91 protein-coding genes, 3 tRNA genes, 2 pseudogenes and 1 riboswitch are annotated in these 105,661 nt (G+C 67.5%); of the genes and pseudogenes, 76 read left to right on the top strand and 20 right to left on the bottom strand.

The window, feature by feature from the left end; genetic code table 11:
* From CKO33_RS13365 to CKO33_RS05425, 3 genes and pseudogenes are all read left to right on the top strand, one after another.
* Positions 1–134 (top strand): annotated as a pseudogene (locus CKO33_RS13365) (IS481 family transposase); the annotation flags it as partial.
* Between the two features lie 286 nt (positions 135–420).
* Positions 421–2,520, top strand: coding sequence for a methyl-accepting chemotaxis protein (locus CKO33_RS05430; protein WP_200180067.1), 2,100 nt, complete (start codon positions 421–423; stop codon positions 2,518–2,520).
* A gap of 223 nt (positions 2,521–2,743) precedes the next feature.
* Complete coding sequence (locus CKO33_RS05425; RefSeq protein WP_200180065.1) at positions 2,744–4,183, top strand: cyclic nucleotide-binding domain-containing protein; 1,440 nt, start codon at positions 2,744–2,746, stop codon at positions 4,181–4,183.
* 93 nt (positions 4,184–4,276) lie between these two features.
* On the opposite strand, the gene CKO33_RS05420 is transcribed toward CKO33_RS05425, so the two are convergent.
* From CKO33_RS05420 to CKO33_RS05400, 5 genes are all read right to left on the bottom strand, one after another.
* Positions 4,277–5,386, bottom strand: coding sequence for an AI-2E family transporter (locus tag CKO33_RS05420; protein ID WP_200180063.1), 1,110 nt, complete (start codon positions 5,384–5,386; stop codon positions 4,277–4,279).
* A 37-nt stretch (positions 5,387–5,423) separates the two neighbouring features.
* Positions 5,424–6,614, bottom strand: a complete 1,191-nt coding sequence (locus tag CKO33_RS05415; protein ID WP_200180062.1) for a pyridoxal-phosphate-dependent aminotransferase family protein — start codon at positions 6,612–6,614, stop codon at positions 5,424–5,426.
* 133 nt (positions 6,615–6,747) lie between these two features.
* Positions 6,748–7,482, bottom strand: a complete 735-nt coding sequence (locus CKO33_RS05410; RefSeq protein ID WP_200180060.1) for a metallophosphoesterase — start codon at positions 7,480–7,482, stop codon at positions 6,748–6,750.
* 72 nt (positions 7,483–7,554) lie between these two features.
* Entirely contained in the window at positions 7,555–10,341 is a 2,787-nt protein-coding gene (locus tag CKO33_RS05405) for a TRAP transporter permease (RefSeq protein ID WP_439099421.1), read from the bottom strand.
* Positions 10,342–10,485: 144 nt separating this feature from the next.
* Positions 10,486–11,469 carry a TAXI family TRAP transporter solute-binding subunit gene (locus tag CKO33_RS05400; RefSeq protein WP_200180058.1) on the bottom strand — a complete coding sequence of 328 codons (984 nt, stop codon included), beginning with the start codon at positions 11,467–11,469 and terminating at the stop codon, positions 10,486–10,488.
* 119 nt (positions 11,470–11,588) lie between these two features.
* Here CKO33_RS05400 and glyA point away from each other — a divergent pair, with 119 nt between their 5' ends.
* The 15 genes from glyA (at position 11,589) to CKO33_RS05325 (ending at position 24,877) form a co-directional block, all read left to right on the top strand.
* A complete protein-coding gene (gene glyA, locus CKO33_RS05395; protein ID WP_200180056.1) occupies positions 11,589–12,845 on the top strand; it encodes a serine hydroxymethyltransferase in 1,257 nt (418 codons plus the stop codon).
* Between the two features lie 39 nt (positions 12,846–12,884).
* Positions 12,885–13,376, top strand: a complete 492-nt coding sequence (nrdR, locus tag CKO33_RS05390; protein WP_200180054.1) for a transcriptional regulator NrdR — start codon at positions 12,885–12,887, stop codon at positions 13,374–13,376.
* 60 nt (positions 13,377–13,436) lie between these two features.
* Entirely contained in the window at positions 13,437–14,597 is a 1,161-nt protein-coding gene (ribD, locus tag CKO33_RS05385) for a bifunctional diaminohydroxyphosphoribosylaminopyrimidine deaminase/5-amino-6-(5-phosphoribosylamino)uracil reductase RibD (RefSeq protein ID WP_338081731.1), read from the top strand.
* Between the two features lie 93 nt (positions 14,598–14,690).
* Positions 14,691–15,347 carry a riboflavin synthase gene (locus tag CKO33_RS05380; protein WP_200180052.1) on the top strand — a complete coding sequence of 219 codons (657 nt, stop codon included), beginning with the start codon at positions 14,691–14,693 and terminating at the stop codon, positions 15,345–15,347.
* A 29-nt stretch (positions 15,348–15,376) separates the two neighbouring features.
* Positions 15,377–15,733 (top strand): DUF3392 domain-containing protein, encoded by a 357-nt coding sequence (locus CKO33_RS05375; protein ID WP_242472472.1) that lies wholly within the window; start codon positions 15,377–15,379, stop codon positions 15,731–15,733.
* A 34-nt stretch (positions 15,734–15,767) separates the two neighbouring features.
* Positions 15,768–16,877, top strand: a complete 1,110-nt coding sequence (gene ribBA, locus CKO33_RS05370; RefSeq protein WP_200180050.1) for a bifunctional 3,4-dihydroxy-2-butanone-4-phosphate synthase/GTP cyclohydrolase II — start codon at positions 15,768–15,770, stop codon at positions 16,875–16,877.
* 27 nt (positions 16,878–16,904) lie between these two features.
* Positions 16,905–17,381 (top strand): 6,7-dimethyl-8-ribityllumazine synthase, encoded by a 477-nt coding sequence (ribH, locus tag CKO33_RS05365; protein ID WP_274600736.1) that lies wholly within the window; start codon positions 16,905–16,907, stop codon positions 17,379–17,381.
* Positions 17,378–17,818: a transcription antitermination factor NusB gene (nusB, locus tag CKO33_RS05360; RefSeq protein WP_200180046.1), complete on the top strand. Its 441-nt coding sequence runs from the start codon at positions 17,378–17,380 to the stop codon at positions 17,816–17,818. Before ribH ends, nusB begins: the two co-directional genes overlap by 4 nt.
* 18 nt (positions 17,819–17,836) lie before the next feature.
* Positions 17,837–18,787, top strand: a complete 951-nt coding sequence (thiL, locus tag CKO33_RS05355) for a thiamine-phosphate kinase (protein WP_200180044.1) — start codon at positions 17,837–17,839, stop codon at positions 18,785–18,787.
* A gap of 25 nt (positions 18,788–18,812) precedes the next feature.
* Entirely contained in the window at positions 18,813–19,310 is a 498-nt protein-coding gene (locus tag CKO33_RS05350) for a phosphatidylglycerophosphatase A family protein (RefSeq protein ID WP_200180042.1), read from the top strand.
* A 116-nt stretch (positions 19,311–19,426) separates the two neighbouring features.
* Positions 19,427–20,089 (top strand): retropepsin-like aspartic protease family protein, encoded by a 663-nt coding sequence (locus CKO33_RS05345; RefSeq protein WP_338081730.1) that lies wholly within the window; start codon positions 19,427–19,429, stop codon positions 20,087–20,089.
* A gap of 753 nt (positions 20,090–20,842) precedes the next feature.
* Positions 20,843–21,556, top strand: a complete 714-nt coding sequence (locus CKO33_RS05340) for an abortive infection system antitoxin AbiGi family protein (protein ID WP_200180040.1) — start codon at positions 20,843–20,845, stop codon at positions 21,554–21,556.
* Positions 21,557–21,881: 325 nt separating this feature from the next.
* The gene (locus CKO33_RS05335) at positions 21,882–23,399 is read left to right on the top strand and encodes a P-loop ATPase, Sll1717 family (protein ID WP_200180038.1); all 1,518 of its coding nucleotides are present in this window, start codon (positions 21,882–21,884) and stop codon (positions 23,397–23,399) included.
* A 1,057-nt stretch (positions 23,400–24,456) separates the two neighbouring features.
* Positions 24,457–24,621 (top strand): DUF4160 domain-containing protein, encoded by a 165-nt coding sequence (locus CKO33_RS13480; protein WP_338081729.1) that lies wholly within the window; start codon positions 24,457–24,459, stop codon positions 24,619–24,621.
* Positions 24,602–24,877, top strand: coding sequence for a DUF2442 domain-containing protein (locus tag CKO33_RS05325; RefSeq protein ID WP_200180036.1), 276 nt, complete (start codon positions 24,602–24,604; stop codon positions 24,875–24,877). Before CKO33_RS13480 ends, CKO33_RS05325 begins: the two co-directional genes overlap by 20 nt.
* A gap of 135 nt (positions 24,878–25,012) precedes the next feature.
* Here the strand turns inward: CKO33_RS05325 and CKO33_RS05320 are convergent, their stop codons facing one another.
* The 5 genes and pseudogenes from CKO33_RS05320 to CKO33_RS05300 all read right to left on the bottom strand — a co-directional run bounded on the left by CKO33_RS05320 (position 25,013) and on the right by CKO33_RS05300 (position 32,326).
* Positions 25,013–28,135 carry an efflux RND transporter permease subunit gene (locus CKO33_RS05320; protein WP_200180034.1) on the bottom strand — a complete coding sequence of 1,041 codons (3,123 nt, stop codon included), beginning with the start codon at positions 28,133–28,135 and terminating at the stop codon, positions 25,013–25,015.
* A gap of 3 nt (positions 28,136–28,138) precedes the next feature.
* Positions 28,139–29,386, bottom strand: a complete 1,248-nt coding sequence (locus CKO33_RS05315) for an efflux RND transporter periplasmic adaptor subunit (RefSeq protein ID WP_200180032.1) — start codon at positions 29,384–29,386, stop codon at positions 28,139–28,141.
* Positions 29,387–29,472: 86 nt separating this feature from the next.
* Positions 29,473–30,258: pseudogene (locus tag CKO33_RS05310) on the bottom strand (ABC transporter ATP-binding protein); the annotation flags it as partial.
* 152 nt (positions 30,259–30,410) lie between these two features.
* Positions 30,411–31,379, bottom strand: a complete 969-nt coding sequence (locus CKO33_RS05305) for an iron chelate uptake ABC transporter family permease subunit (RefSeq protein ID WP_200180029.1) — start codon at positions 31,377–31,379, stop codon at positions 30,411–30,413.
* Positions 31,376–32,326 carry a cobalamin-binding protein gene (locus CKO33_RS05300; protein WP_200180027.1) on the bottom strand — a complete coding sequence of 317 codons (951 nt, stop codon included), beginning with the start codon at positions 32,324–32,326 and terminating at the stop codon, positions 31,376–31,378. The genes CKO33_RS05305 and CKO33_RS05300 overlap by 4 nt, the downstream gene beginning before the upstream one ends.
* A gap of 394 nt (positions 32,327–32,720) precedes the next feature.
* Positions 32,721–32,968, top strand: a riboswitch (cobalamin riboswitch).
* A gap of 152 nt (positions 32,969–33,120) precedes the next feature.
* Between CKO33_RS05300 and CKO33_RS05295 the strand changes: the two genes are divergently transcribed.
* From CKO33_RS05295 to CKO33_RS05195, 21 genes are all read left to right on the top strand, one after another.
* Positions 33,121–34,944, top strand: coding sequence for a TonB-dependent receptor domain-containing protein (locus CKO33_RS05295; RefSeq protein ID WP_200180079.1), 1,824 nt, complete (start codon positions 33,121–33,123; stop codon positions 34,942–34,944).
* Between the two features lie 8 nt (positions 34,945–34,952).
* Complete coding sequence (locus CKO33_RS05290) at positions 34,953–36,251, top strand: cobyrinic acid a,c-diamide synthase CobB (protein ID WP_200180026.1); 1,299 nt, start codon at positions 34,953–34,955, stop codon at positions 36,249–36,251.
* Positions 36,251–37,168: an adenosylcobinamide-phosphate synthase CbiB gene (gene cbiB / locus CKO33_RS05285; RefSeq protein WP_200180077.1), complete on the top strand. Its 918-nt coding sequence runs from the start codon at positions 36,251–36,253 to the stop codon at positions 37,166–37,168. Before CKO33_RS05290 ends, cbiB begins: the two co-directional genes overlap by 1 nt.
* Positions 37,169–37,250: 82 nt before the next feature.
* A complete protein-coding gene (gene cobD, locus CKO33_RS05280) occupies positions 37,251–38,252 on the top strand; it encodes a threonine-phosphate decarboxylase CobD (protein WP_200180075.1) in 1,002 nt (333 codons plus the stop codon).
* On the top strand, positions 38,249–39,787 hold the full coding sequence (locus CKO33_RS05275) for a cobyric acid synthase (RefSeq protein ID WP_200180025.1): 1,539 nt from the start codon (positions 38,249–38,251) through the stop codon (positions 39,785–39,787). Before cobD ends, CKO33_RS05275 begins: the two co-directional genes overlap by 4 nt.
* Positions 39,784–40,308: a bifunctional adenosylcobinamide kinase/adenosylcobinamide-phosphate guanylyltransferase gene (gene cobU / locus CKO33_RS05270; protein ID WP_200180024.1), complete on the top strand. Its 525-nt coding sequence runs from the start codon at positions 39,784–39,786 to the stop codon at positions 40,306–40,308. The genes CKO33_RS05275 and cobU overlap by 4 nt, the downstream gene beginning before the upstream one ends.
* Entirely contained in the window at positions 40,305–41,363 is a 1,059-nt protein-coding gene (cobT, locus tag CKO33_RS05265; protein WP_200180023.1) for a nicotinate-nucleotide--dimethylbenzimidazole phosphoribosyltransferase, read from the top strand. The genes cobU and cobT overlap by 4 nt, the downstream gene beginning before the upstream one ends.
* Positions 41,364–41,386: 23 nt before the next feature.
* Positions 41,387–41,983, top strand: a complete 597-nt coding sequence (locus CKO33_RS05260) for a histidine phosphatase family protein (RefSeq protein ID WP_200180073.1) — start codon at positions 41,387–41,389, stop codon at positions 41,981–41,983.
* On the top strand, positions 41,980–42,723 hold the full coding sequence (locus CKO33_RS05255) for an adenosylcobinamide-GDP ribazoletransferase (protein WP_200180021.1): 744 nt from the start codon (positions 41,980–41,982) through the stop codon (positions 42,721–42,723). The genes CKO33_RS05260 and CKO33_RS05255 overlap by 4 nt, the downstream gene beginning before the upstream one ends.
* 84 nt (positions 42,724–42,807) lie before the next feature.
* Positions 42,808–44,223, top strand: coding sequence for a glutamate--tRNA ligase (gene gltX, locus CKO33_RS05250; RefSeq protein ID WP_200180019.1), 1,416 nt, complete (start codon positions 42,808–42,810; stop codon positions 44,221–44,223).
* Between the two features lie 35 nt (positions 44,224–44,258).
* Positions 44,259–44,334 (top strand) — tRNA-Ala (locus tag CKO33_RS05245).
* A 195-nt stretch (positions 44,335–44,529) separates the two neighbouring features.
* A tRNA-Glu gene (locus tag CKO33_RS05240) sits at positions 44,530–44,605 on the top strand.
* 445 nt (positions 44,606–45,050) lie between these two features.
* The gene (locus tag CKO33_RS05235; protein ID WP_200180017.1) at positions 45,051–48,176 is read left to right on the top strand and encodes a diguanylate cyclase; all 3,126 of its coding nucleotides are present in this window, start codon (positions 45,051–45,053) and stop codon (positions 48,174–48,176) included.
* 95 nt (positions 48,177–48,271) lie between these two features.
* Positions 48,272–49,897, top strand: coding sequence for a methyl-accepting chemotaxis protein (locus tag CKO33_RS05230; protein WP_200180009.1), 1,626 nt, complete (start codon positions 48,272–48,274; stop codon positions 49,895–49,897).
* A gap of 114 nt (positions 49,898–50,011) precedes the next feature.
* Complete coding sequence (gdhA, locus tag CKO33_RS05225; RefSeq protein WP_439099420.1) at positions 50,012–51,337, top strand: NADP-specific glutamate dehydrogenase; 1,326 nt, start codon at positions 50,012–50,014, stop codon at positions 51,335–51,337.
* 191 nt (positions 51,338–51,528) lie between these two features.
* Complete coding sequence (locus tag CKO33_RS05220; RefSeq protein ID WP_200180005.1) at positions 51,529–51,948, top strand: zinc ribbon domain-containing protein; 420 nt, start codon at positions 51,529–51,531, stop codon at positions 51,946–51,948.
* 248 nt (positions 51,949–52,196) lie between these two features.
* Positions 52,197–53,027, top strand: coding sequence for a ferredoxin:protochlorophyllide reductase (ATP-dependent) iron-sulfur ATP-binding protein (gene bchL / locus CKO33_RS05215; RefSeq protein WP_207146452.1), 831 nt, complete (start codon positions 52,197–52,199; stop codon positions 53,025–53,027).
* Positions 53,028–53,117: 90 nt separating this feature from the next.
* Positions 53,118–54,554 carry a BCD family MFS transporter gene (locus CKO33_RS05210; RefSeq protein WP_200180001.1) on the top strand — a complete coding sequence of 479 codons (1,437 nt, stop codon included), beginning with the start codon at positions 53,118–53,120 and terminating at the stop codon, positions 54,552–54,554.
* A 355-nt stretch (positions 54,555–54,909) separates the two neighbouring features.
* Complete coding sequence (pufA, locus tag CKO33_RS05205) at positions 54,910–55,122, top strand: light-harvesting antenna LH1, alpha subunit (RefSeq protein WP_090484161.1); 213 nt, start codon at positions 54,910–54,912, stop codon at positions 55,120–55,122.
* A 14-nt stretch (positions 55,123–55,136) separates the two neighbouring features.
* On the top strand, positions 55,137–55,277 hold the full coding sequence (pufB, locus tag CKO33_RS05200; protein WP_063464715.1) for a light-harvesting antenna LH1, beta subunit: 141 nt from the start codon (positions 55,137–55,139) through the stop codon (positions 55,275–55,277).
* 398 nt (positions 55,278–55,675) lie between these two features.
* The gene (locus CKO33_RS05195; protein WP_200179999.1) at positions 55,676–57,733 is read left to right on the top strand and encodes an ATP-binding protein; all 2,058 of its coding nucleotides are present in this window, start codon (positions 55,676–55,678) and stop codon (positions 57,731–57,733) included.
* Here CKO33_RS05195 and CKO33_RS05190 read toward each other — a convergent pair.
* The 4 genes from CKO33_RS05190 to flgA form a co-directional block, all read right to left on the bottom strand.
* On the bottom strand, positions 57,721–58,455 hold the full coding sequence (locus CKO33_RS05190; RefSeq protein WP_200179997.1) for a flagellar brake protein: 735 nt from the start codon (positions 58,453–58,455) through the stop codon (positions 57,721–57,723). The genes CKO33_RS05195 and CKO33_RS05190 overlap by 13 nt on opposite strands.
* 173 nt (positions 58,456–58,628) lie before the next feature.
* Positions 58,629–59,114, bottom strand: coding sequence for a flagella synthesis protein FlgN (locus CKO33_RS05185; protein WP_200179990.1), 486 nt, complete (start codon positions 59,112–59,114; stop codon positions 58,629–58,631).
* A 3-nt stretch (positions 59,115–59,117) separates the two neighbouring features.
* Positions 59,118–59,426, bottom strand: coding sequence for a flagellar biosynthesis anti-sigma factor FlgM (gene flgM / locus CKO33_RS05180; protein ID WP_200179988.1), 309 nt, complete (start codon positions 59,424–59,426; stop codon positions 59,118–59,120).
* Between the two features lie 91 nt (positions 59,427–59,517).
* The gene (gene flgA / locus CKO33_RS05175) at positions 59,518–60,258 is read right to left on the bottom strand and encodes a flagellar basal body P-ring formation chaperone FlgA (protein ID WP_200179987.1); all 741 of its coding nucleotides are present in this window, start codon (positions 60,256–60,258) and stop codon (positions 59,518–59,520) included.
* 221 nt (positions 60,259–60,479) lie between these two features.
* Between flgA and CKO33_RS05170 the strand changes: the two genes are divergently transcribed.
* The 15 genes from CKO33_RS05170 (at position 60,480) to lysS (ending at position 75,838) form a co-directional block, all read left to right on the top strand.
* Entirely contained in the window at positions 60,480–61,406 is a 927-nt protein-coding gene (locus CKO33_RS05170; RefSeq protein ID WP_200179985.1) for a chemotaxis protein, read from the top strand.
* A gap of 60 nt (positions 61,407–61,466) precedes the next feature.
* A complete protein-coding gene (locus tag CKO33_RS05165; protein WP_200179983.1) occupies positions 61,467–62,309 on the top strand; it encodes a CheR family methyltransferase in 843 nt (280 codons plus the stop codon).
* Between the two features lie 213 nt (positions 62,310–62,522).
* The gene (gene flgB / locus CKO33_RS05160; protein ID WP_200179980.1) at positions 62,523–62,921 is read left to right on the top strand and encodes a flagellar basal body rod protein FlgB; all 399 of its coding nucleotides are present in this window, start codon (positions 62,523–62,525) and stop codon (positions 62,919–62,921) included.
* An 18-nt stretch (positions 62,922–62,939) separates the two neighbouring features.
* Positions 62,940–63,380, top strand: coding sequence for a flagellar basal body rod protein FlgC (gene flgC, locus CKO33_RS05155; RefSeq protein WP_200179978.1), 441 nt, complete (start codon positions 62,940–62,942; stop codon positions 63,378–63,380).
* Positions 63,381–63,391: 11 nt separating this feature from the next.
* Positions 63,392–64,072, top strand: coding sequence for a flagellar hook assembly protein FlgD (locus CKO33_RS13810; protein WP_200179976.1), 681 nt, complete (start codon positions 63,392–63,394; stop codon positions 64,070–64,072).
* 35 nt (positions 64,073–64,107) lie between these two features.
* Complete coding sequence (flgE, locus tag CKO33_RS05145; protein WP_200179974.1) at positions 64,108–65,349, top strand: flagellar hook protein FlgE; 1,242 nt, start codon at positions 64,108–64,110, stop codon at positions 65,347–65,349.
* A 13-nt stretch (positions 65,350–65,362) separates the two neighbouring features.
* Entirely contained in the window at positions 65,363–66,103 is a 741-nt protein-coding gene (flgF, locus tag CKO33_RS05140; RefSeq protein WP_200179972.1) for a flagellar basal-body rod protein FlgF, read from the top strand.
* 27 nt (positions 66,104–66,130) lie between these two features.
* The gene (gene flgG / locus CKO33_RS05135; RefSeq protein WP_200179970.1) at positions 66,131–66,919 is read left to right on the top strand and encodes a flagellar basal-body rod protein FlgG; all 789 of its coding nucleotides are present in this window, start codon (positions 66,131–66,133) and stop codon (positions 66,917–66,919) included.
* Between the two features lie 40 nt (positions 66,920–66,959).
* Entirely contained in the window at positions 66,960–67,688 is a 729-nt protein-coding gene (flgH, locus tag CKO33_RS05130) for a flagellar basal body L-ring protein FlgH (RefSeq protein WP_200179968.1), read from the top strand.
* Positions 67,689–67,737: 49 nt separating this feature from the next.
* Entirely contained in the window at positions 67,738–68,817 is a 1,080-nt protein-coding gene (locus CKO33_RS05125) for a flagellar basal body P-ring protein FlgI (protein WP_242472474.1), read from the top strand.
* A 14-nt stretch (positions 68,818–68,831) separates the two neighbouring features.
* Positions 68,832–69,881: a flagellar assembly peptidoglycan hydrolase FlgJ gene (gene flgJ / locus CKO33_RS05120; RefSeq protein ID WP_200179964.1), complete on the top strand. Its 1,050-nt coding sequence runs from the start codon at positions 68,832–68,834 to the stop codon at positions 69,879–69,881.
* A gap of 66 nt (positions 69,882–69,947) precedes the next feature.
* Entirely contained in the window at positions 69,948–71,819 is a 1,872-nt protein-coding gene (gene flgK / locus CKO33_RS05115; protein WP_200179962.1) for a flagellar hook-associated protein FlgK, read from the top strand.
* Positions 71,820–71,822: 3 nt separating this feature from the next.
* On the top strand, positions 71,823–73,028 hold the full coding sequence (gene flgL / locus CKO33_RS05110; RefSeq protein ID WP_200179960.1) for a flagellar hook-associated protein FlgL: 1,206 nt from the start codon (positions 71,823–71,825) through the stop codon (positions 73,026–73,028).
* Between the two features lie 138 nt (positions 73,029–73,166).
* Positions 73,167–74,265 (top strand): peptide chain release factor 2 gene (prfB, locus tag CKO33_RS05105; protein WP_200179958.1). Its coding sequence is split into 2 segments (ribosomal slippage): positions 73,167–73,241 and positions 73,243–74,265, totalling 1,098 coding nucleotides; the frame shifts between segments, so codons are not numbered across the junction.
* Between the two features lie 76 nt (positions 74,266–74,341).
* Positions 74,342–75,838 (top strand): lysine--tRNA ligase, encoded by a 1,497-nt coding sequence (lysS, locus tag CKO33_RS05100; protein ID WP_200179956.1) that lies wholly within the window; start codon positions 74,342–74,344, stop codon positions 75,836–75,838.
* A 44-nt stretch (positions 75,839–75,882) separates the two neighbouring features.
* On the opposite strand, the gene pckA is transcribed toward lysS, so the two are convergent.
* Positions 75,883–77,475 (bottom strand): phosphoenolpyruvate carboxykinase (ATP), encoded by a 1,593-nt coding sequence (gene pckA, locus CKO33_RS05095; protein WP_200179954.1) that lies wholly within the window; start codon positions 77,473–77,475, stop codon positions 75,883–75,885.
* Between the two features lie 241 nt (positions 77,476–77,716).
* On the opposite strand from pckA, the gene CKO33_RS05090 reads away from it, so the two are divergent.
* Positions 77,717–79,528 (top strand): ABCB family ABC transporter ATP-binding protein/permease, encoded by a 1,812-nt coding sequence (locus CKO33_RS05090; protein WP_338081727.1) that lies wholly within the window; start codon positions 77,717–77,719, stop codon positions 79,526–79,528.
* Positions 79,529–79,551: 23 nt separating this feature from the next.
* On the opposite strand, the gene queF is transcribed toward CKO33_RS05090, so the two are convergent.
* Positions 79,552–79,941 carry a preQ(1) synthase gene (gene queF, locus CKO33_RS05085; protein WP_200179952.1) on the bottom strand — a complete coding sequence of 130 codons (390 nt, stop codon included), beginning with the start codon at positions 79,939–79,941 and terminating at the stop codon, positions 79,552–79,554.
* 84 nt (positions 79,942–80,025) lie between these two features.
* On the opposite strand from queF, the gene smc reads away from it, so the two are divergent.
* Genes smc through CKO33_RS05060 form a run of 5 tightly spaced genes read left to right on the top strand, consistent with a single transcriptional unit; the run spans position 80,026 to position 88,262 of the window.
* Entirely contained in the window at positions 80,026–83,535 is a 3,510-nt protein-coding gene (gene smc / locus CKO33_RS05080) for a chromosome segregation protein SMC (RefSeq protein WP_200179950.1), read from the top strand.
* 57 nt (positions 83,536–83,592) lie between these two features.
* Complete coding sequence (zipA, locus tag CKO33_RS05075; RefSeq protein ID WP_200179949.1) at positions 83,593–84,525, top strand: cell division protein ZipA; 933 nt, start codon at positions 83,593–83,595, stop codon at positions 84,523–84,525.
* Positions 84,526–84,547: 22 nt separating this feature from the next.
* The gene (gene ligA, locus CKO33_RS05070) at positions 84,548–86,593 is read left to right on the top strand and encodes an NAD-dependent DNA ligase LigA (protein WP_200179948.1); all 2,046 of its coding nucleotides are present in this window, start codon (positions 84,548–84,550) and stop codon (positions 86,591–86,593) included.
* A 39-nt stretch (positions 86,594–86,632) separates the two neighbouring features.
* The gene (locus CKO33_RS05065; RefSeq protein ID WP_200179947.1) at positions 86,633–87,469 is read left to right on the top strand and encodes a motility protein A; all 837 of its coding nucleotides are present in this window, start codon (positions 86,633–86,635) and stop codon (positions 87,467–87,469) included.
* Positions 87,462–88,262 carry an OmpA/MotB family protein gene (locus tag CKO33_RS05060; RefSeq protein ID WP_200179946.1) on the top strand — a complete coding sequence of 267 codons (801 nt, stop codon included), beginning with the start codon at positions 87,462–87,464 and terminating at the stop codon, positions 88,260–88,262. Before CKO33_RS05065 ends, CKO33_RS05060 begins: the two co-directional genes overlap by 8 nt.
* Before the next feature lie 4 nt (positions 88,263–88,266).
* Here the strand turns inward: CKO33_RS05060 and CKO33_RS05055 are convergent, their stop codons facing one another.
* On the bottom strand, positions 88,267–88,473 hold the full coding sequence (locus CKO33_RS05055) for a PA3496 family putative envelope integrity protein (protein ID WP_200179945.1): 207 nt from the start codon (positions 88,471–88,473) through the stop codon (positions 88,267–88,269).
* Positions 88,474–88,754: 281 nt separating this feature from the next.
* Here CKO33_RS05055 and CKO33_RS05050 point away from each other — a divergent pair, with 281 nt between their 5' ends.
* From CKO33_RS05050 to CKO33_RS05040, 3 genes are read left to right on the top strand one after another with little or no spacing between them, the layout of a single operon-like run.
* Positions 88,755–90,710 carry a helix-turn-helix domain-containing protein gene (locus CKO33_RS05050; protein ID WP_200179944.1) on the top strand — a complete coding sequence of 652 codons (1,956 nt, stop codon included), beginning with the start codon at positions 88,755–88,757 and terminating at the stop codon, positions 90,708–90,710.
* The gene (locus tag CKO33_RS05045; RefSeq protein WP_200179943.1) at positions 90,707–91,387 is read left to right on the top strand and encodes an AzlC family ABC transporter permease; all 681 of its coding nucleotides are present in this window, start codon (positions 90,707–90,709) and stop codon (positions 91,385–91,387) included. The genes CKO33_RS05050 and CKO33_RS05045 overlap by 4 nt, the downstream gene beginning before the upstream one ends.
* Entirely contained in the window at positions 91,384–91,722 is a 339-nt protein-coding gene (locus tag CKO33_RS05040; protein ID WP_200179941.1) for an AzlD domain-containing protein, read from the top strand. The genes CKO33_RS05045 and CKO33_RS05040 overlap by 4 nt, the downstream gene beginning before the upstream one ends.
* A gap of 120 nt (positions 91,723–91,842) precedes the next feature.
* Here the strand turns inward: CKO33_RS05040 and CKO33_RS05035 are convergent, their stop codons facing one another.
* Together CKO33_RS05035 and CKO33_RS05030 are read right to left on the bottom strand one after the other, a co-directional pair.
* Positions 91,843–93,585 carry a DEAD/DEAH box helicase gene (locus CKO33_RS05035; protein ID WP_200179939.1) on the bottom strand — a complete coding sequence of 581 codons (1,743 nt, stop codon included), beginning with the start codon at positions 93,583–93,585 and terminating at the stop codon, positions 91,843–91,845.
* A gap of 163 nt (positions 93,586–93,748) precedes the next feature.
* Positions 93,749–93,835: transfer RNA gene (locus CKO33_RS05030), tRNA-Leu, on the bottom strand.
* A 114-nt stretch (positions 93,836–93,949) separates the two neighbouring features.
* On the opposite strand from CKO33_RS05030, the gene queA reads away from it, so the two are divergent.
* From queA to secF, 5 genes are all read left to right on the top strand, one after another.
* Positions 93,950–94,999, top strand: coding sequence for a tRNA preQ1(34) S-adenosylmethionine ribosyltransferase-isomerase QueA (queA, locus tag CKO33_RS05025; protein WP_200179938.1), 1,050 nt, complete (start codon positions 93,950–93,952; stop codon positions 94,997–94,999).
* The gene (tgt, locus tag CKO33_RS05020) at positions 94,989–96,092 is read left to right on the top strand and encodes a tRNA guanosine(34) transglycosylase Tgt (protein WP_200179937.1); all 1,104 of its coding nucleotides are present in this window, start codon (positions 94,989–94,991) and stop codon (positions 96,090–96,092) included. Before queA ends, tgt begins: the two co-directional genes overlap by 11 nt.
* Before the next feature lie 87 nt (positions 96,093–96,179).
* On the top strand, positions 96,180–96,512 hold the full coding sequence (gene yajC, locus CKO33_RS05015; RefSeq protein ID WP_200179936.1) for a preprotein translocase subunit YajC: 333 nt from the start codon (positions 96,180–96,182) through the stop codon (positions 96,510–96,512).
* A gap of 37 nt (positions 96,513–96,549) precedes the next feature.
* Positions 96,550–98,412 (top strand): protein translocase subunit SecD, encoded by a 1,863-nt coding sequence (gene secD / locus CKO33_RS05010; protein ID WP_200179935.1) that lies wholly within the window; start codon positions 96,550–96,552, stop codon positions 98,410–98,412.
* Between the two features lie 13 nt (positions 98,413–98,425).
* A complete protein-coding gene (gene secF / locus CKO33_RS05005) occupies positions 98,426–99,361 on the top strand; it encodes a protein translocase subunit SecF (RefSeq protein ID WP_200179934.1) in 936 nt (311 codons plus the stop codon).
* Between the two features lie 42 nt (positions 99,362–99,403).
* Here the strand turns inward: secF and CKO33_RS05000 are convergent, their stop codons facing one another.
* The gene (locus tag CKO33_RS05000) at positions 99,404–100,201 is read right to left on the bottom strand and encodes an inositol monophosphatase family protein (protein WP_200179932.1); all 798 of its coding nucleotides are present in this window, start codon (positions 100,199–100,201) and stop codon (positions 99,404–99,406) included.
* 77 nt (positions 100,202–100,278) lie between these two features.
* Between CKO33_RS05000 and CKO33_RS04995 the strand changes: the two genes are divergently transcribed.
* From CKO33_RS04995 to CKO33_RS04960, 8 genes are all read left to right on the top strand, one after another.
* Entirely contained in the window at positions 100,279–101,058 is a 780-nt protein-coding gene (locus CKO33_RS04995; RefSeq protein WP_200179930.1) for an RNA methyltransferase, read from the top strand.
* Between the two features lie 40 nt (positions 101,059–101,098).
* Positions 101,099–101,914, top strand: a complete 816-nt coding sequence (gene cysE, locus CKO33_RS04990; RefSeq protein ID WP_200179929.1) for a serine O-acetyltransferase — start codon at positions 101,099–101,101, stop codon at positions 101,912–101,914.
* 57 nt (positions 101,915–101,971) lie between these two features.
* Positions 101,972–102,481: a Fe-S cluster assembly transcriptional regulator IscR gene (gene iscR / locus CKO33_RS04985; protein ID WP_200179928.1), complete on the top strand. Its 510-nt coding sequence runs from the start codon at positions 101,972–101,974 to the stop codon at positions 102,479–102,481.
* A 64-nt stretch (positions 102,482–102,545) separates the two neighbouring features.
* Entirely contained in the window at positions 102,546–103,769 is a 1,224-nt protein-coding gene (locus CKO33_RS04980) for an IscS subfamily cysteine desulfurase (RefSeq protein ID WP_207146451.1), read from the top strand.
* Positions 103,770–103,806: 37 nt separating this feature from the next.
* Complete coding sequence (iscU, locus tag CKO33_RS04975) at positions 103,807–104,232, top strand: Fe-S cluster assembly scaffold IscU (RefSeq protein WP_200179927.1); 426 nt, start codon at positions 103,807–103,809, stop codon at positions 104,230–104,232.
* Between the two features lie 33 nt (positions 104,233–104,265).
* Positions 104,266–104,589: an iron-sulfur cluster assembly protein IscA gene (iscA, locus tag CKO33_RS04970; protein ID WP_200179926.1), complete on the top strand. Its 324-nt coding sequence runs from the start codon at positions 104,266–104,268 to the stop codon at positions 104,587–104,589.
* A 19-nt stretch (positions 104,590–104,608) separates the two neighbouring features.
* Positions 104,609–105,178, top strand: coding sequence for a Fe-S protein assembly co-chaperone HscB (gene hscB / locus CKO33_RS04965; protein WP_200179925.1), 570 nt, complete (start codon positions 104,609–104,611; stop codon positions 105,176–105,178).
* A gap of 39 nt (positions 105,179–105,217) precedes the next feature.
* Positions 105,218–105,661, top strand: a 444-nt coding sequence (locus CKO33_RS04960; RefSeq protein ID WP_200179924.1) for an Hsp70 family protein, incomplete at its 3' end; no start/stop codon positions are given.

Here is a 105,661-nt window from a genome sequence, read left to right as displayed (position 1 = left end):
ACCAGCGCCTGTATAACCATCACATCGGCCAAAAGGCGCTGGGACATCGCACCCCGGTGGAAACCCTCAAGGCCTGGCAACAGGACCGCCCCGATCTATTTCGAAAACGCGTATACAATCAGGCGAGACCTGACAGTTACCCCCTGAATCCCTTCGTATTCCTGATGCGATGCCGTTGCCGGGCCCTTTGTCGAGAGGGGCCCGGGCTTTCCCCGCTTCTTCACGTGTTCGCAGGTGAAGACTGACCTTTTACAGCCCCTGCCTCACAGGAGCTAAAGGGTCCGCCTTGGGGGCCGGTATATCCAAAATGATCTTATCATTCCTGCCTGGATGCTGCTGATTTGCCCTGGACGGCTGGATATGTTGCCGCCCTGGGCTTCGTGCGTGCCCAACTGAAATCAGTAGTTTTTTGGAGAAACCATGAAAATCCGTGATCGGATCGCCCTGGCTACGGGGGTGTCCTTGATTCTGACCATGGTGGTGGTGCTTGCATTTGTATCCCACATCAGCCGCGGAATCGAAAAGCAAACAGAAGAACAGGTCCGTAATGAACTGCAACGCAAGGCGATCGGCCAGATGCAGGCACTGGCCAATGCCCAGGCGGCCAGGACCGCAATGAAAATGAATGAGGCTCTGCACGTGGTCAAAGGGGTCTCCGATACACTATCAGATCGTATCCGTCAGGAAGGGGATTCCCTGTCACGCAAGGCGGTATATGGCTATCTACGGCATATCATGGAACGCAATACTGACATGCTTGGGATCTACTCAGCCTGGTTGCCAAATGCCGTCGATGGTCAGGATGGTGCGTTTATCATGCCCCCGCATACCCATAGTCATCCTAACGGTCAATTTGCCGGGTATTGGTACCGTAATGGCGATGGCGATCTGGGGACTCGTCCACTGAATCTCGATGGTATCGATGTTGAAAAGACCCCCATGGATGCCGGAAATGCCTGGTATTTGTGTCCGCTACGTGAGCGACGCGTCTGTCTGACCGAACCCTATTCCTGGGAAGTTCAGGGCAAGACCCTTTTGGGGACTTCGATCACCATGCCGCTGGTGGTTGAAGGGGAACTGTTGGGTATGGTCGGTGGCGATTTGGAACTGGATTTTCTGCAGGGGATGGTTGAGGCGGCGGATGCCCGTTTGTATGAAGGGCATGGGCAGGTGTTGTTGATCAGTGCGCAGGGCATCGTGGCCGGGGATTCCGATGGTGAATATCTTCCGGGGGAGAACTATACGCCCAGAGGGGAGCACAACCTGTTGCGCACGATCGGGCAGGGGGAGAAACGCCTGATCGATTCCGGCACGCACCTGATCGCCGTGACCCCTGTACGACTGTCCGATAAGACCGAGCCCTGGGCGGTGGTGGTGCGGTTGGAACGGGCCCTGGTGATGGCTGGGGCACAGAAGACCCGAGCCTCCTTGGCAGAAGCCTTCCATTCGGGGATGCTCCAGTTGATGCTGATCGGCGCGATCATCACCGTTCTGGGCATCCTTGTCCTGGCGTTGATCGCGGCTGGTATTGCGCGTCCCATCACCCAGGCAGCCGATATGATCGGGCAATTGTCTTCCAGCGAGGGGGATCTGACTCAGAGGCTGAATATGCGGCGTTCCGATGAGATCGGTGGGCTTGCCCGGGGCATTGATGCCTTCCTTGAAAAGACCCATGGCATCGTCCGGGATGTGGCTGGAGCGATGAAAAATGTCGAGGGTTCGGCCCGCAAGGCCGCCGAGATTTCTGAACGCAGCACGGCAGCTATTGAAACTCAGCGTGCGGAAGTGGAACAGATTGCCACATCGATCAATGAGATGTCTGCTGCTGCCGGGGAGATGGCACGTATTGCCCACACCACGGCTATATCCACCAATGAGGCCAATGAGTCGGTGACGGAGGGGGCGCGCAGTGTCAGCGAAAGCACTGGATCTATCCGTGAGCTTTCCGGGCAGATCTCCGGGACCCATGAGGTCATGGAGCAGTTGGCGGGGGATGCCGAAAACATAAGCCAGATTGTGGAGGTGATCCAGGGGATTTCCGAGCAGACCAACCTGCTTGCCCTCAATGCTGCCATCGAGGCGGCTCGTGCCGGTGAATCGGGACGGGGATTCGCTGTGGTGGCTGATGAGGTTCGGGGACTGGCTTCGCGAACCCAGCAATCCACCGAGGAGATCCAGAATCTCATCGCCCAGTTACAGGGGCGGACTCGAGAGGCTGTGGAGTCCATGAGAGCGGGTAATGAAAAATCCGAATATTGCCTTGAAAGGGCTGAAAACGCCTCGAATCATCTCCAGGAAGTGGTGCGCGTCATCGGTGAAATCGACAGCCTAGCTACGCAGGTCGCCAGTGTGGTGGAGGAACAGCGTACGGTGACGGAGGATGTGACGCGTAATATCACCACCATCAGTGACGAGACCCACGTGGCAGCTGACGGCGTCGCTGAGGCCAACCGGGAAAGCCAGTCCCTGCTGTTTCTGGTGGAGAAGTTGGAGCAGCAGCTGGGTCGTTTCCGTTTCTGACTTTCCCTGGCGCCCTGGGAAAGTACTGGCTGTTTCAGGATCCTCCCTCTTGAAATTGATCTTCAGGGTTCCTGCGGGAGGTCTGCCCTGGACGGGTGGATGTATTGCCGCCTGAATTCAGGCAGAGACAGAGACCCGGTATCCCACTGCAGCCGTCCGTGATTGCGTCTAGTCTCAGCAGAAGGCGCTCTGCTCCCGGTACCGCTGCGACAGGCCTTTCCAGGTGAACAACACCTTCGCATCCCGCCATCCAAGGCTTCACTGGGTCATCCTGCTGCTCGTCGTTCCGGGGGTGATCCTGCTGTTGGATGCCCTGATCTGTGGTCTGTTGATCCCCTTGCTGGCGCCGCAATGGCAGGAGGACGCGGGGACCGTCACCAAGATCCTGCTCTGGGGCTCCGGGGCCTGGCTGGTGGACCGTGGCCTGCGCATCTTCCTGTGGGAGGGGGCCTATCGGCGGGCCACCGGCACGTCCGCGCCCACGGTACTGGTGGGGGCGGCGGCGGCCGCGATCTATACCATCGCGGCCCTGATCGTGCTCACCGAGATCCTCCAGTTGGATACGGGGGCCGTGCTGCTGTCCACCGGGCTGGTGGCGGGGGTGCTCAGTGTGGCGATGCAGAACACCATCACCGACTTCTTCTCCGGTGTCTCCCTCAGCATCGACCGGCCCTATCAGGTGGGCGACTGGATCGAGTTCGAGGATGGGGTCCTCGGCGAGGTCGTCGGCATCACCTGGCGCTCCACACGCATCCGTTCCTGGCATGCGAGTCTCTATGTGGTGCCCAACAAGAAGGCGGCCAACAGCATCCTGCACAATTATGATCGACCCACCCGGGTCTACGGCTATTGGTTCCATGTCTCGGTGGTCAGCACGGTTTCGCCGCTGGTGGTGCGTCAGCTCCTGCAGCAGGCGGCGCTACAGTGCGAGCGGGTGCGCAGCGATCCGGCGCCGATGATCTATTTCTGTGACCCCGGCAGCGTACCCTACAAGTACATGGTATATGTGCATTTTGATAATTATCCCTGGCGGTTTGCCGCCATTGATGAGCTGTCGGTGGCCATCCATCAACGCTTGCAGCAGGCCGGCATCTCCCCGGCGGCCGTGACCTATGAGTTGCAGACGCGCCGTGCCGAGAAGACCACGGCCATGATGCCGGGCATCACCGAGATCCTCCGGGATGTATCCCTGTTCGCACCTTTGACTGACGCGGAGATCGGGATCCTGGCCAGGGGGTTGTCCGTGCGCGAGGCGCCGGTGGGGGAACGCATCGTGGCGGAGGGGGATGAAGGCGATTCCATGCTCGTGTTGGTCAGCGGTGTCGTGATCCTGAGCCGGACCATCAACGGGCATGAGCGGGAGATCGAGCGCCTCAAGACCGGTCAGTGCTTTGGTGAGATGTCCCTGCTCACCGGTGAGCCGCGCTATTCCACGGCCCGGGCCCTGACCAACGTCTGGCTGATCGAGATCCCCAGGACGGCCTTTGCCCCCCTCCTGGCGCGCAACGAGAAGTTGCAGGCGGGGCTGGCCGACCTGGCCTCAGCCCGCCGTAAGCACACCGAGGCGGTGCAGAGGGCCCTGTTCAGCCGGGGGGATACCCTGCCGTCGGACGGTCATGCCGCCCGCATCAAGGCCTTGATCCGGGAGTTCTTCGGGCATTGAGGGACCCGGGCGCCTCCGGCGCCGGATCCGTCCATGGCCATCCGCAATCCGCTGCTGGGGCCCGGCCCCCTGTCCGGCCCGGGCAGGGCCGTCTCAGGATTCCCCCTCTTGTTCCGGATCCGGGGTGCGGTTTTCGTCTTCGGTGGCCGTCTTCTGTTCCGGCAGGATATGGAAATCACGGATGAAGATGCCCCAGAAGGCGGCGAAGAGCACGGCGATCAGGGGGCCGATGACAAAGCCGTTCATACCGAAGGTGACGATGCCCCCCAGGGTGGAGAGGAGCACCACGTAGTCCGGGAGCTTGGTGTCCCGGCCCACCAGGATGGGGCGCAGGATGTTGTCCACCAGGCCGATGACGCCGGCGCCGAAGACCACCAGGATCAGCCCCTGGATCCAGTCGCCCACGGCGAAGAGGTAGATGGCCACGGGGGCCCAGATGAGGCTGGCCCCCACCACGGGGATGAGGGACAGCAGGATCATCACCACCCCCCAGAGCAGGGCCCCGGGGATGCCCAGGGCCCAGAAGACGAGCCCGCCCAGGGTGCCCTGGATGGTGGCCACCACCAGATTGCCCTTGACCGTGGCCCGGGCCACCTCGGAGAAGCGGGCGAACAGCAGCCGTTCGCGCTCATCCCCGATGGGCAGGGCCCGTTCCAGCAGCAGGAGCAGCTTTTCCCCGTCCCGGAGCAGGAAGAAGGCCAGGTAGAGCATCAGCCCCAGGCTGATGAAGAACTGCAGGGTGTTGCGTCCCACCTGCAGGGTGTTCTGGGCGATGAAACCGCTGGTGGTGAGGGCGGCATTGCCCAGCCGTTCCTTGAGGCCCTCCACGTCCACCTGGAGGCGGTCCAGCAGCTCCTGGATCACGGGGAAGGCCTGGCGGATCCGGTCCAGATAGGCCCCCGGATCGATCTGCCCGCTCTGCAGGGCCTGGTACAGGGCCGCCCCCTCACGCACGAAGGACCCCAGCACGAACAGCACCGGGATGATCACCATGACCACACAGAGGGTGAGGGTGGTCAGGGCCGTGAGGTTGGGGCGGCGGCCCCAGCGGGCCTCCAGGCGGACCTGCACCGGGTGGAAGAGCACCCCGATGATGCAGGCCCAGAGCACGGCGCCGAAGAAGGGCTTCATCAAATAGAGGAAAAGCCCGGTGACCAGCACCAGCAGGATGAGGAAGGAGCGTCTTTCCAGGGCCTCTTGCATCGGGGGTCCTCGCTGCGCCTCGTGTGATGGATCGGGATCAGGCCGTATCGCCGTAGATCCGCTCGGCGGCGGGGAGGGCGGCGCCGCGTTCCACCGGGGCCCCCATCTCCGTGAGCACGGATTCCAGGGCCTGCAGGCACAGGCGCACGTTCCTGGCGTTGCAGGCAAAGCCCATGAGGCCGATGCGCCAGATCTTCCCCGCCAGGGGCCCCAGGCCGGCGCCGATCTCCAGGCCGTAGCGCTGCAGCAGGCGGGTGCGCACGGCGGCCTCGTCCACCCCTTCGGGCACCTTCACGGCGTTGAGCTGGGGCAGGCGGTGGGGTTCCTCCACCAGCAGTTCAAGACCCATGGCCTCCAGTCCTGCCTTCAGGGCCTCGTGGTGGTGGCGGTGGCGGGCCCAGGCGTTCTCCAGGCCCTCCTCGTGCAGCAGCACCAGGGCCTCGTGCAGGGCGTAGAGGGCATTGATGGGGGCGGTGTGGTGATAGGCCCGCTTGCCGCTGCCGGAGCCCCAGTAGCCCATGATGAGGTTCAGGTCCAGGAACCAGCTCTGCACCTTGTGTTTGCGGGACTGGATGCGCTCCACCGCCCGCGGGCCGAAGCTCACCGGCGACAGCCCCGGGGTGCAGGAGAGGCATTTCTGGGTGCCGGAGTAGATGGCGTCCACGCCCCAGTCGTCCACCCGCAGTTCGCTGCCGCCCAGGCCCGTGACCGAATCCACGATCACCAGGCAGTCGTGGGCATGGGCCACCTGGGTGAGGGTCTTGACGTCGGAGCAGGCGCCGGTGGAGGTCTCGGCGTGGACGAAGGCCACCAGACGGGCGTCGGGATGGGCGGCCAGGGTGCTGTCCAGCTTCTGCGCATCCACGGGTCGGCCCCAGTCGTCCTCCACCACCACGGCGGTGGCGCCGCAGCGCTCCACGTTCTCCTTCATGCGCTGGCCGAAGACGCCGTTGATGCACACCACCACCTTGTCGCCGGGCTCCACCAGGTTGACGAAGCAGGTCTCCATGCCGGCGGAGCCGGGGGCGGAGACGGGCAGGGTCAGTTCGTTCTCGGTCTGGAAGGCGTACTGCAGCAGCACCTTCATCTGATCCATCATGCCCACGAAGGCGGGATCCAGATGGCCGATGATGGGGCGGCTCATGGCCGCCAGGACGCGGGGATTCACGTCCGACGGGCCAGGGCCCATGAGGGTGCGCACGGGGGGGTGGAAGGATTCGCCGGTCATGTGGTTCACCATCGTCGAAAGTGACTGTATTGATTTAGAAAAATCAAAAACATCCCGGATTATACGGAGCCCGGGATGCGGTGCACAAGAAACCAGTTTCGAACGCCCATGGGTGGGTTGCAAGCCACGGGCATTATCTTTTTCCGGGCGCGGCCGGGAAGGTGTGCAGGGCGAAACGGGGCTGGATCTGGGCCAGGGTCAGGCGCGGCTCGGGCAGGAGGCCGCCCTGGGCGGCGCCCGTGTCCAGGAACCAGACGTTACCCGCCTGCAGCGGTTCGGGCACGGGGGTGTGCCCCACCAGCAGGGCCTCCAGGCCGGGTACCGGCGGCAGGCGGCCGCCGGCGCGGACCTGGCCGATGCGCTGCCGCGACCACAGGGCATGGTCCCGCACGGCGGGGTCGTCGGCGAGGGCGTCCAGGAAGCGGTTCCAGTCCATGTCCCGGGGCACGTCGGCATGGACCACCCCCACGCGGCCGGGATCGGTGTCGATCTCCAGGGCCAGGGGCAGGGCCCGCAGGCGGCGGCGGAAGCGGTCCTGCAGGGCGGGGTCCAGTTTGGGCCACCAGGCCCCGCCGTTGAACATCATCCACTCCAGGCCCAGTTCCGGGTTCGTCTCCGCGGCCAGGAGCAGCTCCTCGTGGTTGCCGCGCACGGCATGGAACCAGGGCCGTTCCAGGAACTCCAGGGCGCGGTGGGATTCCGGTCCCCGGTCCACCAGGTCGCCGACGCTGATGACGCGGTCCACCTCCGGGTCGAACCCCAGCTGCTCCAGGCCCCGCTCCAGCAGGGTGAACATGCCGTGCAGGTCCCCGGCGACGAAGTCCCGTCCCCGGGTGTTGCGCTCCAGTCTCTGCAGCAGTCTGCCCATGGGTGTGTTCCGGTCTCGGCTGTCGGGTGGTCCCCGGGTTGGTCTCCATGGGGCGCGCGGGGTTCCTTTGGGTTATGCCGTTCCAGCGTCCGCCGCCCGGCTTCGCCGGCGCTGCATGGCCGCCACCACAGCCACCAGGGCCAGGGCGGGGAGGTAGAACCATTCCGGGGCGGGACGGTCCGCGGGCACCAGCACATGGGTGATGCGCCAGCCGGATTCCAGGCCCATGCGATCGGCGGGGCTGCCGAAGGAGACGAAGCTGATGCGCACCGTATCGCCCAGGGTCATCACCCCCAGGCCGGCCTGGGACAGGCGCCTGCGGGCCGGGTCCGGTTCCCCCAGGGGGAGCATGGCCACCCGCTCCACGGCACGGCCTTCCATGTCCATGCCCTCCACCGCCAGGCGCAGGCGTGCACCGGCGGGCAGATCCTCGGTGATCTCCATCAGGCGCGCCGCCGGCAGGGCGTCATGGGGCGGGTACAGGCGGTCCATGAGCAGGTTCGGGGCGAACAGCACCAGGGCCGCCAGCAGCAGGGCCAGGCGCTCGTGCCAGCGGCTGCGGGTGACCAGCCAGCCCTGGGTGGCGGCGGCGAAGACCAGGATCCCGGTGAGGGCACCGAAGACGGTGAGCAGCAGCTGCCCCGGGCCGTCCACGCCGATGAGCAGCAGCTGGGTGTTGAACAGGAACAGGAAGGGCAGGGTGACGGTGCGCAGGCTGTAGACAAAGGCCTGCACCCCGGTGCGCAGGGGATCCGCCCCGGAGAGGGCGGCGGCGGCGAAGGAGGCCAGTCCCACCGGCGGGGTGACATCCGCCAGGATGCCGAAATAGAAGACGAACAGGTGGGCGGCGATGAGGGGGATCAGCAGGCCCTGGGCCGAACCCAGTTCCACGATCACCGGCGCCATGAGGGTGGCCACGATGATGTAGTTGGCGGTGGTGGGCAGCCCCAGTCCCAGGATCAGGCAGATGAGCCCGGTGAAGGCGAGCATGGCCAGCAGGTTGCCGCCGGAGAGAAAGCCCACCAGGTCCGCCATGGCCAGGCCGATGCCCGTCATGGCCACGGTGCCGACGATGATGCCCGCCGCCGCCGTGGCCACGCCGATGCCCACCATGTTGCGCGCCCCCAGGACCAGGGCATCCCCCAGTTCCCCCAGGCCCCGCAGCGCCGCCTGCGCCAGCCGGCGGGGCCGGTCCGGCCCCTCAGCGGTGGTCTCCCCGTGGCGGGTCATGAGCACCGAGAGGGGGTGCTGGGTGAGCATGATGAAGATCAGAAAGGCCACGGCCCAGAAGGCGGACAGGGCCGGGGAGAGGCGCTCCACCACCAGGCACCACACCAGTACCACCACCGGCAGGAGGAAATGCAGCCCCCCCTGCAGGGTGGGTCCGGGGGCGGGGGGCTGGGTCATCCCGTTGTCCGGTTCCGCCGGGGCCGGGGCGCGGCAGGCCAGCCACAGCAGCCCCAGGTAGGCGGTCAGCACCAGCAGGGCGATGATCGGCGAGGCGGCGGCGCCGGCCACGGCCTGGATCCAGCCCAGGCCGTAGTAGGTGGCCCCGGCCAGGAGGAAGAATCCCGCAACGGTCAGCCCCCAGGCCAGCAGCCGTCCCCGCAGCGTGCCGCCCCCGCGTCGCGGCAGGCCCTCCATCCCCGCCTTCAGGGCCTCCAGGTGGACGATGTAGAACAGGGCGATGTAGGCGATCACCGCAGGCAGGAAGGCGTGGCGGATCACCTCCACGTAGGGGATGCCCACGTACTCCACCATGAGGAAGGCGGCCGCCCCCATCACCGGCGGCATCAGTTGTCCATTGACGGAACTGCTCACCTCCACGGCCCCGGCCTTGTGGCCCGGGAAGCCCACCTTCTTCATCAGCGGGATGGTGAAGGTGCCGGTGGTGACCACGTTGGCGATGGAGGAGCCGGAGACGATGCCCGTCATGCCGGAGGCCACCACCGCCGCCTTGGCGGGTCCGCCCCGCAGATGTCCCAGCAGGGCGAAGGCCACGCGGATGAAATAGCCGCCGCCCCCCGCCCGTTCCAGCAGGGCGCCGAAGAGCACGAACAGGAACACGAAGCTGGTGGAGACCCCCAGGGCGATGCCGAACACCCCCTCGGTGGAGAGCCACTGCTGGGACATGGCGCGGCCGAAGGAGGCCCCGGCGTGGGCGATCATCTCCGGCATCCAGGGGCCGGCGAAGGTGTAGGCCAGGAAGATCCCGGCGATGACCATGAGGGCCGGTCCCAGGGTGCGCCGGGTGGCCTCCAGCAGCAGGATCAGGCCGCAGCCGGCCACGGTCAGGTCCAGGGTCGTGGGGGCCCCGGGGCGCTGGGCCAGTTGCTCATGGAAGAGGAAGAGATAGGCGGCGCAGAAGGCCGCCAGCAGCCCCAGGAGCCCATCGCTGGCGGGCGTGCCCCGGCGTCCGGGGTGGGCGCGCAGGGCCGCCCAGGCCGCCAGCAGGAGCACCGCGCCCATGGCGACGAAGGGGATGCGGGTGTCCGGCCCGGGCCAGGACAGGGCCGCCAGTGCCAGCAGGCCGAGGCCGGCGGGGAGCCACAGGGGCCCCGCCAGGGGGCGCATGCGGGCCATGGGGTTTATGGCGGGGAAGGCCATGAAGGCCAGGAAGACGGCGAACGCCAGGTGGATGGCCCGGGCCCGGGTCTCGGAGACGATGAACAGATCCAGCCAGTAGGGCAGGGGGGAGGCGATCCAGAGCTGGAACAGGGACCAGGCCAGGGCGGTGGCGGCGATCACCCACCGCCCCAGGTTCCCCGGTTCCCGGGCGCCGGTCTCCACGCGTGCGACCCGGGTCTGGGGATCCCGGTGCGTTGATTCCTCCGCCGCGTGCATCCGCTCCTCCGTCATGTCGGTCCAGTGCCCGGCGCGGGTCCCCGGTCACCGGCGGCGGGCACAGCCTGTTTCGGCGCGGGGGGACCGGTTCCGGGGTCTTCTTCGGGGATGGGCCCCGGATCGGAGGCCGGGCGTGGCGACCCGATCCGGGGGCGGATCCTAGTCCAGCAGGCCCGCCTCGCGGTAGTAGCGCTCGGCCCCCGGATGCAGCGGGGCGGAGAGCCCCTCGCGCACCATGGCCTCCTTCTCCAGCACGGCGAAGGCCGGGTGCATGGTCTTGAAGGTGTCGAAGCGTTCGAACACCGCCTTCACCAGGGCATGGATGGCCGCCTCGGAGGTGTCGGTGGAGGAGACCAGGGTGGCCCCCACGCCAAAGGTGGTCACGTCCTCCTCCTGGCCCGGGTACATCCCCGCCGGGATGCTGGCGCGGAAGTAGTAGGGGTTGTCCTCGATGAGCCGGTCCACCACCTCGCCGTCCACGGGCACCAGGCGGGCGTCGCAGGTGGCGATGGGCTCCTGGATGGCGGCGGAGGGATGGCCCACGGTGAACAGCATCACGTCGATGCGGTTGTCGCACAGGGCCTGCCCCTGTTCCCGGGAGGGCAGTTCCGAGGCCAGGGCGAAGTCGTCCAGGGTCCAGCCATAGGCCGCCATGAGCCGCTCCACCGTGCCCCGCTGGCCGGAACCCGGGTTGCCCACGTTCACCCGCTTGCCGCGGATGTCCTCGAAGTGCTGGATATCGCTGTCGGCGCGCACCAGCACGGTGAAGGGCTCCGGATGCAGGGACAGGACTGCGCGCAGTTTCTCGTTGGGTCCGGCATCGGCGAAGCGGTCGGTGCCATGATAGGCATGGTACTGCCAGTCGGACTGCACCACCCCCACGTCCATATCGCCGGCGCGGATGGCGTTGAGGTTGAATACCGAACCGCCGGTGCTCTCGGCGTTGCAACGCAGGCCGTGCTCATCCCGGTCCCGGTTCATCAACTGGCAGATGCGCTGGCCGGCGGGATAGTAGACCCCGGTGACCCCGGCGGTGCCGATGGTGAGGAAGCGGTCCTGGGCCTGCAGGGCGCCGCTGCACAGGATCAGGGAAAGCGTTACCGACAGGATTGAAAAGCCTTTGAAAATCAATCGTCTGGACATTCTCTGTCCTCCTTCGGGCAGGGGGCTTTGCGGCCGCTTACGTGCGTCCGGCGCCGGAATCCGCTAACATTCAATCCTTTTTGTGATTTCTTATCAATCGATTTGCGGGGAGTTCCCGAATGTTTTCCATCGACATGAGTATCGCCGGATACGATGACGAACTGTGGCAGGCCATGGAGTCCGAGGCGCGGCGTCAGGAAGAGCACATCGAGCTGATCGCCTCCGAGAACTATGCCAGTCCACGGGTCATGGAGGCACAGGGCTCGGTGCTGACCAACAAGTACGCCGAGGGCTATCCGGGCAAGCGGTACTATGGCGGTTGCGAATACGTGGACGTGGCCGAGCGCCTGGCCATCGAGCGGGCGCGTGAACTCTTTGGCGCCGATTACGCCAACGTCCAGCCCCATTCCGGCTCCCAGGCCAACGCCGCGGTGTACATGGCCCTGCTCAACCCCGGGGACACCGTGCTGGGCATGAGCCTGGCCCACGGCGGGCACCTGACCCACGGCGCCAGGGTGAACTTCTCCGGCAGGATCTACAACGCCGTCACCTATGGCATCGACGACGAGGGCTACATCGACTACGACGAGGTGGAGCGCCTGGCCCTGGAGCACAAGCCGAAGATGGTGGTGGCCGGTTTTTCCGCCTACTCCCGCGTGGTGGACTGGCAGCGTTTCCGCGATATCGCCGACAAGGTGGGGGCCTATCTGCTGGTGGACATGGCCCACGTGGCGGGCCTGGTGGCCGGCGGGGTCTATCCCAGCCCGGTGCAGATCGCCGATGTCACCACCTCCACCACCCACAAGACCCTGCGCGGCCCCCGCGGCGGCATCATCCTGGCCAAGAGCAACCCCGAGCTGGAGAAGAAGTTCAATTCCCTGGTCTTCCCCGGTACCCAGGGCGGCCCCCTGATGCACGCCATCGCCGGCAAGGCCGTGGCCTTCAAGGAGGCCCTGGAGCCGGACTTCAAGGCCTATCAGCAGCAGGTGGTGGCCAATGCCCGGGCCATGGCCGCACGCATGATGGAGCGGGGTTATAAAGTGGTCTCCGGCGGTACCGACAACCATCTCTTTTTGGTGGACCTGATCGACAAGGGCATCACCGGCAAGGACGCGGACGCCGCCCTGGGCCGCGCCAACATCACCGTGAACAAGAACGCCGTGCCCAACGATCCCCAGTCCCCCTTCGTCACCAGCGGTCTGCGCATCGGCACCCCGGCCATCACCACCCGCGGCTTCACCGAAAAGGAGGCCGGGGATCTGGCCGGCTGGATCTGCGATGTCCTGGACGATCTCAACAACGAGGCGGTCATCGAGCAGGTCAAGGGCCGGGTGCTGGAGATCTGCAGACGCCTGCCGGTCTATGGCCGCGGCTGATCCGCGCATCCACCTGCTCCCCCGGGAGGCGGCACGGGGATGAAATGCCCCTTCTGCGCAGCCCCGGAGACCCGTGTGGTGGACTCCCGCCTGGCCGGCGAGGGGGATCAGGTGCGCCGGCGGCGGGAATGCGTGGCCTGCGGTGAGCGCTTCACCACCTTTGAGGGGGCGGAGATCCACCTGCCCCGGGTGGTGAAGCAGGATGGCAGCCGCGAGCCCTTCAGCGAGGCCAAACTGCGGGCCGGGATGATGCACGCCCTGGAAAAGCGCCCCGTGTCCACGGACCGTATCGAGGCGGCCCTGGCGCGCATCAAGCGCCGCGCCCGGGGTCAGGGGGAGCGGGAGATCCCCGCCCGGCGCATCGGGGAGTGGGTCATGGAGGAACTCCTGGCCCTGGACCAGGTGGCCTACATCCGCTTCGCCTCCGTGTATCTGAGCTTTGCCGATGTGCGCGCCTTCCGCGAGGCGGTGGAACGCCTGGAAAAGCAGGATCCCGATCCGGTCGGGAGCGCCGCCGGGGACGGGACCTGAGCCCTGTGGCCGAACCCGCGCAGGGTATGTCTATGCCCCCCACTCCCTGAGTCCCATCCCGTGACCGTATTCACCGCCCAGGATCATGCCCTCATGGGCCGCGCCCTGCGATTGGCGGCCCGGGGCCTGTACACCACCGATCCCAATCCCCGCGTCGGCTGCGTCCTGGTGCGGGATGGACAGGTGGTGGGGGAGGGGTTCCACGCCCGCGCCGGCGAACCCCATGCCGAGGTGCTGGCCCTGCGCGCCGCCGGGGAGGCGGCCCGGGGTGCCACCGCCTACGTGACCCTGGAACCCTGCAGCCACCACGGCCGCACGCCCCCCTGCGCCGATGCCCTGGCCGCGGCGGGGGTGGCGCGGGTGGTGGCCGCCATGGTGGACCCCAACCCCCGGGTGGCGGGCCGGGGCCTGGCCCGCCTGCGCGCCGCCGGGGTGCAGGTGGACAGCGGCCTGCTGGCGGCCGAGGCCAGGGATCTGAACCCCGGTTTCGTCCAGCGCATGGAGCGGGGACGCCCCTGGGTGCGGGTGAAACTGGCCGCCAGTCTGGACGGGCGCACCGCCATGGCCAACGGCGAGAGCCGCTGGATCACCGGCGAGGCGGCCCGGGCCGATGTGCAGCGCCTGCGGGCCCGGGCCTCGGTGGTGCTCACGGCCATGGGCACGGTGGCGGCGGACGATCCGCGTCTGAACCTGCGCCTCACCCCCGCGGACCTGGGCATCGACGGGCCCGTGCGCCAGCCGGCGCGGGTGATCCTGGACCGGCAGGGGCAGCTGGCCCCCGGGGCGCGGCTGTTCACCGCCCCCGGCGGACCGGTGTGGGTGTTCACCGCAGAAGAGGCCCTGGAGCGGCAGCGGGCCGCCCTGGAGACCGCCGGCGCGCGGGTGGACGCCGTGCCGGTGCGAGACGGTCACCTGGATCTGACGGCGGTGCTGCAGGCCCTGGCGGCGCGGGAGGTGAACGAGGTCCACCTGGAGGCCGGACCCACCCTGGCCGGGGCCCTGCTGCAGGCGGGGCTGATGGACGAGTGCGTCCTCTACCTGGCGCCGCACCTGATGGGCACGCAGGCCCGCGGTCTGTTCCGGCTGCCCCTCCAGGACATGGCCGAGCGTATCCCCCTGGAGATCCGGGAGGTGCGCCCCGTGGGGCGGGACTGGCGCCTGACCCTGCAGGCGGCGCCGCAGGGCGGATCGGGGCCCGGAGGGATGTCGGGGCCGGGATGATCCCGGTCCCCCAACCAGGCCGGTGCATGGCCCCCATGGCAGCCCCGGATGCGTTATCTTAACCCCCCTGAATGATCCGTCCCGGAGTGCGGCATGTTCACAGGCATCATCGAATCCGTGGGGACCGTGGTCTCGTTGCAAGACCGCGGAGGCGACCGGCGCCTGGGCATCCGCAGCGGCAAGCTGGACTTGACCGATGTGCGCCTGGGGGACAGCATCGCCGTCAACGGGGTCTGTCTCACCGCCGTGGCCCTGCCCGGGGACGGGTTCGCCGCGGACGTCTCCCGCGAGACCCTGTCCGCCAGCTCCCTGGGCCGGCTCAAGGCGGGGGACCCGGTGAACCTGGAAAAGGCCCTCACCCCCACCACCCGCCTGGGGGGGCACCTGGTGAGCGGGCATGTGGACGGCCTGGGGGAGGTGACCGCCGTGGCCCCGGAGGCCCGTTCCTGGCGGTATGATATCCGGGTGCCGGATGCCCTGGCCCGTTACATCGCCCCCAAGGGGTCGGTGAGCGTGGACGGGGTGAGTCTCACGGTGAACGCCGTCTCCGGAGCCGTGTTCTCGGTGAACATCGTGCCCCATACCCAGCAGGAGACCATCATCCGCAACTATCGGGTGGGCACGCGGGTGAACATCGAGGTGGACCTGATCGCCCGCTATCTGGAACGCCTGCTGCTCGGGGAGCGGGCGGCGCAATCCGCAGGCGGGATCAGCGAGTCCTTCCTGGCGGAGCACGGCTTCCTCGGATAGATCCACACACCCATGCCGGAGTCCTCATCATGGAGAACACCCTGCAGGCCATGCTGGAATGGTTCGACGCCCTGCTACTGGACGCCGGTGCCTGGCTCCGGGGGTATGTGAGCCAATTGGCCCTGGCCTTCGTGGCCACGCTGCTGGTGATCTATGGCAGCGACATCAACCGCACGATCAAGGGGGCGGTGCGCACCTGGCCCCGGATCATGCGGCTTGTGGCCTTCGTGCTCATGTGCGTGTTCGGTTACGGGGCCCTGACGGTCCTGATCACCCCGTGGATCGCCCGGGGACTGTCCCAGGTGGACACCTTCTGGCTGGCCCCTGTGGTGATCGGGGGCTTCCTGCTCCTGGGCTGGCTGGCAGAACGCAAGAACCAGATCTAGGGCGACGCCCCTTTATCCCCCACAGCGGCTGACTATGGCATTCAACCACACCGAAGAGATCCTCGAGGACCTGCGCCAGGGGCGCATGGTGATCATCGTCGACGACGAGGATCGCGAGAACGAGGGCGACCTGCTCATGATCGCCTCCCGGGTGCGTCCCGAGGATATCAATTTCATGGCCCGCTACGGTCGCGGCCTGATCTGCCTCACCCTCACCCGGGAGCGCTGCCGGCAGCTGCGCCTGCCGCTGATGGTGGGGGACACCCACGACAAGCACGGCACCAACTTTACCGTCTCCATCGAGGCGGCGGAGGGGGTGACCACCGGCATCTCCGCCTACGACCGCGCCCACACGGTGCGCACCGCCGTGGCCCCCGACGCCAGTCCGGCGGATCTGGTGCAGCCGGGGCACATCTTCCCCCTCATGGCCCAGCCCGGCGGGGTGCTGGTGCGGGCGGGCCATACCGAGGCCGGCTGCGATCTGGCGCGGCTGGCGGGCTGTGAGCCGGCGGCGGTGATCGTGGAGATCCTCAACGAGGACGGGTCCATGGCCCGGCGGCCGGATCTGGAGCGTTTCGCCGCCGAGCACGGCCTGAAGATGGGCACCATCGAGGACCTGATCCGCTACCGCATCGAGCACGAGCGCAGCGTGGAGCGGGTGGCGGAGACCCCGTTCCCCACGGAGTTCGGGGAGTTCACCCTGGTGGCCTATGCCGACGTCCTCGGCCAGGGGCTGCATTTTGCCCTGGTCCTGGGCCAGCCCGAACCGGAGGGGGATACCCTGGTGCGGGTGCAGCTGGGCGGCGCCCTGGAGGATACCCTGAGCTATCGTCCGCCCCAGGGGGGGTGGTCCCTGCGCGGGGCCCTGGAGCGCATCGCCCGGGAAGGCAGTGGCGTGGCGGTGCTCATCCACCGGGAGGTGGAGCAGCGGGCCCTGGTGCGGCGCCTGCGGCGCATGGCCCTGAGCGGGGGATCCCCGCCGCCGGAGGATACGGACCAGGACACGGCACAACTGCGCACCCACGGCATCGGCGCCCAGATCCTCAAGGACCTGGGGGTGCGCCGCATGCGCCTGCTCTCCTCGCCCAAGCGCTTCCACGGCCTCGGGGGCTTCGGCCTCGAGGTGGTGGACTACGTTCAATAAACACTCACCGGCAGACCCTTCATGACCATGAACATGCGAACCCTCGAAGGCCGCCTCACCGACGCCAGCGGCGCCCGGATCGGTCTTGTCCTCTCCCGCTTCAATTCCTTTATCGTGGAACGGCTGCTGGAAGGGGCCCACGACATCCTCACCCGTCACGGCGTGGAGGAGAAGCATCTGACGGTGGTGCGGGTCCCCGGGGCCTTCGAACTGCCCCTGGCGGTGAAGGCCATGGCCCAGTCGGGGAAGTACGACGCCGTCATCGCCCTGGGCTGTGTCATCCGCGGCTCCACGCCCCATTTCGACTACGTCGCCGGGGAGGCGGCCAAGGGGCTGGCGCAGGTGCAGCTGGAGACGGGGCTGCCCATCAGCTTCGGCGTGCTCACCACCGACACCATCGAACAGGCCATCGAGCGCGCCGGCACCAAGGCGGGCAACAAGGGGGCCGATGCCGCCCTGGGGGCCCTGGAGATGATCAGCCTCATGCGGACCCTGACTGCATGACGATCCCCCCGGACACCGCCCATCGCCGCCATACCCATGCCCGGCGACATGCCCGGCGCCTGGCCATGCAGGCCCTGTATCAGTGGCAGCTCACCGGCTATCCCGCACGGGAGATCCTGACCCAGTACGCCGACGATCCGGAGATGGAAAAGGCCGACTGGGAGTACTTCCGGCGGCTGCTTTTGGGGGTCACGGCGGAGTCGGCGCAGCTGGACGCCGCCATCGGCCCCCACCTGGACCGCCCCATGGAGCAGGTGGACCCGGTGGAGCGGGCCCTGCTGCGCCTGGCGGCCTATGAGCTGCATCACTGCCCCGAGGTGCCCTACAAGGTGGTCATCCACGAGGCCGTGGCCCTGGCCAAGAAATACGGTGCCGAGCAGGGGCACCGCTTCGTCAACGGGGTCATCGACAAGGTGGCCGCCGGGCTCCGGCAGTAAGCCGCCCGGGGGCGGGGCATGAAGGAGTTCGATCTCATCCGCTGCTATTTCACCCCCGCCGATCTCCCCGGGGATGTCCATCTGGGGGTGGGGGACGATGCCGCCCTGCTGTGCGTACCCCCGGATCACGAGCTGGTGGTGAGCGTGGACACCCTGGTCCAGGGGGTGCACTTCCCCGTGGACACCCCGTCCGGGGCTATCGGCCACAAGGCCCTGGCGGTGAACCTGAGCGATCTGGCGGCCATGGGGGCCACGCCGCGCTGGGTTACCCTGGCCCTGACCCTGCCCGGGGAGGACACTGCCTGGGTGGAGGCCTTCGCCCGGGGCTTTCTGGACCTGGCGCGGAGCCACGAGGTGGCCCTGGTGGGGGGGGACACCACCCGCGGGCCCCTGACCCTCACCGTGCAGGCCATGGGGGTGGTCCCCACCGGGGCGGCCCTGCGCCGTGACGGGGCGCGCCCGGGGGAGGCGATCCTGGTGACCGGCACCGTGGGGGACGCGGCCCTGGCCCTGCGGGAGCTGGGACGGGGCAGGGCGGACCCGCGCCTGCGGGCGCGCCTGGACCGGCCCGAGCCCCGGGTGGCCGCCGGCCGGGCCCTGCGGGGCCTGGCCAGTGCCTGCATCGACGTCTCCGACGGTCTCGCCCAGGATCTTGGCCATATCCTGGCGGCCTCCGGTGTGGGCGCCACCCTGGAGACCGCCCGCCTGCCCCTTTCCCCCGCCTTCCGGGAGGTCATGGGGACGGAGGACGTGGACTGGTCCCTGCCCCTGGCCGGTGGCGACGATTACGAACTGCTCTTCACCGCCCCGCAGGGGGCCGTGGAGGCCCTCTGCCGGACACTGGCGGGGCTGGGGTGTCCGGCCACCGTCATCGGCCGCACCGAGACCGAACCGGGCCTGCGCATCCTGGACCCCCAGGGCAACCCCCTGCCCCTGGAGCGGGGCGGTTACGCCCATTTCGACTCCTGAACCCATCCCGACCCGGACCGCCTCCATGGCCGCAGCATCCCCCCAGACCCCCCCCGCCGCATCCATCCTGCGGGACCCGGTGCATCTCCTGGCCTTCGGTCTGGGCAGCGGCCTCTCCCCCAGGGCCCCGGGGACGGCGGGCACCCTGGCGGCGGTGCCGCTGTTCCTGCTGATGCTGCAGGGCCTGCCCCTGTGGGCCTATCTGCTGGTCACGGCCCTGGCGGCGCTGGCGGGGATAGGGCTCTGTGGCGAGAGCGCCCGGCGCCTGGGGGTGCATGACCACCCGGGGATCGTCTGGGACGAGTTCGTCGGCCTGTGGATCACCCTGATCGCCGTCCCGGCGGGCTGGTCCTGGATCCTGGCGGGGTTTGTGCTGTTCCGCCTGTTCGACATCCTCAAGCCCTGGCCCATCGGCTGGCTGGACCGGCACCTGGGGGGCGGCATCGGCATCATGCTGGATGATGTGCTGGCCGGATTGTATGCCCTGGGGGTGCTGCAGGGCCTGGCCTGGTTCCTCCTGTAAATAAAGGTAACCGCCACCCCCCTGGGGGAATCCCGGCCCCGGACCGGCTTGCATCCCGGCCTCCCCGGGGGCATCGTGGCGATGGAATCCCTTGCCAGGCCGTCGGGTACCCGTCCGTGTCACGCGCCCTCTTCAGGTCCTTCCCCATCCTCTGCCTGCTGCTGTCCCTCCTGGGGGCGTCACCGGCCCTGGCCCTGGACGTGCGCGTGGTGGGGGTGTTCGGCGACCGGGCGGTGCTGGAGGTGGACGGCACGCGCCGGGTGCTCAGTGTGGGGGAGAGCAGCCCGGAAGGGGTCACCCTGGAGGCCGCCGACGGACGCAATGGCACCGCCCGGGTGCGGGTGGAGGGACGGGTGCGCCAGATCCGCATCGGCGAGCGCGTGGGGGGCAGCTATGCCCCACGGCGACAGGCCACGGCCCGCATCCACCGCGACTCCAATGGCGCCTTCACCACCACCGGGGCCATCAACGGCCATGCCCTCACCTTCCTGGTGGACACCGGCGCCTCCGCCGTGGTGCTGAACGCCGCCGAGGCCCGCCGCCTGGGGATCGACCCCGACCAGGGGCAGTCAGTGCCGGTGCGCACCGCCTCCGGCCTGGAATGGGGCCGCCGGGTGCGCCTGGACCGGGTGCAGGTGAGCGCCATCCGTCTGCGCAATGTCCCGGCCCTGGTGCTCCCGGGCCGGGAACCCCGGGTGGCGCTGCTGGGCATGAGCTTCCTCGAACGCCTGGAGATGCGCAACGAGGGCAGCGTGCTGGTGCTGGAGCAGCGTTACTAGCGCGAAACTCCCCTCAAGCCGCATCGGCGATAGGGGGCGTTCCGCGGCCGATTGGGATGAGGAATGGGGTAGGGGAGGCCCCCGCAACGGACAAGGCCACCGTTTGCACCCTTCTTTCCCAGCCGGTACAGTCGGTATCGAGAAGACACACAGGGAACGTAGTCCTCCATGGATCTCCCCACCGCATCCCCACCTGCCCGCATCCAGCGGGCTGCGCAGGACAACACCGCGTCACCCATTCCCGGCGGTAGACGCCCAGCGGATAACCGGCGCCACGGTTCCCCCATCTTGCGATCAAAAGGTCACACCCGGGCACCGGATTCCGGTCCATGTCCTACCACTCAAAGGCGCGGCCGCATTGGCCTCCATCGCGCCAGACTGGTTTACCAAGTCGGTCCCGCTGAAACGTCGGTTGTCATGATACATTCCCTCGCGGCAGGATGTGTTCTGCATATTTATATAAATCACGTGGTGAGTCCCGCAAAGCCCTCACATGCCCCAATGGCGGAAAGTGCGCAGGCCACCGATGTGTGGGAAGTTGTTCGGCTCAGGCGAGTCGTCATGCGGCGGATGCGCCGCATAAGGCGTTATCATGCGCAACCGCCGCATAACACCCCTCGAGAGTCTCCCGGTCCTGACCGCAAGTCGTTGATATTGAGCCCCATGCTATGCCGAGAGCAGTTTGGGGGTGGGTGTTATGCAGCGGTTAGGGCGTCCATTTATAGTTAGATGAGGTTGAAGTTGCGTGCATATGTGAATAACACACTTGTCCATTGGACAGGAAGAGGGCAAACGGACTCTGCTGCCCTTGCAGCGCTGACCTCTATCTGCGATGAAAAGCTTTTGAGGCTGAGCTATTGCCCAAACTACGTATCTAAAGGGTACGACAAAAAATCAGCGATGGTGTGCTTTACTGACATTCCCTTGTGGCATGCAAAAGAGCACTGTCGAAAATTCGGGAAATTTGGTATCGGTTTCAAAAAAGCCAAGATGATTAGCTACGGTGCGAATCCTGCCCTGTACACAACAGGTGAGCACTTTGCACGTATTAAGAAGCTTTCTGGGTTGCTGGAAAGAATGGAGGATTTGGAGAAGGATAGGGAATGGAAAGAGGAAACCGATCCCTACAATTTCACTGAAGACGAAACTGTGGCGTTTCAAGAGGTCACGGATTTCCTTCAAGAATATTCATACAAAAACCAAGACGACTCTGAGTATGTGACCTACTACCAGAGAGAGTGGAGGCTAACGTTTAGGTCACTGCCATTCGCAGGTGGGACTAAACCACAGGATCCCGGAATGAGCTGTTTCTATATTAGAAACGAGAAAAGCTACAGCACGGTAAAATTTAGCAACGATGATATTGATTATATCGTTGTGCCAGCAAGGTACTGGCTTCAGGGCAGGAGGCTAGCAAAAAAAATAGGTTGCACGCTAAAAGTCTATGAGCTGTCTGTTTTCATCTAACAATCGCAGGCACTGCGATGGCTTTTCGTTGCGGCTTCGCCTCAACTACAAAGCCGCGCGTGCTGCGGGCGTTATATTCGAAAAAGGGGGCAGACCCCGTTTCTCAGAGGAATAAGGGTATAGATCCCATTTTCGTATATGCGCAACAAGGAACAACTAAGGCAAAAAGTAATTTCTCACATGCACAAGCCGCAGAAACTGCCCAAGCGAGTTGTAAACTATATTCAGGCAAAATAAATTCAGTATTCAGCAGTATAATTATTCGATTTTCGGCTTAATTTTTGAATTTAGGGAAGGTTAGTTTTTTAGAAATATTGGGGGATGTGTGTACGCGTTATCTGAAATCTCTAATTTTGGCGCTGTTGATGCCGATAGCGATGACCTTCTTCTTGAAGTGTTTGAAGGGCACGAAGCTTTCGATGCGGTACTGGAACGTTCACGTTTCTTGGTGACAGGTCGAAAGGGGTCCGGAAAAACAGCTATATACAAGAAACTTCTGTCAGAGTCTGGGCCTAAAAAATTTGTGTATGGGCATACCTTCTCAGATTACCCATGGCATCATCACGATGCGCAGGCGCGCGTTGGAATTCCTGACTATGATAAGTTTACACATAGCTGGAAGTACCTAATCTACTTGAGCTTAGCGAAGATTGTTCTGAATCAAGATGATTCCCTTCCGCACAACGATCGTAGCATGAACTGTATGGACCCGATTGAACGCTTTGTTGTCGATACGTACGGCTCTAGAGATCCAGATCTAACACAAATATTTACTCCTACAAAAGAGATGCGGTTACGGCCTCATTTTGATATTAACCTGAAAGCGCTTAAAGCTGGTGTATCCCCAGAGCAGGTTCCAATAACTGAGCTTCCAACGATTGTTCAAGAAGTTAATAGAAACTTGCAGAATCTTCTTCTCCTGAGTGTAAACGAGGAGAATGAGTACTTCATTGCATTTGATGAGCTTGACCTAGGGTTCGACCCAGAAAATCAAGATTATAAGAACAGGCTTATAGGGTTGTTGCTAGCTTGTCGGGACATTAATAATGCAGCTCGTGAAGCTGGTGTTAAGTTCTTCGCAGTCATTTTCTTGCGGGATGATATTTACAATAAGTTACAATTTGAAGATAAAAATAAGATAACGGAGAACTTTGCTTCTCTTATAGAGTGGGATACCCCCCGCACAAACCGAACGCTAAGAGATCTGATGGAGCGTCGGTTTACATTGCGACTCGGGGAGAAAGAAGAAAACATATCATGGGAAACTCTTTTTAATGAGACTCAAGAAATGACGGGGCGACAGTCGAAGTACAATCACATTACGGATAGAACCTACTTGCGCCCCAGAGATATGATTAAATTTTGCAACTTAGTTTTATTTGAGTACAATAAGAGAATTGGAGATGGGGGCCTGCAGAACGATAAGATCGATAATGTTGATATAAATAAAGCTCGGCATAGTTATAGTCAGTATTTTCTCAATGAGCTAGATGATGAGATACATAAGCATGTTCCACGCTATCGCGACTACTTGGAGGTTATCAAGGCAATAGGGGCGTGGCAATTTGATAAGAATGTCTTCTTAAGTAAATTTGAAAATCAAGGATTTGGTGGTGGTGAGCGGAGTGCATTGGAAGTGCTCCGAGCTCTGTTTGAGTTCTCTGTCTTGGGTTTTTATAGGCCGGGAGGAGGTGGGTATGGAGGCTCCGAGTATATCTTCAAGTACAAGGAGCCAGGTACGCAATTCGATGCAACTTCGAGCCGGTTCCGCGTTCATCCTGCTCTAATTGAAGCCCTTGGGCTGAAAAGAACTAATGTAGTGGATCCCCCACTGTCAGGATAGTGGTGTGTGCCGCAGGAAAAAAGGGGACAGATTCCTTTTTCGGTATCCGGGGGTTCGATTACATCGCCAAGGTCATCACCGGGGTGCTATTCAAAGACGGGTGGAAGTGGATGCGCCGACCGACCAGCAGGACGCCGCCTATTCATGACTCCATACACCTGATTTGACGATAGCTCGGCAAAGGACCGCCCCGATCTATTTCGAAACGTGTATACAATCAAGCGAGATCTGAATGTTAGGGTTTTACTCATAGTGAGGGGGGGTATGCTTAGTCGTATTGCGATCATGTTGGTGTTTTGGGCAGTTCTCACTATTTTTGTTTTCTATTTTCTTCAGCGGTATAAGTCCGAGCGGGCGTCTCTCATTGGTGGCTTAGCCTTTTTGGTCGGCGCGATAGCTGCAGTGTTGCTACTGCCCGTCTTTTTTGGCATCCAAGAGTGCTGCAACACATATGTGTGCATACAAAACAAAGAAATGGTGAGTGCGCTAGTCACGTTCTTCATTATCAGCTGGGGGAGCTTCGGTGCAAATCTGATTTCCGCATGTGTCAGCCATAAATAAGATTAAAAACTCAATCCAGCGGGCCGTCAAATGCTATGCATTCGCTATCCGCGGATCTCGTGCGTTATGCGGATCGACGCTGCGAGTATAAGTAATGGCGCTGCAGGAGCTGTTGGATGCGAAATATAAGTACAAGCCCGTCCGGTACTCCCATGTTCCGATGGATCCTGAGTGGAAAAAGGGGACAGACCCCATTTTGGCACCTGATGGGCTATGCCGTGGGTCTGAACCAGGGGTGCTTCGTGGCCTTGGTGCGGACCTTCCAGATCTTGAGGGACCAGTACGGCGTGGCGCCTTTGGTGGGCACGCTGCAGGCGGATTAGGAAGACCGCTATCTGGCTTCGGCCAACACGATCGATCGGGTGTTTTCCCCCGATGCCCTGCTGCTACTGGACGAAGCCCGCAGGAGGAAAGCGTGATGCCGACACTGCTACGCGAAGGCCCCTACCGGTTCTTCTTCTACAGCGACGAAGGTGATCCATAGGAACCACTACACGTGCATGTAACTGCCGGTGACCATGTAGCGAAGTTCTGGCTGGAACCCGTTGAGCTACAATCAAGCAAAGGCCTGCGTGCCCATGAAATCAACCAGCTGCATAGGCTGATCGAGCGGCACCAGACACAATTTTTGGAGGCATGGCATGCGCACTTTGAATCTTGAATCCGAACCGTTGGCCGTCGAGGTCAGCTTCACGGCTGACACATTCCGCGTCACGCTGGAGGATGGCCGTGAACTGTCGATTCCTCTGGCTTGGTTCCCCCGCCTGTTGCACGGCACCCAGGAGCAGCGCGAGCAATGGGAGCTGATAGGTCGCGGTCAGGGAATCCACTGGGAAGCCCTCGACGAAGACATATCCATCAACGGCCTGCTAGCCGGGCGCGGCGACCAGACCCGTCGCCGAAAGGACGTTGCTTGACTCACATGAGAAAAAGGGGACAGACCCCATTTTCGGTGGGTATACAACCAGGCGAGACCTGACACCTGGATTCAGGCTTCTTGCGAAGAGCCGTGAGGCAGTTCTCGCCGCGCTGGTCGCCCCGCGCCAGGAGGATCACGCCTCCGCGGTCCGTGCCTCTCCCTGCAGCCAGCCCGCCAGGCGTTCGTGGGACGCCAGCAGGGCGGGGATCACCACCAGTACCAGCACTGTGGCGAAGGCCAGGCCGAAGACGATGGAGATGGCCATGGGGATGAGGAACTGGGCCTGGGTGGAGCCTTCGAACAGCAGCGGTACCAGGCCGGCGATGGTGGTGAAGGAGGTGAGCACCACCGCCCGCAGGCGCTGGCAGGAGGCCTCCACGATGGCGTCGTCCTGGGCCAGCCCTTCGGCCCGCAGGGACTGGTAGAAGCTCACCAGGATGATGGCGTTGTTCACCACGATGCCGGTGAGGCCGAAGAGGCCGAACAGGGACAGGATGGTGAGCTCCACCCCCAGCAGCCAGTGCCCCACCAGGGCCCCCAGCAGGCCGAAGGGGATGATGGCCATGATCACCAGGGGCCAGCCGTAGGAGCCGAACACCCAGGCCAGGGTGATGTAGATCAGGGCCAGGGCGATCACCAGGCCCATGCGCATGTCCCCCAGGGTCTCCGCCTGGTCCACGGCGCGGCCCTGGAAGGACCACTGCACCGGGTGTTTCTGCAGGAGTTCGGGCAGCACCTCCTGTTCCAGTTGCTCCCGGATGCGCCCGGCGTTGTTCACCGCCCGGTCCACATCCGCCGAGACGGTCACCGCCAGGCGGGCCTCGGCATGGCGCAGGGTCTCAAAGCCCTGGCGCGGGCGCAGTTCCGCCACCGTGTCCAGGGGGGCCGTGCCGCCGCCGGGCAGGACCACGGCGAAGCGCTCCAGGATGGCGGCGTCGTGGCGCTGGTCGTCCGGCAGCCGCACCCGCACCTCGATCTCCTCCAGGCCGTCCTGGTAGATCTGGCTCAGGGCGCCGTCGAAGGCGGCGCGCAACTGCCGTCCCAGGGATTCGGTGGTGAGGCCCAGGGCCTGGCCCTCCGGGGTGAGCCGGTAGATGAGCTGTTCCCGGCCGAAGGGCATGTTGTCCTCCACGGCGTAGACCCCGGGGAAGTCGTTCAGGGTCTCGGACAGGTCCAGGGCGGCGGCCTTGAGGGCCCCGGTATCCTCGCCGGTGAGACGCACCTCCACATCGCGCCCCGGTGGTCCGGACTGGCGCTCGGTGATGCTGAACAGCTCCAGCCCCGGGGGCTGCTGGATGCGGGATTCCCAGGCGCGGATGAGTTCGGTATTGCGCACCTGGCGCCGGTCCGGGGACACCAGTTCCACCACGATGGAGCCGAACTGGTCCCCCCGCGGGGGCTGCTGTGCCCCGCCCGTGTCCAGGCCCGCCCCGGAGCGCACCACCACGTTGCGGATCAGATCCCCCCCCAGTTCCGCTTCGGCGGCGTAGAGCCCGTCCTCCACGTGGTCCAGGAACCGGTCCACCCGCTGCGGCGGGGTGCCGGCCACGAAGTGCACGCTGGCGTTGAGCACCGTGCCCTCGGGGGAGGGGAAGAAGGTGAAGCCCAGGCGGCCGCCGAAGAGCAGTCCCAGGGCCAGGATGAGCACCGCCAGGGCGGCGGCCAGGGTGAGGCCGGCATGACGCACGGAGGTGTCCACCAGGCGCCGGAAGGGGCCTTCACGGAAGCCCTCGAAGGCGCGGTCGAAGCGGTGACGGAAGCTGCCGGGCCGGGGCGGGCGCACCTTCTCCAGGCTGCCGCGCAGGTGATGGGGCAGCACCAGGAAGCTGATCACCAGGGTGGCGATGAGGATGCAGATCACCACCAGGGGGATGTCGAAGAGGATGTTGCCGATGATGCCCCCCACCAGCATCAGGGGCAGGAAGGCGGCGATGGTGGTCAGGGAGGCGGAGAATACCGGGGCCAGCATGCGCCGGGCCCCCTGTTCCGCGGCCTGGGCCGCGGAGCGGCCCCGCTGGTATTCGCTGTAGGCATGCTCACTGACGACGATGGCGTTGTCCACGATGATCCCCAGGGCCATGATGAAGCCGAACAGGGACATCATGTTGATGCTGCCCCCCAGGGCCCACAGGGCCACGAAGGCGGCGGTGAAGGATACGGGGATGCTCAGGGCCACGCGCAGGGCCAGGCGGCCGTTGAGGAAGAGGAACAGGATCCCCAGCACCAGCAGCAGCCCGCCGGCGCCGTTTTTCAGCAACAGGCCGATGCGTTCCGCCAGGGGTTCGTAGAATTCGTCATAGAGGTGGAGTTCCACCCCCGGGGGCAGGGTGGGCCGGGTCCGGGCCAGCCAGTCCCGCAGGATGCGGGACGCCTCCAGGGCGTCGTCCTGTTCCGCCCGCTGCAGGGCCATCTCCACGGCGGGCTGTCCCTGGTAGCGCACCAGCACCTGGTTGTCCCGGGGGCGGCGCTCGATGGCGCTGGCCACGTCGCCGAGACGGATCAGCCCCTCCTCGGCATCGGCGCGCAGGGGCAGCCGGGCGAAGTCCAGGGCATCCCGGGCCTGTTCCAGGCTGCGCACCTGACGCGCGGTGTCGTTGCGCCCCACCATGCCCGCCGGCAGGTCACGGGAGAGGTCGTCCACCCGCTCGGCGATGTCGTTCAGGCCCATCTCCAGGTCCAGCAGCCGGGCCATGGGCACCTGGATGGCCATCTCCTCTTCCGGCAGCCCGGTGAATTCGATCTGGGCGATGCCGGCATCCAGCAGTTGACGTTCCAGGTCCCGCACCAGGGGGCGCAGTTCCCGCAGGTCATCGGGGCCGGTGACCAGCAGTTTGGCGATGGGTTCGTAGCGGATGATGCGGGTCACCACCGGTTTTTCGACCGCCTCGGGCAGGTCCCGCTGGCGGTCCACCACGTTCTTCACCTGGTTGGTGGCCAGGGTCATGTCGGTGCCGGACTCGAATTCCAGGGTGATGGTGGACAGGCCGAGGCTGGAGGTGGAGGTGAGGTTGCGCAGGCCGTCCACGGTGCGCAGCTCCTGCTCCAGGGGGATGGTGATGCCCGTCTCCACGTCCTCGGCGCTGGCCCCGGTCCAGGGCACCTGGACCGTGACGAAATCCAGGGCGAAGTTGGGGAAGAACTGGGTGTTGAGCTTGAGCAGGGCCCAGGCCCCGGTGAGGAGCATGAGGGCCACCAGCAGGTTGGCCGCCACGGGGTGGCGCAGGAAGAGCCCGATGATGCCGCGGTCACGCCTCATGGATCATGCCCCCGCCTCGGTGACCCGCAGCCCGTCCATGGCGTTGGGCAGGCGGGTGGTGACGATGCGGTCGCCGGCCTTGAGATCGGGGCCGGTGACCAGGATGCGGGTGTCCCCGTCCGGGCCGGTCCATTCCCCCACCCGGGTCACGGAGAGGCGGCGCATGCGGCCGTCCTCGATACGGTAGACCCGGTCCATGCCGTAGAGGGCCTCGAAGGGCAGGGGGACCACGCCGGCTTGTTCCGGCAGGGCCAGTTGCACCGTGATGAAACGGCCCAGGGGCAGGTCATCCTCCGCGCCTTCCACCCGCAGGATGCCCTCCACACCGGCGCTCCCGCCGGGGCTCTCCCCGGCCAGCTCCTCCAGCACCAGGGGGATCTCCTGGCCATCCACCCGGCCGGTGGCGGTGGGTTCCATGCCGGCCTCCAGGGCGGCCCGCACCCGGGGCAGATAGGCGGCCGGGATGGGGGCACGCACCTCCAGGGCGTCCAGGTCGTAGAGGGTCACCAGGGGGTCGCCGCTGCGCACCCGCTCCCCGGGGGCCACGGGCACGGCCGCGATACGGCCCCGGAAGGGGGCCTGGATGCGGGTGCGCTCCAGATCCAGACGGGCCTGTTCCGCCAGGGCCCGGGCCCGGTCCAGGCGGGCACGGAGCTGCTCCGCCCGGGCCGGGTAGTCGTTCACCGCCAGTTCCCGGTTGGCCACCGCCAGGGCCTGCTGCTCCACGGCGCGCTGGGCCTCGTCCACGGCGCTGCGCGAGCCCAGATCACGGCCCTGCAGGTCCCGGGCCCGCTGCAGGTCCCGTTGTGCCAGCTGCAGCAGGGTGCGTTCCCGTTCCAGGGCCGCCTGGTCCCGTTCATGGGCCTGTTCCAGGGCCCGCAGCTGGGCCTCCAGGTCCTTCACCTCGGCGGCCCGCTGGGTCTGGATCAGTTGCAGTTCCCGGTCCTCCAGGATCACCAGATCCGCCCCGGCCTCCACGATGCGGCCCTCCCGGGCCGGCACCCGGAGCACATCCGCCGTGACCGCCGCTTGCAGTTGCGCGCTGCGGGGGGACTGCACATGGCCATAGAGGGTGAGGCGGGGGGCCAGGCTGCGGGGCTGGATCTCCTGGGCCGTGACCCGCCAGACCCGCTCGGCCACGGAGCGCGGTGGCTGCTCGGGGCGGGTCATGACCAGCAGCGTGAATCCCAGGACCCCCAGCCCCAGCAGGATCAGGGGGAGGAAACGGCGGACCGGTTGCAGGCGTTTCATGGAGCGGGGGCGTCCTTGTGACGAGCGGGGGTGGAGGGATCGTTCTGCCGGGATTGGACGGGGGCGGCGTCCTCCCGTTCCGTACCCCGGGGGAGGAACACCGGCATCCCGTCCACCTGCCCCACGGCCAGGGGCTGTCCGTAGAGCCGCTCCAGGGCCCGGGGGACGAGCATGTCCCGGGTGGGGCCCCAGCAGGCGTCGCCATTAGGGTACATGAGGAGCAGATGATCACAATAGCGGGCCGTGAGGTTCACGTCGTGCATGGTGAGCAGGGCGCCGCGCCCGTGGGTGACCAAGCGGCGGACGATGTCCAGCACCTCCACCTGGTGATGCAGGTCCAGGTGGTTGGTGGGTTCGTCCAGGAGAAAGACCCGGGGGTCCTGGGTGAGGGCGGTGGCGATGGCCAGGCGCTGGCGCTCGCCGCCGGAGAGGGTGGCGATGGGGCGGTCCTCCAGCCCGGACAGTCCGGTGCGTTCCAGGGCGGACTGGGCGGCGGCGTAGTCGGCGGCGGATTCCATCTCCCAGGGGCGCAGGTAGGGGTGGCGGCCGATGAGGGCGGTCTCCAGCACCGTGGCGGGAAAGCCGTCCTGCTGGTCCTGGAAGACCATGCCCAGGTGGCGGGCGATGCGGTGCCGGGGCAGGTCTTCCATGGGGTGGCCGTCCAGACGCAGGCCGCCGCGGCGGGCGGGACGCAGACCGGCCAGGGTGTGCAGGAGGGTGCTCTTGCCCGCCCCGTTGGGTCCGAGCACGCCCCAGCACTGTCCGGGTCGTACGGCCAGGCGCAGCGCGGCGCCGTCCGGGCGTCCGGGGATGTCCACCACCAGGTCATCCAGTTGCAGGAGGGGAGGGGTGCTGTGGTGATCGGCGGCCATGGGGATTCCGGTGATGCCTTTGCTCTCAGAGGATGGGAGAAGGATAGCTGCGCCACGATGGCTGGGTTTTTCTTGTCTGCCGCTGCCCTGGAACCCGCGCTCCCGGGAAAGCCCGGCGCAAGGGTAAACTCTGGCACGGGGGCGTTTTCTGTTCACCTGCTGCGATGCAAAAGATACAGGAACACCGGCACCCCCAGCATGGCGGTGATCACCCCCACGGGGAGTTGTTGCGGGGCGATGAGGGTGCGGGCCAGGGTGTCCGCCAGGGTGAGCAGGATGCCGCCGGCCAGGGCCGAGGCGGGCAGGATGATGCGCTGGTCGTTGCCCAGTACCAGGCGCAGCATGTGGGGCACGATCAGGCCCACGAAGCCCACGCTGCCGGCCAGGGTGACGGCGGTGGCGGTGACCAGGGCGGCGACGATGTACACCGTCCATTCCAGGGGCCGCACGGCCACCCCCAGGGCGGCGGCCTGCATGGGGCCGCGGGCCAGGACGTTGAGGCTGCGGCCCAGGGGCATGGCGGCCAGGACCACGCCGATGAGAATCGCCCAGGCGGGTCCGATCCGCCGGGCATGGGACAGGTCCCCCATGAGCCAGTAGAGCATCCCCGGCAGTTCCTCCGTGGGGCTCACCGCCAGCAGGAAGCTGATCAGGGCCCCCCAGCCGGCGGCCACCACCACCCCCGTGAGCAGCAGCCGGGTGGGGGTCCAGCTGCCGGTGCCGTGGGCCAGGCCGAAGACGATGAAGGTGGAGACCATGGCGCCGGCGAAGGCCGAGCCCGAGACCAGGACCGTGCCCGTGCCCAGGAGCATGGAGGCCAGGGCCCCCACCGCCGCGCCGCCGGAGAGCCCGAGGACATAGGGATCGGCCAGGGGATTGCGCAGCAGCACCTGCATCAGGGCCCCGGCCACGGCCAGCAGGCCCCCGGTGGCGAAGGCCGCCAGGGCCCGGGGCAGGCGCAGTTCCAGGATCAGGGTGCGGTGCAGGGGATCGCCGTCCCCGGTGAGCACGGACAGGGTCTGGGCGGGCGTGAGCTGCACGCTGCCCAGGGCCACGGCGGTGACCAGCGCCGCCAGGGCGGCCAGAAGCAGGACGGTGAGGATGCCCGCCAGGCGGGTCACTCAGTATCCTCCGGACGCCGCTGGCGCGCCTGTTCCAGGGCCTGGCAGACCCGCCGGGCCCCTGCCGCCAGGCGGGGGGTGGGGCGCTGCAGCAGGGACGGGGGGATGAAGAACAGATTGTCCCGGGCCACGGCGGTCATCTGCGTCCAGCGGCGCCAGTCCTCCACCCATTGCGGGTCCTCCTCCCCCATGCCGCCGCCCATGATCACCTCCGGGTCCGCGGCCAGCACCACCTCCCGGTTCAGCCGGGGTACGGCGGCGTCGAGATGGCCGAAGACGTTGCGGCCGCCGCACAGGCGGATGACCTGGGAGATGATGTGTTCGCCGTTGAGGGTCATGAGGGGGCGGTCCCAGACCTGATAGAAGACCGTCACCGGGGAACGCCCGGCGTAGCGGTCCCGCAGCCCCTCCAGGGCCTGTTCCAGTTCCCGGGCGGTCTGGTGTCCCTGCTGCGGGTGACCCGCCAGCCGGCCCAGGGTCTCCAGCCCCTGCGCCAGCTGGCGGATGTCGCGGGGATCGCTGTAATAGAGGGTGTGGCCCATGGCCTCCAGGCGTTCCAGCTGGCTGCGCACATTGCCCGCCTCCCAGGCGATGATCAGATCCGGTTCCAGGGCGATGATGGATTCCAGATCCAGCTGCTTGTAACTGCCCACCCGGGGGATCTCCAGGGCGGCCCCGGGATGGTCGCTGAAGTTCACCGTACCCACGATCCGCTCCCCGACGCCCACGGCGAAGAGGTTCTCGGTGATATGGGGAGCCAGGCTGATGATGCGCTTCGCCGGGGCCTGCAGTTGTACCTGGCGGCCCCGGTCGTCCGTCACGATGAGGGGCTCCGCATGGGCATGGGGTAGAACTAAAATGGCAATGATCAGGGCGAAAATTGCAGCCAAAAGCGGCCATTTTCGTTCTTCTTTGGGATTCTGTTCCGGGGTTTCTGGGCCTGTCATGGTGTTCGGGTCGGGCATATGGAAGGAGGGCATCATACCAGTGATCCCCGGATGGGCTAGCGCCCCCAACACGAGTCACCGCCGGGGCCATTCCCTGTCGGCGGGTGTGCGCCGCAGGGAAGCGGCGCGCAAGCCTCCAGGGAGGGATTCACGGCGTCCCGCCGACAGGGAATGGCCCCGGCGGTGGGGGAACGGAGCCCCTGTCGGCAGGTGTGCGCCGCAGGGAGGCGGCGCGCAGGCCTCCAGGGAGGGATTCACGGCGTCCCGCCGACAGGGAGCGGACCCGGCGGAGGGGAAACGGAGCCCGGCGGGTGTGCGCCGCAGGGAGGCGGTGTGCAGGCCTCCCGGGAGGGATTCACGGCCCCGGATTGGCGGTCTTGACCCGGTTTGCGTATGATACCGCCTCGCTTCAGGTGCCAGGCGCATGACAACCGCCTGGTGAAACGGGAAGCCGGTGCGTCCCTTCAGGGACCAGTCCGGCGCTGCCCCCGCAACGGTAGGCGAGACGCGGGTCCTTCGCATGTCAGCGCAGGACCCCGGCAAGGCAGAAAGCCACTGCGCACAGGCGTGGGAAGGTGCCTTGTCCCGGTCAAAGATGACCCGTCCGCGAGCCCGGAGACCGGCCTGGAGTGTTCACGCGGCATTGCGGTGGGCCTTGCGCGGCGCGTCTCTCCGGTGACCCATCTCCCGGCACTGCGGACCCCGGGTCCGCGTTTCGCGTGTGCTCCCTCCTGCCATGCCGCCCATGCACCCCATCCGCGCGCGGGCGGCGCGCAGGAGAGATGATTTCGATGATTCGCAAGGCTTCCCTGCCGGCAGCGGTGCTGCTGGCCCTTCCTTCCATGGCTGCGGCCCAGACCCATCTGGCGCAGCTGGATCCCATCCTGGTCACCCCCACCCGCACGGCCGAGACCGTGGACGAGACCCTGGCGTCGGTGACCGTCATCGACCGCGAGGAGATCGACCGGCTGCAGCCCAGGAGTTTCACCGACCTGCTCCGGGCTCGCGCCGGGCTGGCGGTGACCCACAACGGCCCCTTCGGCAAGACGGCCAGCCTCTACAGCCGCGGCACCGATTCCGGCCATACCCTGCTGCTGGTGGACGGGGTGCGCATGGGTTCGGCCACCCTGGGCAGCCCGTCGTGGCAATTCCTGCCGATCCCGGAGATCGAACGGGTGGAGATCGTGCGCGGACCGCGCACCAGCCTCTACGGCTCCGACGCCATCGGCGGCGTGGTGCAGGTGTTCACCCGCAAGGGGGACGGGCCACCCCGGGCCCGGGCCCATCTGGGCACCGGCTCCTTCGGCACCCGGGAATTCGGGGCCGGGATCTCCGCAGGGCAGGGGGATACCCGCTACAGCCTCTCCGGGAGCCATTTCCGCACCGACGGCATCGACATCCAGGAAAACACCGGGGACCGGGGGGAGGACGGCTACGACAACAGCAGCTTCAGCGGCCGGGTCAGCCATCGCCTGGCAGGGGGCGCGGAGTTGTTCGGTTCCTTCCTGTATTCCTCCGGGGAGACGGAGATCGACGTGGACACGGGGGAATTCCGCGACTGGACCGATTACGGCCATCACGCCGTGCGGGCCGGCATCCGCGGCCCCGTGACCGAACACTGGCGCAGCCGGCTGACCCTTGCCCACAGCCGGGACGAGGGCGAGACCTTTTACGACGGGGCCTTTGATTCCCGCATTGACACCCGGCGGGACCTGGTGACCTGGCAGAACGATATCCTTCTGGGCAAACACCTGTTGACCCTGGGGGCGGATTACCGGGAGGACCGGGTGCAGAGCAGCAACGACTACGCCCGGACCCGCCGCGACAACTGGGGGCTGTTCGCCCAGCTGCAGACGCAACTGGGGCCCCATGACCTGTCCGCCAGCCTGCGCCAGGATGACAACCAGGCCTTCGGAAACGAGACCACGGGGCAGGTGGCCTGGGGCCTGGAGATGACCGAGGCCTGGCGGCTTCGGGCCGGTTACGGCACCGCCTTCAAGGCCCCCACCTTCAACGACCTCTACTGGCCGGGTTCAGGGAATCCCGACCTGAAGCCGGAGCGCTCGCGCACGGCAGAGCTGGGACTGCGCTTCAGTGGCGAGGGGGTCCGCTCCGACATGACCGTCTTCAGGACGGATCTGGACGACATGATCGACTGGGCACCGCCCCCGGGGGGTGGCCGCTGGTGGATCCCGCAGAATGTCACCGAGGTGCGCATCCAGGGGATCGAATGGGAGACCGGCATCCATCGCGGGGACTGGTCGGCGGTGCTGGCCTACACCCACCTGGATCATGAAAACCGCAACACCGGCCAGGCCCTGGCCCGGCGCCCGGACGACAGCCTGCGCCTGGATCTGGACCGCAGCCTGGGGCGCTGGTCCCTGGGGGGGACTGTCCTGGTGGAGGGGCGGCGCTACAATGATGAGGCCGAAAGCGAGCGCATCCCGGGCCATGGCCTGGTGAACCTGCGGGCGGCCTATGCCGTCTCGTCCCAGTGGACGCTGCGGGCGACCCTGGACAATGCCCTGGACCACGATTACGTGAAGGTCCGGGGGTTCGGCGGTGACTACAACGAGCCCGGCCGCGCCGTCTTCCTCAGCCTCCACTACCAGCAGTAGGTCCGCCCTTGCGTCACTGTCCCGCCCTCCTTGTCACCGCCCCGGCCTCCGGCCAGGGCAAGACCACGGTGACGGCGGCCCTGGCCCGCCATCACCGCAACCGGGGCCGGCGGGTGCGGGTGTTCAAGACGGGGCCGGACTTCCTCGACCCGATGATCCACCAGCGGGCCAGCGGCGCGCCGGTGTACGTGGCGGACTTGTGGATGACGGGGGAGGCGGACATCCGCCGGCGGCTGTACGCCGCGGCCGGGGAGGCGGATCTGATCCTGGTGGAGGGGGTGATGGGGCTGTTTGACGGCCATCCCTCCAGCGCCGACCTGGCGACGCGTTTCGGCATCCCGGTGATGCCCGCCATCAGCGGGGCGGCCATGGCCCAGACCTTTGCCGCCCTGGCCCATGGTCTGGCCACCCACCGCGCGGAGGTCCCCTTCGCCGGGGTCTTCGCCAACCGGGTCAGCGGCGAGCGGCATTATGATCTGCTCACCGAGGCCCTGCCGGCGGGACGGACCGCCCTCGGCTACCTGCCCCGGTCGGCGGATACGGCCCTGCCCAGCCGCCATCTGGGGCTGGTGCAGGCGGCGGAGATCGCCGACCTGGACCGGCGCCTGGACGCGGCGGCGGAGCAGCTGGTGTGGAAGGCCCCGGGGCTGCCGCCCGCGGTGGCCTTCGCCCCGGAGGAGACCCCGCCGCCACCCCGGCACTTGGCGGGGCGGCGCATCGCCGTGGCCCGGGACGCGGCCTTCGCCTTCCTCTATCCGGCCAACCTGGATCTGCTGCGGGAGATGGGGGCCGAACTGCACTTCTTCTCCCCCGTGCAGGGGGAGGGCCTGCCGGCGGGGAGCCAGGCCGTCTACCTCCCCGGCGGCTACCCGGAGCTGCACCTGGAGGCCCTGGCCGCCAATGAGCGGCTGAAGCGGGACCTGGCCGCCCATGCGGCGGCCGGCCGGCCGCTGGTGGCGGAATGTGGCGGTATGCTCTACCTGCTGGAACGGCTGGAGGATACGGAGGGACAGGGGGCGGCCCTGGCGGGCCTGCTGCCGGGACAGGCCCGCATGCAGGGCCGGCTGGCGGCCCTGGGGCCCCAGGAGGTGACCCTGCCGGAGGGGGTGTTCCGTGGCCACACCTTCCATCATTCCGCCATGCACTCCCCCCTGGAGCCCATTGCCCGGGCCCGCTGTCCCAACGGCCGGGACACGGCGGAGGCGGTCTATCGCAAGGGCGGGGTGACCGCCAGCTATGTACACCTGTACTTCCCCTCGGATGCGGAGGGGACGGCGCGGCTGTTCACGGGGGGGGGACGCACATGATGGCCACCCTAGCCGGCATCCTGGCCGCCCTGGCCCTGGACCGCCTGCTGGGGGAACCCCGGCGCGGGCATCCCCTGGTGGCCTTCGGCGCCCTCATCGAGGCGGTGGAGCGCCGGGGATATGCCGATGACCGGCTGCGGGGCGCCCTCCTGCTGGCCCTCCTGGTGCTGCCCTTCACACTCCTGGCCGCCCTTGCCGCGGCCCTGCCGGGGGGATGGTTGCCGGAGGTGGTGCTGCTCTATCTGGCGGTGGGCTGGCGCAGCCTGGGGGAGCACGGGCGGGGCATCGCCGGTGCGTTGCAGGGCGGGGATCTGGGGGAGGCCCGCAGCCGGGTAGCCTTCCTGGTGAGCCGGGATACCCGGGAGATCGATGCCACGGAGATCAGCAAGGCCACCGTGGAGTCGCTGCTGGAGAACGGCAACGACGCCGTCTTCGCCCCCCTGTTCTGGTTCGCCGTGGCCGGGGCCCCTGGCGTGGTGGCCTACCGCCTGGTGAACACCCTGGACGCCATGTGGGGCTATCGCACGGATCGCTACCGGCGCTTTGGCTGGGCGGCGGCGCGGCTGGACGATGGGCTCAACTATATCCCCGCCCGCTGCACGGCCCTGGCCTATGCCCTGGCGGCCGGGCGCTGGGCGGGGGCGCGCCGGGCCCTGGACTGCTGGCGCCGTCAGGGACGGGCCTGGAAGAGCCCCAACGCCGGTCCGGTGATGGCCGCCGGGGCCGGGGCCCTGGGGGTCCGCCTGGGCGGTGCGGCGGTCTACCATGGCCAACCCCAGTCCCGGCCCGATCTGGGCCAGGGACCGGAGGCCGCCCCGGCGGACATCCCCCGGGCCCTGGCCCTCCTGGACCGGGCCCTGGGGGTCTGGATCCTGGGGTTGTTGATCACCGGACTCCTGACGATCCTCTGGTCCTGAGGCCCCTTTCATGATCCACACAGGTAAACGAGCCTTGTCCCCCGACGAAGACGCCGCAGATCCCGGCACCCCGCTGCCGGGGATGCTCCCCCACGGCGGCCGCCTGCGCAGGGCGGCGCGGGAGGAGGGCATCCCCCTGGAGGACTGGCTGGACCTGTCCACGGGCATCCACCCCCAAGGCTGGCCGGTGCCGCCGGTGCCCCCCGAGGCCTGGATGCGTCTGCCCGAGGAGGAGGACGGCCTGGAGGCCGCCGCCGCCGGGTATTACGGATCTGAGGCCCTGCTGCCGGTGGCCGGGTCCCAGGCGGCCATCCAGGCCCTGCCGGCCCTGCTGCCCGCTGGAGGGCGGGTGGGCATGCTGCACCCCTCCTATGCCGAGCACGCCCACGCCTGGCGACGGGCGGGGCACCAGGTGGTGTCCCTGACGCCGGAGACGGTGGAGGACCGGCTGGAGACCCTGGACCATCTGCTGCTGGTGAATCCCAATAACCCCTCGGGCCATCGCTTCGATCCCCGGCGGCTGCAGGACTGGCAGGCGCGGCTGGCCCTCAGGGGGGGCTGGCTGGTGGTGGACGAGGCCTTCATGGACGCCACCCCGGAGCACAGCCTGGTGCCCCGCTGCCCCCAGCCCGGACTGGTGGTGCTGCGTTCCCTGGGCAAATTCTTCGGTCTGGCGGGGGCCCGGGTGGGGTTCGTCTTCGCCGAGCCGCGCCTGCGGGCGGAGCTGGCGGCCCATCTGGGGCCCTGGACGGTCACCGGCCCCTCCCGCTGGGCGGCCCGCGGGGCCCTGTCGGACCGGGTCTGGCAGGAACGGACCCGGGAGGAACTGGCCCGTGCCGGGGCACGGCTGCGGGACGCCCTGACCCGCCACGGGCTGCCCCCCGACGGCGGTACGCCCCTGTTCCAGTGGATGCGCACCCCCCGGGCCGGGCGGATCCACGGGGCCCTGCGCCGGTACGGCATCCTCACCCGCCTGTTCGACGACCCCCCAAGCCTGCGTTTCGGTCTGCCGGGGGACGAGCTGGGCTGGGCCCGGCTGGAGGCCGCCCTGGAGGCGCTGGCGGACGAGGGACGAGGTCCATGACGGCAGCCACCCTGATGGTGCAGGGCACCACCTCTGATGCCGGCAAGAGCCTGCTGGTGACCGCCCTGGGCCGGGCCCTGGCCCGCCGGGGGATCGCCGTGGCCCCGTTCAAGTCCCAGAACATGGCCCTGAACAGCGCCGTCACCCCGGAGGGCGGGGAGATGGGCCGGGCCCAGGCGGTGCAGGCGGCCGCCTGCCGCGTGGCGCCCCACACGGACATGAACCCGGTGCTGCTCAAGCCCTGTTCCGACCGGGGCGCCCAGGTGATCCTGGACGGACGGCCCCTGTCCATGTCGGATGCGGCCGCCTACCATCGCCTCAAGCCCAGGCTGTTGGAGCGGGTGGTGGCGGCCCACGGGCGCCTGGCCCGGCGCCATCGCGTGGTGCTGGTGGAGGGGGCCGGCTCCCCGGCGGAGATCAATCTGCGCCAGGGGGATATCGCCAACATGGGCTTTGCCGAGGCGGTGGACTGCCCGGTGATCCTGGTGGCGGACATCGACCGCGGCGGGGTCTTCGCCCACCTGGTGGGTACCCTGGCGCTGCTCTCGCCCACGGAACGGGCCCGGGTGGCAGGCTTTGTCATCAACCGCTTCCGTGGTGACAAGGCCCTGCTGGACCCGGGCCTGGACTGGCTGGAGCGGGAGACGGGCAGGCCCGTGCTGGGGGTGCTGCCCTATCTGCAGGGCCTGTACCTGGAGGCGGAGGATGCCCTGCCGGGGGCCCTGTCCCCCAAGCCAGCGGGTGAGGGGGAGGCCCCGGATTGCCTGGAGGTGGTGGTGCCGGCGCTGCCGCGCATCAGCAACCACACGGATCTTGATCCCCTGCGGTTGCACCCGCGGGTGCGGGTCACCTTCGCCGGGCCGGGACGGCCGCTGCCACCGGCGGATCTGATCGTCCTGCCCGGCTCCAAGGCGGTGCGGGCGGACCTGGACTGGTTGCGGCAACAGGGGTTTGACCGGGCCATCCTGCGCCACCTGCGCTACGGCGGCCGGGTGATGGGGATCTGCGGGGGCTTTCAGATGCTGGGGCAGTGGGTGCATGACCCCGATGGGGTGGAAGGTGCCCCCGGCAGCACCCCGGGCCTGGGGCTGCTGGAGGTGGATACCACCCTGGCCCCGGGCAAGCAGCTGCGCCGGGTGCGGGGGCATCTGAGCGATGGGGCCCGGGTGGAGGGCTACGAGATCCATGCCGGGGTGACCCGGGGGACAGGGCTGCAGCGGCCGGCCGTAACCCTGGAGGGGCAGGGACCCGACGGCGCCGTCTCCGGGGACGGCGCCGTCCTCGGCACCTATGTGCACGGGGTCTTCGACCGCGCCGGGGCGGCCCGGTCCCTGCTGGCCTGGGCGGGCCTGGGGGATGCCGCCGGGGGGCGCGATCTGGAGCGGGACCGGGAGGCCGGTTTCGAGCAGCTGGCGGACGCGGTGGAGATGCATCTGGACATGACCCGCATCCTGGCCCTGCTGGGACTGGCGGCCCCGGTGGCATCGAGACCCCCTGCACCGGATGAAACGCATCCCGGGAGGCATCGGGCATGAAAGAACTGATCCTGGGCGGGGCCCGTTCGGGCAAGAGCGCCCTGGCGGAGCGTCTGGCCGCCGAGAGCGGCCGGGCGGTGACCTATGTGGCCACGGCCCGGCCGGGGGAGGATGAGGAGATGCGCGCCCGCATCCGCCATCATCAGGACCGCCGCCCTGGGCACTGGGGCCTGGTGGAGGCGGGGGCCGATCTGGCCGGGGTGCTGCGGGACCATGCCGCCCCGGACCATTGTCTGCTGGTGGACTGCCTCACCCTCTGGCTCACCCATCTGTTGTGGGATGAGGACGAGGCCACCTGTGCCCGGGAGCAGGCACGTCTTCTGGAGGCCCTCCCGGATCTTCCGGGGCGGCTGATCCTGGTAAGCAATGAGACCGGCATGGGCATCGTGCCCCTGGGGGAACTCACCCGCCGGTTCTGTGACGAGGCCGGCCGGCTGCACCAGGCGGTGGCGGCCCGCTGCGAGCGGGTCACCCTGACGGTGGCCGGTCTGCCCCTGGTACTCAAAGGAGAGAAGCTGTGAATCAAGAAACCCCCTGGTTGCAGGTGCCCGCGGCACCCATCGACGAAGAGGCCCGCCGCCGTGCGGAGGAACGCCAGACCCGCCTCACCAAGCCCCTGGGCTCCCTGGGGCAGCTGGAGACCCTGGCCACCCGCCTGGCTGGCATGCAGGGCAGTGACACCCCCCGGGCCGATACGGTGCACATCAGCATCTTCGCCGGCGATCACGGCGTGGCCGCCGAGGGGATCTCCCGCTTCCCCCAGTCGGTGACCATGGAGATGGTGCGCAACTTCGTGCGCGGCGGCGCCGGGATCAGTGTCCTGGCCCGGTCCATCGATGCCCGCCTGGAGGTGATCAACCTGGGTACGGTGGAGGAGACCGGGCCCCTGGAGGGGGTCACCGATGTGCGCATCGGTCCGGGCACCGCCAATTTCGTCCAGGGTCCGGCCATGGACCTGCACCAGCTGGCCCTGGCCATGAACGCCGGCCGCCATGCGGCGGAGCGGGCCCGGCTGGCGGGGACCGAGGTGTACCTGGCGGGGGAGATGGGCATCGGCAACACCACCGCCGCCGCCGCCGTGGCCTGTGCCCTCATGGGGGCGGAGCCGGAGGAACTGGTGGGGCCGGGCACCGGCCTGGACGACGACGGGGTGCGTCACAAGGCCGAGGTCATCCGCCGCGCCCTGGAACGGCACCGGGAACACCTGGACGAGCCCGTGGAGTGCCTGCGCCGGGTGGGGGGCTTCGAGATCGCCGCCATGAGCGGGGCCTATCTGGCCTGCGCCCAGATGGGGATGCCCGTGCTGGTGGACGGGTTCATCAGTTCCGTGTCGGCCCTGGCCACCGCCCGCATCTGCCCCAGCGCCCGGGACTGGTTCCTGTTCGCCCATGCCTCCGCCGAACCGGGGCACCGCCGGGTGCTGGAGGCCCTCTCCGCCCGGCCCCTGCTGGATCTGGGCATGCGTCTGGGGGAGGCCAGCGGGGCGGCCACCGCCGTGCCCCTGCTGCGTCTGGCCTGTGATATCCACGGTCGCATGGCCACCTTCGACGAGGCCCAGGTGGCGGAGGCCCTTTGAGCCCGGTCCCCTGGATCGACCTGATGCGTCACGGCCAGACCACCGGAGGGTTCGCCTTCCGGGGGAGCCTGGACGAGCCCCTGACCCCCGAGGGCTGGGGGCAGATGCAGGGCAGTTTCGACGCCCATGGCCCCTGGGATGCCCTCATCGCCTCCCCCCTGCAGCGCTGCCTGGCCCCGGCCCGGACTTGGGCCGGGGCCGCTGGGCTCGCCCTGCGGGAGGATCCCCGCCTGCGGGAGATGCATTTCGGGGTCTGGGAGGGGCGCACCCCGGCCGAACTCATGGAGACGGAACCCGACGCCCTGGCCCGCTTCTGGGAGGACCCCCTGCACCATGTGCCCCCCGGGGCCGAGCCCCTGACGGCCTTCCGCGACCGGGTGCTGGCGGCCTGGACGGATCTGGTGCGTGAACCCGCCCCGGCGCGCCGGCTGGTGGTCACCCACGGGGGCGTGATCCGCCTCATCCTGCTGCACGAGCAGCGGCGGCCCCTGGAGGACCTGCTGGTGCTGGAAGTGCCCCATGCCTGCCTGTACCGCATCCATCTGCATCCCGGCGGGCACCGGGTGGAGCGCCTGCCGGTGCCCCCGGAGCCCGCCGCATCCACGGAGTCCTTGGAGTGAAACCCTTTCTCGTGGCCCTGCGCTTTCTCACGCGCTTCCCTGTGACCTGGAACGACCCCACACCGCGGCAGGTGGGGCAGTCCCTGCTGTACTACCCCCTCATCGGCCTGCTCATGGGGGCCGCCCTGGCGGCGGCCCTGGCCCTTCTGGGCACGGGCCCCCTGGCGGCGGCCCTGGTGGTGGCCCTGTGGGTGGTGCTCACCGGACTGATGCACATGGATGGCCTGGCGGACGCCGCCGATGCCTGGATCGGCGGCATCGGCGACCGGGAGCGCACCCTGGAGATCATGAAGGATCCCCGCTGCGGCCCCGCCGCCGTGGCGGTGCTGATCCTGGTGCTGCTGGTGAAATACGCGGCCCTGCTGGAGCTGGCGGGGCAGGGGGCCGGGGCGGCCGTGCTGCTGGCCCCCTTCCTGGGGCGTGCGGCCCTGCCGCTGCTGTTCGTCACCACCCCCTATGTGCGCCCCGGGGGCATGGGCAGCCTGCTGGCGGAGTATCTGCCCCGGCGCGGGGCCTGGGGCGTGGTGCTGGCGACGGCGGCGGGGACGCTGCTGGGCGGTATCGCCCTGGGGCAGGGGGGGGTGGCCCTGGCGGCCCTGGCGGGGGCCCTGGGGGTCTTCCTGGCGGGACGGGCCTGGATGCGCCACCGCATCGGGGGCACCACGGGGGACACCGCCGGGGCCCTGGTGGAGCTGGTGGAGACGGGGGTGCTGGCGGCGGTGACCCTGGCGCTGACCTGAGGGGTCCCGGCGGGATGAAGCCCCGCCGGGGCTCTGCTACTCTATGCGGCTTGATCGTCCACCCCTGGTAGACAGAGGGCCTTTATGAAAGTCCGCACCCGATTCGCTCCGAGCCCCACCGGTTATCTCCACATCGGCGGCGCCCGCACGGCGCTGTTCTCCTGGCTGTACGCCCGCAAGCACGGCGGCGAGTTCGTGCTCCGGGTGGAGGACACCGATCTGGCCCGTTCCAACGCCGAATCGGTGAACGCCATCCTGGAGGGGATGAGCTGGCTGGGGCTGGAGTACGACGAGGGCCCCTTCTACCAGACCCAGCGTTTCGACCGGTACAAGGAGGTGGTGCAGCGCCTGCTGGATGAGGGGCACGCCTACTACTGCTACTGCACCAAGGAAGAGCTGGAGGCCATGCGCGAGGAGCAGATGGCCCGCAAGGAGAAGCCCCGCTACGACGGCCGCTGCCGCATGCGCAAGGAGCCCCGGGAAGGGGTGGAGCCGGTGATCCGCTTCAAGAACCCCCTGGAGGGGATCACGGTGGTGGATGACATGGTGCGCGGCCGGGTCATCTTCCAGAACAGCGAACTGGACGACCTGATCATCGCCCGCTCCGACGGCACCCCCACCTACAACCTCACGGTGGTGGTGGACGACTGGGACATGGGCATCACCCATGTCATCCGGGGGGACGACCATCTCAACAACACCCCCCGTCAGATCAACATCCTCAAGGCCCTGGGGGTGGAGCCGCCCCGGTACGCCCATCTCCCCATGATCCTGGGCCCGGACGGGGCCAAACTCTCCAAGCGCCACGGCGCCGTGAGCGTCATGCAGTACCGGGACGAGGGCTATCTCCCCGAGGCCCTGCTCAACTATCTGGTGCGTCTGGGCTGGGCCCATGGGGACCAGGAGATCTTCTCCCTGGACGAGCTGATCGAACTGTTCGATATCGAGGACGTGAACCACTCCGCCTCGGCCATCAACCCCGAAAAGCTGCTGTGGCTGAACCAGCATTACCTGAAGACCCTGAGCACGGATCATGTGGCGCGCCAGCTCTCCTGGCACATGGGCCAGCGGGACGTGGACCCCGCCTGTGATCCGCCGCTGCGGGACGTGGTGGAGGCCCAGCGGGAGCGGGCCAAGACCCTGGTGGAGATGGCGGACAACAGCCTCTATTTCTATCGGGAGGTGGAGGCCTACGACGAGAAGGCGGCGCGCAAGAACCTCACTCCCGAGAGCGCCCCGGTACTGCAGGCCCTGCACGGTGCCCTGGGGGCCCTGGCGCAGTGGGAGGATGGCCCGATCCATCAAACAGTGATTGATGTTTCGGAACGGATGGGGTTAAAATTAGGAAAAGTTGCACAGCCGCTTCGGGTGGCCGTCACCGGGGGAACAGTATCCCCACCCATCGATCAGACCCTGCGTTTGATCGGTCGGGAACGGACACTGAAGCGCGTTGAAAACGCCGTTCAATGGATTGAAACAAAAACGGTTGACAACGCATGAAGCGGTCTGTATAGTACGCAACTTCTTCGCAACATGGGGCCATAGCTCAGCTGGGAGAGCGCCTGCATGGCATGCAGGAGGTCGGCGGTTCGATCCCGCCTGGCTCCACCAAATCAGATGAAATGCCCAGGGATCAGGGTATTCATTTTGTTTCAGGTGGATGAATCAACTGCCTGAAGCAAAAGACTTTTACGGATCAAGATGCTCGGTTTTGCATCGGCCTGCATAAAAGATGATTTAATTTTTTTTGCAGGTATATTTGGATTTGCAAAAAAAGATTTTGTTGTTAAAATAACGTTTTCTCTAGTCCCCATCGTCTAGAGGCCTAGGACACCGCCCTTTCACGGCGGCGACCGGGGTTCGAATCCCCGTGGGGACGCCATAATCAGTCATTCTTGAACACAGACAAAGTGCTGTCAAGAGTGAGAGCCACTAAACATGGCTGAAAGCAAAGGTCCCGAACGGGTCCTTTGCTTTTTTTATTACCTTCCTTTTTAGCTTTCTTCCTTCCCAGCCCGGTTCCTTCCCGTATGGGGTGCGCCCATGGTGGCGCCACTCCCTGATCTTCCCCGGATGGGCCCATCCGGGCGCGGGGCACCCCGATGGGGGCCGTGAAAAGGTCTATGCTTGTCCTTAAGGGGACAAGGCGGGACGCTGTTCACCGCTTTGAATGGATCGCCGCCCCTCTGTGGCCAGGGAATGCCTTCGGTTCCCGGGGATCGGGGGCCGACTCTGGAGACCGGTGGGAAGCGATGCGGGAAGGGGCGTGGACAGCACGGGAATGGAACCCCCCGGGGAGAATGGACTGGGGGCTTTCGGATATTGAAATGGCGACCCTGCCGTTGGCCCGTCTGCGGGTGGATCGGGTGGGGGGCATCCTCGCCGCCAACGAGACCGCGGCCGATATCCTGGGGACGCAGATCGGCGGGGACGGAACGCCGGCGCGGGTGGCGGACTTCCTCGCGGGTGAGGACCCGGGGCTGCTGGATCATCTCCTGGAGGAAGCCCGCGGGAAGGGCGGGGCCCTGGCCCGGAGCCTGCACCTTATGGATACCGGCAGGCGTGCCTTCCGGGCCGATCTCCTGGTCCTGCACGCCCCCCGCAAGGATGCCGATCCGGGATCGTTCCTGTTCATCCTCGCTGAGCGCATGCCGCCCCTCGGCTCCCCGGTGGACGGTGAGACCACATTGCGCCACTTCTATGACCTGCATGCGGTGGGCATGGCCCTGGTCTCCCCCGAGGGGAGTGCCTGGCTGGGCTTCAACGACCGCTTCGGGGAAATCCTGGGCTATTCCCGGGAGGATCTGGAGGCCATGGCCTGGTGCGACCTGGTCCCTCCCCAGGAGCGCGCCGCCGATCGTCATCTCTTCCACCGTATGTGTGCCGGGGAGGAGGTCATCCATGTGGGGGAGCAGCTTCTCCAGGGGGTGGGGGGGCGCATGATCCACGCCCATCTGGAGCGTCGGGCGGTGTGCGCCGCCGACGGCACATTGCGCTGCTGTGCCGTGATCCTGAGGGATATGACCCATCTGCGGCAGTTCATGCGCCGAACCCAGCGGCTGCGGCGGATGGGGCAACTGCTGGGACAGGTGAACCAGGCCATCGTGCGCGAGGTGGGATTGCGGGAGTTGCTGCACCGGGTCTGCCACATGGCCGTGGAGGTGGGGGGATTCAGCGCCTGCTGGATCGGACTCTGGGAGGCCATGGATGTGCGCAGCCTGCGTCTCTTCGCCCGCGCCGGGGCCGACGTGGGGGATGTGGACCCGCAGGCCAGCGCCCGGGAATGGCTGCCGGGGGACGGGCAGCGGGCGAACCCCCTCGTCCTCAATGACCTGGAGGTGAATCACGGCGGTCTTTCCGAGACACGGGCCGCTGCACAGGCGGGACAGCGCGCCCTGGCCCGTTTCACCCTGGGCCGTCGTGGGGCCGTTACCGGCACCCTCAATCTCTTCGCCGATGAGCCCGGGGTCTTCAGCGAGCAGGTGACGGCCCTGCTGCAGGAGATGGCGGGTAATCTCTCCCTGGCGGTGGATCGCATCACGGCGGCGGAGGCCCTGGAGACCACGCGCAAGGTGGTGGAGTCCAGTCCCGTGGTGGTCTGCCGCTGGCTCCCGCGTCCGGGCTGGCCCCTGGAATACATCTCCGCCAACGTGGCCCGCTGGGGATATTCCGCGGCCGAACTGGTGTCCCGGGAGCGCCCGTTTATGGAGCTGATGCACCCGCGGGACCGGGCGCGGGTGGAGCGGGAAATCCGGAATCATATCCGCCATCGGCGCCGCCGCTTCCGCCGGGAATATCGCCTGCGGACCGCCCGGGGGGAATGGCTGTGGATCGAGGACTACAGCTATGCCACCTACGGTCCCGACGGGGAGCTTCTGGCCCTGGAAGGGGTGCTCACGGACATCACCGAGCGCAGACGCCACGAGCGGCGGGAGGTGGCGCGCAACCGCGTGCTCTCCCTGCTGGCCCATGGGGCGGATCTGCAGTTGATCCTGGAGGCCCTGGCGGAGGGGGTTGAGGAGGTGGAAGACCCCATCACCCAGTGCTGTGCCATCCTGCTCACCGAGAAGGACGGGAACTTCCTGCGTCTGGCAGTGGCGCCGGGGTTGCCCCCCGGTTTCCGATCCTGCCTGCAGCGCATCCGGATCCAGTCCGGGGCCGGGGGCTGTGCCCGGGCGGTGGCCACGCGTCAGACGGTGATCAGCCACGACATCACCCGCGATCCCGCCTGGACGCAGGCCCTGGACGCGGCCCGGGAAGCGGGGATGGTGGCCTGCTGGGCAGTACCCATCCTGGCCTCCACCGGGGAGGTGCTGGGGGTTTCCGCCATCTTCCGGGCGGTGGCCGGGGCCCCGGACGAGGGCGAGATGCGCCAGATCCAGGACAAGGCCAACCTCGCGGCCATCGCCATCGAGCGCACCCGGGACAGCCAGACCCTGCGGGAGAACGCCGAGCGCTGGCGGTTCGCCATCGAAGGTGCCGGCGACGGGGTCTGGGACTGGGATCTGCCCTCCGACCGGGTGCTCTATTCCCCCCGCTGCGACGAGATCCTGGGGCTGTCCTGTGGCAGCGGCATGCGTTGCGCGAAGGACTGGATCGCACGGGTGCATCCCGAGGACCAGGCCCCGCTGGAGGCCGCCCTGGACGCGCATCTGCGGGGGCAAAGCCCCCATTATGTCTTCGAGCACCGGGTGCGCGCCGGGGACGGGGTCTGGAGATGGATCCTGGCCCGGGGGCTGGTGGTGCGCCGCGACGACGACGGGCGCCCCCTGCGCATGGTGGGCACGGTGGCCGATATCAGCGAACGCAAGCGCCTGGAGGAGGAACTGCGGGCCCTGGCCACCACCGATTACCTCACGGGGCTGGCCAACCGGCGCCACTTCCTGGCCCGGGTCTCCGAGGAACTGGCCCGGTTGTCGCGCCATCCCGACAACGAGGCCGCCGTGCTCATGCTGGACCTGGATCACTTCAAGGCGGTGAACGACCGCTATGGTCACTCCGCGGGGGATACCGTGCTGCGCCAGTTCGCGGGGGTGATGCGCGAGGGGTTGCGGCGCATCGACCTGGCCGGACGGGTGGGGGGGGAGGAGTTCGCCGTACTCCTGCCCGATGCCGGCATCGGGGATGCGCAGAAGATGGCCGAACGACTGCGCGCCCGGGTGGCGGATCAGCCCGTGTCCGTGGAGGGGGCCTGCATCCCGGTCACCGTGAGCATCGGCATCACGCAACTGCGGCCCGGGGATCGCTCCCCGGACGAGGCCCTGCAGCGGGCCGACAAGGCCCTCTACCGGGCCAAGTCCAGTGGCCGCGACTGTGTGCGGGTCTTTGAAAGGGGGGGGGGTGAAGGGCCTAGGATGGCCGGCTTGATGGTTGTCACCTTCAAGTCACGGCCTTGTCGGCCGATACCGCGAGCATCGGCGGGCGGGGCACGCGGTGCCCGGGGCGATGGATAACCCCTCAGGGAGGAACGCGCCATCGGGGTCAGGGCCCCGGGCGTGCATATAAAGACGCGTCCTTCGGCGCGACAAGAACCAAAGGTGGGCAGAGAATGAAGGTTTCCTCCCTCACGATCGGGCGCAAGCTGGCCCTGTCGTTCGGCTTGATCCTGACACTCCTGGTGATCGTCGCCCTCATCGGCTGGCTGGGCCTGAACCGTCTCGGAACGGCCCATGACACCTCCGCCGCGGCCTATGAGCAGGCCCTGTTTCAGGTGGAGAAGGAGGTGGATCACCTGGCCTGGGTCAATAACCTGGCCAACACCTTCATCCTGGGGGCCAGTTTTTCCGGCCAGCTGGACCCCACCCGCTGCGACTTCGGTCAGTGGTATTACGATTTCCGGGACAGCCCCGCCTACACCGAGGCCCCCGATTCCTTCCGCCGCACCTTCGACGCCATCGAGGCCCCGCATCAGCGCCTGCATCACAGCGCCCATGACATCCTCGAGGCCCAGGAGGCGGGGAATCGGGACGAGGCCCTGCGCATCTACCGGGACCGCACCCTGGTGGAGCTGGCCACCCTGCAGGACCTGTTCGCGGACCTCAAACAGGACCTGACCCGTGAGCGGCGCGCTGCGGACGATTCGGCCCGCGCCGCCGCTGCCACCGCGAACTCCGTCATGGGGTTGGCGGCCGTGCTGGGCATCCTTGTGGCCGGGGGGCTGGGTCTTCTCATCACCCGCGCCATCGTGCGTCCGGTGCGGGCCACCACCGCCCATCTGCGGGCCATCGCCGAAGGCGACGGGGACCTGACCCAGCGCCTGCCGGTGGAAAGCCGGGACGAGATCGGTGATCTGTCCCGGGCCTTCAACGGCTTCGCCGACCGGGTGCACGAACTGGTGAAGCAGGTGGTGGGGGCCGCCTCGCAACTGGCGGCGGCGGCGGAGGAGCTCTCGGCCACCAGCGGCGAGACCCGCCAGCAGGTGCAGCACCAGAAATCGGAGGTGGAGCAGGTGGCCACCGCCATGAACCAGATGACCAGCACCGTGCAGGAGGTGGCACGCAACGCCACCGAGGCGGCCCAGACCACCCGCACCACCGACGAACAGGCCCAGTCCGGCAGCCAGGAGGTGGCGCAGACCGTCCACACCATCGAGAACCTGGCCCGGGAGGTGGAGAACGCCGCCGAGGTGATCCACCGCCTCTCCGCCGACAGCGAGGAGATCGGCAAGGTGCTGGACGTGATCCGGGGTATCGCCGAGCAGACCAACCTGCTGGCCCTGAACGCCGCCATCGAGGCGGCCCGGGCCGGGGAGCAGGGGCGTGGCTTTGCCGTGGTGGCGGACGAGGTGCGCACCCTGGCCAGCCGCACCCAGGAATCCACCAACGAGGTGCAGGAAATGATCGAGCGCCTGCAGTCCGGGGCCTCCAAGGCGGTGAAGGCCATGGATCAGGGGCGCTCCAGCGCACGGGACGGGGTGGACCAGGCGGGTCGTGCCGGGCAGTCCCTGGAGGTGATCACCCGCTCCGTCGGCACCCTCAACGACATGAACAGCCAGATCGCCAGCGCCGCCGAGGAGCAGTCCGCCGTCGCCGAGGAGGTGAACCGCAACGTGGTTAACATCAACGACGGTGTGGAGCACACGGCTTCCGGGGCCGATCAGATCGCCTCCGCCAGCGAGGAGCTGGCCCGGCTGGCGGCGGATCTGCAGGACCGGGTGGGCCGCTTCAAGGTCTGATCCCCGAATGCCCCCGGGACAGGAGGTCCCGCTTCCTGTAGGCTGCCCCGCCATCCATGGCAAGGGGGAGCAGCAAGGGCAATGGCATCCGATCCGGGCAGACAACGGCAAAAAATGGAAACCCTGTATCAGGAGGTCCTGCACCGGAATCCCGGCGAACAGGAATTCCATCAGGCGGTGCGGGAGGTCCTGGAGACCCTGGGTCCGGTCCTCGAGCGCCATCCGGAACTGGCCCGGCGGCGCATCATCGAGCTTTTGTGCGAGCCCGAGCGCCAGATCATCTTCCGGGTCCCGTGGCAGGATGACCAGGGCCGTACCCGCATCAACCGCGCCTTCCGTGTGGAGTTCAACAGTGCCCTGGGGCCCTATAAGGGCGGGCTGCGCTTCCATCCCTCGGTGTATCTGGGGATCGTCAAGTTCCTGGGATTCGAGCAGGTCTTCAAGAACGCCCTTACCGGACTGCCCATCGGCGGGGGCAAGGGGGGCAGCGATTTCGATCCCAAGGGCCGTTCCGATGCCGAGATCATGCGCTTCTGCCAGAGCCTGATGACCGAGCTCTACCGCCATCTGGGGGAACACACGGACGTGCCCGCCGGGGACATCGGTGTGGGACAGCGGGAGATCGGCTATCTCTTTGGACAGTACAAGCGCATCACCAACCGCTACGAATCCGGCGTTTTCACCGGCAAGGGGCTGGATTGGGGGGGCAGCCGTGCACGGCGCGAGGCCACGGGGTATGGCGTCGTCTTCTTCACCCAGGAGATGCTTGAGGCCCACCAGGATCACCTGGAGGGCAAGACCTGCATCGTCTCCGGTTCCGGTAATGTGGCCATCTATGCCATGGAGAAGGCCATGGACCTGGGGGCCCGGGTGGTGGCCTGCTCCGATTCCGACGGTGTGGTGGTGGACTGGAACGGCATCGATCTGGAGCGGGTCAAGCGCATCAAGGAGGTGGAGCGGGGCCGTATCCGTGCCTATGCCGAGGGCAAGGCGGGGGTGAACTACCTGGAGGGCGGCAACATCTGGGAGGTGCCCTGCCACGTGGCGCTGCCCTGTGCCACCCAGAACGAACTCACCGCAAACGATGCCCGCGCCCTGGTGAACAATGGCTGTCTGCTGGTGGCCGAGGGGGCCAACATGCCCTGCACCCCCGGGGCGGTGCGCCTGTTGCGTGAGGCCGGGGTCCTGTTCGGTCCCGCCAAGGCGGTGAATGCGGGGGGTGTGGCCACCAGCGCCCTGGAGATGCAGCAGAACGCCAGCCGGGATTCCTGGAGCTTTGCCTACACCGAGTCCCGGCTGCGCGAGATCATGGCCCGGATCCACCGCCACAGCTTCGAGACCGCCGAGTCCTTCGGTCTCCCGGGGGACTACGTGGCCGGGGCCAACATCGCCGGCTTTTTGCGGGTGGGGCGCGCCATGGCCTCCCTGGGCCTGATCTGAATCCCTGCCCGCCGTCTCCCATCCGGCCCGGCGCGCACCCCGAATCCTGGGTGCACAGGCCGCTACGGGCGGACAAGTATTCACCAGGTGAGGATCGCCTTGTATCATGCAGCGGATTGACGATCCGATCCGCCGCCCTGCCGGGCATGCCCGGGGTCGGGGCGTTCTGCTTTCGAAGGGGATGAAGAAACATGGCTTTGATCGAATGTCCCGAGTGCGGACGGCAGGTCTCCGATAAGGCGCCCACCTGCCCGAATTGCGGGGTACCCATCGCCTCGCAGCAGCCGCATGCCACGGCCCACCCGCAGGAGAGTGAATACCCCCCGCAGGATCACGACGTGGAGGGGCAGGATGAGCGGCAGTGGACCGACGCGGAACTGGAGGAGATAGAGTTCAACGATCGCGTCCAGCGCCACCGTGTCCTGTCGGTGCTGCTGTTCTTCGGCGGCCTGACCCTGGGCATGGGGATGAAGACCTGGCTGGGCTATGATCCCGACGGCGGCCGGCCCCTGATCTACTACCTGGCGGACCTGATGGTCTGGGCCGGGATCATCTGGCTGATCTACAACGAGGGGCGCAACCTCTGGTATCACCGCCGACTCGGTGGCTGATGCCCAGCCGCATGGGTCTGCCGTGGCGGGCCCTGCCCCCGTCGGGGTGCACCTGTGCCCCGCGGTCATCCATCAGGATGGATGCAGCGTGATCCACGCCCCATTACAGGGGGCCGGGGCCGATCCCTGCCCGTGGCCGATAATCCGATTATTCCCATGCTAGTGACCGAGGAGACGACGGTGTGACTTCCAGTTGCAACACAGACTGCACGACCCCCCCGGACGGTGAGGGCAGCGTTCAGGTGTCCATGGATACCCGCATCCCGGAGGGCAGGGCCCGGATCTTCGCCGTCTACGGCAAGGGCGGCATCGGCAAGAGCACCACGTCCTCCAACCTCTCGGCCGCCTTCTCCAAGCTGGGCAAGCGGGTGATCCAGATCGGCTGCGATCCCAAGCACGACTCCACCTTCACCCTCACCAAGCGCATGATTCCCACGGTGATCGACGTGCTGGAGTCGGTGAATTTCCACGAGGAGGAACTGCGGCCCGAGGACTTCGTCTTCGAGGGCTACAACGGGGTCCAGTGCGTCGAGGCCGGGGGGCCGCCCGCCGGCACCGGCTGCGGCGGCTACGTGGTGGGGCAGACGGTGAAGCTGCTCAAGCAGCACCACCTGCTGGAGGATGCGGACGTGGTGGTGTTCGACGTGCTGGGGGACGTGGTCTGCGGTGGCTTCGCCGCCCCCCTGCAGCATGCCCACCAGGCCCTGATCGTCACCGCCAATGACTTCGACTCCATCTTTGCCCTCAACCGCATCGCCGCGGCCATCGAGGTCAAGGCCAAGCATTATCCCGTGCGCATCGGCGGGGTCATCGCCAACCGCAGCGTGGAGACCGATGAGATCGACCGCTTCAACGACGCGGTGGGGCTGCAGCGGCTGGCCCACTTCCCGTTGCTGGACGTGATCCGCCGCAGCCGGCTGAAGAAGTCCACCGTCTTCGAGATGGATCCGGAACCGGAACTGGAGGCCGCGCAGCAGGAATACCTGCGCCTGGCGCAGAGCCTCCTGGACGGGGTGGAGTCGCAGCGGGCCACCCCCATGAAGGACCGCGATATCTTCGATTTCCTGGGATTTGCCTGATGTCACCCCGGGGGAGGGGATACGGCAGCGGGGCGGTCGCCCCGGGCGATTTCACGGGCACGACGAGCTTAAGGTGGGAGGAGAACGGTCATGGGTAAAAAGGGCGCTGGCGCATTCATGGGGCTGATCAACCGCTTCGGTCCCAGCATCCTGCCCTTCGCGGATGCCGCCACCGAGGAACTGCCCCTGCAGCGGCTGCTGCGGCTGGCCCTGTTCCAGGTCTCGGTGGGCATGTCCATGGTGCTGCTCACCGGCACCCTGAACCGGGTGATGGTGGTGGAACTGGGGGTCTCCGCCTGGCTGGTGGCGGTCATGGTGGCCCTGCCCATCACCTTTGCCCCCTTGCGGGCCTTGCTGGGACACCGCTCGGACAACCACAAATCGGCCTTTGGCTGGCGACGGGTGCCCTATCTCTGGATGGGGACCCTGTTGCAGTTCGCGGGCCTGGCCATCATGCCCTTTGCCCTGCTGGTCCTCTCCGAGGGCAGCGGACCCTTCTTCCTCGGCCCCCTGGCGGCGGCCCTGGCCTTCCTGCTGGTGGGGGCGGGCATGCACACCACCCAGACCGCCGGTCTCGCCCTGGCCACGGACCTGGCCGCGCCGGAGCAGCGGCCCCGGGTGGTGGCCCTGCTGTATGTCATCCTGCTGGTGGGCATGCTCCTGGCCTCGGCGGTCTTCGGCCTGCTGCTGCGGGACTACACCCCCGGACGGCTCATCGAGGTCCTCCAGGGGGCGGCGGTGGTCACCATCGGTCTCAATCTCCTGGCCCTGTGGAAGCAGGAGGCGGTGAACCACGAACGGGCCAAGGCGCGCCATGAACCGGCCGTGCCCTTCCTGGAGGCCTGGCGTTCCTTCAGTTCCCATGGCCAGATCCGTCGCCTGCTGGTGGTGATCGGCCTGGGTACCCTGGGGCTGAACATGCAGGACATCCTCCTGGAACCCTACGGGGGCGAGATCCTGGGGATGTCCGTCTCCGCCACCACCACCCTCACGGCCCTGTGGGCGGCGGGGATGCTGGCGGCCTTCTCCCTGGCGGCCTACCAGCTTACCCGGGGTGCCGATCCCTACCGGGTGGCGGCCCTGGGGGCGCTCATCGGGGTGGGGGCCTTCTTCATCGTGGTGGCGGCGGTCCCCCTGGAGTCCACCCTCATCTTCCGCCTGGGAACCGGTCTCATCGGATTCGGCGGTGGCCTGTTCGCGGTGGCCACCCTGCTGGCCATGATGGCCTTTGCCCAGGGGGATCAGAGCGGTATGGCCGTGGGGGCCTGGGGGGCGGTGCAGGCCACCGCCGCCGGGGCCGCCATGGCCCTGGGGGGCATCCTGCGCGATCTGGTCGGGCTGTTCGCCGGCTGGGGGCTCTTCGGGGAGGGGCTGTCCGGGGCCGCCACGGGGTACCTTGCGGTCTATTACCTGGAGATCGGTCTGCTGGTGGCGGCCCTGGTGATGATGGTGCCGTTGCTGCGCGAGGGTGGGCCCCGCCACGGCGGATCCTCCCGCTTTGGCATCTCCGATTTCCCCGGTGCCTGAAGGGCGGGGGGAGGAAATCATGATCTGGGTCAGAAAAAAACCGGATGTCCGGGGGGTTGACCTGTGGTATCCGGTGGGTATGGAGCCATCTTATTGAAAATAATGAGTTTATCGGGGTGATTCACGCCGTTGTCATTGCTTGACATTTGGCCTTGTCAACGTAGACTTACAACCCGACGACAGGCACGGTCATTGGGCCGACGCAGGGAGTACAAGGTTCAATCGCACGGGCAGGCAGATCGCCCGGGCAACCGTGAAGAAACAGTTCAGTTCCACCCCTGGTGGCCACGTGGCCATGCAGGGATGAGCACCATCGGGTCTGCGGACCCGGATTCAAAAAAAGAGGGTAATTTCCATGAGCGAGTACAGACCGAGCAAGCCGAGCAATCCCCGTGACGACTGGAAGCTGTGGCTGGTGGTGAACCCCGGCACCTGGCTGATGCCCATCCTGATGGCCGTTCTGGTTGTCGCCCTGGCCGTGCACGCCTTCGTGTACAGCAACGACAACTACAACCCCCTGACCTACGACGCTTCCGCGGCTGCCGCTGAAGAATCCGCTTCCGAGTAACGGAGGAATAGAACATGAATGAAAACAGCATCTCCGGTCTGAGCGAAGAACAGGCCAAGGAATTCCACGAGCAGTTCAAGACCACCTTCACGGTGTTCATGGTCCTGGCTGCCGCTGCGCACTTCCTGGTGTTCCTGTGGAGACCCTTCTACTAAGGTCTTCTCCACTGCGCCATTGACGCAGTGACCACGGCAGGGGGCCAACTGAGGCAACATCATCATGGGCAAGACTTTTCCAGAGACGCGCCCGTTGGTTGTCCAGAAGGCCTTCCTGCCGTTTTTGATTCATTCCAAATTCATTATTGATCATTTTGATCGGCTTTGGCAACCGTCCGGGCTGCCAGGCAGGATCCCCTCCCTCCAATCTTCGGTCACGCCTGATCCACGGCGGTGGGACCTCTTCAACCCATGATCCTCCCGGCCCCGAACCGGGACACGTCAGGCACCACGGAATGGGAGATGCGGGCCGCCAAGAGGGCAGGCCGGCCTTCTCCACGGACCCCGCACGGCAGGCGGGTCGTCGCCTCCAGCCCTTCCCACCAGAAGCGTCCCTGATGGCCTCTTCGCTGGATCAGTCCCCCCAGGCCCTGGTCACCGCCATCACCTCGGCGGCCCGGGATGCCATCGTCATGATGGATGCCCACGGACGCATCGCCTTCTGGAATCCTGCCGCTGAATCCCTGCTGGGGTACCGGGCCGAGGAGGTCCTGGGCCGGGAACTCCACGCCTGCATCACGCCCCATGGGGTCTCCGATGGCATGCAAACCTCCCTGGAGCGCTTCTTTCGGGGCGGCACCGGCGCCAGCGTGGGCCGTACGGTGGAGGTGCAGGCCCGGCATCGGGACGGTTCATTCATGATCATGGAGCTGTCCCTGTCCGCCTTCCCCTCCGAGGAGGGCTGGCACGCCGTGGGGATCCTGCGGGATCTGGGGAGACGCAAGCGCACCGAGGCGCGCCTGATGCGTCTGAACGATTGTCTGGCCCGTCTGGGGCCTGATTATCGTGACAACATCGCGAGTATCACCCGGGTCTGCGGCGAACTCCTGGAGAGCGACGCCGCCATCTACCACCGGCTGGAGGGGGATCGGCTCTGCGCCCTCGGGGGCTGGCGGACCCCGGAGGACATGCCCACCGAGGACGAGCCCGAGGGGCATGTCTGCTACGACATGATCCGTGGTGTCCACGGGGATCTCTATGTCGCCCCCGATCTGGCCCGGACCTGCTATGCCCGAACTGATCCCTATGTGCGCCGTTATGACCTGAGGGCCTACCTCGGCCATGTGGTGCGTTGTGGCGACACCCCGGTGGGTTCCCTGTGTGTGGTGTTCCGCAGCGAGTACACCCCCACGGAGGAGGACCGGCGGGTGGTGGGCATCCTGGCGGCGGCCCTGAGCGCTGAGGAGGGGCGTCACAAGGCGGTATGCCAGTGGATGCACGCCAAGGAGGAAGCGGAGCGGGCCAGCCGCGCCAAATCGGAGTTCCTTTCCCGCATGAGTCACGAGCTGCGCACCCCCATGAACGCCGTCCTGGGGTTCTCCCAGTTGCTGGAGGCGGATCCGGCGCTGGGGGGCGAACAGCGGGCCCATGTCCATGAGATCCTCCGCGGCGGTCGGCATCTGCTGGATCTGATCAACGAGGTGCTGGATCTCTCCCGGGTGGAGTCCGGACACCTGGAGTTGTCCATGGAGCCGGTGCCGCTGGCCGAGGTGGTGGACGAGTGCTTCACGCTGCTGGCCCCCCTGGCCCGGGAGGCGCGGGTGGATCTGCAGGTGCACACCCTGGACGCCGTGCTGGTGGCGGATCGGATCCGTCTCAAACAGGTGCTGATCAATCTGATCTCCAACGCCATCAAGTACAACCGGCCCGGCGGGTGGGTACAGGTCCGGCAGGAGTTCACCGGGGCCGACGCCGTGCGGGTGCAGGTGCGGGATACCGGTGCCGGTATCCCCGAGGGCCTGCGGGAGGAACTGTTCAAACCCTTTTCCCGGCTGCATGAACAGACCCATCCCGGTTCGGAGGGGACGGGCATCGGTCTGGCCATCTCCCAACGCCTGGTGGGGTTGATGCGGGGGGGCATGGGCCATGAGGCGGTGGAGGGTGGAGGGAGTTGCTTCTGGTTCGAGCTGCGCCAGGGCACATTATCCACTGTGGCGTCACAGCCGGGGGATGGGGGGGCCTCTGAGCGGCCCAGGCCGGAACCGTGGCCCTTCACCCTCCTGCACGTGGATGACAATCCCTCGAATCTGCGTCTGGTGGAACAGGCCCTGAGCCGCCGCCCCGCAGTGCGGGTGATCAGCGCCCCCTCGGCCGGCCTGGGGCTGGAACTGGCCGGGGTGCACCGCCCGGATCTCATCGTCCTGGATATCAATATGCCGGGTCTGAACGGCTATCAGGTACTGGAGCAACTGCGCGGGAATCCCACAACGGCCGCCATCCCCGTGGTGGCCCTCACCGCCAATGCCACGGAGCGGGACGTGGAACGGGGCCGTCGTGCCGGATTCGATGATTACCTGACCAAGCCCCTGGATCTGGAGCGTTTCCTGGGGGCGGTGGATACGCGCATGGCGTCCGCCGCTGGGGCCCGGAGGGGCTTCCCGGATCAGCCCGCCTGATGGTGTTCCCGCTCCAGACGCAGGAGGACCCTCAGGAGGCGCTGCGCCTCCGCTTCCTCCAGATCGAAGAAGCGCCCGCCCAGCAGCATCCCCCCCCTGTGCGCATCCTGCCGGGCGAAGCGCACCTGGAGGCCGCAGGTGATGGGGGGTTCTCCGGGTAGGGCCAGGTCTTTCACCTGAAGCAGGTCTCCACGACCCACGGGGGGCTCGCCGGGGAGCAGGGCGCGCAGCCCTCCCAGGGACAGGTCATCCAGATAGCCGGGGTATTCGCTGCCGTCCCGGTCCTGCACGGTCAGCTCCACCGGGGACCGCCCGGCCATATGGGTGCGGAAATGGAGACGTTTTTGTGCTTCGTCCATCGTCTCGGGGATCGCCACCACATAGAAGGCGGCATCGTCATGCTCGCCGGTGTGCAGGACCGGACTTTGGAAGTGCAGGGGGCGGCCATCGATCGTGGTGTAGATCTGCATGATCCGCCCGGGGGCGACCCGCAGATGCCCCTGGTAGGGGGTCAGTTCCTCGAGGAAGAGCCAACCGTGTCCGGGGTCCAGGCGGAGCAGCCGGGTGGAGAAGAATTCCGGCTCGCTGTCCAGGCGCACGTGCAGGGACGTTTGCCGGGCCTCCAGTTCGCGCAGTCGGATGAGGATGGTATCGGGTTCCCCATGGGGGTGCCCATGTTTGCTGGGCGGGGTGCCCGGATCGGCCGTCGGGGTCTGTAGCATGGCACCGGACCTCTCGATTGCTCGGGCCGTGGCCCGGGTGGGATGGGCCATCGATGGCCGTAGGCCAATGCGCTTCGGGGGTTCGAAGCGTACGCGCACTCACCCGGACATGCCGGCCCGTTCCATGTGCTCCTGTAATAAGGTTAGCACATGGAACGGGAAGGGGAGGGGGATCAGGCCTTGGTGATGCTCTGGGAGGAGGCGGTGGAGAAGGTGCGCCCCCGGGGGTCGTAGAGTTCGGTGCGGGTATCGCCGCCGCTGCGCAGGATGTGGATGGCCTGATCCACGCGGCGTCGGGCGGTTTCCACCACGCCCCCGTTCACCTGGTTCAGTTGCCGGCAGTGATGCATGATCTCCGTCAGGCGTTGCCACAGGGGCTGCAGGACCCCTTCCTCGTCCCAGTCCCGCAGGCAGCGTTCCATGCCCTGGGCGTCGGCGCTGTACCCCTCCCGGGCGAGCAATTGGGTCTGCTCCTGGGTCAGGGCCTCCAGCTGCCGTACCCGTTCCTGTTTCTCGGTCACGGCGGCGTCCATCCCGTCCAGGTCGCGGCTCGAGAGGGCCGCGCTTTCACGCTGCAGGGCGGATTCCAGGGCACCCGCGTGACGCAGCGAGTCGCCCAGGATCCGCTCCAGCCGCTGGGGGAGGGTTTCGGCGCCCATGGATCAGATCATCCGCTCGGCGTTCATGATCTTTTCCGCCACTGCGCGGGCGTCCACTTCGTAGCGCCCTTCGGCGATGGCCTGGCGCAGGGCCTCCACGCGCTCGCTGTTCACCTCCGGCTGGGCGGTGGCGCTCTGTTCCAGATCGCTCAGACGGCGGGCCGTCTCCGTCAGGGTGACCTTGTCGCCGGGACCCGCGGGGGTGCTGCCCCCCGCATTCCCCCGGCCACCCCGGGGCGCTTCGGGGGTGTTGCGGGCATCCCCCGCACCCCGCGCCTGGGGCTGGTTCAGGTTTTTGATTTCGATGGACATTTCCATTCCTCGCAAAAACAATTCAAGGCGTTCACTATGGCCTTTATCGGCATGGGGGCCGCTTCCTTTAGGAAATGCCGTGGGATGCACGTCACATCGTAACACCCACGACCCCGCTGGACAGTACCCGTCCCTCCACCACCCGGCCGGAGGAGAGATTGCGCACCCGCACCCGTTCACCATAGGCGCCATCCCCCAGGGCCTCTCCGCGGACGCGCACGCTGATCGCAGGGTTTTGGGCCATGAGGGTCACCTTCTGTCCCCGGTGCACCAGTTGCCGTGGCTCCACCAGCTGCGGTGTGAGCACCGTACCCGCCTGCAGGGAGCGTCTCAGCACCATGCCCTGGACCCGCTGCGGGTCCACGAGATAGCCGCTGTGCAGGCCGTCCAGGTCGCGGCGTTCCAGGCGAACGTCGTCCCGGGAAAGGACCGTGTCCCGGGGCAGTGGGCGACGGCTCACCAGCACCTCCCCGGAGACCCGGACCTCCATGGGGACGAACAGGCGCCATGGGGCCGGCCCGCCACAGCGTACGCCCACCGTGGTGTTGCCCATGAGGCGGGCCCCGGGGGGAAGGCTCGCCTGCAGGGGTTCGCCGCAGGCCCTGAGGCGCAGTCGCGGGTCGAGACGGCCGGGCACGACCCGGACCTGTACCCCCGCGCCGTGGTGATCCTGCGCCACTTCCTGCAGGTACGCCCGTGCCGCCGCCTGAATGGCGGCATGATCCTGGATCCCCGGAGCGTTCCCGGCGGCGGATCCGGCCGTCGGCGACAGCAGCACGAGGATCAGGGCGAGAAAGAATCCCTGGCGGCAAGGGACGCGCTGTTGTTTCATAATAGACCTCGCAACAAGGGTTCGCGAATCCGCAGGGCGGTGGTGTTCTCCGGGGTGACGGGAAACCGGCGCGCCCGATCCGTTTTCGAAGGTTTTGCAATATTGATGCCGGATTCAGGGTCAAGGACCCGGGGGATCCGCCGATACAACCGGTCAGCCCCTGCACACGGGGCGATCATCACCCGGGAACCGCGGATCCCGGGTGTCCGCGGGAGGGGCCGATGAGTGATCTTCTGGAAGACGTCAACCGCCGCACCCAGATGGTGGGGCAGAACCGGCTGGAACTGCTGTTGTTCTCCCTGGGAACGCGACAGATGTTCGCCATCAATGTCTTCAAGGTGCGCGAGGTCATCACCTGTCCTCCCCTGAGTCGCATGCCCAGGGCCCATCCCATCGTGCGGGGTGTGGCCACCCTGCGCGGACAGACCGTTTCGGTGGTGGATCTGGCCCGTGCCATCGGCATGAACGCCCCGGAGCCCGACAAGGGCTTTGTCATCCTCACCGAGTTCAATCGCTCGGTGCAGGGGCTGCTGGTGGCCGGGGTGGACCGCATCATCAACCTGAACTGGGACCAGATCCGCCCGCCGCCGCGGGGGACCCACAAGGACAGTTTCCTGACGGCCGTCACCCAGGTGGATGATCGGCTGGTGGAGATCATCGATGTGGAGAAGGTCCTGGAGATGGTCACCGGCCCCTCCAAGGATGTGGACGCGTCCCTGGCGGCCCGGGCCGGTGAGGGGGGGCGCGTGCCCAGGGCCCTGGTGGCGGACGACTCGGCGGTGGCCCGCAAACAGGTGGTGCGGGCCCTGGAGCAGATCGGGGTGGAGTCCGTGGTGGTGAACGACGGACGCCAGGCCCTGGAGGCCCTGCAGGAGATGGCCCAACAGGGCCCCATCGATGACCAGATCGGCATGGTCATCTCGGACATCGAGATGCCGGAGATGGATGGCTACACCCTTTCCTCGGAAATACGGCGCATCCCGGAGTTGTCGGGGGTGTATATCCTGTTGCATTCTTCCCTGAGCGGGACCTTCAATGAGAGTCTGGTGAAACGGGCCGGGGCCAACCGGTTCCTTCCCAAGTTCAGTCCGGATGAGCTGGCCGAGGCGGTGCTGGAATGCCTGCGCTCGGGCGAAACGGACGCCTGAGGCCGGACGGGGCGCTGCCCTCGGAGCCCGCAACCTTCAAACAGAACAAGCAGGATCACCTTGACCCCCAACCCCATCGAGCCCCAGGACTACGAGGATTTCCGGAAATTCCTGGAGAGGTCCTGCGGCCTCGTCCTGGGGGATAACAAGCACTACCTGGTCACCAGTCGGCTCTCCCGGCTGATGAAGGAATTCTCCGTGGATTCCGTGAGCGAACTGCTGCGGATGCTCCGTCGTGGGGGTAATGCCGCCCTGCGGGAGCGGGTCATCGAGGCGATGACCACCAATGAGACCTACTGGTTCCGGGATGTCTTCCCCTTCGAGATCCTCAAGAGCCGCGTCTATCCCGAGCTGGCCCGCCGCAAGGGCAATGCCCCGGTACGCATCTGGTGCGCCGCCTGTTCCTCCGGCCAGGAACCCTACTCCGTGAGCATGGCCACCAGTGAGTACCTCCAGGCCCATCCCGGAACCCTGCGGGATGTGCAGATCCTGGGGACCGATATCTCCGCGGCCGTGCTCGCCGATGCCAAGGAAGCCGCCTATGACGCCCTTTCCGTGGCCCGCGGTCTCTCCCTGGAGCGGCGCAGCCGTTTTTTTGTGCAAAAGGGGGACCGCTGGGAGGTGCGCCCGGAGATCCGTAACCGGGTGAGCTTCCGGGAGTTCAACCTGCTGGACCAGTACACGGCCCTGGGGCGGTTCGATATCGTCTTCTGCCGTAACGTGCTGATCTACTTCTCCGTGGAATCCAAGAAGCTGATCCTGCAGCGCATCGCCCAGGTGCTCAATCCCGGCGGCTATCTCTTCCTCGGGGCCTCGGAATCCATGACCAACTATTCCGATGCCTTCGAGATGGTGCGTTGCAATCCCGGCGTGGTCTACCGCCTCAAGGACAAGGACCGCTGACCACGGCACCCGCGCCCGCAGCCTTCCGCGGCAATCCGTCAAGAATCCGTCTTTTCCCTCCCCGGTGCCCGGTTCCCGGCGGTGAAAGTTTGCCGCATGGGGCCTTCCCATCGGCACCTTCCAGTCTTCAAGTCACTGAGCGATAAGCCATTCCAAGGGATGGCACAGGGCTTGCAATTCGATCGGCAAGAGGAATTCTTGAGGTCGAAGACCATGCCCCTTTCATTCCAAGACGCCCTTGGCATCCATGAACAGGCCCTGCAGGTCCGTTCCCGGCGCATGGAGCTGCTGTCCTCCAATATCGCCAACGCCGACACCCCCCACTACAAGGCGCGGGACCTGGATTTCCGCCAGGCCCTGGAGGAGGCGGATACCTCGGGGGCCCTGCATCTGCGTACCACCCATGCCACCCACATCCATGCCGAGGGGCAGGGCGGTCCCGGTGAGGCCCTCTACCGCGTCCCCACCCAGCCGTCTTTGGATGGCAACACGGTGGACCCCCAGCTGGAGCAGGCGGCCTTCGCGGAGAACGCCGTGCAGTATCAGGCCAGCCTGGACTTTCTCGGTGACAAGTTTGTCGGTCTGAAGAACGCCCTCAAGGGCGGTCAGTAGGCCGTGGAGGAGTGAATCATGAGCAACCTGTTCAAGGCCTTTGACGTTTCCGGGTCGGCCATGGCCGCCCAGTCGGTGCGCCTCAACACCATCGCCAGTAACATGGCCAATGCCCAGGTGGGCAGTCCCACCGCCGAGGGGGCGTACCGTTCCAAGCAGCCGGTGTTCCAGGCGGTGATGGAGCAGGTGAGCGCCGGCGCCGGAGCGGGCAGTAGCCAGCCCTCCAGCGCCTCGGTGCGGGTGGTGGACATCGTGGAGAGCGATGCCGAGCCCCGCCTGAAATACGAGCCCCATCATCCCCAGGCCAACGACGAGGGCTATGTCTACATGCCCAACGTCAACATGGTGGATGAGATGGCCAACATGATCTCCGCCTCCCGCAGCTACGAGAACAACGTGGAGGTGATGAATACCACCAAGCAACTGCTCCTGCGCACCCTGCAGATGGGACAGGGCTGAGGTAGACCGACATGAGCACCATCGATCCAAGTGTACTGCAGCGGCTGGGCCTCACCGGTTCCGCCGATGCACAGGAGACCAAGAACAGCCGCGGGGAACTGGGTCAGAAGGACTTTCTGAACATGATGATCACCCAGATGAAGAACCAGGATCCGTTCAAGCCCATGGAGAGTTCCGATTTCCTCGGGCAGATGGCCCAGTTCAGCACGGTGAACGGCATCACCGAGATGCAGCAGTCCTTCAAGGAGATCGCCGGTTCCATGCAGTCCAACCAGACCCTGCAGGCCGCCAGCCTGGTGGACCGGGAGGTGCTGGTGCCGGTGGATCTGGCCACCCTGGGTTCGGAAGGGGGCGTGGAAGGCGCGGTGGACCTGGAGCGTTCCGCCTCGGATGTCACCGTGGGTGTCTATGACACCGCCGGCAGTCTGGTGAAGCGCATCCCCCTGGGGGCCCAGCCCGGAGGACTGAGTACCTTCCACTGGGACGGGACCACCAACACCGGGGAGCGCGCCCCGGCGGGGATCTACGAATTCCGGGCCCAGGCCCAGGGGGAAGACGGCAATGTCCAGCCCCAGACCCTGCTCAATGCCCGGGTGAACAGTGTGCGCACCGGCCAGGGGAATGACGGGGTCATGCTCCAGGTGGATGGGTTCGGGGAGATCGGTCTCTCCGAGGTCCGCCGCATCGGCTGAAACGGTTCAAAACAGCATCCAGCGAGGAAACCACCATGCCTTTCAATATCGGATTGACCGGCCTCAACGCCGCCTCCCAGGACCTGGAGGTCACGGGCCACAACGTGGCCAACGCCTCCACGGCGGGGTTCAAGGGGTCCCGGGCGGAGTTCGCGGACGTCTTCGCCCTCTCCTACACCGGGGTGTCCAAGACGGCCACCGGCAGCGGGGTGCGTCTGGCGGACGTGGCCCAGCAGTTCACCCAGGGGGATATCGAGTACACGGACAACAACCTGGACCTGGCCATCAACGGTCAGGGCTTCTACATGGTGGAACGGGACGGGGTGGTGGAATACACCCGCGCCGGGCAGTTCAAGGTGGACAAGGAGGGGTACATCGTCAATTCCTCCGGTCAGCGCCTGCAGGGCTACCCGGCGGAGGGGGGCGTCACCCCCGAGGATATCCAGCTGACCACCGGGGAATCGGCACCCAAGGCCACCACCGCCATCGATGCCCTGGTGAACCTGAATTCGGACGCCGCGCCCCCCACGGATGATGCAGGGACCATTCTTGGGCCCGGGGACATCGATCCGGCGGATCCGGAGACCTATAACGACTCCACCTCCCTGACGGTGTACGACTCCCTGGGGGCGGAGCACGACCTGTCCCTGGTCTTCCAGCGGCAGGACCCGCCGGATTCCCGGCAGTGGCATGTGAAGGCCTACCTGGAAGGGAGCGAGGTGGGGGCTGCCGACCTGGAGTTCAATGCGGACGGTACCCTGAATGCCGGTGCCAGCACCCCGCTGACCATCACCGATCCCGGCCTGCCCAATGGGGCCACCCTCGGGGACGCCGCCGGCGAGATCGCCGTGGACTTTGGCGATTCCACCCAGTACGGCGACAAGTTCAGCGTCACCGAACTGGAGCAGGACGGCTATGCCACGGGCCAGCTGGTGGACGTGAGCGTGGAGTCCGACGGCACCGTGTTCGCCCGCTTCACCAACGGGGCCAACCGCGCCCTGGGCCAGGTGGCCCTGGCCAACTTCGACAATCCCCAGGGCCTGCAGCCCGTGGGGGGGACCAACTGGGCGGAGACCGCCGAGTCCGGCCAGCCCCTGCTGGGGCGGGCGGGGGATTCCAATTTCGGCCTGATCCAGGGCGGGGCCTACGAGGCCTCCAACGTGGACATCGCCGAGCAGCTGGTGAACCTGATCACGGCCCAGCGCAACTACCAGGCCAACGCCCAGGTGATCAGCACCGCCGACACCATCACCCAGACCATCATCAACATCCGGTAAGGGGTGAGACGCCATGGACCGCATGCTCTACATCGCCATGACCGGCGCCCGGGAGGCGGCGCATTCCCAGGAGGTGAACGCCCACAACCTGGCCAATGCCAACACCACTGCCTTCCGCCAGAGCCTGGAGAGCTTCGTCAACCACCCCATGCGGGGTCCGGTGTACGACAGCCGGGACTATGTGCAGCTCAAGGCGACGGAGGCGGACTTCACCCATGGCCCGCAGATCTCCACCGGCCGCAGCCTGGACGTGGCGGTGCAGGGGGAGGGCTGGATCGCGGTCCAGGGCCCCGATGGCAACGAGGCCTACACCCGTGCCGGCAACTTCAAGGTGGACAGCCTGGGGCTGCTCACCACCGGCGACGGACGGCCGGTCCTGGGGGATGACGGCCCCATTGCCATCCCCCCCTTCGAGAAGATCGAGATCGGCGGCGACGGCACCATCAGCGTGCGCCCCCTGGGGCAGGAGCCCAACGTCCTGGCCCAGGTGGGGCGGGTGAAGCTGGTCAATCCGGACAACGAGGCCATCTCCCGGGGCGAGGACGGCCTGTTCCGTCGTGACGACGGGGCGGTGGAACCGGCGGATGCCGGGGTCCGCCTGGCCTCCGGGGTGCTGGAGGGCAGCAACGTCAGCACCGTGGAGGCCATGGTGAACATGATCGAGCTGTCCCGCAATTTCGAGACCCAGGTCAAGCTCATGAAGACCGCGGACGATCTGGCCCGCTCCGGCTCGCAACTGCTGCGCCTGTCCTGAGGTACGGGCGCCGAGGAGGAATGAACCATGAATCAGGCAATGTGGATCTCCAAGACCGGGCTGGACGCGCAGCAGACGCGCATGTCCACCCTGTCCAACAACCTGGCCAACGTGAACACCACGGCCTTCAAGAAGGGGCGCGCCTCCTTCGAGGACCTGATCTACCAGAACATCCGCCAGCCCGGGGCCCAGGCGGCCCAGAACAACGAGCTCCCCACCGGCCTCATGGTGGGCGTGGGGGTGCGCACGGTGGCCACGGAGAAGATCTTCACCCAGGGCAACCACATCCAGACCGACAACTCCCTGGACGTGGCCATCCAGGGGCGCGGATTCTTCGAGATCCTCACCCCCGACGGTAACGTGGCCTACACCCGCGACGGCAGCTTCCAGCTCAACTCCGAGGGGCAGGTGGTCATGTCCAACGGCTACCCCCTGCAGCCGGGGATCTTCGTGCCCGAGGGCACCAAGAGCATCTCCATCAGTGAGGACGGCATCGTCAGCGCCACGGTGGCGGGGGAGGAGGACGCCCCGGTGGAGATCGGCAATATCCAGCTGGCGGATTTCGTCAACCCCGCCGGGCTGGAGCCCCTGGGGCAGAACCTGTACGCGGAGACCGCCGCCAGCGGCGCCCCCCAGCAGGGCAATCCGGGGCAGGACGGCCTGGGCCGCCTGATGCAGGGGGCCCTGGAGAGCTCCAACGTCAACATCGCCGAGGAACTGGTGAACATGATCGAGACCCAGCGGGCCTACGAGATCAACTCCAAATCCATCTCCTCCTCGGACCAGATGATGCAGTACCTGAACAACAACCTGTAACGGCAAACGCCGCGCGCAGGGGGACGCAAGAGGCCGCACCATGAAGATCCAGGCGATCGCATACCATCCATCCACCGGCAGGCCCTCCGGGACCCGCCTGACGGCCCTGCTGGCGCTGTTTCTGCTCACCGGCGGCTGCGCCAGCCTGCAGCCGGTGGAGCGGGGCGACGACCCGGAGTTCGCCAGTGTCATGCCCCCCGGGCCGCTGCCCCCCGAGGAGAACAACGGCGCCATCTTCCAGCCGGCCTCGGGGGACGGCCTGTTCGCCGATTACAAGGCCCACCGGGTGGGGGACATCCTGCAGGTGATCCTGGCGGAGAGCACCCAGGCCAGCAAGTCCTCCAGCACCTCCACCAGCAAGGACAGCCAGGTGGGTCTGGAGGGCCCCACCCTCCTGGGGCGCGGGGTGACCTACGACGGCCGGCCCGTACTGGACACCCGCATCAGCGGTTCCCGGGGCTTCGAGGGGGAGGCGGACGCCTCCCAGAGCAATCAGCTGGAAGGTTCCATCAGCGTCATGGTCTCGGAGGTCCTGCCCAACGGCAACCTGGTGGTGCAGGGGGAGAAGTGGCTGCAGATCAACCAGGGGGAGGAGTACATCCGTCTGCGGGGCATCGTGCGCCCGGTGGACATCCGCGCCGACAACACCGTCCTCTCCACCCAGGTGGCCGCCGCCCAGGTGGCCTACGGCGGGCGGGGCACCCTGGCGGACAGCAACAGCCCCGGCTGGCTCACCCGTTTCTTCAACAGCCCCGTGTGGCCCTTCTAGGAGCGCCGTCATGCACGCGATTCGAATCCTTGCGGTCTCCCTCCTGGCCATGGTCCTGCTGATGCCCCTGGGGCCGGCCTCCGCCGCCCAGCGGGTCAAGGACCTGGCCTCCGTGGACGGGGTGCGCAGCAACCAGCTGGTGGGCTACGGCCTGGTGGTGGGCCTGGACGGCACCGGCGACCAGACCACCCAGGCCCCCTTCACCGTGCAGAGCCTGAAGAACATCCTCGGGCGCCTGGGGGTCACCGTGCCCCCGGACGTGAACCCCCAGCTGCGCAACGTGGCGGCGGTGATGATCCATGCCGATCTGCCCCCGTTCGCCAAACCGGGGCAGACCATCGACATCACCGTCTCCTCCATCGGCAACGCCGGCAGCCTGCGGGGCGGCAGCCTGCTCATGACCCCCCTCAAGGGGGCCGACGGCAAGACCTACGCCATCGCCCAGGGGGATCTGGTGGTGGGTGGCCTGGGGGTGGATGGGGCCGACGGCTCCCAGGTGACGGTGAACGTCCCCAGCGTCGGGCGCATCCCCAACGGGGCCACGGTGGAGCGGTCCGTGCCCTCCGGTTTCGCCCAGGGGGATCACGTCACCCTGAACCTGCACCAGCATGACTTCACCACCGCCAACCGCCTGAGTCAGGCCATCAACGACACCCTGGGCCCCGGCACCGCCCGTCCCCTGGACGGCTCCTCCGTGCGCGTCAGCGCCCCCACGGATCCGGGGCAGCGGGTGGGCTTCATCTCCATGCTGGAGAACCTGCGGGTGGAGCCCGGCGCCCCCCCGGCCCGGGTCATCGTCAACTCCCGCACCGGCACCGTGGTGATCGGCAGCAACGTGCAGGTGAGCCCCGCCGCCGTCTCCCACGGCAGCCTCACGGTGACCATCACCGAGCGCCCGCAGGTGAGCCAGCCCGCCCCCCTGGGGCAGGGGGAGACGGTGGTCACGCCGCAGTCGGACATCGAGGTCACCCAGGAGGATGCCCCCATGTTCCTGTTCGATCCCGGCGTCAGCCTCAACGAGATCGTGCGCGCCGTGAACGAGGTGGGGGCCGCCCCGGGGGACCTGGTGTCCATCCTGGAGGCCCTGCGGGAGGCCGGGGCCCTGCACGCCGAGCTGGTGGTGATCTGAGGGGGGATGCCGGCATGAACGGGTACATCGCTGACAGCACCAACTACACCGATCTCGCCGGCCTCACGCAACTGCGGGCCCAGGCCCAGCGTCACGAGGCCGGGGCAGCCGATGAGGTGGCGCGTCAGTTCGAGGCCCTGTTCATCCAGATGATGCTCAAGAGCATGCGCCAGGCGGCCCCCGCCGAGGGGATCTTCAACAACGAGCAGACGCGCATGTACCAGGGCCTGTTCGACCAGCAGATCGCCCTGGAGATGGCCCAGGGGGAGGGCATCGGCCTGCGGGATCAGGTGATGCGGGAACTCTCCCGGAATCAGCCCGGGGCCGATGCCGGCAATAACGGCGGCAGTGGCCGGGAGGCCGGGGTCGCCGCCGATCGGGAACTGAAGATGCCCGATCACCGCGTGCCCAGCCTGCGGGCCACCATCGAGGCCGCGATCCAGGCCCGGGACGTGGCCCAGGCCCGCAAGGGGGGTGAGGATGCCGCGGAGGGGGCCGGGGAGATCCCGGCGGCGGATCCGGCCGGGGCGGCATCGGCGACCGACGCCCACTGGCGGCCCGAGACCCCGCAGGAATTCATCCGCGATGTCTGGCCCCATGCCCAAGAGGCGGCCCGGGAACTGGGTGTGCCCCCGGAGGTGCTGGTGGCCCAGTCGGGCCTGGAGACCGGCTGGGGCCGGCATGTGATCCGCCACGGCGACGGCAGCAGCAGCTTCAACCTCTTCGGCATCAAGGCCGATGCCCGCTGGGACGGACCGCGGGTGAACGTGTCCACCCTGGAGTATGTGGACGGCGTGCCGGAGCGCCAGCGCGCCGCTTTCCGTGCCTATGACGGACTGGCGGAAGGGTTCGACGACTATGTGGCCTTCATCCAGGGCAATCCACGTTACCGGCAGGCCCTGGAGGCCGCCGGCGACGCGGAGGGCTACATCCGCGGGCTGCAGGAGGCGGGTTACGCCACCGATCCCCGCTATGCCGACAAGATCCTGAACATCATGCAGCGGGGGACGCTCGGCGAGACCCTGGCGTTGCTCAAGTCCGGGCAGACGCCGCCGATATCCTGAGGGAGGTAATACCATGTCCACGTCAATCATCCATCGCGAGGGGCGGTGCACCGCCGGGAGGACGTCATGAGTTCCGGACTCTTCGGCATCGGCACCTCGGCCCTCAATGCCAACCAGCGGGCCCTGGATACCACGGGGCACAACATCGCCAACGTCAACACCGAGGGCTACAGCCGCCAGCGGGCGGAACTGGTCTCCCGCGGCGGGCAGTTCAGCGGCGCCGGCTACATCGGCAAGGGGGTGGACACCTCCACGGTGCGGCGCATGTATGACGAGTTCCTGCAGACCCAGTTGCGCAACAACACCACCTCCGAGGCCTACTACAGCACCCGTCACGAATACCTGGGCCGGGTGGACGATCTGCTGGCGGATCCGGATGCCGGACTGGCCCCCGGCATGCAGGACTTCTTCTCCGCCGTGCAGCAGGTGGCCGACGACCCCACCGCCAGTGCCGAGCGCACGGTGCTCATCTCCGAGGCCGAATCCCTGGTGGACCGCTTCCGTTTCCTGGACCGGCGCCTCAGCGAACAACAGACGGTGGTCAACGGCCAGATCGGCACCGCCATCGAGGAGGTCAACAGCCACGCCGAGAGCATCGCCCGCCTCAACCAGCAGATCATCGCCGCCGAGGGCCGCGGCCAGCCCCCCAACGACCTGCTGGACCAGCGGGATCAGGCGGTGCTGGAATTGTCCCGTTTCGTGGACGTGCAGACCGTGGAACAGGACAACGGCGCCCTCAACGTCTTCATCGGCAACGGCCAGGGCATCGTCCTGGGGCAGAAGGCCAAGGCCCTGGCGGATGTCTCCCCCCAGCCGGGCCTGCCCCGGGAGGTGCGTTTCGGCGGTGAGGACGGCATGGACGTGACCCGTTTGATCACCGGCGGCCGCCTGGGCGGGCTGCTGGAGCTGCGCAGCTCCGTGCTGGACGAGGCCCGTGGCGAACTGGGCCGGGCCGCCGTGGGCATGGCCGTGGCCTTCAACAACCAGCACCAGGCGGGTCTGGACCGCAACGGCGAACCCGGCGGGGCATTCTTCGATGTGCCCACGCCGGAGGTGCTCACCGCCACCGGCACCACGGCACCCGAGCCCACGGTGGCCATCGACCGGGGGAACCTGGCCGGGCTCACCGCGGACGACTACCGGCTCAGCTGGGACGACGGGGCCAGCGAGTGGCAGCTGCGCAAGGAACCGGATGGTTCGGTACTGGCCACCGCCGGCGCCGGTGGGACCATCAACGCGGCCGGACTGGAGATCACCGCCCCGCCCGCGGGCTCGGCGGGGGACAGCTTTGTCATCCGCCCCACCCGGGATGCCGCCAGCCGCATCGATGTGGAGATCAGCGATCCGGAGAAGGTGGCTGCGGCGGCGGCCATGGTCCCCACGGTGCCCGACGGCACGGAGGTGGAGTCCCTGTCGGTGGTGGACCCCGGGGCCTATCAGTCCTGGGCCAACTGGGGTGGCGCGGCCCCCGGAGACATCGTCTTCAATCAGGCGGACTTTTCCGAGATGTCCGATGGGGTCTGGCGCGCCGAGCAAAACGGTGTGGAGATCATCGTGCGCGGCAGCCAGCCGGCGGATGGCGAGGTGCGCATCGCCCGCAACGATGCCTTCGGCGTGGGGGACAACCGCAACGCCCTGGGTCTGTCCAACGTGCAGAGCACCCGGTATCTGGACGAGGGCAGCACCTCCCTGGAAGGGGCCTACAACAGCCTCGTGGGCAAGGTGGGCACCCAGACCCGCCAGGCCGAGGTGGCCGCCAATGCCCAGTCCCAGCTCCTGGCCGATGCCCAGGCCCAGCGGGACAGCGTTTCCGGGGTGAACCTGGACGAGGAGGCGGCCAACCTGCTGCGCTACCAGCAGGCCTACCAGGCCTCCGCCCAGGTCATCAGCATCACCAACACCCTGTTTGACACCCTCATCGGTGCAGTGAGGCGATAGGCCATGCGTATATCCACCAGCCAGATCTTCCAGAACGGCGTCGATGTGATGCAGCGCCAGCAGGCGGAGATCGCCCGCACCCAGAACCAGCTGGCCACGGGCCGCCGCATCCTCGCCCCCTCCGATGACCCCAGCGGCAGCGTGCAGACCCTGCAGTTCGAGAGCCGCGTCCAGCAGACAGAGCAGTACCAGAGGAATGGCCAACTGGCCGAACGCCGCCTGCGCCTCACCGAGACCACCCTGGCGGGGGTGGGGGACGGGCTGCAGCGCATCCGTGCCCTGGCGGTGCAGGCCAACAACGCCTCCCAGACCGACGAGACCCGGGGGTACCTGGCGGAGGAGATGCGCCAGGTCCTGGACGGCCTCGTGGACCTGGCCAACACCCGGGACGCCAACGGGGAATACCTGTTCGCGGGGTACCGCTCCGAGACCAGGCCCTTCGTGGCCGATGCCACCGGGGAGATCGTCTATCAGGGGGATGATGGCGCACGCGAGGTGGACATCAGCCCCGTGCGCCGTATCGCCGTGGGGGACGCGGGCAGTGCCGTCTTCGGGGGCATCCCGGACGGCAACGGGGATTTCACCGTGATCCCGGATCCCGGCAACAGCGGCTCCGGAGTGGCCGATACCGGTCAGGTGGTGGACCAGGCCGCATGGAACGGTGGGGCCGGTGGGCCGTTCACCCTCGAATTCATCAGCGAAGAGGAATACCGGGTCCTGGACAACGGCGGCGGCGTGGTGGCCGGACCGGCATCCTTCGAGAGCGGTCAGGGCATCGAGTTCAACGGCATCCAGCTCCAGGTCAAGGGGCGGCCGGATGCGGGGGATTCCTTCGAGATCCGGGCCTCCCAGGAGCAGACCCTGTTCCAGGGCCTGGACCGCATGATCTCCGCCCTGGAATCGGGCAGCGGGGGCACCACCGCCCCGGTGAACAACGCCATCAACCGGGGCCTGACGGAACTGGACAGCGCCCTGGAGCACGTCCTGGATGTGCGCTCCACCGTCGGTGCCCGGCTCAACGCCCTGGAATCCCAAAACGGATTGCACGAGGAGCAGATCCTGCAGATGGAGACCACCCTCTCCGAGATCCGCGACCTGGACTATGCCGAGGCCATCAGCCGCTTCAACCTGCAGCAGGTGAGCCTGCAGGCCGCGCAGCAGTCCTACACCCAGGTGGCCCGGCTGTCCCTGTTCGACTTCATCCGCTGACGGCGCCGGGGCGGTTCCCCGGCCCTCCCGCCCAGGGTTCCTTCCGCACCCCGCGCCCGCTCCCCGGGCGCGGCCCTTTTGCCCCGTTCGTGGTACACTTTCAGGTTTTCCGAAAGACCATCGTGGGAAGGGCCATCCATGCAGGAACTGAACCCGTTGTTTTCCCAGATCAAAGACCTGCAAGGGCGTGTGGACGCCCTGAGGGGGTATCTTTGACTTCGATACCAAGCGCGATCGCCTGGAAGAAGTAAACCGGGAACTGGAGGACCCCAACGTCTGGAACGATCCGGACAAGGCCCAGGCCCTGGGCAAGGAGCGGGCCCATCTGGAGGGGATCGTGCACAACCTGGAGCGCATCGGCGGCGGCCTGGAGGATGCCCGGGAACTGCTGGAGATGGCCCAGGCGGAAGCGGACGAGGACACCGCCGAGTCCGTGCGCACGGACCTGGAGCGCTACGAGGCCACCGTGGCCGATCTGGAATTCCAGCGCATGTTCTCCGGCGAGATGGACGAGCGCCCCGCCTTTCTGGAGATCCAGGCCGGGTCCGGCGGCACCGAGGCCCAGGACTGGGCGGAGATGCTGCTGCGCATGTACCTGCGCTGGGGCGAGCGCCACGGTTTTACCACCGAGCTCATGGAGGTGTCCGAAGGGGAGGTGGCCGGCATCAAGAGCGCCACGGTGCGTTTCGACGGCGCCTATGCCTTCGGCTGGCTGCGCACCGAGACCGGGGTGCACCGTCTGGTGCGCAAGTCCCCCTTCGACTCCGGCAACCGCCGCCACACCTCCTTCACCTCGGTCTTCGTCTCCCCCGAGGTGAGCGACGACATCGACATCGAGATCAACCCGGCGGACCTGCGCATCGATGTCTACCGCGCCAGCGGCGCCGGCGGCCAGCACGTGAACCGCACCGAATCCGCCGTGCGCATCACCCACCTGCCCACGGGGGTGGTCACCGCCTGCCAGAACGGGCGCTCGCAGCACAAGAACAAGGACTTCGCCATGAACCAGCTCCGCGCCAAGCTCTACGAGCTGGAGCTGCAGAAGCGCAACGCCGAGAAGCAGGCCATGGAGGACAGCAAGGCGGACATCGGCTGGGGCAGCCAGATCCGCTCCTACGTGCTGGACCAGTCCCGCATCAAGGACCTGCGCACCGGCGTGGAGGTGGGCAACACCCAGGCGGTGCTGGACGGTGACCTGGACGCCTTCATCGAGGCCAGCCTGAAAAGCGGCCTGTAATGCCCCGCCGGGGCCGGTGCCCCCGGCCCCGGACGACAAAACCCCGTTCCCCTGACACGATTTGGCAAGCCAGCCCATGACCGACCCGACCCAGGACGAGAACAAGCTCATCGCCCAGCGCCGCGAAAAGCTGCAGCGGCTGCGGGAGGCGGGGACCGCCTTCCCCAACGATTTCCGCCGCAATGTCATGGCCGGCGAACTCCACGCCGAGTACGGCGAGCGGGACGCGGCCTTCTTCGAGGCCGAGCCCGTGCGGGTGGCCGTGGCCGGGCGCATGATGGCCAAGCGGGTCATGGGCAAGGCCAGCTTCGCCCAGCTGCTGGACATGTCCGGACGCATCCAGCTCTTCGTGCAGCGGGACGCCCTGCCGGAAGGGCGCTATCAGGAGTTCAAGGGCTGGGACGTGGGCGACATCCTCGGCGCCGAGGGGACCCTGTTCCGCACCAAAACCGGGGAGCTCTCGGTGCAGGTGGACACCCTGCGTCTGCTCACCAAGTCCGTGCGCCCGCTGCCGGAGAAATTCCACGGGCTCGCGGACACCGAGACCCGCTACCGCCAGCGCTATGTGGATCTGATCATGAACGAGCCGGTGCGGGAGATCTTCCGCGTCCGCACCCGCATCATCCAGGGCATCCGGGACTACCTCAACGCCCGGGGGTTTCTCGAGGTGGAGACCCCCATGATGCAGGCCATCCCCGGCGGGGCCACGGCCCGGCCCTTCGCCACCCACCACAACGCCCTGGATATGCAGCTCTTTCTGCGCATTGCCCCGGAGCTGTATCTCAAGCGTCTGGTGGTGGGGGGCTTCGAAAAGGTCTACGAGATCAACCGCAATTTCCGCAACGAGGGGCTGTCCACGCGGCACAACCCCGAGTTCACCATGCTGGAGTTCTACGAGGCCTACGTCACCCATCACGAACTCATGGACCTCACCGAGGACCTGCTGCGCACCCTCACCCGGGACGTGCTGGGCTCCACCACGGTGCATTATCAGGGGGAGACCTACGACTTCGGCAGGCCCTTCGAGCGCCTCACCGTCAAGGAGGCCATCCTCCGGTACAACCCCGATCTGGAGGCCGCCGACCTGGAGGACCCGCAACGGGCCCGGGCCGCCGCCGAGGCCCGGGGCATCCCCCTGAAGGACAGTTACGGTCTGGGCAAGGTGTGGATCGAGATCTTCGAGAAGACGGTGGAGTCGCGCCTGACGGACCCCACCTTCATCACCGCCTATCCCACGGAGGTCTCGCCCCTGGCCCGGCGCAACGACGCCGATCCCTTCGTCACCGACCGTTTCGAGTTCTTCGTGGGGGGGCGGGAGATTGCCAACGGCTTCTCGGAGCTGAACGACTACGAGGATCAGGCGGAACGCTTCCGCCGGCAGGTGCAGGAGAAGGAGGCCGGCGACGACGAGGCCATGCACTTCGACGCCGACTACCTGCGGGCCCTGGAGCACGGCATGCCGCCCACGGCGGGGGAGGGCATCGGCATCGACCGCCTGGTGATGCTGTTCACCGACTCGGCCTCCATCCGGGACGTGCTGCTCTTCCCCCACATGCGCCCCCAGGCCGACTGAGGTCCGCCCCCGCCCCCCGGCGGGGGACGGGGGCGAGAATGCCCTCAGCCTTCGGGGATGCGCGGGGCCGCGTCCAGCACCTCGGGGCTGGCCTGGTCGGCGTAGGCCTCGAAGTTTTCGTGGAACAGCCGGGCCAGGCGGGCGGCCGTCTCCCGGTAGGCGGCGGCATCGGACCAGGTGTTGGCCGGGATGAGGGTCTCCTCCGGCACCCCGGGGCAGCGGGTGGGCACCTGCACGCCGAACACCGGGTCCTCCACCGTTTGGGCCGAGGCCAGGTCGCCGCTGTGGATGGCATCGATGATGGCCCGGGTGTGGGCGATGGGCATGCGCCGGCCCACGCCGTAGGGGCCACCGGTCCAGCCCGTGTTCACCAGCCAGACCCGCACCTGGTGCCGGCGGATGCGCTCCGCCAGCAGCTGGGCATAGCGGGTGGGGTGCCACACCAGAAACGGCGCCCCGAAGCAGGCGGAGAAGGTGGCCTGGGGCTCGCTCACCCCCACCTCGGTACCCGCCACCTTGGCGGTGTAGCCGCTGATGAAGTGGTACATGGCCTGGGCGGGGGTGAGGCGGCTCACCGGCGGCAGCACGCTGAAGGCGTCGCAGGTGAGGAAGATCACGTTCTGTGGCTGCCCCCCGGTGCAGGGGATCTTGGCGTTGGGGATATGCTCCACGGGGTAGGAGCAGCGGGTGTTCTCGGTGATGGAGGTGTCGCTGTAGTCCACCTCCCGCGTGCGGGGATCGAAGACCACGTTCTCCAGGATCGCGCCGAAGCGGATGGCGTCGTGGATCTCCGGTTCCGCCTCCGGGTCCAGGTTCACCACCTTGGCGTAGCAGCCGCCCTCGATGTTGAAGATGCCCCGGTCGCTCCAGCAGTGCTCGTCGTCCCCGATCAGGCGGCGGCGGGGGTCTGCGGACAGGGTGGTCTTGCCCGTGCCGGAGAGGCCGAAGAAGATGGAGACATCCCCGTCGTCCCCCTCGTTGGCGGAACAGTGCATGGAGAGCACATCCTGGCGGGGCATGAGGTAGTTCATGAGGGTGAACACGCCCTTTTTCATCTCACCGGCGTATTCCGTGCCCAGGATCACCATCTCCCCCCGCAGGAAGCACAGGCTCACGCTGGTGGGGTTGTTAACCCCGGGGAGGTCGGTGTTGGCCGAGGCGCGGCCGGCATTGTAGAGGACGTAGTCGGGTTCGCCGAACTGTTCCAGCTCCTTTGCGCTGGGGCGGATGAGCATGTTGTGCATGAACAGGGCATGGTAGGCCCGCTCGCAGATCACCCGGATGCGCACCCGGTAGCGCGGGTCCCAGCCGGCGAAGCCGTCCACCACATAGAGCCGGGGGCAGGTGTTGAGATGGTCCACGGCCTGCTGGCGCAGGGACTGGAAGCTCTCGGGGGACAGTCCGGTGTTCACCGGGCCCCACCAGATGTCGTCGTTGATGCGCTCATGGGCCACCACCCGCTTGTCCCTGGGGCTGCGGCCGGTCTTGTCCCCGGAGCGGGCGATGAGGGCGCCGGTGGAGGACAGGGCCGTGCCGTGCTCGTGGTGGGCCAGGGCCTCCTCGTAGAGGATGGCGGGGGCGGGGTTGCGCAGCACCCGGGTCACGTGGATGCCGTGTTGATGCAGGCTGAAGGTCATGCGTGTTCCCGTTGGCGAGAAAGGAATACAAAAGAGTATTGGGTTGCCTCCCTTCAGACAACCGGTATTCCGGTTCTATCCGTATTCCATCCGCCTGGAGTTTTTGTTTGGGGGGGAAGGCCGCTTTTATTATTTTTTTTCAATCTTTACTTATGCTTTCGTGCGGTAGAATCATCCTTGTTTTCGTGCCGGGTGAAGGTGCCCGGAGACCGGTTCTTTCGTTTGATCGTGGACGTATATCGTGAAACACCGCTCCGACTATGCCTATTCGGATCAGCCGGTGAACTGGCGCATCCTCCTGAGCCTGTGGCCCTATCTCATGGAGTTCCGCGGCCGGGTGATCGCGGCCCTGGTGCTGCTGGCCCTGGCCAAGGGGGCCAATGTGCTGGTGCCCGTGGCCCTGAAGTACATCGTGGATCATTTTGAGGCGGGACCCGAGCAGGCGGCCATGGTGGTGCCCGTGGCCCTGCTGCTGGGCTACGGTCTGCTGCGGTTCTCCACGGTGCTGTTCTCCGAGTTGCGGGACGCCGTCTTCGCCCGGGTGGCGGAGCGGGCCATGCGCCGCGTCTCGCTGCGGGTTTTCGAGCACCTGCACCGCATGGATCTGGGCTTCCACCTGGAGCGGCGCACCGGCGGGCTGGCCCGGGATATCGAGCGCGGCACCACGGGCATCCGCTTCCTGCTGCGGTTCACCCTGTTCAATATCCTGCCCACGGTGCTGGAGATCGTGCTGGTGGCGGGGATCCTGTTCGTCACCCTCAGCCCCGCCTTCGGGGTGGCGGTGGTGGCGGCCGTGGCGGTCTATGCCCTGTTCTCCGTGCTGGTGACGGAATGGCGCAACCGCTTCGTGCGCCAGGCCAACCGCATGGACAACCGCTCTAACACCCGTGCCGTGGACAGCCTGCTCAACTACGAGACGGTGAAATACTTCGGCAACGAGGCCTTCGAGGCCCGCCGCTATGACCGGGACCTGGAGGAATGGGAGGCGGCGCGCATGAACAACCGCCTCTCCCTGGCGGCCCTGAACTCCGGGCAGGCCTTCATCATCGCCGGGGCCATCACCGTCATGATGTTCATGGCCTCGGACCGGGTGGCCGGGGGCAGCATGAGTGTGGGGGACCTGGTGATGGTCAACGCCTACATGATCCAGCTCTTCATCCCCCTGAACTTCCTCGGCTTCGTCTACCGGGAGATCCGCGAGGCCCTGATCAACATCGAACGCCTGTTCCGGCTCACGGAGGTGCCCCCCCGGGTGGTGGACCGGCCGGGGGCAAAGGCGTTGCGGCCCCGGGGGGGTGAGGTGCGCTTCGAGGGGGTCTCCTTCGCCTACGGGCCCCAGCGGCCCATTCTGCAGGGGGTGAGTTTCACCGTGCCCCCCGGGGGCAAGCTGGCCATCGTCGGCCCCAGCGGCGCGGGCAAGTCCACCATCGCCCGGCTGCTGTTCCGCTTCTACGATGTGGATGCCGGCTGCATCCGGGTGGACGGTGAGGACATCCGGGACCTCACCCAGGACAGCCTGCGGGCCGCCATCGGCGTGGTGCCCCAGGACACGGTACTGTTCAACGACACTATCTACTACAACATCGCCTACGGCCACCCGGACGCCCCCCCCGAGGCGGTCCACCGCGCCGCCCGCCTGGCCCATCTGGAGGGGTTCATCCAGTCGTTGCCGGAGGGGTATGACACCCTGGTGGGGGAACGGGGCCTGAAGCTCTCCGGCGGCGAGAAGCAGCGCATCGCCATCGCCCGGGTGCTGCTCAAGGACCCGCCCCTGCTGGTGCTGGACGAGGCCACCTCCTCCCTGGACTCCCAGTCGGAACGCTCCATACTGGAGGCACTCTCGGAGGTGGCCGCGCAGCGCACCACCCTGGCCATCGCCCACCGCCTCTCCACCATCCGGGACGCGGACAACATCCTGGTGCTGGAGCAGGGGCAGGTGGTGGAGCAGGGAAGGCACGAGGACCTGCTGGCGGCGGGCGGGGTCTATGCCCGCCTGTGGCACCGGCAGCAGGCCGGGGCGCAGGAGGATCCGCTGCCCATCCCCGGGGCGTGAGTGGCGGACCCGAACTTATGCCCTCAGGGCAGGGACACCGGCCGGGGGGCCTCCCAGGCGGGATCCCGGTGCTCCGCCACCACGGTGGTGTAGATCCCGCCGCGGACATTGAATTCCGCCGTCAGGCGCATGAAGCGGGGGGCGGTGGCCGCCACCAGGTCCCCCAGGATGCGGTTGGTCATTGCCTCGTGGAAGCCCCCTTCCTCGCGGAAGGACCAGATGTAGGTCTTGAGGGATTTCAGCTCCACGCAGCGCGCCTCGGGCACGTATTCCAGCAGCAGTTCGGCGAAGTCCGGCTGGCCGGTCTTGGGGCAGAGGCAGGTGAACTCCGGGATGCGGATGCGGATGGTATAATCCCGCGCCCTGTTGGGGTTTTCGAAGGTGTCTAGGTTCTTGCTGGGCTGAGTGGACATGATTTCCCGGACAGAGGTTTCGTATGTGGACCGTGGGCCCGGGAGCACACCGCCCCGGGCCCGTGTCTTTCCAGAAGGGATCCGATGCGCCTGAGCAAGATCAAACTCGCCGGCTTCAAATCCTTCGTCGATCCTACCACGATCCCATTCCCGAGCAATCTCGTGGGGATCGTCGGACCCAACGGCTGCGGCAAGTCCAACACCATCGACGCCGTGCGCTGGGTCATGGGGGAGTCCTCCGCCAAGTACCTGCGGGGCGACTCCATGGAGGACGTCATCTTCAACGGCTCCTCCTCCCGCCAGCCCGTGGGCCAGGCCTCCATCGAACTGGTCTTCGACAACAGTGACGGCGGCCTGGGCGGGGAGTACGCCCGCTACGCCGAGATCGCCGTGCGCCGCCGCGTCACCCGGGACGGCCAGTCCCAGTATTTCCTCAACGGCACCCGCTGCCGCCGCCGCGACATCACCGATATCTTCCTGGGCACGGGCCTGGGCCCGCGCAGTTACGCCATCATCGAGCAGGGCATGATTTCCCGGCTCATCGAGGCCAAGCCCGAGGAGCTGCGCGTCTACCTGGAGGAGGCCGCCGGCATCTCCAAGTACAAGGAGCGCCGCCGGGAGACGGAGAACCGCATCCGCCATACCCGCGAGAACCTGGAACGCCTGCAGGACCTGCGCGACGAGGTGGAGCGGCAACTGGGCCACCTGCGGCGCCAGGCGGAGACCGCCGAGCGCTACAAGGCCCTCAAGGAGGAGGAACGGCAGGTGCGGGCCGAACTGGCCGCGCTGCACCTGCGGGACCTGGATGCCGAGATGGGTCGGCGGCAACAGGAGCTCAAGGCCCAGGAGGTGCATCTGGAGGAGGCCGTCTCCCGTCAACGGCGTCTGGAGGCGGACCTGGAACGGGACCGGGAGGCCCTGCACCGTGCCAACGAGACGCTCAACGACGTCCAGGGACGCTACTACCGCCTGGGAGCCGACATCTCCGGCACCGAGCAATCCATCCGCCACCAGAAGGAGATGCACCAGCGCCAAACCCGGGAACTGGAGCAGACGCGCACCGCCCTGGAGGAGACCGAGGGCCACATCCAGGCCGACGAGGAGCGCCTGGTGGCCCTGGAGCAGGAACTGGAGACCCTGGAGCCGGAGCATGAGGCCGAAAGCGAGGCCCTGGAGACCGTGAACGAGCGCCTGGAGGCGGCGGAGGAGGCCATGGGGGAATGGCAGACCCGCTGGGACGACTTCAACCGCCGCGCCGCCGAACCCGGACAGCAGGCCCAGGTGGAACGCTCCCGCATGGAACAACAGGAGGGCCAGATCACCCGCCTGGACACCCGCGCACAGCGCCTGGAGGAGGAACGGGCCGGATGCTCCACCGAGGCCCTGGAGGCGGAAATCCAGGCCCTGGAGGAGGAACTGGAAGGGGCCCGGGGGGAGGAGGAGGCGCTGAACCGGCGGCTGCAGGAGAGCCTGGAGACGATGCGCAGGCGGCGCGAGCAGGTGCGCGCCCAGGCCTCGGAGCTGGAGGCGCAGCGCCGCGACCTGCAGACCCGGGGCGGGCGTCTGGCCTCCCTGGAGGCCCTGCAGCAGGCGGCCCTGGGCAAGGACGGTCAGGCCCTGTCCGGCTGGCTGGCGCAGCACGGGCTGGAGGATGCCCCGCGCCTGGGGGAGGGCCTGCAGGCGGATGCGGGCTGGGAGAAGGCCGTGGAGACGGTCCTGGGTCCCCATCTGGAGGCCCTGTGCGTGGAGGACCTGAGCCCCGTGGCCCGGGCCGCCCTGCAACTGGAGTCGGCCCGCCTCGCCGCCGTGGAGGATACCCATGCGGACGGGGAGGGGGCCGGGATCGGCGCCCTCCCCCTGGCGCAGCGGGTCCAGGGGGAGCGCCCCCTGGGGGGACTGCTGGACGGGGTATACACCGCCCCCGACCTGGAGGCGGCCCTGGCCCTGCGTCCCCGCCTGGGTCCGGGGGAGTCGGTGATCACCCCGGACGGGGTCTGGCTGGGACGGGGCTGGCTGCAGGTCTGCCGTGAAGAGGATCCCCGCGCCGGCCTGCTGCAGCGGGAACGGGAGATCCGCAGCCTGCGGGAGGAACTGGAGACCCTGCAGGTGACGGTGGAGACCCGGGAGCAGGCGCTGGAGACGGAGCGCGAGGCCCTGCAGGCCCAGGAGAACGACCGGGATGCCCTGCAGGAGGCCCTGAACCGGGCCCAGCGGGCCACCTCCCAGGTGCGTTCCCGTCTGGACAGCCGCCGCGACCGCCTGGAACAGGCGGTGCAGCGCCGCCGGCGCATCGAGGAGGAACAGGCGGAGGTGCGCGCGCAGCGGCAACGGGACGCCGAGGCCCTGCAGCAGGCCACGCGCCGGCGCAACGAGGCCCTGGCGCATATGGAGACCCTGGAGCGGGAGCGCCGGGAACTGGAGGAGACCCGCGACACCCTGCGGCGGGATCTGGACGCCGCCCGTGCCGAGGCCCGCTCCCGCAGCGACGCCGTGCAGCGCATGGCCCTGCGCCTGCAGTCCGTCACCGCCTCCCGCGACGCCACCCGCCAGGGCCTGGAGCGCATGCGCACCCAGGCCGCCCAGCTGGAGCGCCAGCGGGAGTCCCTGGGCGCCGCCCTGGAGGAGGCCGCGGCCCCCATCTCCGGGCTGGAGGAGAGCCTGGAGAACCTGGTGGCGCAACGGGCGGACCTGGAGGAGGAACTCTCCCGGGCGCGGGCCCGGGTGCAGGAACTGGAGGCGGGGATGCGCAGCGCCGACCAGGACCGGCTCGCCGCGGAGCGGGACTGCGAATCCCTGCGCGGCCGGCTGGATGAACTGCGCATGGCCTGGCAGGAGGTCAAGGTGCGCCGCCAGACGAGCCTGGAGCAGCTGCTGGAGACCGGCCATCAGCCGGAGGCCCTGCTGGAATCCCTGGACCCCGCCGCAGAGGTGGCGGCCTGGCAGGAGCGGGCGGAGCGCCTGGCCCAGCGCATCCAGCGCCTGGGGGCCATCAACCTGGCGGCCATCGACGAGTATCGTCAGCAGGAGGAGCGCAAGCAGTACCTGGACCAGCAGCATGCCGATCTGGAGGAGGCCCTGGGGACCCTGGAGGGGGCCATCCAGCGCATCGACCGGGAGACCCGCTCGCGTTTCCGCGAGACCTTCGAGCGGGTCAACCAGCGGCTCAAGGAGACCTTCCCGCGGCTGTTCGGCGGGGGCCAGGCCCATCTGGAGATGACCGGTGAGGATCTGCTTACCACCGGCGTGGCGGTGATGGCGCGCCCGCCGGGCAAGCGTCTGTCCACCATCCACCTCATGTCCGGCGGGGAGAAGGCCCTGACGGCGGTGGCCCTGGTGTTCGCCATCTTCGAACTCAACCCGGCCCCCTTCTGCATGCTGGACGAGGTGGACGCCCCGCTGGACGAGGCCAACGTGGGGCGTTTCTGCGATCTGGTGCGGGAGATGTCTGCCCGCGTCCAGTTCATCTTCATCACCCACAACAAGGCCACCATGGAGCTGGCCGATCAGCTGGTGGGGGTCACCATGCGCGAGCCCGGTGTGTCGCGCCTGGTGTCGGTGGACGTGGAGGAGGCCGCACAGATGGCCTCGGAATAGGACTGGCCCCGGCCGCCGCTACCTTGCTAAGGTCAAAGACTCGCAAAGGGCATCGCTATGGATACGCTGCGTTGGATTCTGCTCATACTGGGGATCATGATCCTGGCCGGCATCTACCTGGCCGGGCGCATGCGCGCCACCCGCCGTCCCCGCCGGCCCCAGGACGATCCCATGGAGCATGATGATCTGGAGCAGGTACACATCCGCGCCGACGATCCCTACGCCGACGCCCCCCGCATCGATCCCGAGGAGGAGGCCCCGGTGACCGAGCCCGGCGGGGATTTTGCGGGGGATCTGGAGGGCCTGCAGGCGCTGGTGAACGAGGAGGCCAAAGAGGTCACCACCGTGCGCCGGCTGACCCCCCGTCCGGAGGAGGAATCCGGCAGGCGAAAGGCCCCGCCACGACCCGGGCGTGGCCTGGCGGCCGGGATCCGCCGGTGGCTGGCGTCCCTGTCCCCCTCCCGCCTCCCGTGGCGGCGTCCTTCCGCAGACAAGGCGTCGGGGACGGAGCCCCCGGGGAGGAAGGACTCCGGGGAGGAGGCCTCCACATCGATCCCCCGGGAGGAGGAGAAGATCCTGGTGCTGCATGTGCAGGCACCGGAGGGGGAGGTGTTCCTGGGGGTGGACCTGGAGGCGGCCCTGGAGGAGCTGGGCATGCGCTTCGGGGACATGGATATCTACCACCTGAAGCTCTCCGACGGCCAGCGGGAGCACACCCTGTTCAGCCTGGCCAACATGGTCAACCCCGGCACCTTCGACCCGGAGCAGATGCACGCATTCACCACCCCCGGCGTCTCCCTGTTCCTGCGACTGCCCGGGCCCTGCAACCCCGTGGAGAGCTTCGAGGCCATGCTCACCTGCGCCGACCGTCTGGCCGAGCACCTGGGTGGCCAGGTGCTGGACGCCTCCCGCAGCACCCTGACCCTCCAGGGCCGGCAGCACACCCGCGAGGAGGTGCGCCAGTGGGCCCTGCGGGCGGGCCTGATCTGAAGACCATCCGATCCCGCCATCCATGAGTTCCTCATCCGCCCCTGAGTCGGCCCGCCAACGGGCCGCCTGGCTGCGACGGCAGCTGGACCACCACGACTATCGCTACTATGTCCTGGACGACCCGGAGATCCCGGACGCCGAGTACGACGCCCTGCTGCGGGAGCTGCGGGAGCTGGAGGCGGCGCATCCGGATCTGGTGACCCCCGATTCCCCCACCCAGCGCGTGGGCGGGCAGCCCCTGGAGGGGTTCGAACCGGCGCGCCACCTGCAGCGCATGCTCTCCCTGGACAATGCCTTTGATGAGGCGGAGGTGCGGGCCTTCGACCAGCGCATCCGCCAGCGTCTGGACCGGGACGAAGCCATCCCCTATGCGGTGGAGCCGAAACTGGACGGCCTGGCGGTGAGCCTGCTCTACGAAGGGGGGCGCCTGGTGCGGGGGGCCACCCGCGGGGACGGCACCACCGGGGAGGACATCACCGCCAACATCCGCACCCTGCGGGCCATCCCCCTGCACCTTCGGGGCGGGGGCCATCCCCGGCGCATGGAGGTGCGCGGCGAGGTCTACATGGAGAAGGCCCGCTTCGAGGCGCTCAATGCCCGCGCCCGGGCGCGGGGGGAGAAGGTCTTCGTCAACCCGCGCAATGCCGCCGCCGGCAGCCTGCGGCAGCTGGACCCCCGCATCACCGCCCGACGCCCATTGTCCTTCTTCGCCTATGGCGTGGGTTTCCTGGAGGGGGACCCCCTGGCCGCCACCCAGAGCGGAACCCTGGAACGTCTGGGCGAGTGGGGGCTGCGGGTCTGTCCGCAGCGGGATGTGGTCACCGGCGTGGAGGGCTGTCTGGCCTACTACCGGCGCATGCAGGAGGCCCGCGGCGATCTGCCCTACGAGATCGACGGCGTCGTTTATAAGGTGGACGACCTGCGCCTGCAGCGGGAACTGGGCCAGGTCTCCCGGGCCCCCCGCTGGGCCATCGCCCACAAGTATCCGGCCCAGGAGCAGACCACCGTGCTGCGGGAGGTGGAGTTCCAGGTGGGCCGCACCGGGGCCGTCACCCCCGTGGCCCGGCTGGAACCGGTGTTCGTGGGCGGGGTCACCGTGAGCAGCGCCACCCTGCACAACATGGACGAGATCCGGCGCAAGGACGTGCGCACCGGCGACACGGTCATCGTGCGCCGTGCCGGGGATGTGATCCCCGAGGTGGTGGGGGTGGTGCGGGATCGCCGCCCCCCCGATGCCCGGGAGATCACCCTGCCCGAAGCGTGCCCGGTGTGCGGTTCCGCCATTGTGCGCCCGCAGGGCGAGGCGGTGGCCCGCTGCTCCGGCGGCCTGTACTGCCCGGCCCAGCGGCGCGAGGCCATCAAGCATTTCGCCTCCCGCCGGGCCATGGATATCGACGGGTTGGGGGACAAGCTGGTGGAACAACTGGTGGACCGGGGCCTGGTGTCCCATGTGGACGATCTCTACCGCCTGGACGCCGCCACCCTGGCGGGGCTGGAGCGCATGGGGGAGAAGTCCGCCGCCAACCTGATGGCCGCCTTGGAGAAGAGCCGGCACACCACCCTGGCCCGCTTCATCTTCGCCCTGGGCATCCGCGAGGTGGGGGAGGCCACGGCCCGGGCCCTGGCGGCCCGTTTCGGCCGTCTGGACGCCCTCATGGCGGCCGACGAGGCCGACCTGATGGAGGTACCGGATGTGGGCCCCAAGGTGGCGGCCCATGTGGCCGCCTTCTTCGCCCAGCCCCACAACCGGGAGGTGATCCAGCGCCTGCGGGCCGCCGGGGTGCACTGGGAGGAAGCCCCTGCCGGGGAGGGGCGGGGCGACGCGGCCCCGGCGCTGCCCCTGGAGGGACGCACCTACGTGCTCACCGGCACGCTGCAGGCCATGACCCGGGAGCAGGCGGCCGCGCGCCTGCGGGCCCTGGGGGCGCGGGTCTCCGGCAGCGTCTCGAAGAAGACCACGGCGGTCATCGCCGGGGAGGCCGCCGGCTCCAAGCGGGACAAGGCCGAGGCCCTGGGGGTGCCGGTGCTGGACGAGCCGGCCTTCCTGCGGCTTATCCATGGGGCCTGAGGTGGCCCGGCGGCATCCGGGCGGGTACACTCGGCGGCCATGAATCCCTCCACGCTATTGGGCATGATCGGCGGGATGGTGCTCCTGGTGAGCATCATCGCCTTCACCTCCCAGGACCTGGGGGCCTTCCTCAACCTGCCGGGCCTGGGGATCGTGCTCGGGGGGACCCTGGCGGCCACCCTGATGAGCTACCCCCTCAACGAGGTGCTGCGGGTCTTCCGGGTCTTCTGGCTGGTGCTGCGCAATGAGCATTATTTCTACCGGGACGACCTCAACGAGATCGTGGAGGTCTCCCGGCTCTGGTTCAGCGGCGAGCTGGCGGCGGCGGACGATCGCATCGAGGCCATCCGCAATCCCTTCCTGCGGGCCGGGGTGCAACTGGTGATCGATGGCACCCCCCTGGAGGACATCGACGACTTCCTGCAGTGGCGCATGGTGCAGTTGCGGCGCCGGGAGAACGCCGAGGCCCAGATGTTCCGCTCCATGGCCCTCTATGCCCCCGCCTTTGGCATGCTGGGGACCCTGGTGGGGCTGATCAACATGCTCCTGGCCACCCGGACCGACGATTTCGTCACCATCGCCGCCAACCTGGGCGTGGCCCTGATCACCACCTTCTACGGGCTGATCCTGGCCAACCTGGTCTTCCGGCCCATCGCCATCAAGCTGGAGCGGCGCACCGCGGAGCGCATGATCCTCATGAACATGGTGCGCCAGGGGGTCACCCTCATGCGCAAGGGCCGGTCCCCGGCCCATATCCGCGAGACCCTGCGGGCCTTCATGGCCCAGCACAAGGATGACCTGCGCACGACCGCCCCCCTGCCCGGAGAGGACGACGGGGTGACCGCCACGGAACCCGAAGGCCGCCACGATGGCTGAACGCTGGTCCGGCTGGCGCATGGAGGAGACCACCGGCGCCGGTCCGGTATCCTCCCGCCACGGCGCCGGCGGCGCCCCGCCGGAACGCCCCGAGGAGCCCCTGCGCCGGCGCACACGGCCCTTCGAGTTCGCCCAGGACCCCCCCAAGGAGGACGAGAACGCCTGGCTGCTCACCTACCTGGACCTGCTCACCCTCATCGTCGTCTTCTTCGTCCTGCTGCTGGCCTACTCCACGGTGAACGAGGAGACCCGGCAGCGGGAACTGGTGGACCCCTTTTCCGTGGAGCTGGGCTACGTGCATCGCCCTGAATCCGTCCCCCCGCTGGTGGATCCGGTGGCCCCCGACCGGGCCGCCCGTCTCGCCCGCCGGGTGGGCGCCTCCCTTGCGGATACCGGGCTTTCCGATCAGGTGGAGATCCTCAGCACCCCCGGGGAGGTGGAACTGCGGCTCAACGAGGGGATCCTCTTCCCCAGCGGCCGCGCCGAACTGCGCCCGGAGGGGGTGCGGCTGCTGGATGCCCTGGTCCCCATGCTGCGTTCGGATGTGGAACGGATCACCGTGGAGGGGCACACCGACAACCGCCCCATCACCACGGAACACTTCCCCTCCAACTGGGAGCTCTCCGCCCACCGGGCCACGGTGGTGGTGCGCTATCTGATCCGGCAGGGGCTGCCCCCGGAGCGCCTGGAGGCGGTGGGGCTGGCGGATACCCGGCCCCTGGCGGACAACGCCACCCCACAGGGTCGGGCCCGCAACCGGCGGGTGTCCCTGGTGGTGCAGATGGCCCGCTGAGGGGTCAGCGCCACGGCCGTTCCCAGTCCGGGTCGTTCCAGGCGCTGCCCGGCTCGTCGAAGGTATCCTGCAGACGCCGCTGCAGGGCCCTGCGTTCCATCAGCCGTTCCAGGGAGCGCCGCGCCGATGTCCGTCCCGCCGGCGTGACCTCCTTCCAGTCCTCACGGGGATCTTCCTCATCGCTCACGAGGATCTCGGGGGTCGGGGGCATGGTCTTGGTTCTCCTCGCGCACTGTGGATTCAGCACGCCTTATACGGTCTGGGCGGGGATCTGCAAACAAGATTTTTTTTATGTGACAGCCCAAATCCGGTTGATGGGGCCAGGACGATTCAGGGCCCCTTGACCGCCTCCCGGCGTGGGCCTCACGGGACCGGGGTTCCTGATCGGGTGTCATACCGGTTCGATTCACAGTCGGGCCTTCCCTACGCCGCCCTTATTCAGTATTCTGGAAATTCCTCTATACAAGAATTCCTGTCGAGGGAGCTTCGGTCATGCTGGAGGGAAGCAGCAATCGGGCAGGGCGCATCGGGCAGAACGTGTCGGCCATCCGAAAGCGCCGGGGATTGACGCTGGAGGGGCTTGCTGAACTCAGTTCAGTCAGCCGCGCATCCATCTCCGCGCTGGAAAATGGATCGGATAATCCGCGGGTGCAGACGCTCTGGAACCTTGCGGACGCACTTGGCGTGGATTTTGGGACCCTGATCGGCGACAGCCGGGACGAGTCCGTTCTGGATGAAGACGGTGCCAGCGTGCGGCTCATCGACCGACAGACAAGCCCGAAGATCATCGAGGCCTATCTCCTGGAATTCCCGGCCGGGGCCACCCGAAACGCCCGGCCCCATGTTTCGGGGGTCCAGGAACACGTGGTCGTTCTTGCCGGGGAGTTGCTGACAGGGCCCACGGAAGGCCCCAGCCTGCTTACGTCCGGGCAATCCGTTTCCTTCACGGCGGATGTGCCGCATCTCTACTCCGCCGGACGCACGCGCACACGCGCCATTGTGACGGTGGTCTATCCCCGGCTGGAGCATGGGGCTCGGCCCGATCAGGAGTTGAATTGGCCCCGGACCCAGGCTGACTGGAGGGAAGTCTTTTCGCTGATGGATCGCGCCGCGATCGAGGTGCAGAACGGGGTCGGCATCGATACCAAGCGGTTCCATCTCCCGGCGCAGATCCCCCATGATAAGGCGGTATCTGAGCTGCGCAGTAAGGTCGCGAATCTTCCGCATCACCCCACCGTGCGCCACTTCGTCCTCACGGAAGGCAACCCGGGAATCCTGTCGCTCTACCGGACGCCGCAGATGAGTCCCCTTCCTGCAGCGGCCGGGTCTCTGAAAGGAACCCTGGCGGATCGATGCCGGAAGCTTGCAGCGCTTGCCACTGCGGGTTCCGGTACGTGCGACCTGGACCGCATCCAGCATGTCGTGTGCGGGACATCGTCCCTGATGGAATCGTCCCTGGCTGCGGAGGCCTTGACGAGGCACGGCAGGCCGACCGTGCCCCTGGGTGTGGGCACGATGGAGCAGTGCGGGAAACCGGATGAGGCTGACACCCGGCGCCTGTTTGAAGCCAGGATCGATGTCGATGCCTACGAGGCCTTTGAACTCATTCACCCCGCCCATGCCCGTCAGATGCTTGCACTTGCAGGCTATCTACCCGGGACGGAAGGGCTCAGGATTCTGGATGTCGGAACAGGACCTGGGCTTCCTTTGGCCATGCTTCGCGAATTGCGCCCGGATCTGCAGGCGCTGGCGGTCGATCCCAGTGAGGTTGCGTTCCGGCATCTGACACGGCGGTTCGCCGTGGATCCCGCGGTTGAGATCCGGCAAACCTCGATCACGGAGATGGATCCGGTCGATCGAGGGTTCGAGGTCGCCATATCGGTGGGGGCGTCCCACCATATGGATACGTCTACCTTCCTTGCTGCAATACGGAATCACCTGCGGGATGACGGTCGACTCCTCGTGGCCGACGAGATGATCTGTGCATTTTCTGATCGGGAGCAACGTCAGGCCGCCCTGATCCGCCATCACCTCTGGTATATCCTGGATACGTTGGTAGAGGTGCCCAAGGGAGCGCACAAGGGGGATATCCAGATCGCGAAGCGCTTGGCCCAGGCCCTGCCCGAGGCGCAGGGTATGGTCTATGCCCAGCGGGGCGAAGCAGCCTTGCGCAGGATCCGGGATCTCTATGAGGAGGTCATGGAGATCGATCGGCCGAGGCAGCCCTCCCATCCCCTGGCGGTATTCTCCCGCTTTCACCTGCTGGAGCTCCAGGCGCTGATCGCCGGGTTCGACTACGAGATCGAGCAGAAGACCCATGTGGCCCGGTTCAAGGCCCTTGCCCGGGCCAACGGGTTCGAGATCAGGCATCACCACAGGATCTATGCCACCGATGGGGACGGCCTGGAGGATGCCGGGACGCACCTTCTGGTCCTGGAGGCGGTATGAGTGCCGAGCCCGGTCTGCGCGCAGGGGTGCGGGCCGCCATGCCCATCGCGGCCGCCTACCTGCCGGTGGCCTTTGCGCTGGGGGCGGCCTCCACGCGACTGGACTTTTCGGTTCTGGAAAGTGCGCTGTGGTCCGCCATCATGTTCTCGGGTGCAAACCAGGCGCTCCTGCTGAGCGGGATCGCCTCGAAGGCCTCGCTTGTTGTCCTGACCCTATTGGCGATCGCCGCGAGCCTCAGGCATGTCCTGTACGGCACAGCACTTGCAGGACGGCTCAAGGCCTCGCCTATAGGCCTTGCGATGTTCGCGTATGGTCTGACGGACGAGGTGTTCGCAACCACCCTGACGGCATATGAGGCCCGTGCCCGCGCCTTGCCTTCCAGGTGGCTCGTTGGGCTGGCCTTCACGGCGCTTGGGGTCTGGATCATCGGGACCGCACTTGGCAATGCGCTCGGAGATATCCTTCAAGACCACGTCCCCGGCCTCCGTGAGGCGCTCGATTTCGCCCTCCCTGCGCTCTTTGTAGGGCTGGTCTGGTCCACCGCAAGGCGGTCGATCCTTGGGCGGATGCTGCTTGCCGCGGGGCTCTCGGCATGCATGGTCTTCCTCGGCCGTACTGAACTTGCGGTCCTGGTGGGAGCCCTGCCTGCCTTGATCCCCGATCGGAGAACCCAATGACTGCGCTCTGGATCAGTATCCTGGTCATCGGCGTCGCGACCTATGCCACGCGCGTTCTGCCTTTGTTCTGGGTTCGCTCAAGGGGCGAAGAGAGGACGCGATCGTCCTGGCTGGACCGTCTGGGTCCGTGTTTGCTGGCGGCCATGGCGACGGCGGTGATACTGCCCGTGTTCGAACGATCCGAAAGCTCATTGGAGTTATTGGCAGCCACGGGAGGGGTGATGGCCGCGGGTGGTTCCATGTGGCTACGGCGGGATCCGGGTCTGGCCACCCTCGTCGGTATGATTGTGTTCTATATCCTGCTCAATGCCCATCCCGGACCCGTCCCCAGTTAAAGATCTCGGGGATCTGCCGCGCCCCAAGGCTGGTCTGGGGGCAGCCAACGAAAACGCCCCCTTGCGGGGGCGTATATTCTTTAAGTCAGGATCCGGGCCGGTGGCCGGCCCGAAATGGGCTCAGCGGCGGGACTGGCGCCGCGGTCCCTCGTGCCGGTGGCCGCCCCGGGGGCGCCGCGGGGCCTGTTCCCGGGCGGGGCCGCCCGCATCCGGCCGCAGCCCCAGGCGCTGGCCGCAGACCCAGACCGACTTCAGGTGGTCCACCAGGGCCGGGGGGATCTGCGCCGGCAGGTCCACGGTGGCGTGGTCCTGATTGATGTCGATGCGGCCGATGTGGCCGTTGTCCAGGCCCGCCTCGTTGGCGATGGCCCCCACCAGGTTGCCGGGCTTGAGCCCGTGCTGGCGGCCCACGTCCACGCGAAAACGCTGCATGCCCTCGTCCACCTGCAGGCGGCGGCGGGGCCCTTCACGGCCGGCCCGGGGGCCCTTGCCGTCCCGGTTGCGTTCCCGGCGCTGGGGTTTCTCCTGCACCACGGGGCGTTCCTCCAGCAGCAGGGGGGTTTCCCCCTGGGCCAGATGGGCCAGGGCGGCGGCCACCTGCAGGGGGTCGGCGTCGTTCTCCCGTACGTATTCCCCCATAAGCTCCTGGAAGAAGGCCAGGTCCGTGCCGGCCAGGGTCTCGTCGATACGCTGGCAGAAGCGCTGGATGCGGCGCTGGTTCACATCCCCGGCCGAGGGCATGTCCATGGCCTCGATGGGCTGGCGCGTGGCCCGTTCGATGGCCTGGAGCATGCGCTGCTCCCGCGGCGCCACGAACAGGATGGCCTCCCCCCGGCGCCCGGCGCGGCCGGTGCGGCCGATGCGGTGCACGTAGGATTCGGTATCGTGGGGGATGTCATAGTTGAGCACGTGGCTGATGCGTTCCACGTCCAGGCCCCGGGCCACCACGTCGGTGGCCACCAGGATGTCGATCTGGCCCTGGCGCAGCCGCTCCACGGTGCGCTCCCGCAGGTGCTGGGGGATGTCGCCATTGAGGGCCTCGCAGGCATGGCCCCGGGCCGCCAGCTTCTCCGCCAGTTCCACCGTCTCGTTCTTGGTGCGCACGAATACCAGCATGGCGTCGAATGCCTCGTGCTCCAGCAGGCGGGTGAGGGCGTCCAGCTTGTGCAGCCCGCCCACCCGCCAGTAGCGCTGACGGATGGTGGCGGCGGTGGCGGTGGTGGCGGCGATGCGCACCTCCCGCGGGGCATTCAGGTGCTTGCGGGCCACGCGCCGGATGGCGTCGGGCATGGTGGCGGAGAACAGGGCCCGCTGGCAGGTTCCGGGGACCTGCTCCAGGATCCACTGCACGTCATCGATAAAGCCCATGCGCAGCATCTCGTCCGCCTCGTCCAGCACCAGGGCCTTGAGGGCGTCCAGGCGCAGGGTGCCGCGGCGCATGTGGTCCATGATGCGGCCCGGGGTGCCCACCACCACCTGGGCCCCGCGCTTGAGCTGGCGCAGCTGCACGTTGTAGGCCTGGCCGCCATAGATGGGCAGGACGTGGAAATCGGGCAGGTGCCGGGCGAAGGTCTCGAAGGCCTCCGCCACCTGGATGGCCAGCTCCCGGGTGGGGGCCAGGGCCAGGATCTGGGGGGCGTTCACTTCCGGATCCAGGCGGGCCAGCAGGGGCAGGGCGAAGGCCGCGGTCTTGCCGGTGCCCGTCTGGGCCTGGCCCAGCAGGTCTTCCCCGGTCAGCAACGCCGGGATGGCCTGGGACTGGATGGGGGTGGGGGTCTCGAAACCGGTTTCGGCCAGGGCCGTGAGGACAGGGGCGGGGAGGCCCAGCGCCGCGAAGGCGGGGAGGATATCATTCGGATTCAATGGGGTCTTCCTATGGAACGCACTGCAAGGGGCGGGGCTGCTTCCCGGGGGAAGCGGATCCGCACGGGATCCCGAAGCGGTGAACCGCGCCTTGCCGGGCCGTTCAAAGGGCCCGCCTGTTCCACGGTGTGCCGCCTGTCGAGGATGTCTCTGGATGGTATGGTGGTGCCGGGAGCGAGAATCGAACTCGCACTCTGTTGCCAGAACCGGATTTTGAGTCCGGCGCGTCTACCAGTTCCGCCATCCCGGCGTGATGCAATACGCCAGTATAGCCCTTTAGCCGCATTACATACAAATCCATATCCCGGCGCGTTCCAGGATCGCTTATCGCCCACCGCACCCGATCCTGCTACCATCGCGCGCCATGCAAGTGAGCGACTTCACCTATACCCTCCCGCCGGAGCGCATCGCCCAGGCGCCGCTGCCCGAGCGCAGCGCCGCCCGCATGCTTTGTCTGGATGGCGCCGACGCCAGCCTGGCGGACCGCCATGTGCGGGATCTGCCCCAGCTGCTGCGCCCCGGCGACCTGCTGGTGTTCAACGACACCCGGGTGATCCCGGCCCGCCTCACGGGGCACAAGACCCCCTCGGGGGGGCGGGTGGAGGTGTTGCTGGAGCGCCTGCAGGGGCCGCAACGGGCCCTGGCCCATGTGCGGGCCAGCAAGCCCCCCCGGGAAGGCACCCGGCTGTGGCTGGAGGAGGCCGTGGAGGCCGTGGTGGAGGGGCGTGAGGGGGATCTGTTCCGCCTGCGCTTTGAGGGTGGGGAGGTCCTGGAGCAGCTGGAACGCCATGGTCATATGCCCCTGCCGCCGTATATCCGGCGGCAGGACAACCCGGAGGACCGCCGGCGTTACCAGACGGTCTTCGCCCGTGCCCCCGGGGCGGTGGCCGCCCCCACCGCCGGTCTGCATTTCGACGAGGCCCTGCTGCAGGCGCTGCGGGAGCGGGGGGTGGAGACGGCCTCGGTGACCCTGCATGTGGGGGCGGGCACCTTCCAGCCGGTGCGGGTGCAGGATCCAAAAGACCATGTCATGCATGCCGAATGGGTGCAGGTGGATGCCGATGCCTGTGACCGGGTGGCCGCCTGCCGCGCCCGGGGTGGCCGGGTGGTGGCGGTGGGCACCACCAGCGTGCGCTGCCTGGAGACCGCCGCCGCAGATGGCACCCTGGCCCCGTTCCAGGGGGATACCCGCCTGTTCATCACTCCGGGATACCGTTTCCATGTGGTGGACGCCCTGCTCACCAATTTCCATCTGCCCGAGTCCACCCTGCTCATGCTGGTCTGCGCCTTCGCGGGCCGGGAGGCGGTGCTGGCGGCCTATGCACACGCCGTGGACCAGGGCTACCGCTTCTTCAGCTACGGCGATGCCATGTTCCTCACCCCCTGTGCCAAGGCCCGCGACCATGCGCTTTGAACTGCTGGGCAGGGACGGCCCCGCCCGTCGGGGCCGCCTGATCTTCGACCGGGGCAGCGTGGAGACCCCCGCCTTCATGCCCGTGGGGACCTACGGCAGCGTCAAGGGCATGACCCCGGAAGAGCTGGAGGACCTGGGGGCCGAGATCATCCTGGGCAACACCTTCCATCTCATGCTGCGTCCGGGCACGGAGGTGATCCAGCGGCACGGGGACCTGCACGGATTCATGCACTGGGAACGCCCGATCCTCACTGATTCCGGCGGATTTCAGGTGTTTTCCCTGGCGGATCTGCGCAAGATCAGTGAGGAGGGCGTGCGTTTCCGCTCCCCGGTGGATGGCGCCCCCATCCTGCTCACCCCGGAGCGGTCCATGGAGGTGCAGCGGGCCCTGGGGTCGGACATCGTCATGATCTTTGACGAATGCACCCCCTATCCCGCCACCGAGGAGGTGGCCCGTCGCTCCATGGAGCTCTCCCTGCGCTGGGCGGCCCGTTCCCGGGAGGGGCACGGGGACAACCCGGCGGCCCTGTTTGGCATCGTCCAGGGGGGCATGTACCCGCATCTGCGCCGCCGTTCCCTGGATGGCCTGCAGGCCATCGGTTTCGACGGCTACGCCATCGGCGGCCTCTCCGTGGGGGAGCCGGAGGCGGAGCGCCACCGGGTGCTGGATGAACTGATGCCCCACATGCCCGCCGATCGCCCCCGTTACCTCATGGGAGTGGGCCGGCCCGAGGATCTGGTGGAGGCGGTGCGCCGTGGCGTGGACATGTTCGACTGCGTCATCCCCACCCGCAACGCCCGCAACGGTTTCCTCTACACCCGGGACGGGGTGATGCGCATCCGCAACGCCCGCTTCCGGGACGACACCCGGCCCATCGACCCGGAATGCGATTGCTATGCCTGCCGCCATTATTCCCGGGCCTATCTCAAGCACCTGGACAAGTGCAACGAGATCCTGGCCAGCCGCCTGGCCACCATCCACAACCTGCGCTACTACCAGTGGCTCATGGGGGAGATGCGTGCCGCCATCGCCGAGGGACGGCTGGATGCCTGGGCGGAGGCCTTCCACCGCCGCCGCGCGAAAACCCCGTAGTCTGTGCCATAATGCGTGGCTTTCGTGTCCGCACCCTTGCCGCGCGGGCCCGCGCCGAATCCCAGTGACGTCTCAAGGAGACCTGCCATGAACTTCCTCATCTCCGACGCCTACGCCCAGCAGGGTCAGCCGCCGGCCGGCGGTGGCATGATCGAGTTCCTCATCATGATCGGCGTCTTCTTCGCCATCATGTACTTCCTCATCATCCGGCCCCAGAGCAAGCGCGCCAAGGAACACAAGAACATGGTGGACAATCTCTCCAAGGGGGACGAGATCGTCACCAACGGCGGCCTGGTGGGCAAGATCACCCAGGTGCACGAGAACTTCCTCAAGATCGAGGCCTCCGACGGGGTGGAGCTGGCCGTCCAGCGCCAGTCCGTGGCCGCCGTGCTGCCCAAGGGCACCCTCAAGGACCTGTGATCCGCCCCGCCGATCTCACGATCAACCCGGTTGTGTCATGAACCAGTACCCCGCCTGGAAATACCTGCTCATCGTGGCCGCCGTTGTGGTGGGCCTCGTCTACGCCCTGCCCAACCTCTTCCCGGAGGATCCGGTGGTGCAGGTGGCCCATGCCACTGCCGGCGAGGTGGGGCCCGACGGGGCTCAGCAGGTGCGGGCCGTGCTGGAGGGGCGCGGCATCCCCGTCAAGGGCATGGAGCGGGGCGAGACCGGACTCATGGTGCGCTTCCCCTCCTCGGATGCCCAGCTGCGGGCCGCGGATATCCTGCGCACCGCCCTGGGGGATGACTATGCCGTGGCCCTGAACCTGGCCCCGGCCACGCCGGGCTGGCTGCAGGCCCTCAATGCCCGTCCCATGAACCTGGGGCTGGACCTGCGCGGCGGCATCCACTTCCTCATGGAGGTGGACATGGACGCCGTGGTGGACAACGTCCATGAACGCTACGCCAGCGAGTTCCGCACCCGCCTGCGGGAGGCGGACATGCGCTACCTCAGTGTGGAGCGGGACGGGGAGGGCATCCACCTGCGTTTCGACGATGCCGGGGTCCGGGACCGGGCCCTGGAACGGCTGCGGGATGAATACCGCGGTGACCTGGAGTTCGAGGCCGTGGACGGGGCCGGCAGCCACCGCATCCGTGCCCGGGTGACCGACGAGCAGTTGCAGACCCAGCGCCGCCTGGCCCTGCAGCAGAACATCACCACGCTGCGCAACCGGGTGAACGAACTGGGGGTGGCCGAGCCGGTGATCCAGCAGCAGGGGGAGCGGCGCATCGTGGTGCAGCTCCCGGGGGTGCAGGACACCGCCCGGGCCAAGGAGATCCTGGGGGCCACGGCCACCCTGGAGTTCCGCCTGGTGGACGAGGAACACGACCCCTATGCGGCCGCCGAGCGCGGCCGCGCCCCGGCGGGATCGCGGCTGTACCGGGAGCGCAACGGCAATCCCGTGCTGCTGGAGCGCCGTGTCATGCTCACCGGCGACTACATCCAGGACGCCACCTCCGGCATCGCCCAGGACACCGGCGGGCCGGCGGTGTTCATCAATCTGGACGCCCAGGGGGCACGCATCTTCAGCCGCACCACGGGGGACAACGTGGGCCGGCTCATGGGCGTGGTCTTTATCGAGACCGCCACCGAGACCGTGCGCGAGGACGGCGAACTGGTGCGCCGCACCACCCGCAGCGAGGAGGTGATCAACGTTGCCCGCATCCAGGAGCAGCTGGGCCGCCGTTTCCAGATCACCGGCCTGGACAGCTCCCGCGAGGCCCATAACCTGGCCCTGCTGCTGCGGGCCGGGGCCCTGGCGGCGCCCATGAGCATCGTCGAGGAGCGTACCGTGGGTCCGAGCCTGGGCCGGGACAACATCGAGGCCGGGTTCAAGTCCGTGGTGCTGGGCTTTGTCCTGGTGCTGGTGTTCATGGCCCTCTACTACCGGGTCTTCGGTCTTGTGGCCGACCTGGCCCTGGCCCTGAATCTGGTGCTGCTGGTGGCCCTGCTGTCCATGCTCCAGGCCACCCTCACCCTGCCGGGCATCGCCGGGATCGTGCTCACCGTGGGCATGGCGGTGGACGCCAATGTGCTCATCTTCGAGCGCATCCGCGAGGAACTGCGCAACGGCAACTCCCCCCAGGCGGCCATCCAGGCCGGCTATGCCCGCGCCCTGTCCACCATCGCCGATGCCAATATCACCACCCTCATCGCCGCGGTGGTGCTGTTCATGTTCGGCACCGGGCCCATCAAGGGCTTCGCCGTGACCCTCTCCCTGGGCATCCTGGTGTCCCTGTTCACGGCCCTGGTGGTCACCCGCGGGGTGGTCAACCTCATCTACGGACGCCGGCGTCGCCTCAAGACGCTGGCCATCTGAGGGCGTTCCCGCCATGCAGCTGAACTTTGCCAACGCCAACATCGATTTTCTGGGGCAGCGGCGCATCGCCCTGTCCATCTCCGCCGTCCTGCTGGTGCTCTCCATCCTGCTGCTGGTCTTCCGCGGCCTGAATTTCGGCATCGACTTCACCGGAGGCACCCTCATCGAGGTGGGCTATCCCGGGGCGGTGGAGCTGAACCAGGTGCGGGACACCCTGCAGGAGGGGGGATTCGACCGGGCCAGCGTGCAGTACTTCGGCACCTCCAGCGATGTGCTCATCCGCCTGGCCCCGCGGCAGGGGGAGGACAGCGCCCAGCTCTCCGAGCAGGTGCTCACCCAGTTGCGTACCGCCGGTGGGGACGTGGAGATGCGCCGGGTGGAATTCGTGGGACCCCAGGTGGGGGATGAGCTGCGCGAGCAGGGGGGGCTGGCCATGCTTTATGCCCTGCTGGGCATCCTCATCTACGTGGCCCTGCGCTTTGAATGGCGCTTCTCCCTGGGTGCGGTGGCCGCCCTGGTGCACGACGTCACCCTCACCCTGGGGATCTTCTCGCTGCTGTGGCTGGAGTTCGACCTGTCGGTGCTGGCGGCCGTGCTTGCCGTGATCGGTTACTCCCTCAATGACACCATCGTGGTCTACGACCGCATCCGGGAGAACTTCCGCCGCCTGCGCAAGGAGGCCACCGCGCGGGTGATGAACGTCTCGGTGAACCAGAGCCTGGCGCGCACCCTCATGACCAGCCTCACCACCTTGCTGGTGCTGGTCTGTCTCTACCTGTTGGGTGGCGCCGCCATCCAGAACTTCGCCCTGGCCCTGATCATCGGCGTGCTGGTGGGCACCTACTCCTCCATTTACGTGGCCGCCGCCCTGGCCCTGGTGATGGGGGTGGACCGGGGCGTGATGCTGCCGGTGAAGAAGGAGGGGGAGGAGCTGGACGACCGGCCCTGAGGCGGATGCCGGACGGGCCGGCGCCCGGGGCGGGCGCCGGCACTATTCGGCGCGGCGGTTCACCACCGGATGCAGCCGCTGCAGCATGGCCTTGAAGACCTTGGGGCCGGCCGCCACCACGTTGCCGTGTTCCAGGTAGTCGTTGCCGCCGCGCAGGTCGCTCACCAGGCCGCCGGCCTCCTGCACCAGCAGCACCCCGGCGGCCAGGTCCCACTCATTCAGGCCCATCTCCCAGAAGCCATCCAGGCGGCCGCAGGCTACGTAGGCCAGGTCCAGGGAGGCGGCGCCGGGGCGGCGCACCCCCGCCGTACCCGGCAGCAGCACGCGCAGGGTGCGCAGGTAATGGTCCAGGTCCTGCTCCTCCCGGAAGGGGATACCGGTGCCCAGCAGGGCCCCGGAGAGGTCCTTGAGGCCGGTGACCCGGATGCGGCGGCTGTTGAGGAAGGCCCCGCCGCCGCGGCTGGCGGTGAACAGCTCCTCCTTGATGGGGTCGTAGACCACCGCCTGTTCCAGCCGCCCGCGGTGTTTGACGGCGATGGAGACGGCGAACTGGGGGATGCCGTGGATGAAGTTGGTGGTGCCGTCCAGGGGATCGATCACCCAGACGAAGTCATGGTCCGTGTCCCGGGCCCCGCTCTCTTCGGCGAGGATGCCGTGGTCCGGGTAGGCCCGCCGGATGACGCGGATGATCTCCCGTTCCGCGGCCTGGTCCACCTCCGTGACGAAGTCGTTGGGCTGCTTGTCCTGGATGGTGAGGGTGTCCAGCCGGTGGGCATTGCGGGCGATGACCTGGCCCGCGGCCCGGGCGGCCTTGACGGCGATATTGAGCAAGGGATTCATGGGCAGTCCGGATCCGGTAAAGAACGACGGCCGTGTCCCTGGGACACGGGAAGATGGCGAAAGATACACAACCCACGATGACAAATGAACCCACCGGGGCCCTCGGGTCCGTACGCATCGTCCTGGTGAACACCACCCATCCGGGGAATATCGGCGGGGTGGCCCGGGCCATGAAGAACATGGGGCTTTCGGATCTGCGCCTGGTGAACCCCCAGGGGTATCCCAGCGCCGAGGCCACCGCCCGGGCCTCCGGGGCCCACGACCTGCTGGCCCGGGCCCGGGTCTACGACGATCTGGATACGGCCCTGGCGGGGTGCTGCCGGGTGCTGGGCACCAGCGCCCGCCAGCGCACCCTGCGCTGGCCTGAACTTTCCCCCCGGGCCGCCGCCGCGGATCTCCTGCAGGCGGCCCCCGCGGGGCCCGTGGCCCTGCTCTTCGGGCGCGAGCGCACGGGCCTGACCAATGAGGAACTGGACCGCTGCCAGGCCCTGGTGACGATCCCCACCCACCCGGACTACAGCTCCCTCAATCTGGCGGCGGCGGTGCAGGTGCTCACCTACGAGCTGCGCCTGGCGGCCCTGGAGGCCGGGCAGGATGTCACCGCGCCGGCGGCATCCCCGGGAGGCGGGGAGGCGGGGGCGCCCCACGAGGAGCTGGAGCGGTTCTATGCCCACCTGGAGGAGACCCTGCGCCTGCTGGACTTCCTGGATCCGGACAACCCCCGTCACCTCATGCGCCGCCTGCGCCGGCTCTTCGCCCGGGCCCACCCCAGCGTCAACGAGGTGAACATCCTGCGCGGCATCCTGACCCACGCCGCCCGGGGGCCCGTTGGACGCAGGGACCCGGAAAGGGATTAGAATGACAAGACAGAGCGAACCGGTCGGGTAAGAGGCCCCTATGTTGCAACGACTGCGCGAGGATGTGCGTTGTGTCTTCGAGCGGGATCCGGCGGCCCGCAACACCTTCGAGGTGCTCACCACCTATCCCGGGGTGCACGCCCTGCTGATCCATCGCATCAGCCATTGCCTGTGGCACCACCGCCTGCGCTGGCCGGCCCGGTTTCTGGCCTATTTCGGCCGCTGGCTCACCGGCATCGAAATCCATCCGGGGGCCTGCATCGGGCGGCGTTTCTTCATCGACCACGGCATGGGGGTGGTCATCGGCGAGACGGCGTGCATCGGGGACGACTGCACGCTGTATCACGGCGTCACCCTGGGGGGCACCACCTGGGGCCGGGGGCAGCGTCACCCACAGTTGGAGAACAACGTGGTGGTGGGGGCCGGGGCCAAGATCCTCGGCCCCATCCGCGTGGGCGAGGGGGCCCGCATCGGCTCCAATGCCGTGGTCCTCAAGGAGGTCCCCGCCGGGGCCACGGTGGTGGGCATCCCCGGACGGGTCGTCACCCAGCGCGGCGAGGATGAGGACCGGCGCGAGCGCATGGCCCGGCGCATGGGCTTCGATGCCTATGGCACCACCCGCGACATGCCCGACCCGGTGGCCGTGGCCATCAACCGCATCCTGGACCACCTGCACACCGTGGATCAGCGCCTGGACGAGAACAGCCACGCCCTGCGCTCCCTGGGGGCGGCGGTGGACGACTCCCGCATCCGGGAGATCGAGGCCCGGGACCTGCGGGATCTGGGGCTGAGGGCGGAGGAACCCGCGGCGGAGACGGCCGGGACGGTTCCCGGGACCGGCACTGACAATACTTGACCGTTTTTATAGGGTATAGGTACTATATCCCGGCGGCTGATTCGGGAGAGAGGGCAGATGAGACTGACAACGAAGGGGCGTTACGCGGTGACGGCCATGCTGGACCTGGCCCTGCACAATGATCAGGGCCCGATATCCCTTGCGGATATCTCCAACCGGCAAGGTATCTCATTATCCTACCTGGAACAACTCTTCGCGCGCCTGCGCAAGCGGGGGCTGGTGCTCAGCACCCGGGGTCCGGGTGGGGGCTATACCCTGAGCCGCCCGCCGGGGGATGTGGCCATTGCCGACGTCATCTCCGCCGTGGACGAGAAGGTGGACACCACCCGCTGCGGCGGCACGGTGGACTGCCAGAACAGCCAGCGCTGCCTCACCCACGACCTGTGGTCGGACCTGAGCCGGCAGATCTATGATTTCCTCGCCAACATCACGTTGGCGGATGTGATGCAGCGCAAGGGGGTGCGCGAGGTGGCGGCGCGTCAGGACCGGGAGGTGGCCCGGTCCAGCGCCCCCAGCCGCAGCAGCGCGGGAACTGCACTGAGTGCGGCACGGGAATCGGTGGAGTAGGCTGAAACAGCCCCCGGGCTTGCAACGCCGGGACCAGGTGGGCCGTGGGCCCGAGGAGGACACAATGAGCGAGATCCAATTACCCATCTACCTGGACTATGCGGCGACGACGCCGGTGGACGATCGGGTGGCGGAGGAGATGTGCCGTTATCTCACCCGCGGGGGCTGTTATGGCAATGCGGCCTCCCGCTCCCACGCCCTGGGCTGGGAGGCGGAGCGGGCGGTGGAGCGCGCCCGGGAGCAGGTGGCCGCGCTGGTGGGGGCGGACCCGCGGGAGATCATCTGGACCAGCGGTGCGACGGAATCCGACAACCTGGCCCTCAAGGGCGCGGCCCACTTCTACCAGAAGAAGGGGCGTCATATCGTGACCCTGAAGACCGAGCACAAGGCGGTGCTGGACAGCTGCCGCCAGCTGGAGCGGGAGGGCTTCGAGGTCACCTATCTCGAACCGGAGCCGGACGGCCTGCTGGACCTGGACCGCCTGGGCGCCGCCCTGCGGGACGACACCATCCTGGTCTCGATCATGCATGTGAATAACGAGATCGGCGTGATCCAGGACCTGGAAGCCATCGGCGGTCTGACGCGGGAGCGGGGCATCGTCTTCCACGTGGACGCGGCGCAATCGGCGGGCAAGCTGCCCATCGACCTGGGCGCGTTGCCGGTGGATCTGATGAGCTTTTCCGGACACAAGATCTACGGTCCCAAGGGGATCGGCGCCCTGTATGTGCGGCGCAAGCCCCGGGTGCGCCTGGAGGCGCAGATGCATGGGGGCGGGCACGAACGGGGCCTGCGCTCCGGGACCCTGCCCACGCACCAGATCGTGGGCATGGGCGAGGCCTTTCGCATCGCCGCCGAGGAGATGGAAGCCGAGGCCGCCCGCCTGCAGGCCCTGCGGGAGCGGCTGTGGTCGGGTCTGGCGCAGATGGAGGAGGTCTACCTGAACGGTCACCCCGAGCGGCGCGTGGCGGGTATTCTCAACTGCTCCTTCAACTTCGTGGAGGGGGAGAGCCTGATCATGGCCCTGCGGGACATCGCCGTGTCCTCGGGATCGGCCTGCACCAGCGCCAGCCTGGAGCCGTCCTACGTCCTGCGCGCCCTGGGGCGGGACGACGAACTGGCCCACAGCTCCATCCGCTTCTCCCTGGGGCGCTATACCACCGAGGCGGAGATCGACCACACGGTGGAGCTGGTGCGCGCGGCGGTGGGGCGGCTGCGGGATCTGTCGCCGTTGTGGGAGATGCACCAGGAAGGGGTGGATCTGAAGAGCGTGGAATGGGCGGCGCACTGAGCGCGGTCCCAAAGAGAGCGAACCGGAGGGTAGAGACATGGCCTACAGTGACAAGGTGATCGACCACTACGAGAACCCGCGCAACGTGGGCTCTATGGACAAGGCAGACCACAGCGTGGGCACGGGCATGGTGGGTGCGCCGGCCTGCGGCGACGTGATGAAGCTGCAGATCCGGGTGAACGATGCCGGCGTGATCGAGGACGCCAAGTTCAAGACCTATGGTTGTGGTTCGGCGATTGCCAGCTCCAGCCTGCTGACGGAATGGGTGAAGGGAAAGACCCTGGAGGAGGCGGGTTCCATCAAGAACACGGAGATCGCCGAGGAGCTGGCGCTGCCGCCGGTGAAGATCCACTGTTCGGTGCTGGCGGAGGACGCCATCAAGGCCGCCATCGACGACTACCGCAAGAAGGGCGGCGGGGCCGCCGAGGTTGCCCCGGTGGACGAGGATTCCGGGGCGGCGTGAGCCGCACTCCCATCCTGACAGGAGGAACGAGACATGGGCATCACACTGACCGACGCGGCGGCGCAGCGCGCCAGAAGTGCCCTGGAGAGCCGGGGCAAGGGGATCGGCCTGCGTCTGGGGGTGAAGACCACCGGTTGCTCGGGCATGGCCTATGTCATGGAGTTCGCCGACGAGCTGGAGGAGGGGGACACCGTGTTCGAGGACAAGGGGGTCCGGCTGGTGGTCAGCCCCCGCAGCCTGGTGTATCTGGATGGCACGGAACTGGACTATACCCGCGAGGGCCTGAACGAGGGATTCCGCTTCAAGAATCCCAACGAGGCCTCCCGCTGCGGTTGCGGCGAGAGCTTCGCGGTCTGAGCGTCCCCGGAGGCACCCCATGACGGAAGCAGACGGCACGACGGTGGAACTGGACCTGACGCAGAACCACTTCGAGCTGCTGGGGCTGCCGCAGCGTTTCCGCATCGATCCCGGTGCGCTGTCCCAGGCCTACCGGCGCATGCAGTCCGCCCTGCACCCCGACCGGTTCGCCCGGGCCGGCGATCAGGCCCGGCGTCTGGCGGTGCAGGGGGCGGCCCAGGTGAACGAGGCCTATGCCGTGCTCCGGGATGACGGACGCCGGGCCCGCTACCTGCTGGAACTGCAGGGGGTGGCCGTGGACGAGGAACGGGAAACGGCCCAGGACCCGGCATTCCTCATGGACCAGATGGAACTGCGCGAAGCCCTGGAGGCGGCGGAACAGGAACCCCGGCCCCTGGAGGCGGTGGAGCGGGTGAGGGCGGACATCGATGCCCGCCACAAGGCCCTGCTGCAGACCTTCGAGCAGGCCTTCGGGGCCGGGGACCTGGCGGCGGCCAAGGCCGAGGTGCTGAAGCTCCGCTTCTTCGAGCGCCTGCGGCAGGAGGCGACGGCCCTGGCCGAGCGCCTGGAGGACCGGGATCTGCCCTGATCCCGGGCACACGCACCCATCGACGGATACCACGACGCCATGGCGCTATTGCAGATCTGTGAACCGGGCATGTCCCCCGACCCCCATCAGCACCGGCTGGCGGTGGGCATCGATCTGGGCACCACCAACTCCCTGGTGGCCACGGTGCGAGACGGCGAGGCCCAGGTCCTCAGGGACGCCGAGGGGCGCATACTGCTGCCCTCGGTGGTGCACTATGGCGGGGACGGGGCAACCCTGGTGGGCCACGAGGCCCGCCACCGCGCGGCCCTGGACCCCCTGAACACCCTCTCCTCCATCAAGCGCCTCATGGGCCGGGGCGTGGGTGACCTCAAGACCGTGGCCGGGCATGTCCCCTACGACTTCGTCGCCGGCGAGGGGGGCGTGCCCCGCATCCGCACCCGCGGCGGCGAGGTGACGCCGGTGGAGGTCTCCGCCGAGATCCTGCGGGTGCTCAGGGAACGGGGGGAGGCCCGTCTGGGGGGG

Source organism: Ectothiorhodospira mobilis (assembly GCF_016584115.1).
Taxonomy (GTDB): Bacteria; Pseudomonadota; Gammaproteobacteria; order Ectothiorhodospirales; family Ectothiorhodospiraceae; genus Ectothiorhodospira; species Ectothiorhodospira mobilis.
This window is presented reverse-complemented; position numbering and strand designations above follow the sequence as displayed.

Excerpts from the sequence above, each read along its gene's own strand:
- smc (WP_200179950.1), top strand. The coding sequence starts at position 80,026 with ATGCGCCTGAGCAAGATCAAACTCGCCGGCTTCAAATCCTTCGTCGAT.
- nusB (WP_200180046.1), top strand. The coding sequence starts at position 17,378 with ATGACGATCCCCCCGGACACCGCCCATCGCCGCCATACCCATGCCCGG.
- CKO33_RS05000 (WP_200179932.1), bottom strand. The coding sequence starts at position 100,201 with ATGAATCCCTTGCTCAATATCGCCGTCAAGGCCGCCCGGGCCGCGGGC.
- CKO33_RS05190 (WP_200179997.1), bottom strand. The coding sequence starts at position 58,455 with ATGCTACAGACCCCGACGGCCGATCCGGGCACCCCGCCCAGCAAACAT.
- nrdR (WP_200180054.1), top strand. The coding sequence starts at position 12,885 with ATGAAATGCCCCTTCTGCGCAGCCCCGGAGACCCGTGTGGTGGACTCC.
- CKO33_RS05375 (WP_242472472.1), top strand. The coding sequence starts at position 15,377 with ATGGAGAACACCCTGCAGGCCATGCTGGAATGGTTCGACGCCCTGCTA.
- ribBA (WP_200180050.1), top strand. The coding sequence starts at position 15,768 with ATGGCATTCAACCACACCGAAGAGATCCTCGAGGACCTGCGCCAGGGG.
- CKO33_RS05185 (WP_200179990.1), bottom strand. The coding sequence starts at position 59,114 with ATGGGCGCCGAAACCCTCCCCCAGCGGCTGGAGCGGATCCTGGGCGAC.
- gdhA (WP_439099420.1), top strand. The coding sequence starts at position 50,012 with ATGGAAACCCTGTATCAGGAGGTCCTGCACCGGAATCCCGGCGAACAG.
- CKO33_RS05300 (WP_200180027.1), bottom strand. The coding sequence starts at position 32,326 with ATGACAGGCCCAGAAACCCCGGAACAGAATCCCAAAGAAGAACGAAAA.
- CKO33_RS05065 (WP_200179947.1), top strand. The coding sequence starts at position 86,633 with ATGAATCCCTCCACGCTATTGGGCATGATCGGCGGGATGGTGCTCCTG.
- CKO33_RS13810 (WP_200179976.1), top strand. The coding sequence starts at position 63,392 with ATGAGCACCATCGATCCAAGTGTACTGCAGCGGCTGGGCCTCACCGGT.
- queF (WP_200179952.1), bottom strand. The coding sequence starts at position 79,941 with ATGTCCACTCAGCCCAGCAAGAACCTAGACACCTTCGAAAACCCCAAC.
- CKO33_RS05260 (WP_200180073.1), top strand. The coding sequence starts at position 41,387 with ATGCGTCACGGCCAGACCACCGGAGGGTTCGCCTTCCGGGGGAGCCTG.
- flgE (WP_200179974.1), top strand. The coding sequence starts at position 64,108 with ATGCCTTTCAATATCGGATTGACCGGCCTCAACGCCGCCTCCCAGGAC.
- CKO33_RS05320 (WP_200180034.1), bottom strand. The coding sequence starts at position 28,135 with ATGAGGCGTGACCGCGGCATCATCGGGCTCTTCCTGCGCCACCCCGTG.
- CKO33_RS05275 (WP_200180025.1), top strand. The coding sequence starts at position 38,249 with ATGACGGCAGCCACCCTGATGGTGCAGGGCACCACCTCTGATGCCGGC.
- secF (WP_200179934.1), top strand. The coding sequence starts at position 98,426 with ATGCAGCTGAACTTTGCCAACGCCAACATCGATTTTCTGGGGCAGCGG.
- pufB (WP_063464715.1), top strand. The coding sequence starts at position 55,137 with ATGAATGAAAACAGCATCTCCGGTCTGAGCGAAGAACAGGCCAAGGAA.
- ligA (WP_200179948.1), top strand. The coding sequence starts at position 84,548 with ATGAGTTCCTCATCCGCCCCTGAGTCGGCCCGCCAACGGGCCGCCTGG.
- flgL (WP_200179960.1), top strand. The coding sequence starts at position 71,823 with ATGCGTATATCCACCAGCCAGATCTTCCAGAACGGCGTCGATGTGATG.
- flgM (WP_200179988.1), bottom strand. The coding sequence starts at position 59,426 with ATGTCCATCGAAATCAAAAACCTGAACCAGCCCCAGGCGCGGGGTGCG.
- CKO33_RS05350 (WP_200180042.1), top strand. The coding sequence starts at position 18,813 with ATGGCCGCAGCATCCCCCCAGACCCCCCCCGCCGCATCCATCCTGCGG.
- flgG (WP_200179970.1), top strand. The coding sequence starts at position 66,131 with ATGAATCAGGCAATGTGGATCTCCAAGACCGGGCTGGACGCGCAGCAG.
- CKO33_RS05400 (WP_200180058.1), bottom strand. The coding sequence starts at position 11,469 with ATGTCCAGACGATTGATTTTCAAAGGCTTTTCAATCCTGTCGGTAACG.
- CKO33_RS05210 (WP_200180001.1), top strand. The coding sequence starts at position 53,118 with ATGGGTAAAAAGGGCGCTGGCGCATTCATGGGGCTGATCAACCGCTTC.
- CKO33_RS05125 (WP_242472474.1), top strand. The coding sequence starts at position 67,738 with ATGGTCCTGCTGATGCCCCTGGGGCCGGCCTCCGCCGCCCAGCGGGTC.
- CKO33_RS05380 (WP_200180052.1), top strand. The coding sequence starts at position 14,691 with ATGTTCACAGGCATCATCGAATCCGTGGGGACCGTGGTCTCGTTGCAA.
- cysE (WP_200179929.1), top strand. The coding sequence starts at position 101,099 with ATGTTGCAACGACTGCGCGAGGATGTGCGTTGTGTCTTCGAGCGGGAT.
- CKO33_RS05220 (WP_200180005.1), top strand. The coding sequence starts at position 51,529 with ATGGCTTTGATCGAATGTCCCGAGTGCGGACGGCAGGTCTCCGATAAG.
- lysS (WP_200179956.1), top strand. The coding sequence starts at position 74,342 with ATGACCGACCCGACCCAGGACGAGAACAAGCTCATCGCCCAGCGCCGC.
- CKO33_RS05430 (WP_200180067.1), top strand. The coding sequence starts at position 421 with ATGAAAATCCGTGATCGGATCGCCCTGGCTACGGGGGTGTCCTTGATT.
- CKO33_RS05045 (WP_200179943.1), top strand. The coding sequence starts at position 90,707 with ATGAGTGCCGAGCCCGGTCTGCGCGCAGGGGTGCGGGCCGCCATGCCC.
- zipA (WP_200179949.1), top strand. The coding sequence starts at position 83,593 with ATGGATACGCTGCGTTGGATTCTGCTCATACTGGGGATCATGATCCTG.
- iscA (WP_200179926.1), top strand. The coding sequence starts at position 104,266 with ATGGGCATCACACTGACCGACGCGGCGGCGCAGCGCGCCAGAAGTGCC.
- flgC (WP_200179978.1), top strand. The coding sequence starts at position 62,940 with ATGAGCAACCTGTTCAAGGCCTTTGACGTTTCCGGGTCGGCCATGGCC.
- gltX (WP_200180019.1), top strand. The coding sequence starts at position 42,808 with ATGAAAGTCCGCACCCGATTCGCTCCGAGCCCCACCGGTTATCTCCAC.
- CKO33_RS05060 (WP_200179946.1), top strand. The coding sequence starts at position 87,462 with ATGGCTGAACGCTGGTCCGGCTGGCGCATGGAGGAGACCACCGGCGCC.
- yajC (WP_200179936.1), top strand. The coding sequence starts at position 96,180 with ATGAACTTCCTCATCTCCGACGCCTACGCCCAGCAGGGTCAGCCGCCG.
- CKO33_RS05040 (WP_200179941.1), top strand. The coding sequence starts at position 91,384 with ATGACTGCGCTCTGGATCAGTATCCTGGTCATCGGCGTCGCGACCTAT.
- CKO33_RS05405 (WP_439099421.1), bottom strand. The coding sequence starts at position 10,341 with ATGACGGAGGAGCGGATGCACGCGGCGGAGGAATCAACGCACCGGGAT.
- iscU (WP_200179927.1), top strand. The coding sequence starts at position 103,807 with ATGGCCTACAGTGACAAGGTGATCGACCACTACGAGAACCCGCGCAAC.
- pckA (WP_200179954.1), bottom strand. The coding sequence starts at position 77,475 with ATGACCTTCAGCCTGCATCAACACGGCATCCACGTGACCCGGGTGCTG.
- cbiB (WP_200180077.1), top strand. The coding sequence starts at position 36,251 with ATGGCCACCCTAGCCGGCATCCTGGCCGCCCTGGCCCTGGACCGCCTG.
- CKO33_RS04995 (WP_200179930.1), top strand. The coding sequence starts at position 100,279 with ATGACAAATGAACCCACCGGGGCCCTCGGGTCCGTACGCATCGTCCTG.
- bchL (WP_207146452.1), top strand. The coding sequence starts at position 52,197 with ATGGATACCCGCATCCCGGAGGGCAGGGCCCGGATCTTCGCCGTCTAC.
- CKO33_RS05195 (WP_200179999.1), top strand. The coding sequence starts at position 55,676 with ATGGCCTCTTCGCTGGATCAGTCCCCCCAGGCCCTGGTCACCGCCATC.
- ribH (WP_274600736.1), top strand. The coding sequence starts at position 16,905 with ATGAACATGCGAACCCTCGAAGGCCGCCTCACCGACGCCAGCGGCGCC.
- CKO33_RS05050 (WP_200179944.1), top strand. The coding sequence starts at position 88,755 with ATGCTGGAGGGAAGCAGCAATCGGGCAGGGCGCATCGGGCAGAACGTG.
- CKO33_RS05235 (WP_200180017.1), top strand. The coding sequence starts at position 45,051 with ATGGCGACCCTGCCGTTGGCCCGTCTGCGGGTGGATCGGGTGGGGGGC.
- hscB (WP_200179925.1), top strand. The coding sequence starts at position 104,609 with ATGACGGAAGCAGACGGCACGACGGTGGAACTGGACCTGACGCAGAAC.
- CKO33_RS05420 (WP_200180063.1), bottom strand. The coding sequence starts at position 5,386 with ATGCAAGAGGCCCTGGAAAGACGCTCCTTCCTCATCCTGCTGGTGCTG.
- pufA (WP_090484161.1), top strand. The coding sequence starts at position 54,910 with ATGAGCGAGTACAGACCGAGCAAGCCGAGCAATCCCCGTGACGACTGG.
- cobU (WP_200180024.1), top strand. The coding sequence starts at position 39,784 with ATGAAAGAACTGATCCTGGGCGGGGCCCGTTCGGGCAAGAGCGCCCTG.
- CKO33_RS05415 (WP_200180062.1), bottom strand. The coding sequence starts at position 6,614 with ATGACCGGCGAATCCTTCCACCCCCCCGTGCGCACCCTCATGGGCCCT.
- CKO33_RS05325 (WP_200180036.1), top strand. The coding sequence starts at position 24,602 with ATGCGCACTTTGAATCTTGAATCCGAACCGTTGGCCGTCGAGGTCAGC.
- CKO33_RS05230 (WP_200180009.1), top strand. The coding sequence starts at position 48,272 with ATGAAGGTTTCCTCCCTCACGATCGGGCGCAAGCTGGCCCTGTCGTTC.
- flgJ (WP_200179964.1), top strand. The coding sequence starts at position 68,832 with ATGAACGGGTACATCGCTGACAGCACCAACTACACCGATCTCGCCGGC.
- CKO33_RS05315 (WP_200180032.1), bottom strand. The coding sequence starts at position 29,386 with ATGAAACGCCTGCAACCGGTCCGCCGTTTCCTCCCCCTGATCCTGCTG.
- CKO33_RS05170 (WP_200179985.1), top strand. The coding sequence starts at position 60,480 with ATGAGTGATCTTCTGGAAGACGTCAACCGCCGCACCCAGATGGTGGGG.
- cobD (WP_200180075.1), top strand. The coding sequence starts at position 37,251 with ATGCTCCCCCACGGCGGCCGCCTGCGCAGGGCGGCGCGGGAGGAGGGC.
- flgB (WP_200179980.1), top strand. The coding sequence starts at position 62,523 with ATGCCCCTTTCATTCCAAGACGCCCTTGGCATCCATGAACAGGCCCTG.
- thiL (WP_200180044.1), top strand. The coding sequence starts at position 17,837 with ATGAAGGAGTTCGATCTCATCCGCTGCTATTTCACCCCCGCCGATCTC.
- flgH (WP_200179968.1), top strand. The coding sequence starts at position 66,960 with ATGAAGATCCAGGCGATCGCATACCATCCATCCACCGGCAGGCCCTCC.
- CKO33_RS05055 (WP_200179945.1), bottom strand. The coding sequence starts at position 88,473 with ATGCCCCCGACCCCCGAGATCCTCGTGAGCGATGAGGAAGATCCCCGT.
- iscR (WP_200179928.1), top strand. The coding sequence starts at position 101,972 with ATGAGACTGACAACGAAGGGGCGTTACGCGGTGACGGCCATGCTGGAC.
- flgK (WP_200179962.1), top strand. The coding sequence starts at position 69,948 with ATGAGTTCCGGACTCTTCGGCATCGGCACCTCGGCCCTCAATGCCAAC.
- flgA (WP_200179987.1), bottom strand. The coding sequence starts at position 60,258 with ATGAAACAACAGCGCGTCCCTTGCCGCCAGGGATTCTTTCTCGCCCTG.
- flgF (WP_200179972.1), top strand. The coding sequence starts at position 65,363 with ATGGACCGCATGCTCTACATCGCCATGACCGGCGCCCGGGAGGCGGCG.
- glyA (WP_200180056.1), top strand. The coding sequence starts at position 11,589 with ATGTTTTCCATCGACATGAGTATCGCCGGATACGATGACGAACTGTGG.
- tgt (WP_200179937.1), top strand. The coding sequence starts at position 94,989 with ATGCGCTTTGAACTGCTGGGCAGGGACGGCCCCGCCCGTCGGGGCCGC.
- secD (WP_200179935.1), top strand. The coding sequence starts at position 96,550 with ATGAACCAGTACCCCGCCTGGAAATACCTGCTCATCGTGGCCGCCGTT.
- CKO33_RS05410 (WP_200180060.1), bottom strand. The coding sequence starts at position 7,482 with ATGGGCAGACTGCTGCAGAGACTGGAGCGCAACACCCGGGGACGGGAC.
- queA (WP_200179938.1), top strand. The coding sequence starts at position 93,950 with ATGCAAGTGAGCGACTTCACCTATACCCTCCCGCCGGAGCGCATCGCC.
- CKO33_RS04980 (WP_207146451.1), top strand. The coding sequence starts at position 102,546 with ATGAGCGAGATCCAATTACCCATCTACCTGGACTATGCGGCGACGACG.